This window comes from Neisseria sp. P0020.S005 (genome assembly GCF_051957055.1).
GTDB lineage: Bacteria > Pseudomonadota > Gammaproteobacteria > Burkholderiales > Neisseriaceae > Neisseria > Neisseria subflava_A.
Map to the genome: position 1 here is coordinate 1 of NZ_JBQCWV010000011.1, position 82,298 is coordinate 82,298.

The following is an 82,298-nucleotide window of genomic DNA, read 5'->3' on the forward strand; positions in this document are numbered from 1 at the left end:
CGCAAATCGTTCCCGCTGTTCTTGAAAGAATGCGAATTTCGATTTAACTTCGGCACACCGTCTCAACAGCTTAAAATCCTGCGGGATTGGTGTGGAATTTAGGGCTAATCTACGTCAGCCCCTTAAAAATTGATTACTTTAATCTCATATTTCACAAACAGAAATTGCCTGCTTTTATGAAAAACAGGCTGATTATATAGTGTTGAGAAAAACTATCAAGTATTGAATTGAATTATACATACATTCTTGCATGTTCAGAAGTAATTTTTTATAATCCGAACCATAAATTTACATTTCCTACAAAACAATTATGAGAAGAACCAAAACCGAAGCCTTAAAAACCAAAGAATATCTCATGCTTGCCGCATTGAATACGTTTTATCAGAAAGGCATTGCCCGCACCTCGCTTAACGAAATCGCCCAAGCCGCAGGCGTAACGCGCGGCGCGCTGTATTGGCATTTCAAAAACAAAGAAGATTTGTTTGACGCCTTGTTCCAACGGATTTGCGACGACATCGAAAGCTGCATAAAAGAAGACTCGAACAATAATAACGAACAGGCTTGGTCAAGCTTCCGACTGACTCTGACCCGTTTTTTCGAGCGCCTGCAACACAACGAGCTTCACTATAAATTCCACAGCATTTTGTTTTTAAAATGCGAACACACCGAGCAAAACGAGGCGGTCATTGCCATCGCTAAAAAACACCAATCACTATGGCGTGAAAAAATCGTTGCTGTCCTGACTGATGCGGTACAACAAAAAGCGTTGGCGGATAATTTGGATATCGATATGGCAGTCATCTTCATCAAGTCTTCATTAGACGGCTTGATTTGGCGCTGGCTTTCTTCAGGTCAAGGCTTCGATTTGGCACAAACTGCCCCACGCATGATTGAAATCATCATTGATACATTGGAAAACCATCCGCAATTAAGAAAACAATCATAAACATCAAAAATAAAAGGCCGTCTGAAACATTAAAAGTTTCAGACGGCCTTTTGGTTCAAACCTAATTAACGTGTTACCGGTTTGTAACGGATACGTTTCGGTTTCGCGCCCTCTTCGCCCAAACGGCGTTTCTTGTCGGCTTCGTATTCCTGATAGTTGCCGTCAAAGAACACCCATTTAGAGTCGCCTTCACAAGCCAAGATATGCGTAGCGATACGGTCGAGGAACCAGCGGTCGTGCGAAATCACCATCACGCTGCCGGCAAATTCCAGCAATGCGTCTTCCAACGCGCGCAGGGTTTCCACGTCGAGGTCGTTGGACGGTTCATCCAACAGCAACACATTGCCGCCGCTCAACAAGGTTTTTGCCAAGTGCAGACGGCCGCGTTCGCCGCCAGACAATTGACCTGCAATTTTGCTTTGGTCGCTGCCTTTGAAGTTGAAGCGTCCCAAATATTGGCGGGCGGGGATTTCAAACTGACCAACCTGCAAAATGTCGCGGCCTTCGGCGATGTTGTCGAACACGGTTTTGTCGTTTTGCAAACCTTCGCGGCTTTGGTCAATCAAGCTCATTTTCACGGTTTGGCCGATTTTCACTTCGCCGGAATCAGGCTGCTCTTTGCCCGAAATCATTTTAAACAGCGTCGATTTACCCGCGCCGTTCGGACCGATGATGCCGACAATCGCGCCCGCAGGTACTTTGAAGCTCAAATCGTCAATCAGCACTTTGTCGCCGAACGATTTGGAAACGTTCACAAATTCAATTACTTCATTACCCAAACGCTCGGCAACAGGGATAAAGATTTCCTGCGTTTCATTGCGTTTTTGGTATTCGTAGTTGCTCATTTCTTCAAAACGCGCCAAACGCGCTTTGGACTTGGCTTGACGGCCTTTGGCGTTTTGGCGCACCCATTCCAATTCCTGCTTCATCGCTTTCACGCGTGCAGCTTCGGATTTTGCCTCGTTTTCCAAGCGTTTTTCTTTCTGCTCCAGCCAAGACGAGTAATTGCCTTTCCACGGGATACCGTGTCCGCGGTCGAGTTCCAAAATCCATTCGGCGGCGTTGTCGAGGAAGTAGCGGTCATGTGTTACGGCAACGACTGTACCTGGGAAGCGTACCAAGAATTGCTCCAGCCATTCGACAGATTCTGCGTCCAAGTGGTTGGTCGGTTCGTCCAGCAGCAGCATATCGGGCTTGCTCAACAAGAGTTTGCACAAAGCGACGCGGCGTTTTTCACCACCGGACAGATTGCCGATTTTGGCATCCCAATCAGGCAGGCGCAACGCGTCGGCAGCAATTTCCAATTCATGCTCTGCACCGCCGCCGGTAGATGAACCAGCCGCAATAATCGCCTCCAAACGGCCTTGTTCTTCCGCCAACGCGTCAAAATCCGCATCAGGATTAGCATACTCGGCATAAACTTCTTCCAAGCGTTTCTGCGCCGCAGCCACTTCGCCCAAACCGCTTTCCACTTCCTCGCGCACGGTTTTCTCAGGATCAAGCTCCGGCTCTTGCGGCAGGTAGCCGATTTTGATACCGCCCATCGGCACGGCTTCGCCCTCGAATTCCTTATCCACACCCGCCATAATCCGCAGCACGGTGGACTTGCCCGCGCCGTTCAAACCGAGCAGGCCGATTTTCGCGCCGGGGAAGAAGGAAAGGGAAATATCTTTAATGATGGTTTTCTGCGGCGGCACAACCTTGCTCACGCGCAGCATGGAATAGACGTATTGTTGGGACATGGTTTTTCTCGATTCGGTCAAACAAATTTCAGACGGCCCATTTTAACCGATTGCTCAAATACTTGCTTGTTCAAATGCCGTCTGAAAATAGAAATCGGCATCACAATATGCAGCAAAGCCGAACCAATGCTTTCATTCTCCAAAATTTTCAACGCAAAACCATAAAAAATTTGATTTAAGCCAGTTTATCTTTGAACAAACATTGCCAATATTCGATACGCTCCATAAAATGCGCCTATATCCTTGAAAGTACATAAACAAATAATAACGACAAAGAAACACCGCGCTAAAAACAATTTCAGATTTCCTAATACAAATACTTTTAAAATAAGGATTTGCCTCATGTCTGAACATACGCAAAAAACAACAAAACAAGGTTTGCCCTCACTGGCAAAAAGTACGATTTGGATGCTGAGCTTCGGCTATCTCGGCGTTCAGACGGCCTTTACCCTTCAAAGCTCGCAAATGAGCCGAATTTTTCAAACGCTAGGCGCTGACCCGCACAATTTGGGCTGGTTTTTCATCCTGCCGCCGCTGGCCGGTATGCTGGTTCAGCCGATTGTGGGCTACTACTCAGACCGCACTTGGATGCCGCGCCTGGGTGGCCGCCGCCTGCCCTATCTGCTTTACGGCACGCTGATTGCGGTTATCGTGATGATTCTGATGCCCAACTCGGGCAGCTTCGGTTTCGGCTATGCGTCGCTGGCGGCTTTGTCGTTTGGCGCGCTGATGATTGCGCTGTTGGACGTGTCGTCAAATATGGCGATGCAGCCGTTTAAGATGATGGTCGGCGACATGGTCAACGAGGAGCAGAAAAGCTACGCCTACGGGATTCAAAGTTTCTTAGCGAATACGGGCGCGGTTGTGGCGGCGATTCTGCCGTTTGTGTTCGCGTATATCGGTTTGGCGAACACGGCCGAAAAAGGCGTTGTACCGCAGACTGTTGTCGTAGCATTCTATGTGGGCGCAGCATTGCTGATTATTACCAGTGCGTTCACCATCTTCAAAGTCAAAGAATACGATCCGGAAACCTACGCCCGCTATCACGGCATCGACGTCGCTGCGAATCAGGAAAAAGCCAACTGGTTCGAACTTTTGAAAACCGCGCCTAAAGCGTTTTGGACGGTTACTTTGGTACAATTCTTCTGCTGGTTTGCCTTCCAATATATGTGGACTTACTCGGCAGGCGCGATTGCGGAAAACGTTTGGCAGACAACTGATGCCTCTTCCGTAGGCTACCAAGAAGCAGGCAACTGGTACGGCGTTTTGGCGGCAGTACAATCCATTGCCGCCGTTATCTGCTCGTTTATTCTGGCAAAAGTACCGAATAAATACCATAAAGCCGGTTATTTTGGTTGCTTGGCTTTGGGTGCGCTCGGTTTCTTCTCCGTTTTCTTCATCAGCAATCAATACGCGCTGGTGTTGTCTTACACCTTAATCGGTATTGCGTGGGCCGGTATCATTACCTATCCTTTGACGATTGTGACCAATGCCCTCTCAGGCAAACACATGGGTACTTATTTGGGCCTGTTCAACGGCTCTATCTGTATGCCTCAAATCGTCGCTTCGCTGCTGAGTTTCGTCCTCTTCCCTATGCTGGGCAGCCATCAGGCAACCATGTTCTTGGTTGCCGGCGCAGTCTTGCTGATGGGGGCTTTCTCAGTATGCCTGATTAAAGAGACCCACGGCGAATAATCCGTTTCAACACCATCGGCAAAGGCCGTCTGAAACCTTTGCCGATCTGACAATTTTAATAACAGGAGCTTCATAAATGTACACGAGAATCATGGAAGTCAGCCCTTGGACACTGCGTTCGACAAAACTGGAAAAAGAGCACAAACGGCTGCAAGAGAGCCTGACCAGCTTGGGCAACGGCTATATGGGTATGCGCGGCAACTTTGAAGAAACCTATTCCGCCGACAGTCACTTGGGTACCTACATCGCCGGCGTGTGGTTCCCCGACAAAACCCGCGTCGGCTGGTGGAAAAACGGCTATCCTAAATATTTCGGCAAAGCCATCAATGCGCTCAATTTCAGCAAAGTCAAAATCTTTGTCGATGGACAGGAAGTGGACTTGGCGAAAAACGACGTTGCCGACTTCTCCGTCGAACTCGATATGCAACACGGCGTGTTGCGCCGCTCGTTCACCGTATTCGGCGTGCGTTTCGATGTGTGCAAATTCCTGTCCGTCGCGCAAAAAGAGCTGGCTCTCATCCGCTGGGAAGCCGTATCCGTTGACGGCAAAACCCACCAAGTCCGCATTGATTCCATCATCGATGCCGACGTGAAAAACGAAGACTCCAACTACGAAGAAAAATTCTGGCAGGTATTGGACAAAGGCGTTTCAGACGACCGCTCCTACATTGCCACCCAAACCGTCGCTAACCCCTTCGGCGTGGAACAATTCATCGTCAACGCCGAGCAAACCTTCGCCGGCAGCTTCAAAGCCCTCGGTGGCAGCCAAACCGACTGGCAAGTTTCTAATTCTTTCGAGGCCGAAGTCGACGGCACACCCAAAACCTTTGAAAAACGCGTGATTGTTACCACCAGCCGCGATTATCAGGGCTTGGAAGCGGTGAAAGCCGCAGGCCGCGCCTTGTCGGAAAAAATCGCAGGCATTGCATTTGAAACCTTGTTGAACGCACACAAAGCAGGCTGGCTGCACCGTTGGGAAATCGCCGACGTGGTCATCGAAGGCAGCGACGAAGCGCAACAAGGCATCCGCTTCAATCTGTTCCAACTGTTCTCCACCTACTACGGCGAAGACGCGCGCCTGAACATCGGCCCGAAAGGCTTTACTGGCGAAAAATACGGCGGCGCGACCTATTGGGACACCGAAGCCTACGCCGTGCCGCTCTACCTCGCACTGGCTGAACCCGAAGTTACCCGCAACCTGCTGCAATACCGCCGCAACCAACTGCCGCAGGCGCAGCACAACGCGCGCGAACAGGGCTTGGCGGGTGCACTCTATCCGATGGTAACGTTTACGGGCATCGAGTGCCACAACGAATGGGAAATTACCTTCGAGGAAATCCACCGCAACGGCGCGATTCCTTACGCCATCTACAACTACACCAACTACACCGGCGACGAAAGCTATCTTGCCAAAGAAGGCTTGGAAGTCTTGGTCGAAGTGTCCCGCTTCTGGGCAGACCGCGTCCACTTCTCCAAACGCAACGGCAAATATATGATTCACGGCGTAACCGGCCCGAACGAATACGAAAACAACATCAACAACAACTGGTACACCAACACCCTCGCCGCATGGGTATTGGACTACACCCGCGAAGCCCTGGCGAAATACCCGCGTCCGGATTTGAACGTGAGTGCTGCCGAGTTGGAAAAATGGGCGGACATCAGCGCCAATATGTACTGTCCGCATGACGAAGAACTCGGCGTATTCGTGCAGCACGACGGCTTCCTCGACAAAGACATCCGCCCCGTGTCCGCGCTTTCGCCCGATGATTTGCCACTCAACCAAAAATGGTCGTGGGACAAAATCCTGCGTTCACCCTTCATCAAACAGGCGGACGTATTGCAAGGCATCTATTTCTTCGGCGACCGTTTCAACATGGACGAAAAACGCCGCAACTTCGACTTCTACGAACCGATGACCGTGCATGAAAGCTCGTTGTCGCCTTGTATCCACGCCATCCTTGCTGCCGAACTGGGCAAAGAAGAAAAAGCCGTGGAAATGTACCAGCGCACCGCCCGCCTGGACTTGGACAACTACAACAACGATACCGAAGACGGCCTGCACATCACCTCCATGACCGGCTCGTGGCTGGCCATCGTCCAAGGTTTCGCCCAAATGAAAACCTGGGGCGGCAAACTCAGCTTCGCACCGTTCCTGCCGAGCGCATGGACAGGCTACGCCTTCCACATCAACTACCGCGGCCGTCTGATTAAAGTCGCCGTCGGCAAAGAAAACGTCGTCTTCACCCTGCTCAAAGGCGAACCGCTCGAATTGCAGGTGTACAGCAAAGACATCACGCTCAACGGCAGCCATACCGTCGTATTGGAAAAATAAGGAGGGCGCAAAATGACTTTTACCGCAGTCCTGTTTGACCTCGACGGCGTCATCACCGACACCGCCGAATACCACTACCGCGCATGGAAAAAGCTCGCCGAAGAACTGGGCATCAGCATCGACCGCAAGTTTAATGAGCAGCTCAAAGGCGTGTCGCGCGACGATTCGCTCAAACGCATCCTCGCGCACGGCGGCAAAACCGTCAGCGAAGCCGAGTTCGCCGAACTAACCCTCCGCAAAAACGACAACTACGTCGAAATGATTCAGGCAGTCAAACCCGAAGACGTATACCCCGGCATTTTGCCGCTGCTGGAAGCATTGAGGGCAAACGGCAAAAAAATCGCCCTCGCGTCCGCCAGTAAAAACGGCCCGTTCCTGCTGGAACGCATGGGGCTGACCCATTTCTTCGACGCCATTGCCGACCCTGCCGCCGTCGCGCATTCCAAACCCGCCCCCGACATCTTCCTTGCCGCCGCCAAGGGCGTGGGCGCGGACATCCGCCAATGCATCGGCATTGAAGATGCCGCAGCAGGAGTAGCCGCCATCAAAGCCGCCGGCGCCTTGCCCATCGGCGTGGGCAAAGCCGAAGACTTGGGCAGCGACATCGCGCTGGTGTCCGACACCGCCGAGCTGACCTACGCCTACTTACAAAACGTATGGGAACAGTCGGGCAGATAAAATATTAGGGAAGTAAAAAGGCCGTCTGAAAACCTGAATCAGGTTTTCAGACGGCCTTTAATATTTCCAATCAACCAAGTGTTACCATCTCAATCTGCTCCATACTTCTACCCAAGAAGCGTTCGCCGATGGTGCGGAAGCGCAGTGGGATGTCGCTGACGTAGAAGCGGTAATCCGGATTGTCGTTTTCTGTATTCAGCAAACCTGCTTGCGCCAAGGCTTTGGCGGTGGCTTCGGCGGTGGTGATGGCGGAATCGACCAAGGTAACGTTTTGTGCTTCGCGGCCGATAAGCGGTTTGAGCAGTGGGAAATGGGTACAACCCAACACCAGCGTGTCGATGTCGTCGGCCAAGAGCGGCTTCAAGTATTCGCGCACGGTCAGGCGGGTGACTTCGTGATCGAGCCAGCCCTCTTCCACCAATGGCACAAGCAGGGGCGCGGCTTGCGTGCGCACCAGCGTGTCGTTGTTTTTTGAATGGATGGCACGCGCGTAGGCATTGCTGTTGACGGTAGTATTGGTTGCGATAATGCCGATTCGGTTGTTTTTGGTGGTTTGCAAAGCAGCTTCCGCACCGGCGGAAATGACGTCCAATACGGGCATATTGCCTGCTTTTTGGCGGATTTTTTGTCCGGCAACGGCGGCGATGGTGTTGCACGCGATAACGAGTGCTTTGACATCGTTTTCCAGCAGGAAATCGACAATCTGCATGGCGAAGGTTTCGATGGTGGCGCGGGATTTGGTGCCGTAGGGAACGCGGGCGGTATCGCCGAAATAGATGATGTTTTCCATCGGCAGGCGTTCCATCAGGGCGCGGACGTTGGTCAAGCCGCCGACGCCGGAATCGAATACGCCGATGGGGCGTTGTTTGCTGGTACTCATGGTTAATTTCTTCAATATAGAGTTGAGGCCGTCTAAAACCGTTTTCAGACAGCCTGAAGGTTAAACATATTCTTTTTTATCGTTTTCCATCCAAGCCTGATGCGAGCAAATCCACAACAGCACGATACCGCATATAGTCGAACTCAACATCATACCGGCCATCACCAAGGCAGAACCATTATGCAGCCAAGTCGTTGCCATGCCGACCGATGCGCCGATGAGGGATTGGAACACGCCTAAAACCGCATTTGCGCTGCCGCCCTCTGCGCTGAAATAGCTCATAAAGCAGGCTTGAGTGTTCGCACCGACCAAGCCTTGCGTACCGACTGAAAACATCACGCACAGCACCAAAGCCCACAAAGGCGGCAGAGACAGCGACAACACCAAAACCGTCATCAGCAGATTGGCGGTAAATTGGACAATAATGCCCCATTTGAGGATGTTTTGCGGATGCGTACCGGTTTTCAAACGCCATGCGGTAACGCGGTTAAACGACATCATGGTAATGATATTGAGTGCAAATATCCAAGCATATTGGTTTGGTGAAACATGATACAGGTGTTGGTACACGAACGACGATTCGGTCAAAAAGGCAAACATCGAACCGAAACTGAAAGCTTGGAAAAACAGATAACCCATCGCTGCGCGCGTTCTCAAAACACGTTTAAACCTGCCTGCCACCACGCCGAACACGTCCATGCTGATTTTGCCTTTTTGGTGTGGCTTGGGCAGGAAATACCACATCAAACCCCAAAGCAGCAGCGAATAGCAGGCCAGAAAGCCGAAAATCATGCGCCAGCCGCCCAAATTCTGCAAGCCTGCACCAATCATCGGCGCCATCAATGGCACAATCATCAGAATGATGCCGATTAAGGCAAACATCTGCGCGGCTTTGCGTCCAGAATAATAATCGCGCACCATCGCGCCGGAAATCACCACGGTCATCCCCGCGCCAAACGCCTGCACGGCACGCAAGTTCAGCAGTTGCTCGACATTATTCACCATCGTCAAACCGATGACGGCGGCAAAGTAAATGCTCAAGCCCACCAAGGCGACAGGTTTGCGGCCTTTAATATCCGAAATCGAACCGCCGACCACCTGACCAAACGCCACGCCAAACATAAAAAAGCTCAAGCTTTGCTCAATACGGTGGATGTCCGAACCCAGCGACTTCGCCATTTCGGGAATTGCAGGCAGATAGGCATCGACAGAAAACGGCATCAGCGCGACCAACATCGCCATCAGCACGGCCATGGTTTTTTCGCCCAAAGGGGCTTGTTGTGCAGTCATTCTGACTTTCGCTTTCGTAAAAAATATTCAAAAAACAAAGAAAACAACCGCCTTGTCAGACGGTTGCGGATTGGATGGAATTATAGCAGATTTCAACCTTGTCCAATCACTGCAAAAAAAAACCTTTGCAAAACTTAAGGCCGTCTAAAACCTTGCTTGGTTGAATCCCCTCGCCGCAAACGTTAAAATGCTTGTTTTTTAAGACAACAAATTGTTTCACATCACGGATTCTAAGGAATAATCATGACTACATTTCAAATTGCGCGTGCCGACGGGAAAACGCTCGAAATCCAAGGCAAAATGGCCAACCGCCACGGCTTGATCGCCGGTGCGACCGGTACGGGTAAAACCGTTACCCTGCGCCGTATGGCGGAAGCCTTCAGCAGCGAAGGCGTCCCTGTATTCTTGGTCGATGTCAAAGGCGATTTGTCAGGCATCGCGCAAGCCGGTGCCAACAGCGGCAAAGTAGGCGAACGCATCGCCGAGTCTAATTTGGGCGAACAATGGCTGCAAAATTTCCCCGTGCGCTTTTGGGATGTTTACGGCGAAACCGGTATTCCCGTACGCGTAACCGTTTCAGAAATGGGCCCTATGCTTTTGGCCCGCCTGATGAATCTGAACGACACGCAAGAAGGTTTGCTCAACCTCGTATTCAAAGTTGCCGATGACAGAGGCTGGCACATTCTGGACTTGAAAGACCTGCGCAGCATGTTGAAACACGTTTCCGACCATGCTTCGGAATACCGCACGCAATACGGCAACGTTTCTGCCGCCAGTATCGGCGCGATTCAACGCCAACTGCTGACTTTGGAAAACGAAGGCGCAGAAAAATTCTTCGGCGAACCTTCCCTCAACCTGCAAGACTGGATGCAAACCGACAACGGCAAAGGCATCATCAACATCCTCAACTCCGAAAAACTGATGCGCTCGCCGCGTATGTACAGCGCGTTTTTGCTGTGGATGCTGGCGGAGTTGTTTGAAACCCTGCCCGAAGTCGGCGATTTGGACAAACCAAAATTTGTGATGTTCTTCGACGAAGCACATTTGATGTTCGACAATGCCGCCAATGCGTTGGTCGAACAAATCGAACAAGTTGTGCGCCTGATTCGTTCCAAAGGCGTGGGCGTATATTTTGTTACCCAAAACCCACTCGACTTGCCCGATACCATTCTCGGCCAACTGGGTAACCGTGTACAACACGCCCTACGCGCCTTCACACCGCGCGACCAAAAAGCAGTCAAAGCCGCTGCCGAAACCTTCCGCAGCAACCCAAACATCAAAGTTGCCGAAGCGATTGCCGAACTGGGCGTCGGCGAAGCCCTCGTTTCCTTCCTTGATGAAAAAGGTATGCCCGAGCCGGTAGAACGCGCCCTCATTCTGCCGCCGCAATCCGCCCTGACCCCGCTTGCCGCAGAAGAGCGCAACCGTTTGTTCCAAAACGATGATTTGTATCCGACCTACAAAGACATGGTGGACAACTACTCCGCTTTTGAAGCATTGGCCGAAGCAGACAGCCAGGCTGCCGCTGAAAAAGAAGCCGCAAATACCGCCAAAGAGCAGGAAAAAGCACAAAAAGCCGCAGAAAAAGAAGCTGCCAATGCTGATCCTGGCATCCTCGGTGGACTGATCGGCGGCTTGAGCGGCGGACGCAAAAAATCTGGCCAAGGTTTGGGCTACAACGTTGCCGACGCCATCGGCAGCCAAATCAACCGCCAAGTAACCAACGCCATTTCCCGCAGCGTAATGGGCATTATTAAAAATATGTTCAAATAATCAGCCTGCAAACATAAAAGGCCGTCTGAAAATCAATTTCAGACGGCCTTTTTTATTTATCAATCCAATCAGTTTTTCATTGATTGAACCGGAGCCGGGATTCTGCCGCCTCGGTTGACGAATACTTCGCATGAGCCTTCTTTAACCGGCATTACAGGCGCGTAGCCCAACAAGCCGCCGAACTCGACGCTGTCGCCGACGGTCTTGCCGGTTACCGGAATAATGCGCACGGCAGTGGTTTTGCTGTTGATCATACCAATAGCGGCTTCGTCGGCGATGATGCCGGAAATGGTATGAGCAGGCGTATCGCCGGGCACGGCAATCATGTCCAAACCAACGGAGCAGACGGCAGTCATGGCTTCGAGTTTATCCAGCGTCAGCACACCGGCTTCGGCAGCCGCAATCATGCCCTCGTCTTCTGAAACGGGGATAAATGCGCCGCTCAAACCGCCGACCGCACTGGAAGCCATCATGCCGCCTTTTTTCACAGCATCATTCAGCAATGCCAAAGCCGCTGTCGTGCCATGTGTACCGCAGACGCTCAAGCCCATTTCTTCAAGAATGCGCGCCACCGAGTCGCCGACGGCAGGGGTTGGTGCCAACGACAAGTCGAGAATACCAAACGGGATGTTCAGCATTTTTGAGGCTTCGCGGCCGATGAGTTCGCCCACACGGGTAATTTTGAAAGCGGTTTTCTTCACTACTTCCGCAACTTCGGTCAATGTCGTTGCATCTGAATTTTCCAACGCGGCTTTTACGACACCCGGGCCGGACACGCCGACATTGATAACGGCATCCGCTTCGCCCGAACCGTGAAACGCACCCGCCATAAACGGGTTGTCTTCCACTGCATTGCAGAACACGACGATTTTGGCGCAGCCGAAACCTTCGGGCGTGATTTCAGCCGTGCGTTTGATGGTTTCGCCTGCTAGCTTGACCGCATCCATATTGATACCGGCGCGCGTGCTGCCGATATTGATGGAGCTACACACGATATCGGTAGTCTTCATCGCTTCGGGAATGGAACGGATCAGCACTTCGTCCGAAGGCGACATGCCTTTTTGCACCAGCGCAGAGAAGCCGCCAATAAACGACACGCCGATGGCTTTGGCAGCTTTATCTAAAGTTTGCGCCACGCTGACATAGGAATCGGCATGGGTGGCCGCGGCGATTTGGGCAATCGGCGTGACGGAAATGCGCTGATTCACAATCGGCACGCCGTATTTGGCAGACAAATATTTTGCCGTCGCCACCAAGTCTTTGCCGACCGTGGTGATTTTATTGTAAATATTTTGGTTCAACACATTGATATCGCTGCTGATACAGTCGTGCAGATCAATGCCGATGGTAATGGTACGGACATCAAAATTCTGGTCGGCCACCATTTTGACGGTTTCTAAAATCTCGCCGGATTGAATACTCATGGCTCTCCCTCCGACTTAAATACGGTGCATGGCTTGGAAAATTTCTTCGTTTTGCATACGGATATCAAGCGCGAGTTTTTTGCTCTCTTCCGCAAACAAATCCAAAACCTCTTGACGTGATTTGGTGCATTTTGAAGTGTCCACCAAAATAATCATGGTAAAAAAATCGTCCATCAGCTGTTGGCTGATGTTGAGAATATTAATTTGGTTTTCCGCTAAAATTTTGGAAACGTCGTACACAATGCCCACGCGGTCTTTACCGATGACGGTGATGACTGAATTGCTCATAACGCTGTTTCTCCTTATAGAATATTTGAAAAGTGTTGACAATTATAACACTCAGGCCGTCTGAAAAACTGTTTCAGACGGCCTGAGTATTCAAATTTCAATTTTAATTATCGCCCTGCTTTCAAAGCCTGCCACAAGCGAACACTGAGTTTGCTCGCATCGGTTGACTTGGGAGAGACGATGAAGCTTTTTTCCATCAATTCTTTACTTGGGAAAATCGATTCGTCAGATGTATATTTTTCATCCATCAAATCACGCGCCGGACGGCTGGCCGGAGCATAAGTCACATAGTTGCCGTTTTTGGCCGCTGTTTCCGGATTGAGCGTGTGATTGATGTATTTGTGTGCATTGGCCACATTTTGCGCATCACGCGGAATCATCAGCGAATCCACCCAAATACCGACGCCGCTTTTCGGCGCCAATACTTCGACTTCGACGCCGTTTCCTGCTTCTTTGGCACGGGTTTTGGCAATATTGAGGTCGCCGCCGTAGCCTACCGATACGCAAAGATTACCGGCAGCCATATCGTCGATATAGCCGGACGAGGTAAAGCGTTTGATGTCGGGACGCACTTTTTTCATCATATCGACAGCAGCTTTGATGTCATCAGGGTTTTCGCTGTTCGGGTCTTTGCCCAAATAATGCAAAGCCAAAGGAATCTGCTCGATGGCGCTGTCAAAATAGCTGATGCCGCAGGATTTCAGTTTTTGGGTGTATTCAGGGTTAAACACCAACTCCCATTCGTTTTCAGGCAGTTTGTCCGTACCCAAAGCCTTTTGAACCTGCTGCTTGTTAATCGCCAGCGTATTGATGCCCCAGAAATAAGGGACTGCATATTCGTTGCCCGGATCGACGGTTTCCATCATTTTCAGCAAATCAGGATCGATGTTGGCGTAATCGGGAATTTGCGATTTGTCGATTTTTTGATACGCGCCGGCTTTAATCTGGCGGCCGACATTGGCAATAGACGGAGCAACCAGATCATAACCCGACTTGCCGGTCAGCAGCTTGGCTTCCAGCGCTTCGTTGCTGTCGTAGTAATCGTAGCGGACGTTGATATGCGTATTTTTTTCAAACGCAGACAGCGTGGCCGGATCGACATAATCCGACCAGTTGTAGATATTGAGTTTATCCGTTTGAGAGGAAGAAGTTTGAGATGCGGAAGATTCTGCGGCGGTTTCTTTTCCACCGCTACACGCAGTCAAGACGAGGCTCAAGATTGCCGCCGCCATCAAAGATTTTTTCATGGTTTCAGACCTTTTGTTCGGGGGGTAAAAATATTGCAGCGGTGGCAGATGCCACTTACAAAAGGGAAACTGTGGGGGCGGCCGGCATGTGTCCTTTGCCCTTGATTCAGCAAGGTTTGCATTAAACGGCAAAAAGCTTTTGAATGCAAGACCTTAAAGCAGAAAAAATTTTCATTTTTCAGACGGCCTGAAGCTATGGTTTTATTCATAAACAACATTTTTTCTGAAACGGTTTCATGCCGTCTGGAAAAAACTGTGGGCTTATTCAGACGGCCTCAAGATTTGTCAAAACCGCCCAATTTGTGGGAAAATTGCACGATTGAATTTAATGAAGGGCGACACCGTGTTAGACAGAGAAGGCTATCGCCCCAATGTCGGTATTATCCTGATTAACGAACGTAACGAAGTCTTTTGGGGCAAACGCGTACGCGAACATTCATGGCAGTTTCCGCAAGGCGGCATCAAGCCGGGCGAAAGTCCTGAGACCGCCATGTACCGCGAATTGTACGAAGAAGTCGGCCTGTTGCCGCAACACATCAAAATCGTTGGCCGTACGCGCGACTGGTTGCGTTATGACGTTCCCAGCCACTGGGTGCGCCGCGAATGGCGCGGTTCGTATCGCGGACAAAAACAGATTTGGTATCTTTTGCGTTTGGTCGGCCGCGACAGCGACGTCAACCTCCGCGCCTGCCACCATCCTGAATTCGACGGCTGGCGCTGGCACCAATACTGGGCGCCGGTTGACGAAGTCATCGACTTCAAGCGCGGCGTGTATTTAGACGCATTGACCGAACTCTCCCGTTTCTTGCGCGGCATAGAAAGCTATGAAGACTTTATCCGTCGCAATCCAATAGAAAACCTATAACCCAAACGCTTTCAGGCCGTCTGAAAGCGTTGTTTTTCATCCTTTCAGACGGCCTTTACATTATTCCTATGGCTAAAAACAATCAATACAGCGAATCCAGCATTACCGTCCTCAAAGGCTTGGAGCCGGTCAAAGAACGTCCCGGCATGTACACTCGTACCGACAGCCCGACCCATATCTGTCAGGAAGTGATTGATAACGCGGCGGACGAGGCGTTGGGTGGTTTCGCTACTGAAATTGACGTACAAATTCATGAAGACGGTTCGCTTTCCGTGCGTGATAACGGCCGCGGCATTCCCGTCGGCCTGCACCCTGAAGAAGGCGTACCCGTAGTCGAACTCGTGTTCACCCGTCTGCACGCAGGCGGCAAGTTCAACAAAAAAGACGGCGGCAGCGCCTATGCCTTTTCAGGCGGTCTGCACGGTGTCGGCGTATCTGTTACTAATGCCCTTTCTACCCGCCTTGAAGTAACGGTCAAACGCGAAGGCAAAGTCCACCGCATCGTCTTTTCCGGTGGCGACGTCATTGAGCCATTGACTGAAGTGGGCAAATGCGCCGTCAAAGACAGCGGCACCGAAGTGCGCGTGTGGCCGGACGGCAAATATTTTGAAAGCCCGAATTACAGCATTCCCGAACTCGAACGCCTGTTGCGCGCCAAAGCAGTCTTACTGCCGGGCGTACGCGTTTCCCTGACTCGTCCGGTCAAAGGCGAAGGCGAAGACGAAGCACACACCCAAACTTGGCACTACCCGGACGGCTTGAAAAGCTATCTGACCGACCTCATTGCCGACGCGCAAGAAGCCGTGCCTATCTTCTCTTGTGAAAACTACATTTCAGACGGCCACAACGGCGATTTCAGCATTGGCGAAGGTGCCGCATTTGCCTTGACTTGGCTGGAAGAAGGCTCATGCGCCAACGAAAGCTATGTCAACCTCATCCCCACCCCACTGGGCGGCACACATGAAGCAGGCTTGAAACAAGCCGTGTTCAACGCAGTCAACAACTTCATCAATCTGCACAATCTCTTGCCTCGCGGAGTGAAAGTACAAAGCGACGACGTTTTCAGCAAAACCGCCTTCGTCCTCTCCGCCCGTGTCCTCGACCCTCAGTTCCAAGGTCAAACCAAAGACAAGCTGACCAACCGCGATGCACTGAAACTCGTTGCTACCGTATCGGGCGACCCTTTGGAATTGTGGCTGAACCAAAACGTGGACTTCGGCAAAAAAATCGCCGAACTCGCTATCCGTCAGGCACAAGCACGGATGCGTTCGGTTAAAAAGATTGAAAAGAAAAAAGGCAGCGGCGTCGCCGTCCTGCCCGGTAAGCTGACCGACTGCGAAAGTGAAGATATCCGCGAAAACGAACTTTTCCTCGTCGAAGGCGATTCCGCCGGCGGCTCAGCCAAACTTGCCCGCGACAAAGCCACGCAGGCCATCCTGCCCTTGCGCGGTAAAGTGCTTAACAGCTTTGAAGTCCACCCAGACCAACTCTTCGGTAACGCCGAAATCCATGATATTTCCGTCGCCATCGGTGTCGATCCGCACGGCATCAACGACAATCCCGATTTAAGCGGCCTGCGCTACGGCAAAATCGCCATCCTATCCGATGCCGACGTGGACGGCTCGCATATTCAAGTTTTGCTGTTGACCCTGTTCTACCGCCACTTCCAAAAACTGGTTGCCAACGGACATATCTACGTCGCCCAGCCGCCACTGTTCCGCGTCGATGTCAACGCACAAGGTAAGAGCAAACCCGCCCGCAAATTCTACGCCCTCGACCAAAACGAACTCGACAGCATTTTGGAGCGACTTCAAAAAGAAGGCGTTAAAGAAACTGCTTATTCCATCAGCCGTTTCAAAGGCTTGGGCGAGATGAACCCCGACCAGCTCAAAGACACCACCATGCACCCCGACACCCGCCGTCTGTTGCAGGTGCAAATCCCAGAAGGTGCAGATGACGAAACACGCGATATCTTCGTTAAACTGATGGGCAAAGGCGAAGCCGCCGCCCGCCGCGCATGGATGGAAAAAGAAGGCGATACGGTAGAATTGGATATTTAATCTATTGTTTCAATAGACTAAAGGCCGTCTGAAACTATTAAAGTTTCAGACGGCCTTTTTCAAAATCATCAGAATTTAAGGTTAAACAGTATTTCCATACCCCGTTACTTACCTATTTCTATTTTTGCAGCTTGATTGAGTTTTTAAAACAAATAAAAAAACACTGATATTATCAGTGCTTTTTAAATAATGGCGCGGCGGACGGGGCTCGAACCCGCGACCCCCGGCGTGACAGGCCGGTACTCTAACCAACTGAGCTACCACCGCGCATCCACTGTCAAAGACAATGAAAGAAAACTTGGTGGGTGATGACGGAGTCGAACCGCCGACATTCTGCTTGTAAGGCAGACGCTCTACCAACTGAGCTAATCACCCGATAAGCCGACATTAAATCAAAAAATCAGGCTACGCGCAAGGTTTTTATTTAAACAAAAATATATCCCATTGAAAGAATATAGAATATTTTATTTAACCGCAAAAATTACCGTTATACCGTTCCATCAATCAAAAATCAAATGCCCCAATTTGTCCGCTTTAGTATGCAGATAGCGTTCATTTTCCACATTTTCGCCGACATGCAATGCAATCCGTTCGACCACATTAATACCGGAATCTTTCAATGTTTGGATTTTTTCAGGATTATTGGTCAACAACTTGACCTCGCGAATATGCAGATAATCATAAATCTGCTTGGCCAAAGTAAAGTCGCGCGCATCAACAGGAAGGCCGAGCGCTACATTGGCCTCAACCGTATCCAAACCTTGATCTTGCAGACGATAAGCACGGATTTTGTTTATCAAACCAATGCCCCTGCCTTCTTGGCGCAAATATACGATAACGCCACGCCCTTCTTTCTGAACGGCCTGCATCGCCGCTTGAAGCTGAGGGCCGCAATCACATTTCACCGAAAATAAAGCATCGCCGGTCAAGCACTCGGAATGAATACGCGACAACACAGGCAGGCCGTCTGAAACATCGCCCATAGTCAATGCGACATGTTCCTGCCCGCCCTCTTCTTCGAAGCCGTGCATGGTAAATTCGCCCCATTCCGTAGGCAAACGGCATGACGCGACAAACTTCAACGCGTTACTCATTTTCCGCTTCCTCGTTTTCAGCTACGCCCAAGAGGTTTTTCAAAGGTTCTGCCAAGGCCAAGGCAAGGGCAATCCAAGCCACCAATACTTCATCGGGCGCGCCGTCTTTGACATCAAACTCGGCATGCACCACACCCAAAACCGCACCGCTGGGCATACAGACAGGAACAGAAATCTGACTCAAACCGGAATGATTGCGTTCGTTCGACAATTCACCAATTTCCTGCCAATACGCCACATTCTGACAAACATTCATCCAGCCGCTTTGAGCTGTACGCACAGCCAAAAAAGCCTGTCCGGCTTGCTCGTCGATTGGAATCACATTTTCCAACGGCACGCCCCAACGGCTCAGACGAACCAGCGACAACGCGCCATCTTTCGGAAACGCTGTATAAACCGCTGCGCTTTTCAAATGCTCAGTACGCTCGGCAACCGAATCCAAAGCCATAAAAATCTGTTTCAACAACAATTCATGTTCGGCATCAACATAATCCGCCAACTGCCAACTGTCTTCAGACGGCCACAAAATCGAACGCTCAACCGAAGCATTGCCCATTTTAATCACAGCCTGGGCAGTCAAATAAGCAACATGTATCTCATCCGCAGGCAATTTCAAACCTTGCGTCTGCAAAAAATCTTTAATCAATAAAGCAGGCATCTGCCCTTCCTCACCAATAGTAAAGTTGAGGCCGTCTGAAAACAAACCCTGCTTTCAGACGGCCGGAATAAACCATTATATAAGGGATAAACCGAAAAATTCAAGCAAACAAGACTTTGCGCTCCCATTAATCTTGTGTATAATCCACGGTTCAAATTAGTGCGGACGTGGCGAAATTGGTAGACGCACCAGATTTAGGTTCTGGCGCCGAGAGGTGTGAGAGTTCGAGTCTCTCCGTCCGCACCACACTCAAAATGAGCAGCTTTCGGGCTGCTTTTTTTACATCTATTCCACTATATACCCTATTCAAAATCAAAACTGCTTTTAATTTTTTGACCTTTGCAAAAAAGGGGTTTATTTGGGGATATAACAGACGTTCCCATTTTATCTTTCAGACGGCCTATCATTTATGTTGAATCCATCGCAAAAACTTGTCGAATTGGTCCGTATCCTTGAAGAACGTGCCTATATTTTTCCGGGAGATCCTATGCAGGCGACGGAAGCGTTGCGACATATTGACGGCGGCAATGAGGAAAAACTGATACGCCGTGCCCAAATTATTGACCGCGACCAGCATTTGAAATATGTGTTGCAACAGGTGGAGACAGGCTCGTTTTGGCTTTGGATTGTTGCGGCGACGTTGTTGTTTACGGTTGGTTTTTCCAGTACTTATCTGTTGATGGACAATCAGGGGCTGAACTTTTTTCTGGTATTGGCCGGGATTTTGGGCATGAATACAGTCATGCTGCTGGTGTGGCTGGCGACTTTATTCCTGCGTTTGAAAAATATGCACTTTATCAGCAGTCCGACAACTTGGTTCCGAGGTAAAGACCCGGTCAATCAGGCAATTTTGCGGCTTTATATGGACGAATGGCGCAAACCGCAAACGCGTTGGCTGATTGGCGCAACCTCACACAGTCTGTGGCTTTGTACGCTGTCGGGAATGTTGGTTTCTGTTTTGCTGCTGCTTTTGGTGCGTCAATATACGTTCAACTGGGAAAGTACGCTTTTAAGCAATACGGCATTGGTGAAAACGGTTGAGGCTTTGTCATGGCTGCCGGAACGTTTGGGCTTTCCTGTCCCCGACAGTCAGGCAGTAATTGCAGGCCGTCTGAACAATCATATCGAAGATGCACGCGCTTGGGCGGGTTTACTCATCGGCAGTATTATCTGCTATGGCATTCTGCCGCGCTTGCTTGCTTGGCTGGCTTGCAAGATTACTTTAAAAACCCTGCACGAACGTTTGGATTTGAATCAGCCCTACTATCAAAACATTCTCCGCACATGGCAAACGAAGATTGTTGATGCCGATGATTTTCAGGAAAACATCGTTCCCGTTTCATCTAAAATTACGCTGAATAATGCGCCTAAATGGGCTGTTACACTGGAAACGGAATGGCCTGAGCCGCTTTGGTTTTCCGGCGTTTTGGCTCAAGAATGGATAGACAAAGGCGTGGCCGCCGGCAGAAAAGATTTGGAACAATTAGAAGCCGAATTGAAACAAACTCCGGCGCAACTTCTCATCGGCGTACGCACGCAAACTGTTCCCGACCGCGGCATTTTGCGTCAAATCAGCCGCTTGGCCGAAGCTACGGACGGCGGCGTTATCATTCAGCTTTTGAATCAAGACAGTTTCTCTGAAGATTTGGATACCAAACTGGATTATTGGCGCGATGCGCTGGCAGAGAGAAACATTGCCTGGCTGGAGCCGACCCGTTTGGCACAAGAAAAACGGCAAAGCGCTATTTGACAGATAAACCGAAGGCCGTCTGAAAAGTTTTCAGACGACCTTTTATCGCAACTTGGAAGCTTGTTTTTAATATTGTCTTGCTGTCTTGATGATATAACCAATTTAAATTTAATCATTTCTTGACTATCCGTTATGTTTTCATTTTTTAACATAACTTAAAAAATAATTTCAAAAAAAAAAAAAAACTACTACATACTTGCACTGTCAATACAACAGCAAACGGATGAAAACGCTTGCTATTCTCTTTTCACCCCATTTTTCATTTTGGAGTGCTAATATGCAAACACTAAACATGGATGATTTACAACAAGTTTCCGGCGGTTTTAATCTCAGTCGAAGCGCGGTTTCAGGAGCCGGCCGCTGGGTTGGTGCCGGAGCAGGTGCTTTTGCCGGCGGCTTTACCGGAATGGCGTTAGGCGCGATTGCGGGACCGGGCGGTATGGCTGCCGGTGGTGCTATCGGAGCCAACGTAGGTAGAGTTTTAGGAGGCAGATTAGGTTCGTTTGTCGCCAGAAGATCGTTTGGCTATTAAATCATTGCCGATCAAACTCCGTATCCCGAAAATATTTACGGGATACGGATTCTTTATCAACAATACTGAAGGATAACGGCATGAAAAATTTTTGGGAAAATTATAAGAAAAACTTGCAGTTGCTCGCAACTTTTGCCAAAAAATATTGGAAGGTCCTACTGGTCATCAGCTTCGCTGTAAACTTTATTGTCATCGGGGTGAACACTATCTTGAGTCTCTATGTGATCAATCCGAAATATTTTTTAGGGGAAGAATATTTCCTTTCAGAAATTATCGAAAGCCTCGTCGCAGTAAGCTTGATGATATGGACATTCCTGAAATATATTCAGTACAAACAGAAAGATGCTTCTTCGAAAGATTCTTCTTCAAATTAAATACGGAACAATCCCAAACTTTATAAGAAGGATAAGGGCATGAAAAGTTTTTGGGAAAATTATAAGAAAAACCTGAAGTTGCTCGCAAGTTTCAGCAAACAATACTGGAAGGCATTGCTGATTATGTGCTTTGCGGCCAGCTTTACTGTTCTCCTTGCGAACTTGATTTTAAGCCTTATCATCAATCCGAAGTATTTCTTTGGAGTAGACCGTTTTCTTCCCGACTGGGTCGAAGTGTTAATTATGTGTACCCTGGTTGAGCTGATGTTCTTGAAATACATAAAATCCAAAAAGAAAAAATCGCTTCCAGAATAGGTACAAACAGATTAGCCCAACCTTTTCTTTTCAATGGGTTATATCTTTTTCCTGTCTGTCAAAATTTCTAAAACCAAGGTCGTCTGAAAAGCTTTCAGATGACCTTTTACTATGAATAATTCAAATAAAAAGCGCGAACCTTTCGATTCGCGCTTTTTTCAGACGGCATCAATTATTTTTTGTCGTCTTTTACTTCTTCAAAGTCGGCATCTACGATGTCGTCGTCTTTCTTAGCAGAAGACTCGGCTTGTGCGCCCTCACCTGCTTGTGCTTCGGCTTGCGCTTGCGCGTAAACCATTTCGCCCAATTTTTGGCTGGCTGCGCCCAAAGCCTCGGCTTTGGCATCGATAGCGGCTTTGTCGTCGCCTTTAACTACTTCTTCAGCTTCTTTCAACGCAGCTTCGATTTTTTCTTTCTCGGCAGCGTTGAGTTTGTCGCCGTAGTCAGCCAGAGATTTTTTCACAGAGTGAATCAGAGCTTCAGCTTGGTTGCGGGAAGCGACCAATTCAGTCAGTTTTTTATCTTCTTCAGCATTGGCTTCGGCATCTTTCACCATGCGTTCGATTTCTTCTTCGCTCAAACCTGAAGAACCTTGGATGGTGATGTTTGCGGCTTTGCCGGTGCCTTTGTCTTTGGCAGAAACGTGCAAGATACCGTTGGCGTCGATATCGAAAGTAACTTCAATTTGTGGCATACCTCGTGGTGCAGGTGCGATGTCGGTCAAGTTGAACTGACCCAAAGATTTGTTGGCAGAAGCACGTTCGCGTTCGCCTTGCAGCACATGGATGGTCACTGCGCTTTGGTTGTCTTCGGCAGTAGAGAACACTTGAGACGCTTTAGTCGGAATAGTAGTGTTCTTTTGAATCAGCTTGGTCATCACGCCGCCCATGGTTTCGATACCCAAAGACAGAGGAGTCACGTCCAGCAACAATACGTCGCTACGGCCGCCGCTCAATACTTCGCCTTGAATCGCTGCACCTACGGCAACAGCTTCGTCAGGGTTCACGTCTTTACGAGGCTCTTTACCGAAGAAGGCTTTAACGGCTTCTTGTACTTTCGGCATACGGCTTTGACCGCCGACCAAAATCACGTCGTCGATGTCGCTGGTGCTCAAGCCGGCATCTTTCAATGCGATTTTACAAGGCTCAATAGAACGTTGGATCAAATCTTCAACCAGGCTTTCAAATTTGGCACGGGTAATTTTCATGGCCAAGTGTTTAGGACCGGTTGCGTCCATAGTGATGTATGGCAGGTTGATTTCAGTTTGCTGACCGCTGGACAATTCGATTTTGGCTTTTTCAGCAGCTTCTTTCAGACGTTGCAGAGCCATTACGTCTTGTTTCAAATCAATGCCTTGTTCTTTTTTGAACTCGTCAATGATGTAGTCGATCAAGCGTTGGTCGAAGTCTTCACCGCCCAAGAAAGTATCGCCGTTGGTAGCCAATACTTCAAATTGTTTGTCGCCGTCGAGGTTGGCGATTTCGATGATGGAGATATCGAAAGTACCGCCACCCAAGTCATATACGGCTACTTTGCGGTCTTTGTTGTCGCCTTTGTCCATACCGAATGCCAAAGCGGCTGCGGTTGGTTCGTTGATGATACGTTTTACTTCCAAACCTGCGATACGGCCTGCGTCTTTAGTCGCTTGACGTTGGCTGTCGTTGAAGTAGGCCGGAACGGTAATCACGGCTTCGGTGACTTTCTCGCCCAAGTAAGCTTCGGCAGCCTCTTTCATTTTACGCAAAACTTCTGCGGAAATTTGAGGAGGAGACAGCTCTTTGCCTTGTGCTTTCACCCATGCATCGCCGTTGTTGGCTTTGATAATTTCGAAAGGCATAGATTCGATGTCGCGTTGAACTTCTTTGTCTTCAAATTTGTGGCCGATCAAACGTTTGGCGGCGTAAATAGTGTTTTTAGCGTTGGTTACCGCTTGGCGTTTGGCAGGCGCGCCAACGAGGATTTCGCCGCCGTCCAAATAAGCGATAACGGAAGGAGTGGTGCGTGCACCTTCTGCATTTTCGATCACTTTGGTTTGACCGTTTTCAGAAATGGCCAAACAAGAGTTGGTTGTACCTAAGTCAATACCGATTACTTTTGCCATATTATGTTGCTCCTAATAAATAAACTTTTCTAAATTAATAATCCTGTGGAACATTTCGTTCCGATGGCTTGTAAATAAGGTTGCTTCATTTTTTTTCAAGGCTTAATTTGAATTTTTTTTTAAATTAAATTCAAGTACTTGATTTATTTATCCACAAGCCGTTTATTCTTTTCTCAGACGGCCGGTTTTAATTTTCCGATTCCGGTTTATCGGAATGATTTTCCAATAGCGGAATATCGGGTTTTGAAACCGGATAAGGCCGTCTGAAGATTTTATGCTTGATAAACTTTATCAAGCGGTGCCTTCAATCTTCTTTTTTCGCCACGACAACCATCGCAGGACGCAGCACGCGGTCGGCCAATGTATAGCCTTTTTTCATCACGCTGACGATGGTATTCGGCTCTTGCTCGCTGACGACTGCCTGCATCGCTTGATGTTGGTGCGGATCGAGTTTGTCGCCCGGCTGCGGGTTGATTTCTTTAATGTGTGTGGCATCAAATGCTTTTTGCAGCTCGTTCAAAGTCATTTGCACGCCCATTTTCAGCGCATCGAAATTGCCGCTTTGGTCCAGCAGCGCCATTTCGAGATAATCTTTAACCGGCAACATTTCTGCTGCAAATTTTTGTCCGGCGAATTTATGGGTATCGGCGATTTCCTGCTGATGGCGGCGGCGCAGGTTTTGCTCGTTTGCCAAACCGCGCAATTCGCTGTCTTTGAGCTGGCCTTCCAACTCGGCGACACGCGCCTGAAGCTCTTCGTAAGTCGGTTCTGCTTGTTCGGTTTCAACGGTTTCGGCAGTTTCTACGGCTGCCGCTTCTTCTGCTTCGTGTTGATGTTGTTCGTTATGCTCCGTCATTTCTGACATCCTTTTAGCGTGTTGATATTCGATGTTTCATATATAAGGCCGTCTGAAAAAACTTCAAGCATTTGAATACCGATTATCAAATGCCTTGTTAAAAGACGTTGGAAAACGGTAAGATAGCCATCTGATTTTATTCTTCAGACGGCCTCGAATATGAAAAAAGACCATTTGAATTCAACCGATTTTAATCTGTGGCACACCATTCGCGAAGAAACCGAAGCGGCCGCCGCAGCCGAACCGATGCTGGCAAGCTTCCTACATCAAACCGTGTTGCGCCACGATTCGCTCGATTCGGTACTTGCCTACCATCTTTCCAGCAAGCTCGGCAGCCCGATTATGGACGTGCGCGCGCTGTTTGAAATTTATCAGCAGGCTTTGAGCGTGGATACCCGTATCAGCAAATGTGTCGAGGCCGACTTGAAAGCCATTTATGAACGCGATCCGGCTTGTGATGAATATTCGCTGCCGCTGTTGTATTTCAAAGGCTTCCACGCCGTACAGGCACACCGCATCAACCACTGGCTCTATCAAAACGGCCGTAAAACGCTGGCGTATTTCCTGCAAAACCGCATGTCGGAAGTCTTCGGTGTTGACATTCACCCAGCCGCCCGTTTCGGTCACGGTTTGATGCTCGACCATGCCACCGGTTTTGTGGCCGGCGAAACCGCCGTCTTGGGCAACAATATTTCCATCCTCCACGGCGTAACGCTGGGCGGTTCGGGCAAAGAAAGCGGCGACCGCCACCCGAAAATCGGCAATGGCGTGATGATTGGTGCGAATGCTTCGATTCTGGGCAACATCCGCATCGGCGAAAATGCCAAAATCGGCGCAGGCAGCGTGGTGGTTGCCGACGTACCGTCTTCGATTACCGTTGTCGGCGTACCCGCCAAACCGGTTGGCCGCTCGTCCAAAACCCCATCTGCCGATATGGATCAAAGCATTCAATTATCATCTACGGATTTTGTGATTTAAGCAATCTGCCATTAAAAATGGCCGTCTGAAAAAACAAATCTTTCAGACGGCCTTTTATGATTTAAATCTTGGTATTAATCGCGTTTGCGCAAGGCTTCCAAGTGCATTTTAACCTGCTTGACTTTCTCTTCGGTAAACAGGTTGGCAATGTTTTTCCAAATGCTGTGATAACCGTAAGGACCATGTTGCATTTCGGCTTTTGCCTCCTCCACCGACCAGCCTTGATAAATAATGCGGTACATTCCGGCAATCAAACCGGTACGGTCCGCGCCGTGATAACAATGGATAAGTACCGCGCCGTTTTGCTGTTGTTTTTCAATCAGGTATAAGATTTCCGCAATCTCTTTCGGCTTAATGCTCCATGACAGCAACGGACGGTTTAGCAAGGTCAAACCATGCTCTTTCAAATGGTCGTCATCGTTGCGGTCGAAAAAGCGCAGGTTGATCACGCTTTGAATGCCCAGCTTGACAATGGCTTCGCCATCTTCGGCAACAGGCTGCTCGCTGCGATAAAGCTTGTCGTCGATACGATAAAGGTTGGCATCGTGTTTGACGGGCGTTGCCCAACGTGCGGACTGAACGGCTTTGTTGCCGTTATCCGGCGGCGCGGACGAGCAAGCGATGGGCAAGCCGGAAGCGAGAAGGCACAATAAAAGACGGCGCATAAAATTCCTGTATGAAAATCAATTGGAAATCAAAATATCATGCGATTCTATCAAAACCCGTTCGGATATTCTATCCGCGCAAACCGCGTTACAATAAAGCCTCTTTTTTCAGACGGCCTTTCATCATGACCTGCCTTGCTTGGAACACCACGCCTTCCCTTGCTGCCCTTTGCCGCGCCATCGAACAACATACCGCGCCGCTTTATTTGATTGTCTGCCTGCCTGAAAACCATATTCCCAATTTTCCGCTGTCAAATCATCCCTCCGAGCTTGAAGGCCGTCTGAACAACCGTCTCCCTCAAGCCGTGAAATGCCTTCAGTTCAACAGCGTCAATGTTTTAGAAAACCTATTGCCTGATGTGCATCTCTGGCTGGTTCCGCCACACCGCGCCGACCGCTTACATGAACATTTCCATCATATAGAATGGCAAACCGAAGCCATACCCCAATCCGCACCAACTCCCCTAAAACCTTGGTTCAGACGGCCTAAACATCAAGCCGCGCCCGAACACGTCCTGATTATCGGCGCAGGCATTGCCGGCGCGGCAACCGCGCGCAAACTGGCGGAGCACGGCGTACGCGTTACGGTTTTGGAGGCAAGCAAAGCGGCGCAGGCAGGCAGCGGCAACCGCCAAGGCTTGCTCTACGCCAAAATCTCGCCACACGATACCGAACAAACCGAGCTGCTGCTGACAGGCTACGGCTACACGCGCCGATTGTTGGAAGACTTGCTGCCTGATTCCGACGTATGGGGCGGCGACGGCGTATTGCATTTGAATTTTGACGACAGCGAACGCAAACGCAATCAAGCCTTGGGTTTGCAACACCAGCATAAACACCTCTACCGCAGTGTATCTGCCGAAGAGGCTGCGCACATTGCAGGCATAGACGTATTTTCAGACGGCCTTTACTGGCCGCAAGGCGTATGGCTGAATCCGCCCACTGTCGTGCATGCCTTATTGAATCATCCGCTGATTGAGTTGCACGAACACTCGCCGCTGACCGCCGTATCGCATGACGGTACACAATGGACGGTACACACGCCGGACGCGCATTTCAATGCCAGCCATATCGTTTACTGTATGGGCGCGCACAGCCCGACTGCCGCCGACACCAACGTCTCCGCCCTGCCTTTCCGCCAAATCCGCGGTCAAACCGGTGTTGTGTCCGCCAGCCCGTTTTCACAAAAACTGCGTTGCGCCATTTCCGGCGAAAGCTACATCAGTCCGAGCTGGCAAGGCCGCCACTGCTACGGCGCGACATTTGTCCTCAATAGCAACGATGAAACTTGGTATCCGCACGAAGAAACCGAAAACCGCGCCGCTCTGCAACAGCTCAATCCCCCATTGGCACAATCCCTATTTGAGCAAGATTCGTTTCCAGACGGCCTTCAAGACACACAAGGCCATGCCGCCCTGCGTTGCGACAGCCCCGACCACTTGCCCGTTGTCGGCGCACTCGGCGACATCGCCGCCATGCAGTCCGCCTACGCCAAGCTGGCATTGGACAAAAACTACCGCCTCGACAGTATCCCCTGCCCTTACCTGCCCAATGCCTACATCAATACGGCACACAGCACGCGCGGCCTGGCAACAGCCCCCATCTGCGCCGCCGCCATTGCTGCTGAAATACTCGGCTTACCGCATCCTCTATCACAAAGGCTGAGAACCGCGCTGCACCCCAACCGCGCCATCATCCGCGCGATTGTTCGGCAGCAGCCGTTGTTATCCGTTTAAAATTTTCGTTTTAAATAAAAAAGGCCGTCTGAAAGTCATCAAAACTTTCAGACGGCCTTTAGCTATCCGTTAACTGCTTAGAATTTCCATTCCAGCGATACAGCGTAATTGCGGCCTGGGGCGCGATAGCGGTCTAAGCCTTTGCCATCGCGGTCAACCCCGTTGGTGGTGCTGTAGCTGTACCAACCTTCCTTTCTGTTCTAATTACCTTAGAACTTAGCTTCAAGTGTAAAGTTGTAACTTCTTCCTGGTGAAGAGAAACGCTCTATACCTGCATGTGTCTTATTATCAACACGATTAACTGTACCAAATTCGCGGATGCTGCGCAGCGATTCCCAAGTATAGTATTTTTTGTTGCCGATGTTGTACGCACCGGCGCGCAGGGTGAAGTATTTGCCCAAGTTGACGTAGCCTGTCAGGTCGAAAAGCGTATAGGCTTTGCTGTGCTTGGCAAATGGCCATGGGTTGTTCAAATCATCACTGCTGTGAACGGTGTCAGACGGTTTTTTAGCTGCGGTGTGTGTCAGGTACGCATTGATACCCCAGCGTTTGGAGGGAGCATCGTAGCCCAAATTGTAAACGGCAGACCACGGGGAAAGGGCGTTAATCGGGGTTTCCTGTCCGTTGGTTTGTTTGGCTTTGCCTTTGATGTAGCTGACATTAACACCTGCGTGCGTGCCTTGCGGCAAACCGATGCTGTCAAGGTTCCATGTGCCGTTAAATTCCAAACCTTTCACCCATGCGGAGGAACGGTTTTGGTTTTGCCAAACGGGTGAGCTGACCAATGCGGTACCGTCGGAAATCGGTGCATAATTAGGGCTGTTGGGGTTGTCTGAGGACACGCCCATGTAGGTCAGTTCGATAAAGTTGCGGTAGCGGGTTTGGAAGCCGGAGAGTTTAAAGTTTCCGGCTTTGCCACTGCCGGCAAGTCCCAGTTCGAAGTTTTTGGCGGTTTCTGCCTTAAGGTTAGGGTTTGCTTTAAGGTAGAAGTCAGGATGCGGGAACAATAGCCAGGTTTCGTCTGAAGTCGGCGCGCGGAAGCCAGTGCTATATTTTGCCAAAAGATTCAGACGCGGCGTGAATTTCCAGTCTAATCCTAAACCGTAGCTGAAACCGCTGTGTTTACGCTCGCTGCCAAGATAGGGGATTTGACCGCGGATGGCAGGGGTATAGTTGGGGTTGTCCTTGGCTTTGCTGCTGCTGTTGTCGTAGCGAACCCCGGCATTGAGGCGGTATTGGCTGCTGTCGCCGAATTGGAAGGTGTTGTTCCAGTAGGCAAAACGGTTTTTGGACGAGCTTTCGACCAGCATAGTCAATTCTTGGTTGTTGGACGTTTGGTATTTCGGGTCATATAGGCGTACCCAATAGCTATGGTCGCTATTACCGTTATCGTTTTTGGAGCCACCTAATCCGTATTGCATTGCCCATACCGATTTGGAGAAGTCGATTTGTTTTTCGGCATCGGCACCGAATTGGGTATTTTTTTGACGGATGTTGCGGAACATATGGTACACGTCGCTGTTGACACCGTTACGGCCATAATCCGTCGGCAAGTCCCAGGTCCAAGTGCTCATGTCGATGGTTTGACGGTCGTAACGCAGGTTGAGGTTGTCCCATGGTCCTTTGTCAAGTTGGTTTTTGTATTCGAAACCGATGCGTTTGCGGTAGGAAATATCTTGACGGGAACGGGTGTCGCCCAGTGCGTCGCCTTTCCAGTCTGCCGCCCACATATTGGACAATTCAATCGTCGTGCGGTCGGTGCGTGAATCTTCGTAAATCCAGCCGATACGGTTTTTATCGTTGAAGTTGTAACCCAGTTTGAACAGGGTGCTTTTGTTTTCCCAGTCTTGAGGGTCAGGTTTGCTGCGCGCTACACCGCGGCTGCCGTAGTTGGTCATACCAGCATTCGGACTCCAGCTTTGTTTGTTGTCAGTGATGACGGTATCGGCAGCGTCGCTGTTGTTTTTGGTTTCTTTACCGAAACGGCGGGTGTAGACCATCAATGCGTCCAGACCCAACCAGGTTCCTGCGGCGGTTATGCTGCTGAATTTTTGGCTGTTGCGTCCGATATAGCCGCCTTTAATGCCTAAGTGGTAGGGTTTTTCTTCGGAAACATAGTCGCTTGCGGATTTGGTTTTGTAGTTGACGGCACCGCCCAATGCGCCGCTGCCGGATTTAAGCGAGTCCGCGCCTTTGTTAAGGGTTACTTCCGAAAAGTTTTCGGGTTCGGAAGTGTTGCGGTTTGCATTGAAGTTGCCGTATGCACCGAACAACTCTTGAAACGCTTCAGACGACCTGCTTTCTGCTTGTGCCAGTCCGTCCACGTTGATGGCAACGCGGTCTTTATCGACACCGCGTATGGTAAAGCCGTTGGAACCGGAACGTCCGCCTTCAACGACGCTGATGCCCGGATCGTAACGCACCAAGTCGCTTTCATCGGAGACCATTTGTTTATCCAAAACCTGACGGCGGATTTTCTCTTCACCGAGTTTTTGTACTTTGCGGCCGCCAATGACTTTGACTTCATTCAACTCCTGATAAGCTTGAGGAATAGGATCGGCCGCTAAGGCAGGGAAAGTTTGGCTGACAATAGCTGCCAGCAGTACAGGTTTAAAATGGAAGGACATTTTTTGCCTCTTAATATATATTGATTATCTATTATGGAATGCTTGATGTGCGGTTACTTGCTGACAGGTGTCAAACTTGTATCCGTCGTATTGCGGTCGTCATCATTCTTCACGCCGCCGAACACGGTATCCAACGATTTATCGGCATCAAAGGTAACTTTACCGCCTATACTGACTTCTGTTTTATCGCCGTTAAATTGACCAAAGAATTTCCCTTCGACTTTGCCGTTTTTACCATCGGATTCGGCAGTGCCTGAGAAATCAACGCCGTTGATGCCTACATCTTTCATCACAACGTCCGGACCGTAATCAGCATTACCTAAAATCGTGCCGCCGAGTTTGTTGGTGTTGAAATTGGCTGTCAGCAATGAAAGTTTGGGCGTGTTTTTTTCAGACGACCCGGAGGATTTGCCCGGATCGTAGGTTGAGGTAACGATATTGCCGTTGCGGACGCGGACAGCCCAAACTTCGTATGTAGTCTTGCCTTTTGCCACTGTACTGTCTGACGGAGTGTAATAAGACGGTTTCGCCGTTCCGACGGGTTTGCCGCCGATAAACAGGTCTGCCGTGCCGTCTGCATTTATCCATGCGCCGAATTTGAGGTGGTCCTGTTTGGTTGCCGGTGCATAGGTGAATTGTCCCGAACTACTGCAACAGACAAACAGTTTGCCACCTTCAGATAAAGGTTGTCCTTCATGGCGTGTACGAAGGGCATAAGACGGGCTGGAATATGATGGGACAATCGGATCAGAATATGAACTAATATTGTAATAGTTACCAGAAGGGGTTTGATAGACATATTGTTTATCGGTATAGCTGTAGCCCCATGATGTTTTCACTTCGAGTTCCGCTTCACGCAGACTGCCGCCTTTACCGGAAAGGGTATTAATGGTCTTTACTGCATTGCTTTCATCGCTCAGCTTAACATTGGCAATAGGTTGCGCTGTCGGAATAGCAACGGGAACTTTGGGTTCAGATGCACCTCCACCTGCACATGCAGTCAAAATAAAGGTAGTTGCAATAGGCACTATAAATACATTAATTTTCATAACCAATCTCTCTAAAATACAAGCTTCTCAGATACAATAATGATAAGTATTACTAATAATATGCAATATTGTGTAACAAATATTTTATTTTAGCAATACCAATATTTTTTCTATCAGTAGTTAGGGTGAATCTTTATGCTATCCCCTCTCTGTTAAATATATTTACGTAATTTATAATCCTATAAAAATAAATAAGTTATATTTATTTCGTAAATTTGCCGTTATAATGATAAATCTAAATACGAATCTGTATTTTTTATGCAAAAATAAAATCACCTGAGATGTTTCAGGCAGTTTTATGATAAGAGCAAATCCCTTATTAGAAACGATTTGCCCTCAGATATACATATATTTCGGATGACTTTAAATGCTAAAAATAAAACAAAAAATTGTCTCAGCTTCTTTGTGCTACCTATTGCCGTCAGCAGCCTTTGCTGAATTTCCCGAAGAGGGTGTTCGGCAGAATATTTCTTCTCAGAATACTGCTGTACAAGTACAACAGAAACAATGGTTAGATATTCTATCTGAGGAGGAAAGGTCGCCTGAAAAGAATGAGAATATAGGCAGGCCAACTCTGGTTAACGATGATTTTTTAGCGGCAAACCCGCATATTCTTGAAGACGCACTGGTTCAAGCACTTAACAGCAATAGCGCAGACCTAGTTTCCTCGCTTGTCGCCCTTTACCGTAAACAGCCCAACCACAATCCCAAACTGATTGCGCGTACCGATGCTTTGCTGGCAAAGCTGAAAGGACGGACTTCCGAAGCGGTCGAACGTTATCGTACCCTTTATGAATCTGACGTTTCAGACGACCGTATATTGTTGGATTTGGCAGCAGCAGAGTTTCAGGACTATCGCTTGGGTGAGGCAACGATGCATTTTCGCCATGCCGCGCAACGCGATATACCCACCCCCGTTTTGGAAAATGTCAAACGTTTTCAAGAAGCCGTCAAACGGCAGACAGAATGGAAATGGTCTGGCGGAATTAGCCCTGTGCATAACGATAATGCCAACAACGCTGCTCCGCGTTATTGCATCGAAACAAAGGGGCAAAACGCATGCAGTGTTACCCTACCTGTCAGTGCCAACGGCTTGAATTACGAATTGAACACCGAAAAACTTACCCCATTGTATGGGCATCACGCCATCAAATTCCGCGCCAACCTCAGCGGCACAAGCTATTTTTTCGACCGCCAATCGGCTTACGACGATGCGTTCGGCAGGGCTTATTTGGGCTGGCAACGCAAGGACGGCAAACAAACCGTCAGCGTTTTACCGTTTTATCAGGCACAGTTGGCAGGCAGCAGCGAGTTTGACAGCAAAAAAGAAAATAACCGCCGCGTTGCACCTTATATGCTGGCTCACGGAGTTGGCGTACAACTTTCGCATATGGTCAATCTCGGCAATGCGACTCAACTTTACTACTCACTGGAACGCTACCGCCAAAACTATCGGGAAACTGATCGTGCACTGCGCAATGATGGTTGGCACGACAGTACTTATCTTTCCCTGGCTCGCCGTTTTGGCAACACGACTCTGTTCGGCGGTTGGCAATACAACCGCTTTGTTCCTGAAAACAAAAACATACACAATATTGAGAACAATGCAGCCTACCACCGCAACGGTTTCAATATAGGTTGGATACAGCAATGGCAGGTTTTAGGTGGGCTTAACAGCAGACTTACCGCTTCATTTGCCAACCGTCGCTATAAAGGCATTATGGCATTCGGCACGGAGCCGCAACGCAATCGGGAGCGCGCGCTCTCTATCAATCTTAGTCACAACAAATTATCTTATAAAGGCATTACCCCTACTTTGAATTATAGTTATAGTCACACCCGTAGCAATGCACCCTATGCAATGCGTAATATTCATCAATGGTCATTAGGTGGTGAATGGAATTTTTAAAAGAGAATCAAATCTGAGTAGGTATAAGACAGCAACCCGTTCAAACAAAACTTTGTAGTGTAATTAAAGGTCTCTGCAAACATCTACGCCGAGACCTTGTCTGTTTGATTTAATTATTTTTTAGAGTCTGTGCGGTGTCATACCTTCAGGTGCTTCCGCACCTTCCGGCAAACCGAAGGTTTCACGCAGAATCACTTTATAGAATTCAAAAGCTTCGCGCGCGCCTTGAATGGCTTCCGCTTCAGCTTCCGGAGTCAAGTTCAAAGCATTCAGATGCTCGACAAAAGCGCGCCAGTGTTTGCCGCGGCCGTTCGGATGAGGAGCCAGGTGGCGTGCGCCAAATTCGCCGGTGTATTCGAGTTTTTGAGCGTGTTTGAACAAGAATGCCGCGCCCAAATTAGAACCTTCGGCACAATACAGCCAGCCGATGGCTTTATTACCGGTTTCGTGTGGCAATTCTTTGTCAAATTTGTAAGGCTCTTCGCCCAAGTCTTTCAAGTCTTGAGTCACGGCGTCGTAACGCGCCATGTATTCAAGCTCTGGAATGGCTTTGTTCAATTCGGCATCTTTATAGATGTGGTCGACGGCCTTATGGAAAACAGATTGAAGTTTCAAGAATTTGATGTAGTTGTCTTTGCTGGAAAAAGGCTGAACGGACATAACCAAGTTATCAACGCTGTCGTGCGTTGTCGTGGTTTGCTCTTTCAAGTGTTTGGCGAAAGTCAGTTCTTGGGTCTCACTCATGATGTTTCCTTCAAATAAGGGACAAATGATTTCAGACGGCCTTTATGGTTAAAAATACCGTCTAATTTAAAAAGAATCGTTTTAAAAACAAAGAAGATAACTTTTAACCTGCTTCAGATTCGTTGACCGCGTACCTTCCACAAATTTACAAGGCTCATCGTGTTTTAAGGAATAAGAATATATATTATTTTTATCCTAATGGAAATAAACCAAACTAAGACCTATTAATAAAATTTAACAGCCCATAGCAATAACCTTCTGAAGTTTTTTCAAACTTTTCAGACGGCCCAAACCTTATTAAGCAACCGCCATTCAATCCAATATCAACCTAAATTTGGGCTATCCTTCTGTTTTCCTTTATAATGCGACACTCTTTGCACCTTCTTTATCCCCTGCCGAACCATGAAACGGATTCCTGCCTACCATCGCTGGTGGCGCTACAAGTCTTATCTTCCTGATGCGACGCTGCCTGCACATACGGTGGAATGCCCGGATTGCGGCTGCCGTATGGATATTCCGCGCCTGCGTCAGGGACAGGAAGCGCATTGTCCGGTGTGCAACCATGAAATTGTGGAGGTGGAAAACAATCCGTATATCGCGCCAATTGCCTATGCGCTGACAACCTTGATTCTAATGGCGTTCGCGTACAATATGGTGTATATCCGCGTGGATTTGTTCGGCGTGACATCGATTTTGTCGTTGCCGCAAATGATGCGGCTTTTGATTTCGCTGGATTACGGTTTTCTGGCGGAAGTGATGTTTATCCTCACCTTCGGCGCGCCCTTACTGTTTTTGCTGCTCTGCCTTTATGTTTATACTGCCTTGATACGCGAAAGAGCCTACCCTGCGCTGCGCTTTGCAACGCGCGTATTAGTACGGCTGCGCCATTGGATTATGGTGGATGTGTTTTTTATTTCCACTTTGGTGGCGTATATCAAGCTCTCGTCCGTTGCTACAGTAGAGTTCGGCTCGGCGTTTTATCTGATGTTTCCGTTGTCGGTCATGCTGATTCGGACTTCGGTATCGATTCCGCAGCATTGGGTTTATTATAAGATTCACCGTTTAACCGGCGGCCATGCGGTTCAGACGGCCACTGAAGACAAAATCTGTTGCAGCCGCTGCCTGTATTTCCGCGATAAAGACGAGCAGCCTTGCGGCGTTTGCGGTGCGGACTTATACCGTCGCCGCCCGAAAAGCCTGAGCATTTCGCTGGCGTTTTTAGTCGCGGCGTTTATCCTGTATTTCCCTGCCAACATCCTGCCGATTATGATTTCGTCCAACCCGACGGCTTTGGAGATCAATACGATTTTCAACGGCATTGTTTATATGTGGGACGACGGCGACCGATTGATTGCCGTGATTATCTTTAGTGCCAGTATTATGGTGCCGGTTTTGAAGATTATTGCGATGGCGGTTTTGATTTATTCCGCATACTTTAAACCTGTGATGAGCGCGGACAAAATGTCGGTTTTGTATCGGATTACCGAATCCATCGGCCGCTGGTCGATGATTGATATTTTTGTGATTATTATTTTGATGAGTTCGTTCCACACCAATATGGCGCGCGTCGTGCCGGGTGGTGCGGCGATTTACTTCTGCCTGGTCGTTATTTTGACCATGCTTTCGGCCTATTATTTCGATCCCCGTCTGATTTGGGACAAGCAACAGCAGCTTTCAGACGGCCTTGATTCTGACCAGACCTTAACACAATGAAAAAACACGATTCTTCACCCAATTATCACGCCCCAGCGCGTGTCAAGAAAACCAATGTCTTCACGTCTGTCGTGTGGCTGATTCCGCTGATTGCACTGATTGCTGGCGGCTGGCTTTTGATTAAAGACATCCGCAACCGCGGCCCTGTCGTTACGCTGTTGATGGACAGCGCCGAAGGCATCGAAGTCAACAACACCATTATTAAAGTGTTAAACGTCGATGTCGGACACGTTACCCGCATCAAATTGCGCGACGACCAAAAAGGCGTGGAAGTTACTGCCCAACTCAGTGCCGACGCCAAAGACCTTATCCGCAGTGATACCCAATTTTGGGTGGTCAAACCGCGTATCGACCAAAGCGGCGTTACCGGCTTGGGAACCTTGCTTTCCGGCTCATATATTGCATTTACACCGGGTAAAAGCCAAGAAACCAAAGATGTATTTGTCGTCCAAGATATTCCTCCGATTGCCGCTATCGGTCAAAGCGGCCTGCGCCTGAATTTGATCGGCAAAAATGACCGTATCCTCAACGTCAGCAGCCCGGTTTTATATGAAAACTTTATGGTCGGCCAAGTAGAAAGCGCGCATTTCGACCCGTCTGACCAAAGCGTGCATTACACCATCTTCATCCAAAGCCCCAACGACAAACTGATTAATTCCGCCAGCCGTTTTTGGCTGGAAAGCGGCATTAATATCGAAACCACAGGCAGCGGTGTCAAACTCAATTCCGCCCCTCTGCCTGCCCTGCTGTCCGGCGCGATTTCCTTTGACTCTCCTAAAACAAGCGACAGCAAGAACGTCAAAAGCGAAGACAACTTCACGCTTTATGACAGCCGCAGCGAAGTCGCCAACCTGCCTGACGACCGCTCGCTGTATTACACTGCGTTTTTCAAACAATCCGTACGCGGCCTGACTGCCGGTTCGCCTGTCGAATACAAAGGCCTGAATGTCGGCGTGGTTTCCGATGTCCCTTATTTCGACCGCAACGACAGCCTGCATTTGTTTGAAAACGGTTGGATTCCCGTACGTATCCGCATCGAGCCTTCCCGTTTGGAAATCAATGCCGACGAGCAAAGCAAAGAACATTGGAAACAACAATTTCAGACGGCCTTAAACAAAGGCCTGACTGCCACCATCTCCAGCAACAACCTGTTGACCGGAAGCAAAATGATTGAGTTGAACGATCAGCCTTCCGCCTCGCCTAAGCTGCGACCGCATACCGTTTATGCAGGCGATACCGTTATCGCAACCCAAGGCGGCGGTTTGGACGATTTGCAGGCAAAAGTGGCCAACTTGTTAGACAAGTTCAATAACCTGCCATTGGATAAAACCGTTGCCGGCTTGAACGGTTCGCTTACCGAGCTCAAGTCTACACTCAAATCTGCCAATGCCGCCCTAAGCTCCATCGACAAACTGGTCGGCAAACCGCAGACACAAAACATTCCGAACGAGCTGAACCAAACCCTGAAAGAATTGCGTCAAACCCTGCAAGGCGTATCGCCTCAATCGCCTATCTATGGCGACGTACAAAATACGCTGCAAAGTTTGGACAAAACCTTAAAAGACGTTCAACCCGTGATTAATACTTTGAAAGAAAAACCCAACGCGCTGATTTTCAACAGCAGCAGCAAAGACCCTATCCCGAAAGGAAGCCGATAATGCGCCTCTTCCCGATTGCAGCCGCCCTGACGCTTGCCGCCTGCGGCACCGCACAAAGCACACAATATTTCGTCCTACCCGACAGCCAGTACATCCGACCTGTTGCGCATGGCAACGAAATCGCGGTCAAAGTCAACCTTGCCGAACCGCTTACCAACGGCGGCCTCGTTTACCAAACCGATGCCTATCATGTCAATTTGGCAAAAAACCACCTTTGGGCGGCTCCGCTCGATGGCGCGTTGACAGCAAACCTCAGCAACAAGCTCAACCGCCTCAATCCGCATCGCACCTTCGTGCCTGCTTCACGCAGCCAAAGCAGCCAAACCCTGAAAGTCTATATCGAAGCCTTCCAAGGTAGCTATCAGGGGCAGACCACCATCAGCGGATATGCACAATGGCCGGACGGACGCAGCAAACCGTTTAACGCCATTACGCCGCAACAAGGCGACGGCTATGCCGCCATGCTCGAATCGTTGGAAAACGGTTTGTCACAGGTTGCCGAAACGATTACCTATTAAACCCAAAGGCCGTCTGAAAAACTTTCAGACGGCCTTTTTCATGTTTCAAACATTCATTACAACGCACGGTCAAAATACAGAGCCACGCCGGAACGCTCGCTCATTGCCAACAAATAATCCATCAAATTTTGCGGCCATTGGATACCGCGCACAACGGTCAGGTTACGCAAAATAGGGAACGTCAGGATATCTTCCAAACTAATTTCTCCACCCAAGCCCTCGCCTTCGCACACCAGCGCTTCCAGTTCTGCCAAGTCTTGATGCAGACGCTCCAGATATTGCGCCGTTTTGTTCAGATTAGTCTCGAAATTTCCGATACTTTTCTCTTTTTTGTCGATAAAGTATTTTTTCGCTTCATCGGTCTCAAATTCGGGCAGGCCGATTTTGACCATGCGCGGCTGTACCAATTTATTATTGTATTCGCCCACTTTGTCCAACCAAGCCTGCACTTCTGGACGAACCTCTTCTTTCAGACGGCCTTGATCGATATAGCGGACAATATCCAAACTTTCGCCCATAAACGAACCGTCTTCTTTTTGCAAAATCGGCACTTGTTTTGAGCCAATCATGCCAATCGGCATGGCTTCGTCATCATTTGCCAAGACAACCTCTTCCACCGCCACATCACGCAAGCCGAAAATCATCCGCGCACGAACACAAAACGGGCAATGGTCGTAAATATACAGTTTCATTAAAAATCCTCCGAAAATGGGTTTGATTGGGCAAAGGCCGTCTGAATGCCTCACGCAAAAGGATTATCCTGCCAAATATCTTTGGAAACCATATCTGATAACGTGTTTATACGGCCGGGATATATGCAGTATTGTCTCCGGGCAGTATAACCGATGTTGAAATTTCCGTCGGATACACGACATCAGCGGCTGTCTCTGCTGAAATTTCACCTGCCAACTCATTGTAAATTCCTTTGTCGTTTTGGAAATCAATATCGGCAACCTTACGCCTTTCCCCGTTTTCCAAAACCACTTCTGATTCAAATAATATTTTATTATCGGCTTCATCTTTCAGATTGATTTTTGCAAAATCCAAAGAGATCGACTGGATATCCCAGTCGGACAATAGAGAAAGCTCTCCTTCCTCCGTTTTCCCGTTACTGTTTTCGTCATGCCAGATTCTTAGCTCGCCCCACAATTCATCATATTGATTAATGATATTATTATTGTCGCTGTCCAAATCTTTCAAAGCTTCTACGCCGTTTTCTGCGCGCTTGCCGTCAGACATAACTGTTGCCTCACCAAACATCTCCGTTCCGTCGTTTACCATGCCGTCTCCATTTTTATCCCAAACCAAAAAACCGCTGCCTTTTTTGAGCCAAGCCGTCTGTTCGGCCATCCCGTCGCCATCCATATCAAAACTCACTCCATCCTCCACCGAAGTCGTGAGCAACTCTTCTCCATACAGCTCGATAGCAAGAGGAGTATGGTAATTTTTGGCAATTTGGTCAAAATTCTGCTGAAGATTATCCACTCCGCCCTGCAAATCAAGTGAAATATTGGCTTTGTTCAGTAAATCCTGCAAAGCTTTCAAAGCTTCGTTTTCATTATGAATTTCTTTGCCTTTTCCTGATGCCTGTTCAGATTTTTGCTGTTCGACCAAAGTAGCCAAGCGGTTCACTGCATTGGAATGAAGCCTACTGGCTGAAGTAATCAGTGCCGCATACGCACTTTTTGAGTAATTTACTAAATTATCGTTGAAGCTGACACTCTTGCCCGCGCTGCCGATACCGAATTCAATCGCCCCCTGCTTTCCGCCTGAAGAATAATATAACGCTGTTCTTGCAGCCGTCGTTACCGTACCGTCTGCCAAACGGCTGTTGGCAGGTACAAATACCACCATCAGCGTAGGATTTCCACGCGCCATCATCGGCATCAGACTAAGCGGCATATTTGGATCGGTTTTCTGAAAGCGAACCCGCTCGTCACCTACGCCAAACAGTCTGTTGGGATGGTCAGGCGCTGCTTCATCCATTCCTGATTGCAGAATTTTTTGCTTTTCGGCCGGAGTTTTACCGTTTAGCAGGTTTGGATTGGTTTCCTCAAGGAATATAGATTTCGCCCATGTCCAATAAGTATGGCTGGGCTGGCCGCTGGGGTTTTGGGTTTTCATTTTATGGGCAAAATAATCAACAGCCTGTTGCTGGTTCATCGCCTTGATTGCTGCCGTATCCGATCCGTATTTGGTTTCTTTGGGATTGTTCCGCAAATCAAACTGAAAACGGTTGTATTCGGCTTTTCCTTCTTCATACAAAAGACGGCGGGCATACTCATTTGCAGTAAGGTTTTTTGTTGGATTTCTCTCATCAGCAAGATCTAGTCTATAAAGAGTATCAGAAATACCATGCTCGATTTCATGGGCATAATCAGAAGCCGTAAGATAATCTTTTCCAAATACCATCTCACGGTATTCAATGTCTCCTTTTAATTTTCTCGTTGTATAAGTGGCTGGAACATGATGATCGACACGAATACTTGATAGCCCCCATTTATTGATAAAAATATGAGTCTTTTGCATAATAACATTATCCCGCATGATGCTATCAATCTCCTTTTTAGGCATGCCCATGCGAATAAAATGCTGCCGGATTTGTGCATTTTGAACTGTTGCCATAATAATTCTCCTATTAATTGTTAGAGTAAATTTTTAATTTTAATTGGTGATAAAATAATTTTTTTCATATTGAATATAAGATATTTCCTTGCTACATCTCATATTTTCTTGGTTATCATGCATAAAGTATAGAGATACACTATCTTTAATAGACAATCTTGCATGAAAATCCTTAATATGACCGTTGTTGTCAATAGCCTCTAATGATTTTTCAAAACTTACAGCAGAATCAGAACAAAGTATAGGCCTAAACATTGGATGCAAAGCAATTCTTGGCAGGGGCAAATCCTCGGGATAACGGTTGTCAGGAAACAGCGAACGGTAATGCTTTAAATAATCAGGCGTTGCTTCGATTTCTAAAAAAGTGCTGCCGTCGTAGTTGGTCTGATGCACTACCGTAAAGCCGTCGGTCGGCCGTTTTAGCTTACGCCGCCTGTGTTTGAGCCATTTCTGCCGCTCTGCCTTGTCTTTCCATCTGAGTACCGCCTGTTTTTCTCCGTCAGGCCGCAAACGGCCGGAAAGCCGCACATAGCGCCGGTACACGGGAATCTGCCACTTTTTCGCTAAATCTTCAGGCGGCATATCAAGCAAACAGGTGCTGCGCAGCGTGCCTGCCATCTGCCTGAACAAACTCTCGAAGCTATTTACAGGATAAAGCTGCTCGCAGCCCGTTGCGTCATCCGCATATGCTTGAGAAACAGAGACCGTCTGAATGCCGCTATCAGCATGAGACAAAATGGGCAGCAACATGGCCGGCCACAGCAAAGCAGCTAAAAATTTCACACTCATCTCCTTCTTGATAAAAATTATTACTTGCTTTGATATTATTCCCAATATTTTTTCACTGCAAGCACATTTACACGCTAATTGTTTGTTTTATTTTGATGTTTATATGTTATTGCAAGTTGGGTAGCCCAGGCCGTCTGAAACAAGGCTTCCTGAAACATAGTGCCGCATTCGCATACAAATCTAGGGCTGTCGGCAATAAACTGTTACAATGGCAACGTTTTTATCAAAAAGAAAAAACGCACGCCATGACCACTATTCGCCAAACGCCCCAAACATCGAGTGCAACGCTGGAAGGCCTCCTCGCTTGGTTCGACGGCTATGTTGCCGCGCTGCCTGATCCCGATAAAAACCTAATTCAGACGGCCTTTGACCTGTCTAAAGAACATTATCCTGCCGATGCCCTAACGACTTACGGCGAGCCTTTAATGGAACATTTTCTCGGCTCGATGCAAATCGTCAGCGAACTCGACTTATTGCCCGATGCCGTGGCGGCTACGATTTTGTCCGACATCGGCAAATACGTTCCCACTTGGCGCGAATTGGTTACCGAACGCTGCAACAGTACCGTTTGCGAGCTGGTCAAAGGCGTGGACGAAGTACAGAAACTGACCCAATTCGCACGCGTGGACAGCCTTGCCACGCCGGAAGAACGCGGCCAACAGGCCGAAACCATGCGCAAAATGCTGTTGGCGATGGTTACCGATATCCGCGTCGTCCTGATCAAACTGGCGATGCGTACGCGCACCCTGCAATTTTTAAGCAACGTTCCCGACAATCCTGAAAAGCGCGCCGTTGCCAAAGAAACCCTCGACATTTTTGCCCCGCTCGCCAACCGCTTGGGCGTGTGGCAACTCAAATGGCAGCTCGAAGATTTGGGCTTCCGCCATCAAGAGCCGGAAAAATACCGCGAAATCGCCCTACTTTTGGACGAAAAACGCACTGAGCGCCTCGAATACATCGAAAACTTCCTCAATATCCTGCGTACGGAACTGAAAAAATACAATATTCATTTTGAAGTTGCCGGAAGACCGAAGCACATCTACTCCATTTACAAAAAAATGGTGAAGAAAAAGCTTACTTTCGACGGTTTGTTCGACATCCGCGCCGTACGGATTTTGGTGGACACCATTCCCGAGTGTTACACCACGCTGGGCATTGTCCACAGCCTCTGGCAGCCGATTCCGGGCGAGTTTGACGACTATATCGCCAACCCGAAAGGCAACGGCTATAAAAGTTTGCACACCGTCATCATCGGCCCGGAAGACAAAGGCGTGGAAGTCCAAATCCGCACCTTCGACATGCACCAATTCAACGAATTCGGTGTTGCCGCCCACTGGCGTTATAAAGAAGGTGGCAAGGGTGATTCCGCCTACGAACAGAAAATCGCCTGGTTGCGCCAACTCCTAGACTGGCGCGAAAACATGGCTGAAAGCGGCAAAGAAGACCTTGCCGCCGCCTTTAAAACCGAGCTGTTTAACGATACGATTTATGTTTTGACCCCACACGGCAAAGTCCTCTCCCTGCCTACGGGCGCTACCCCCATCGACTTTGCCTATGCCCTGCACAGCAGCGTGGGCGACCGTTGCCGCGGTGCAAAAGTTGAAGGACAAATCGTGCCGCTGTCCACGCCTTTGGAAAACGGTCAACGCGTTGAAATCATTACCGCCAAAGAGGGAAATCCTTCCGTCAACTGGCTCTACGAAGGCTGGGTCAAATCCAACCGCGCCATCAGCAAAATCCGTGCCTATATCCGCCAGCAAAATGCAGATACCGTGCGCGAAGAAGGCCGCGCCCAGTTGGACAAACAGTTGTCAAAAATCTTCCCCAAACCCAATCTGCAAGCATTGGCGGAAAAACTCGGCTTCAAAAAAACCGACGAACTCTATACGGCCATCGGTCAGGGCGAAGTTTCCAACCGCGCCATCCACAAAGCCTGCGGCGCGCTGAATGAACCGCCTCCCGTGCCGATTGATGAAACCAATATCGTCAAGCAGTCCAAAATCAAAAAAGGCGGCAAAAACGGCATTTTGATTGACGGCGAAGACGGCCTGATGACCACGCTTGCCAAATGCTGCAAACCGGCACCTCCTGACGATATTATCGGCTTCGTTACACGCGACCGCGGCATTTCCGTCCACCGCTGCACCTGCCCTTCTTTCCGCCACCTTGCCGAACAGGCGCCGGAAAAAGTCTTGAATGCCAGCTGGGCAGCCTTGCAAGAAGGACAAGTGTTTGCCGTCGATGTCGAAATCCGCGCCCAAGACCGCTCCGGTTTGCTGCGCGACGTTTCGGATGCACTGGCGCGTCATAAACTCAACGTTACCGCAGTGCAAACCCAATCGCGCGATTTGGAAGCCAGTATGCGCTTTACCCTTGAAGTCCGCCAAGTCAACGACCTGCCGCGCGTATTAGCCAGTCTGGGCGACATCAAAGGCGTTTTAAGCGTAACGCGCTTGTAGTTCTAACTCACCAAGCAAATCCAAAGGCCGTCTGAAAGCAACTTTTTCAGACGGCCTTTTAAGTTTTTAACACACCAATATCTCAACGCTTCAACTTATCTTTCTTAAAAAGTCAGCCGCAGCCTTAGCCGCTTCAATATATAACCCCCTCTTCTATCCTTACAACCAGTCGTTATTTCCTACCGGCATCATTCTCAGGCAAACTTATTATCCTCATGATAAACAAGATATTTCCAATTTAAGAGAGCCTCATGAATACACGAGATTTGTACCCTCACGAGATTTTGCAGGAAGCCATCGGCAAGAGCTGCGCCAAGTCTGAGTTCAGCATCAAAATGTTGGTGATTTTGAGTTTTTTAGGCGGCGGCTATGTCGGCTTCGGCTATCTTGCCTGCCTGCGCGTCATCAGTGGCATTCCGGCCGAATGGAACGGCCTAGCCGCCCTTTTGGGCGCGTCCGTATTCCCGATTGCACTGATTTGTATCTTAATCGGCGGCGGCGAGCTGGCAACAGGCAATATGATGATTATGGCTTTGGGCCGATTGACCGGCCGCGTCAGCACTTACAAACTGGTACGCAACTGGCTCATCGTCAGCTTGGGCAATCTGGCAGGCGCCGTTGCCATGGCCTATTTCCTCGGCCACTATGTCGGCCTGGCAGAGGGAGCGGCTGCGGCTAAAACCATTGCCATCGCCGAAGCCAAAGTTAATATGGACTTTGGCCGTGCATTCGTCTCCGCTATCGCATGTAACTGGATGGTGTGCATGGGTATTTGGTTCTATTTCGGTTCACGCCATACTTCAGGCCGCATTTTGGCAACTTGGTTTCCGGTCATGATCTTCGTGTTAATCGGTTTCCAACACTTTGTTGCCAATATGTTCATCATTCCGGCCGGTATTTGGGCGGGTGCAAATGTCAGCTGGGGTCAATTTTTCTACAATATGATTCCTGTCTTCTTAGGCAACGTCCTCGGCGGATCGTCTTTTGTTGCCGCTTTCTATCTTTTCGCTTATAAACATTTGTTAAAAGACGATTTTTCTATTTAGTTCAAGCTGACTCACTACCCCGTATTCATCAAAAATACGGGATAGTGCCGTTATCAGGCCGTCTGAACGGCTCGTTTCTGTCGCATAATTACGCTTTTACTCTGCGTAACGTTTCATTTATAGGAAAGATAGTTTCATTGTCTTTCCTTTTCTCCAATTTAAGATAATTTTTGCAATCTTTTGTTTTCAAATGACTTCCCCTCAAAAGCGCTACGATTTTTCATAAAGCCCGTGTTCCGTACTTTGCAAAACAAAAAATTTACTGTATTCTGAATTTAATTATTTACAATTTAATATGGATTGGTTACATATCCTATTGTATTTGAAAATAATTTATCCTGACTCTCTCGTGAAAAACAGGATTTTTAAGCTGTATTTTTATTAGAAAAAAGTTTGGGTACGAATTGTTTGCAATTTCAAAACCCGTATTTATAAGTTAGATGAGGAATAAGTACATGAATCCCATGTATATCACTTTCGCGATCTATTTGGTCGCCGTATTACTGATCGGCCTGGCCGCCTATTTTTCAACACGAAACTTCGATGACTACATCCTCGGCGGCCGCAGCTTGGGTCCGTTCGTGACCGCGATGTCTGCCGGTGCTTCCGATATGTCAGGCTGGCTTTTGATGGGCTTGCCAGGTGCCATTTACCTGAGCGGTTTGAATGAAGCTTGGATTGCCATTGGTCTGATTGTAGGTGCATACCTCAACTGGCTTTTGGTCGCAGGCCGTCTGCGCGTACATACCGAATACGCCAACAACGCGCTGACGCTTCCTGATTACTTCTTCCACCGCTTCGGTGCCGGCGGTCACTTGATGAAAGTGGTTTCTGCACTGATTATCTTGTTCTTCTTCACTATTTACTGTGCTTCAGGCATCGTAGCCGGTGCTACCCTATTCCAAAGCCTGTTCCACGATCTGTCTTACACTCAAGCCATGTGGCTGGGTGCCGGCGCAACCATCGCCTACACTTTCTTGGGCGGTTTCTTGGCCGTAAGCTGGACCGATACCCTGCAAGCTTCTTTGATGATTTTTGCATTGGTACTGACTCCTATAATGGTGTATTTGGGTTTGGGCGGTGCAGATCAAATGAATGCGGCCATCCAACAAGTTGCCGCCTCTACCGGTAAAGAATACGGCAGCCTGTTTGCCGGTACTACTTTCATCGGCATTATCTCTACCGCCGCTTGGGGCTTGGGCTATTTCGGCCAACCACACATTTTGGCCCGTTTCATGGCTGCCGAAAGCGCTAAATCTCTGGTTTCTGCACGCCGTATCGGCATGACTTGGATGATTCTGTGTATGGCCGGTGCTGTGGCTGTCGGCTACTTCGGTATCGCCTACTTCGGTGCCAACCCTGCTCACGTTGAAGAAATGAACGGCAACCACGAACGTATCTTCATCGCTTTGGCTACCCTGCTCTTCAACCCTTGGATTGCCGGTATCATCTTGAGCGCGATTCTCGCCGCCGTAATGTCCACTCTGTCTTGCCAATTGTTGGTTTGCTCCAGCGCGATTACCGAAGACTTCTACAAAGGCTTCCTGCGTAAAAAAGCACAACAAGCCGAGTTGGTATGGATTGGCCGTCTGATGGTTTTGGCGATTGCCGTGATTTCCATCCTGATTGCTTCTGATCCTAACAGCAAAGTATTGGGCTTGGTGGCTTACGCATGGGCAGGTTTTGGTGCCGCATTCGGTCCGGTTGTTATCCTGTCTGTACTGTGGAAACGCATTACTGCCTACGGCGCACTCTCCGGCATGATTGCAGGTGCACTGACTGTAGTAGTTTGGGCTGAGTGGATCAAAAAACCTGCTTTAGCCGCACAAGAAACAGGTTTCGCTACTGTCTATGAAATCGTTCCCGGCTTCATCGCTTGTTTCCTCGTGATTGTTTTGGTGTCCCTGATCGACAAAAAACCTTCACGCGAATTGCAAGAACGTTTCGAAAAAGCAGACGCAGAATACCGCGCTTCTAAATAAGACGTTTTCAGACGGCCTGCATGATTCGGTGCAGGCCGTCTTTACGAAATAAACTGTTTCAAAATAATCTGAGCCTTATCAGAAAAAACAGCAATTTATGCGGATACATCTTGTATCCGCATCATAATTTTATTACGATATTACTATCCTTCAGAATGTCTGTTTTAGCAGTCTTAAAGTCAGGCCGTCTGAAACCATGAAAAAAACCTTTGGAGAACATAAATAATGTTTAACTTCGCTTTTCCAACACAAACTCCTCTGCGCCAAGCTGTAACTGATGCCTACCGCCGCGATGAAATCGAAGCCGTTCAGGATATGTTGCAACGTGCACAGATGACCGACGAAGAGCGCAATGCTGCCTCCGAGCTTGCCCGTCGTTTGGTTACTCAAGTCCGCTCCAGCCGCACCAAAGCAAGCGGCGTAGATGCCTTGATGCACGAGTTCTCTCTCTCCAGTGAAGAAGGTGTTGCACTGATGTGTCTGGCCGAAGCCCTGCTGCGTATTCCGGACAATGCCACCCGCGACCGCCTGATTGCCGATAAAATCTCCGAAGGCAACTGGAAAAGCCACTTGAACAACAGCCCTTCCCTCTTCGTTAACGCGGCTGCATGGGGTCTGTTGATTACCGGCAAACTAACCACCAACACTTCTGAAAAAAACATGGGTTCTGCACTGAGCCGCATGATCAGCAAAGGTGGCGCGCCTCTGATCCGTCAAGGTGTGAACTACGCAATGCGCCTGTTGGGCAAACAGTTCGTAACCGGCCAAACCATTGAAGAAGCGCTGCAAAACGGTAAAGAGCGCGAGAAAATGGGTTACCGCTTCTCTTTCGATATGTTGGGTGAAGCCGCATACACCGAAGAAGATGCCAACCGCTACTACAACGACTACGTTCAAGCCATTCATGCCATCGGTAAAGATGCCGCAGGCCAAGGTGTTTACGAAGGCAACGGTATTTCCGTTAAACTTTCCGCCATCCACCCACGCTACTCACGCGCCCAACACGAACGCGTGATGAGCGAACTGTTGCCGCGCCTGAAAGAATTGTTCCTTTTGGGTAAAAAATACGATATCGGTATCAACATCGACGCCGAAGAAGCCAACCGTCTCGAATTATCTTTGGACTTGATGGAAGCTTTGGTTTCAGACCCTGACTTGGCCGGCTACAAAGGTATCGGTTTCGTTGTTCAGGCCTACCAAAAACGTTGCCCGTTCGTTATCGACTATCTGATCGACCTGGCCCGCCGCAACAACCAAAAACTGATGATCCGTTTGGTTAAAGGCGCATACTGGGACAGCGAAGTGAAATGGGCTCAAGTAGACGGCATGGAAGGCTATCCGACTTACACCCGTAAAGTCCACACCGACATCTCCTACCTCGCCTGCGCACGCAAACTCTTGGATGCGCAAGATGCCGTGTTCCCACAATTTGCCACCCACAACGCCTACACTTTGGGCGCAATCTACCAAATGGGTAAAGGCAAAGACTTCGAACACCAATGTCTGCACGGCATGGGCGAAACCCTGTACGACCAAGTGGTCGGCCCGCAAAACTTAGGCCGCCGCGTACGCGTGTATGCCCCGGTCGGTACACACGAAACCCTGCTTGCCTACTTGGTACGACGCCTGTTGGAAAACGGTGCGAACTCTTCTTTCGTAAACCAAATCGTTGACGAAAACATCAGCATCGACCGCCTGATTAAGAGCCCGTTCGACACCATCGCCGAACAAGGCATCCACTTGCATCCGGCATTGCCTCTGCCGCGCGATTTGTATGGCAAAGGCCGTCTGAACTCCCAAGGCGTCGATTTCAGCAACGAAAACGTATTGCAAAACCTGCAAGAAAAACTCAACCAAGCTTCTTCCGAAGACTTCCACGCCGCGTCTATCGTCAATGGCGAAGCGCGTAACGTGGGCGAAGCTCAACTCGTCCGCAACCCTGCAGACCACAACGATGTTGTCGGCACTGTCAGCTTTGCCGATGCGGCATTGGCTCAAGAAGCCATTGGTGCAGCCGTTGCCGCCCTGCCGGAGTGGGGCGCCAAACCTGCTTCAGAACGCGCCAACTGCCTGCGCCGTTTTGCCGATTTGTTGGAACAACACACGCCTGCATTGATGATGCTGGCCGTCCGCGAAGCCGGTAAAACCTTGAACAACGCCGTTGCCGAAGTACGTGAAGCCGTTGACTTCTGCCGCTACTATGCCAACGAATCTGAAAACACCCTGCCTAAAGATGCCAAAGCTGTCGGCGCAATCGTTGCCATCAGCCCATGGAACTTCCCATTGGCCATCTTTACCGGCGAAGTGGTTTCTGCATTGGCAGCCGGTAACACCGTTATCGCCAAACCTGCCGAACAAACCAGCCTGATTGCTACTTACGCCGTTTCCCTGATGCATCAAGCCGGTATTCCGACTTCTGCACTGCAACTCGTACTCGGCGCAGGCGATGTCGGCTCTGCCTTGACCGGCGATGCCCGCATTGGCGGCGTGATCTTCACCGGTTCTACCGAAGTAGCGCGCCTGATTAACAAAGCACTGTCCAAACGCGACGACAACCCTGTCCTGATTGCTGAGACCGGTGGTCAAAACGCGATGATTGTGGACTCTACCGCCCTGCCGGAACAAGTCTGCCTCGACGTATTGAACTCTGCCTTCGACAGCGCTGGCCAACGTTGTTCCGCTCTGCGTATCTTGTGCGTTCAAGAAGATGTTGCCGATAAAATGGTCAACATCATCAAAGGCGCAATGGACGAATTGGTTGTCGGCAAACCGACCCAACTGACCACAGACATCGGCCCTGTCATCGATGCAGAAGCCCAACAAAACCTGTTGGCCCACATCAACCGAATGAAAGGCGTAGCGAAGGCTTACCACGAAGTCAAAACTGCTGCCGACGTTGATAGCAACAACTCTACTTTTGTTCGTCCAATCCTGTTTGAATTGAACAACTTGAACGAGTTGCAACGCGAAGTGTTCGGTCCTGTATTGCACGTTGTCCGCTACCGCGCCAGCGAATTGGATCAACTCATCGACCAAATCAACGCCAAAGGCTATGCTTTGACCAGCGGTGTACACAGCCGTATCGAAGGCACTGTCGACCATATCCGCGACCGCATCGAAGCCGGTAACATCTACGTCAACCGCAACATCGTTGGTGCCGTTGTCGGCGTACAACCTTTCGGCGGTCACGGCTTGTCCGGTACCGGTCCAAAAGCAGGCGGTTCATTCTATCTGCAACGCCTGGTTCGTACTCCTGAATGGGTTGCCCCAACCCTCAGCCGAATCGGTCAAGCAGACGAAGACGCACTCAAACGTTTGGAAACCCTGGTTCACAAACTGCCGTTTAACGCAGAAGAGAAAAAAGCCGCAGCCGCAGCTTTGGGTCACGCCCGCGTCCGTACCCTGCGCAAAGCCGAAACCGTATTGGTCGGCCCGACCGGCGAACGCAACTCATTGAGCTGGCGCTCTCCAAAACGTGTTTGGGTACATGGCGGCAATCTGCTGCAAGCCTTCTCTGCCCTGACCGAGCTGGCAGCCGCAGGCATCCAAACAGTTGTTGAGCCTAACAGCCCGTTGGCTTCCTACTCAGCCGATTTGGACGGTTTGTTGCAAGTCAACAGCAAACCTGAAAACGCAGGCATCAGCCATGTTGCCGCTATCGAGCCTTTGAGCAGCGAGCGCAAACAAGAGTTGGCCGGCCGCGACGGTGCGCTCATCCGCATCCTGCCTTCCGAACAAGGTCTGGACATTCTGCAAGTATTTGAAGAAATCTCTTGCAGTATCAATACTACCGCTGCTGGTGGTAACGCCAGCCTGATGGCAGTTGCCGACTAATCGTAGCCAAATCAAAGGCCGTCTGAAATTCAGACGGCCTTTTTTATGTTTTTTTATTTACATTTTTGCCGGATATTCGCACAAATCGTTAATCAAACATTTGCTGCATTGCGGTTTCAAAGCCTTACACGTGTAGCGGCCATGCAAAATCAACCAGTGATGGGCATCCATCAAAAACTCTTTGGGAATAAAGCGCATCAGCTTGTCTTCAACTTCGCGCACATCCTTGCCCGGAGCAATTTTGGTACGGTTGGAAACGCGGAAAATATGGGTATCGACCGCCATAACAGGTTGCCCGAATGCAGTATTCAGCACCACATTGGCTGTTTTACGGCCAACACCGGGCAAAGATTCCAAAGCCTCGCGGTCAGCAGGTACTTCGCCGTTGTATTTCTCCAGCAAAATACGACAAGTCTGCATGATGTGTTTAGATTTGGTTTTGTAGAGGCCTATGGTTTTGGTGTATTCCATCACGCCGTCCAGCCCCAAATCCAACATGGCTTGCGGCGTATTGGCAACGGGAAAGAGTTTGGCAGTCGCTTTGTTCACGCCGACATCAGTTGCTTGTGCAGACAATAAAACGGCAATCAGCAGCTCAAACGGCGAGCTGAAATTCAACTCGGTAGTCGGATGAGGATTGGCAGCGCGGAAACGCTCGAAAATTTCTTGGCGGATTTGTTTGTTCATTATTTGGATTATTTTTTTATTGGCGCAGCAATTATAGTGAAATCATGCTAATACGGCTACTTCAAGTAAAACAAGGCCGTCTGAAATTGTTTTCAGACGGCCTGATTTTATAAAAGCATTGCTATTTTAAATGCTGTTTACTTCTTACTCAAAGTCAGCCCTGTCCAGCCGAACACCAGCGTCAGAGCCAAGCTCAAGTAGCAGAAGAAGGCATAAGGCAGGTATTCCCAAACAGGCACGCCCAAGGCATGGCTGATAAATACGCCGCAGACGCTCCAAGGCACTAACGGGTTGATGACCGTACCCGCATCTTCAAGCGTACGGGCAAGGTTGCGCGAATGCAGACCAAGCTTGTCATAAACCGGCTTAAAGGTTTCGCCGGAAAGCAGGATACTCAAATATTGCTCGCCAATCAGGAAGTTGACGCCGACCGATGTCATGGCCACGCTGAAAGTAGCGCGTCCGGCATTGGTCAGGAACGCACGAATGGCTTCCAGCAAAGACGGAATCACACCAATGCTGAACAACAGGCCACCCAAGCTCATGCCGAGTATCACAATGGTTTGCGTAAAGAACATGCTTTCCAAGCCGCCGCGAGAAATCAAACGGGCAATGTCTTTAAATGCTTCGCCTTCGAGTTTGTATCCGCTGTAAAACCACGCGCCCAGCTGTTTCAAATCAGGCGTACTGTGGAAGTAAGTCACAATCAGCGCCACCACAACGGTAAACAACATAGCCACAATGGCATTTACGCGCATCAGGGCAAGGATAACCAGTAAGGCAAACGGAATCAGCGAGTAGGCATGCACCAAACCGGTTGCTTCCAATTGCGCGCGAAAAGCTTCGACGCTGTTCATGTCATGCGCGGCAACATTGGGCAAGAGCCACAACATCAACGCCGCACTGATCAACCACGCAGGCACAGTGGTGTACATCATGTTTTTGATGTGCTCGAACAAATCAATGCCGACAATCGAAGCAGAAATACCGGTCGTATCGGAAAGCGGCGACATTTTATCGCCGAAGAACGCACCCGACACAATCGCGCCTGCCGTCATCGCCATATCGGCATGAAACGCAGCCGCCATACCCATAAATGCCACACCGACAGTCGCACAAGTCGTCAAACTACTGCCGATGGAAATACCGATGATCGAGCAAAGCGCAAACGCTGAGAAGTAAAAATAAGTCGGCGAAATCAATCCGAAACCGTAATACATCAGCGTCGGAATCGCACCGCTCATCATCAGCGCGCTGACCATCAGACCGATAAAGAAAAACAGATAAATCGCACCCATGCCCTGCCCGACCGCGCCTATCATACCGTTTTGCATATCTTGATATTTCAAGCCGCGCATCAAACCGTACAACAGCAAGACCACAATCGCCGTCACAATCGACATATGCGGCAGCCATTCAAGCGAAATAATCGTGTAACCCATTGCCGCCACCAAAGCCAAGGCCACAGCGATGGCCTCAAAGCGCGGCATATTAAGTAAGGATTTGAAAGCAAACATTGTTCTTTGCCTTTTTAATAAGTATTTAACAGATTTTAGCATAACAGGCCGTCTGAAACCCGATTTTCAGACGGCCTGCCTGTTATTTTATAAAAACAGCTTCAGTAAAACTGCGACACTTTCTTTAAAATATATTAAATTATTAACATTAAATACTTTAAAATAAATGAAATTTTATTGCTTTTTAAAACGTCCATCATGCAAAAATGCCACCACCTGCTCAACCGTTTTACGGTTAAACAGCATACCGCTATGGCTGATAGGCAAAACGACATGATCGCGCATATTCGGACAATGCGTTTCGCTGACCAAAACCGTACCATCATGTTCGCCATGCAAACCTAAAACACGGCCCAGTCCATACGGTTTATTGCCGGCAATACTGCCCAACTCAACACCCTTTGGCAATTCAGGAATACCGCCGTCCAATGCGCCTTTATACGAGCCGCCCAATACAGGCTTTTGCAAACCCATATTGAACACACGCTGCGCGGCACGGCTGCCTTGGTGTGGCGTACCCATTGTAACGATACGGCCGCTGACTTTATCCGGATATGCCGCCGCAAAATTGCGTAAGACCAACCCGCCCAAACTATGGCCGACAAAGTGCAGCGTTTCATCAGCATGGTTCTCATCAATCCATCGCGCCAAATCTTCAATATGTCGGTTCATCGAATGCAAAACACTGTAATAATCGAACAGAGCAACTTCAAAACCTTCTTGTTCCAGCAAATACGCCAGCGGTCTCATGACCCACGAATGCATGTGCAAGCCATGCAGCAAAATGATTTTGGCCATTTTTTCCTCCTGTCATTTAAATCATTATGCCACAAAGTAAAAAGGCCGTCTGAAATCCCATAAGGTTTCAGACGGCCTTTTATCATGATGAATTATTCGTCAGCTTTGTAGCCTTTTATAGCAAAGAAGACGATGTATACGTAACAAATCGCTGATACAACGAAAGAAATCATCAGACCTTGAGTATCCGCTACCCAACCTTGTACCACAGGCACAATCGCACCGCCGACAATCGCAGTACACAATACGCCGGAAGCGCTGCTGGTGAATCGGCCAAGACCTTTGGTTGCCAAAGAGAAAATCGTTGGGAACATGATGGAATTGAAGAAACCGATGGCCAACAATGCCCACATCGCAACATCTGCACTGGCTTTACCTGCCAACATAGCTACGCCCAACAGGACAACAGCAGCGGTAGCATTGAATGCCAAATAGCGGTTAGGCGCAATTTTCGCCATGATGGCAGAGCCTAAGAAGCGACCAACCATCGCGCCGCCCCAGTAGAACGACAGATATTTTGCAGCAGATGCGTGGTCCAAACCTTTCAGGTAACCCAACACGTTGACCAACAAAGAACCGATAGATACTTCTGCACCAACATAACAGAAAATACCGGCCGCACCAAAAATCAAGTGGCGGTATTGCCATACGCTGTGTTTACCATCATGGTTGTGTTCACTCTCTTCTTCAGCAATTTTGTTTGCATCAGGCAGACGAATCATTTTGACGAACACAGCCAAAATAATCAGCAAACCTGCCAAACCCAAATATGGAATTTGAACAGAAGAAATTTGCTCGGCTTTGCTGACAGTTTGTGTCGCATCAGCCAAAATCAGGAATGCCCCGATTTGCGGAGCAATGGTCGTACCCAAAGAGTTGAATGCCTGAACCAAAGTCAGTGTTGCAGATTCTTTACCTGGTTTGGACAGCAGGGTCACATAAGGGTTACCCGCCACTTGCAACAGCGTTACACCTGAAGCCAAAATGAACAGCGCACCCAAGAAAGTAGGATAAGAATGGCTGCCGGCGGCAGGATAGAACAACAGACAGCCGATGGCAGTCAATACGAAACCGCCGATTACACCGTTTTTATAGCCGATTTTGCCGACCAAATAACCCATAGGGATCGACATAATCGCGTAAGCGGTAAAGAAACAGAATTGAATCAGCATCGCCTGAACATAAGTCAGTTCGAAAATATCTTTCAGGTGCGGAATCAAAATATCGTTCATGCAGGTAATGAAACCCATCATGAAGAAGAGTGTGGTCAGAACGACCAGCGCAGGAGTATGATTTTGTTGTGAATGCGCAGACATGATTTGCCTTTCGTTTTGTTAAGATTCGCTGGAAAAATGAGCTTAAATCAGTTCATTAAACTTAACACCCATTAACAGCCGCCCGTATCATACTGATAATCCGTCACTTTGAAAACTATTTTCTAACAGCCGACTACATTATCCTTCAGCCGTTTAATTGTAAAAAATTTAATAATATTGGATTTATCTTTTAATAGATTAAAAAAATAAAGGCATAATCTTCTTATTAAGCTTGTTATTTCTTTTTTACAATACTCATTGATACAACTCAAAATATGCCCCCTCTTTACGCTTACCTTGCCCTGATTGCTTCTGCCTTCACTTCTGCCACACTACTTCCGGGTACATCCGAGGCGGCATACGCCGCATTTGTGTACCAATATCCGCAACATGCCCTCGGAGCATGTTTATGTGCCGGTTTGGCGAATGGCTTGGGCAGTATGGTTTCGTATTACATGGGCAGAATGTTTCCGTCCAAGAAAAGGCCGTCTGAAAAAGTATTGGCGCGTATACAAAGATGGGGAATTTGGCCGCTATTATTTGCATGGTTGCCGATTATCGGCGATGCCCTCCCCCTTGCCGCAGGCTGGCTCAGGCTTAATGCTTTGCATTGCGCCATCATTCTGATTGCAGGCAAACTGCTGCGCTATGCCATGATTTATTGGGGAATGAACGCAGTTGCCGGATAAGTTTCCACAGTCAAAAATAAAGGCCGTCTGAATGATTCAGACGGCCTTTGCCTTTAATTCAACAATTACAAGACTTTCACAATGCTTTCGCACAGGTAGTCAATATTGTCATCGGTAATGCCGGCGACGTTGATGCGGCCGGAACGGACGGCATAAATGGCAAACTCATTTTTCAAACGGTCAACTTGTTCGGGAGTCAGACCACTGAAAGAGAACATACCGTTTTGTTCAATAATGAAATCAAAGTCTTGAGTTGCGCCTTTTGCTTTGAGCAACTCGACAAATTTTTGGCGCATGGCTTTGATGCGGCCGCGCATTTCATCGAGTTCGGCAATCCATTGTGCTTTCAAATCATCATTTTTCAACACCAGCGCAATGGTGTTCGCACCGTGTGAAGCCGGGTTGGAATACAAGGTACGGATGATGGTTTTGACTTGGCTGTGGGCGCGGGCTGCTGTTTCTTCATCTTCGGCCACCAAAGTGAACGCGCCGACGCGCTCGTTGTACATACCGAAGTTTTTGGAATAAGAGCTGGCAATCAGCAATTCTGTATTGTGTTTCAAGAACACGCGCAAGCCGTAGGCATCTTCTTCCAAGCCATTGCCGAAGCCTTGATAAGCAAAGTCAAACAGTGGCAACCAGCCTTTTTCGGCAGAAAGTTTTGCCAACGTTTCCCATTGTTCAGGCGTAGGGTCGATACCGGTAGGATTGTGGCAGCAGCCGTGCAGCAGGACGATGTCGCCTTTTTGCGCTTGGCTCAAGTCTTCAATCATGCCGTCCCAATCCAAACCGTGTTTGGCAGCATCATAGTAGCGATAAGGTTTGTCTTGGATACCGACCGCTTTGGCGATGGCGTTGTGGTTAGGCCAAGTCGGATTGGAAATCCAAATGGTTTGCGCGTTCAACTGGCGTTTGGCAAATTCGGCCGCAATGCGCAATGCGCCTGTACCGCCAAGGCTTTGTGCTGTTTTGGCGCGACGGCTGGCGATGATTTCATGGTCTTTGCCAAACAGCAGAATTTGGGTTTGCTCGTTGTAGTCGGCAACGCCGTCGATGGTCAGGTAGTTTTTGGTTGTTTCGCTTTCCAACAGGCGTTTTTCAGCCTCTTTGACGGCTTTGACAATAGGCGTCGCGCCGGATGCGTCTTTGTACACGCCGATACCGAGATTGACTTTCTCCGGACGGGTTTCGGCTTTAAACGCCTCGCCCAAACCTAAAATCGGATCAGCAGGAGCAGCTTCGATATGCTTGAAGAACATGATTTTTCTCTTTACAAGTAGTAAAACGGTTGAAAAAATACAAACTTAGTACGATTTTACGCCGTTTCAGGCCGTCTGAAAACGGATTATTACAGGGTTTTAACGCAAGATTGCCAACAAATCCAAAGGCATGGCAATACGAAAATCGGCAAGCCAGTTTTTGGTTTGGTCTTCGGCAGAAATATAGCCCCAATCGGCAAGCACGGTTGTCATGCCTGCATTTTTGCCTGCCTGCATATCGCGCTCTGCATCGCCGACATAAAAACATCGCTGCGCCTCAACGCCAATCTGTTCGCACGCATAAAACATAGGCTTCACGCTGGGCTTGGATTCATCGCATGTATCGCCACTGACAATGACGGCAGGAGACACGGTAAACCCGAGCTTAGGCACGAGGACATCGGTAAAACGCATGGGCTTATTGGTAATAATGCCCCATTGGATACCGCGTTGAACTAAGGCCTCCAGCATTTCATTTACGCCGTCGAACAAGATGGTTTGATCGGCATAACAGCGGCTATATTCATCCAAAAACTCTTTGCGCCATTGCATATAGTCCGGATGATCGGGCGTAATGCCTGCACCAAGCTTGAGCAAACCGCTCGCACCATGGCTGGCCTGCGGACGGATTTCATCCATGCTTTTTTCTGGCAAACCGTGTCGGCGCAATACCGTGTTAAGCGCGCCACCCAAATCGAGTGCGGTATCGGCAAGCGTGCCGTCAAGGTCAAATAATATGGCTTGGGTCATAAGTGTTCCTTTGATGATTTTAGAAGGCCGTCTGAACAATCCAACAAGTTTCAGACGGCCTGAATATGGTTAATGGTGATAGCAAAGATTTAAACATCTAAACCGCATTGCTTTAATTTTTTACGCGCAATGCTTTTCTGTTCTTCTGTGAACAACGGTGACCATCGTTCTTGGAGAATTAAATACTCCATGCTGATTTTTAATCCTTTTTCTTGGCCTGCAAGGTATAGTTCTCCTAAGCCTTGGCTAATATCTGGCGAAGCCAGTAATTTATCGGCTGCAGCCTTACCACCCAACTCATCTACCATTTGCTTAAACCGCGTAGCCCTATAAGGTGTCGGTAATTTCTTTGCCAAATCATAAATTTCTAACATAGCATGATGAAAATCTGCCTCTAATTGTTTCTTATCCATTTTTTCCTCCTTATTCATTATGGTGTTCGTGCATTTCCTGCGAACACAAAACTTCATCTTTATGCGGATGCTGTTCGCTTTCAATCTGAATCGTACAATGCCTGATGTTGTGATGCGCCAATTCATGTTCGATGCGGTAGGCGATTTGTTCGGACTCTGCAACCGTCATGTTGCCATCTACGACAATATGGCAGGACAAAACGTGGATATTGCTGGCAATCGTCCAAACATGCAAGTCGTGAACGGATTTTACGCCTTCCGTATTGCGGATAACGCTGAGCAACTCATCGGTATGGATGTTTTCCGGCGCGCCTTCCATCAAAATGTGCAAAGTCTGTTTAAACAGCTTCCAGCCGCTGCGCCCTACCAAAGCCGCCACCAATACGCTGGCAACCGTATCCGCCCATTGCCAACCATACACCATCATCAGTACCGCTGCGACAATCGCCCCTATCGAGCCGAATAAATCGCTGATTACGTGCAGATACGCGCCGCGCATATTGACGTTTTCTTCGGTATCGCCATTTTTCAACATATAAACGGCGACGCCGATGTTGACCAGCAAACCGATGATACTGACCACCAACATGCCGCCCGTCAAAATTTCCGGCGGATAAAACAATCGTTTGACTGCTTCATAAAAAATCATCGCCGCAATCAACACCAGCGACAATCCGTTAAACATCGCCGTCAAAATTTCAAAACGCTTATAACCGAATGTCTTTTGCAGCGTGGTCTGTTTCTCGCCAAGCTTGAATGCCCATAATGCCACGCCCAGAGAAAACGCATCGCTGAACATATGCCCCGCATCGGAAAGCAGAGCCAAAGAGTTGGTCAGCCAGCCGCCGACCGCCTCAACCAGCATAAATCCGGCAATGATGAAAAAGGAAATACGCAATACCTGCTTATTGGCGGTATGCGTGTGCGCATGCGAATGATCGTGATGATGTGCCATGATAATTTTACCGTTTCAGACGGCCTTTTTATCCTGTTTCAAACTTTTCTCAAAATCTTCCAACATATCCAGCTCGAAACGGCTGAATCCTGCGCGTTCCCGTGCTTCGATATTGACGTAGCCGCGGAAGATAAACATATCGTAACGCGCAATCAGGCTGCGGAACAAGGCAACCGGTTCCAAACCGCGCTCACGGCAAAGATGCTGATACCAATGATTGCCGATGGCGACATGCCCTACTTCATCGCGATAAATAATATCCAACACATCGCAGGTTTCCACATCGCCACGCTGTGCCACTTTTGCACGAATACCCGGCGTGACATCCAAACCGCGCGCTTCCAACACCCGCGGCACCAAAGCCATGCGTAACAAGGGATCGTAAGCGGTTTTATACGCCATGTCCCACAAATGCCCGTGCGCTTCAAAATCGCCGTAATCGTAGCCCAAGCTGTTCAGACGGCCACGCATCAAGCCGAAGTGAAACACTTCTTCTTTCGCCACCCTTACCCAATCGCACACAAACTGAAACGGCATATTGCGGAAACGATACGCCGCATCCAAAGCCAGATTAATCGCATTAAATTCAATGTGCGCAATCGCATGCAACATGGCCGCATAGCCTTCGACCGTATTCATCTTGCGCGGCGTAACCTCCGAAGGCGCAACCAAACGTGGACGCAACGGATGTCCGGCAAAACGGCAATCCACAGGTTTTGACTCATCAACCGTCAAACCTTCCGCCTCGCCCAACTGCGCAAACAAGGCCTGTGTCAACCTTCCCTTTTCATCCGGATTGTCCGACAGCAAAGCCTGTTCCAATAAAGGATAAGGATTCAGATACATACAAAACCATTGTTTTAAAAAGACAAATATTATAACCGTTTTAAAAAGCAAACAGAAAGACTATAATTTCAAGCTTTCCGTCAAATGACATTAAATACCACACCAAACCATTGTGTGCTTCATTAAAAAAACGTCAAAACCAAATACAGGCCGTCTGAAGAAATGAAATTATTTCAGTCACTTGATTGGATTTTTCATATTTACACAAATTAAACCCTCCATTCAACCCCTTGCCTGTTACACCATAACGTCTATACTGAACCCATCTCTCCGAACAAGGAATCAAAACATGAAAACTACCCGACTGTTCACACTGACCGCTGCCGCGCTGCTTTCTTCAGCCATCGGCTTTGCACAAGCCGGCGCAGTGGACGCCCTGAAAAAATTCAATAATGACGCCGACGGTATCAGCGGCAACTTCAGCCAAACCGTTCACAGTAAAAAGAAAACCCAAACCACATACGGTACATTCAAAATCCTGCGCCCGGGTTTGTTCAAATGGGAATACACCAAACCCTACAAACAAACCATCGTCGGCGACGGCAAAACCATTTGGCTCTATGACGTAGATTTGGCGCAAGTAACCAAATCCTCACAAGACCAAACCATCGGCGACAGCCCTGCCGCCATCCTCTCCAACAAAACGGCATTGGACAGCAGCTACACGCTGAAAGAAGACGGTTCTGCCAACGGTATCGACTACGTTTTGGCTACACCTAAGAAAAACAACGCCGGCTATCAATACATCCGCATCGGTTTCAAAGGCGACAACCTCGCCGCCATGCAGCTGAAAGACAGCTTCGGCAACCAAACCAGCATCAGCTTCAGCGGTTTGAACACCAAGCCAAACCTTTCCAGCGGTATGTTCAAATTCACGCCTCCTAAAGGCGTGGATGTCTTAAGCAACTAAGCTTCTAATGAAACACAAAGGCCGTCTGAACAACAGACGGCCTTTTATTTAGTTCAATTCAAAATCAAACACACTGTTACTTTTGACCTTGAATGGCAGCGGCAATTTTTTCTGCGCCTTTTTTCGCCCAGTCTGCCTGCTTGGCTTCCACCATCACGCGTACGACAGGCTCGGTACCGGATGCGCGCAAGACCACGCGGCCTTTGCCTTCGAGTTCTTTTTCCACTTCAGCCAAAGCCTCTTTGGAAGCGTCCTGCCAGTTTTGGCCTTTTTTGATGTGGACGTTGATCATGGTTTGCGGATACGGCTGCCAATCGGCGCAAACGGTGGCAAGGTCTTGATTCAAGGTTTGCAGTGCGGCCAAAACTTGCAGCGCGGAAATGATGCCGTCACCGGTATTGTGTTTGTCCATGCACAAAATATGGCCGCTGGCTTCGCCGCCAATCAACCAACCGCGTTGATGGAGCTGTTCCAACACATAGCGGTCGCCCACTTTGGCGCGGCAGAAATCAACACCCTGCTCTTTCAAAGCAACTTCCATCGCCATATTGGTCATCACCGTACCCACCACGCCGCCGATCTCCACGCCTTCGTGCGCGCGTGCTTTGGCAATCACATAAATCAAGCTGTCGCCGTCATACACTTTGCCATTGCGGTCAACCATCATCAAACGGTCGCCATCGCCATCCAAGGCAATGCCGTAATCGGCTTCATTTTGCAACACAGCCGCTTGCAGAGCTTTCGGATGGGTCGCACCACATTTCTCATTGATATTGTAGCCGTTTGGCTCATCACCGATACTAACCACTTGCGCACCCAACTCGTGGAATACTTTAGGCGCAACTGCATAGCCTGCACCATTGGCGGTATCGACCACCAATTTCAGACCGCGCAAATCCAAATGACTTGGGAAAGTGGATTTACAGAACTCGATATAGCGGTCATCCGCACCATTAATCCGGCGCGCACGGCCCAAACGGCTGGACGGCTGGGTTTTCATTTCCTCATCGATTTTGGCTTCGATTTCCAACTCGATTTCATCGCTCAGCTTCACACCACCTTCGGCAAAGAATTTAATGCCGTTGTCGGAATAAACGTTATGGGAAGCAGAAATCATCACACCGGCAGACAAACGCAAAGCACGGGTCAGATACGCTACGCCCGGGGTTGGCAGAGGGCCGGTTTGAATAACATTGACACCGGCGGCAGTAAAGCCGGCGATCAGCGCGGCTTCCAGCATATAGCCTGAAATACGCGTGTCTTTACCGATCAAGACGGTTGGTTTGATTTCGCCTTCGTGCTGCACCAAAACCTGACCTGCCGCATAGCCTAATTTCAGGACAAAATCAGGATTGATAGGAAACTGACCGACTTCGCCACGCACACCGTCAGTACCGAAATATTTTTTTGCCATGAGATAACTCCGTGATTGTTTTGTCGTATGTGAATATGGTTGAACTTCTTTAAAAGAATCTTGATTGTATTCGAAGGCCGTCTGAATCTTTCAGACGACCCTTGATCATGAGAATAATTTACTACTTCAGTATTATAGCAAGATCCAGATTTCCTGCACAAAAAAAGCGCATCCTTTTGCAGAATGCGCTTCCTATTCGAGATTCAAAATCAAATCTTAGAATTTAGCACCAGACTGATTAGCCATGTAATCAACTGCAGCTTTCACTTCATCATCGCTCAGGCTACCGTTACCACCTTTGGCAGGCATTGCGTTAAAGCCTTCGAGTGCGTGTTTGTGTAGGGTGTCTTTACCTTGTTTGATACGAGGAGCCCAGTCTTCTTTTTTACCTACATGAGGAACACCTGGAACTGCGCCGCCGTGACATGCTTGGCAGTTGGCTTCGTAAACTTTTTTGCCGTCTGCGCCACCGGCTGCTGGAGCTGCCGCACCTTTGTCATCTGCTTTGGCCGCATCTGCTTTAGGGGCTTCTGCAGGAGCTGCACCTTCAGCCGCCGGAGCTGAAGCGGTTTCACCGGAAGCGGCTGCATCGGCAGGAGCTGCGGCATCAGGATCAGGGAAAGTACCGCCGGCTTTGTTGGCCATGTAAGTAATGACGCGTTTCAATTCTTGATCGGTCAAATCAGCTGCACCGCCTTTGGCAGGCATTGCGTTGAAACCGTTCAAAGCGTGTTGGAACAAGGTATCAAAGCCTTGAGCAATGCGAGGCGCCCAATCGCCTTTGTTTTCAAATTTAGGCGCTTTGGGAACAATGCTGTCCGCTGCGTGACATTGAATACAGATTTTGTTGAAAATCTGATCGCCTTGACGCTCGCCGACTGGAATGCCGTCGCCCAATTTCAGTTGGCCGACTGGCTGGATACGGGTTTGAGTCGCAGCTTCGGTTGTTTCGGCAACATCGCCGAATGAACCGCTTCCCGCCAGTTTGATCAGGAAGTAAATCACTGCAATGACAATAACGATACCGCTCACAAGGGTGAACAATGCAGAGCCTTGGGCTTTGTGGTCGCGGAGTTGTTTCATTTGGTAGGCCTCGCCGTTAGGTTAGGTTGTGCTGTAAATTATAGTTTATGTGTTAAACGCAGTTAACAATATTTTGCTGGATTATACTGAATTCGCAAAGGCTTTCCAATCCATCTTGAGAAAAAGATACGCAAAAATCCTCAAAAGGCCATCTAAATTCTGCTAAGCCTTTGTAGTTAATTGATTATTCCAGCTATGCAAAAAGTGACCGCCAATGCCACTTTCAGACACTTTCAAGATAAACTTTGCCAATAAAGCCAATATGCGTTAACCTTACGGCTTTCGCACCCATAGCTCAGTTGGAAGAGTGTCAGTTTCCGAAGCTGGAGGTCACAGGTTCGATCCCTGTTGGGTGCGCCAATTATAAATAGGCCGTCTGAAAGATGAAAATTTTTCAGACGGCCTTTTGATTTACTTCAAATAAAACTACATTCAATTTCAGATTGCATGGCTATTGCAACACTTTGGCAAATGCCTCGGCTACATAATCGATATTCGATGCATTCAATCCTGCCACACACATCCTGCCCGAATCCAGCAGATAAACGGCAAACTCGTCACGCAGGCGGTGTACCTGCTCTACGGTTAGGCCTGTATAGCTGAACATGCCGCGCTGTTTGATGAAATAGCTGAAATCACGATTGGGAATTTTGGCCGTCAAAACATCATAAAGTTTCTGACGCATGGCACGGATGCGGTCGCGCATGGCGTAAACCTCGTTTTCCCACAAAGCGCGTAGCTCCTCGCTATTCATCACATCAGACGCAATATATGCACCATGCGCGGCGGGGCTGGAATAAATGCGGCGGACGGTAAATTTCAACTGTCCGAACACCAGCTCTGCTTCTTCCTTATTGGGACACACGACGCTCAAACCGCCGACGCGCTCGCCGTACAGCGACAGGTTTTTCGAGAAAGAGTTGCTGACAAACAAAGGCAGGCCCATTTCGACGGCTTTACGGATTGCATAGGCATCGTTGTCCAAATCCTCGCCGAAACCTTGATAGGCAATATCCATAAACGGAATCAGCTTGTGCGTTTTGATAATATCCAACACTTCATCCCATTGCGCTTTCGACATATCTACGCCGGTCGGGTTTTGACAGCATGGATGCAAAATCAAGACGCTGTTTTCCGGCAATGTTTTGAAAAACGCAGTCATTTCTTCAAATTTCACGCCGACGGTTTCAGGGTTATAATAAGGATACGTCCCCACTTCAAAACCTGCCCCTTCAAAAATGCCTTTATGGTTGTCCCAAGTCGGATCGCTGACATAGGCTTTTGCATCGGGGAACCAACGGTGCAAAAAGTCGGCACCGACTTTCAACGCCCCTGAGCCGCCTAAAGTCTGTATGGTTGCAACGCGCCCTTCTGCCAGCGCCTGATTATCCTGCCCAAACAGCAAACGCTGAACCGCGCTTCGGTAAGTATCCAAACCTTCCATCGGCAGATAAGTAGAGGGGCGCGGTACGGCCGCACGCCCTGCTTCTGCCAGGCGGACAGATTCCAAAACCGGCATTTTGCCTTCGTCATCAAAATAAATGCCGATGCTCAAATTGACTTTTTCAGGACGCTCGTCGCGTTTGAAGGTTTCAACCAAACTCAAAATCGGATCGCCCGGATAATACTCGACATGACGGTACATGGTGCTTCCTTTGTTTTCAGACAGAATGATGAAGATTGTGGCACTAAAAGGGCTTATTTGCAAAATCAGGCCGTCTGAAAAATTCAGACGGCCTGATTATTTTTAAACGCTACCAATCTACCCGTTTCAAATCATTTTGTGCCAATACATCCGCATGCTCGCTGCGGCTTTGATATTCTCTGTCCTGCAAAATACGACGAGCGACATAATTCAAATGCAGTTTGGCCGCTTCCGCCGCCTCCGCCGGTTTGGCCTGGGCAATGGCTTCAAAAATATCGCGGTGCTGGGCAATCAGTGTCGGGCGCGGGTCTTCGGTTTGATGGATATAGATAATGCCACTGCGTGTTTGCTGATAAAGCATTTTGAGCAGGCTGCTGGAAAGATGACTGAATAGGATATTGTGTGCGGCATCGGCAATGGTTTGATGGAAGCTGACGTCTGCTTCGGCTTGATGCTCCAAATTTCCGCTTTCACAGGCCGTCTCGAACTTCTGCCGCCAGAAGTCAATGCGTTTCAAATCGGCATCAGTCCGTCTTTCGGCAGCCAGCGCCGCCATACAGCCTTCAACGTGGCAACTGAAATCGAATACGTCTGTTTCCCAATTGGTATGTTTGCCGAGCAACTCCTGCCAGCTTTGCAAAAAATCCTGTTGCGGCTTGACGGAAACATAATAGCCATCGCCCTGCCGCGCTTCCAAAACCTGCTTGGCAATCAAGATATTCAACGCTACCCTGACCGATGGACGCGATACGCCGAATTCTTCCGCAAGCGTACGTTCGGGAGGCAATTTACTGCCTTCTTCATAAATGCCGGTAGCGATACGTTCTTCCAAAACGGCTAAAACCTGATCGCTGATTTTTTGCGGACGAACCAATTTCGTCATGTTGTATTCCTGATGATTGAAGGACAGTTTTATTCAGACGGCCATAAATTGGATTGACCAATTGGCCGCCCATTCTAATCAATCCCCTATTTTTTCGTCAAGAAATGTTATCAAATCGCAACATCACTAGAAAATCATAAGTAAATGATGCTTTCTATACCAAATATCTTCTTGCTTTCAGTTAAATCATTAAATTAATGAAATTCCAAATAATCAAGCTTAAAACCATATTGGCATTTTTCATCAACTGCTTAAAAGGAATCAAATTTTGTCATTACCGGTATCACCAATCACGCCTTATCAAAACATGCAGATAAAATGACAAATATTGATATAAGTTAAAAACCGTATGTTTTAATTTAAATAATCTTTATATATAATGCAAAAGGATTACACAATATAACACCTAATATATATAAGGATTCACATGAAATACCCACCATTACTCATCTTGCCTATTGCTTTGGCTGTATCTCATGCTTGGGCAGATACCGACCCCGCTCCAGAAGAAACTGTTACACTCTCCCCTGTTACTGTAACCGGCACTCAGCAACAAAAAGCCAACCGCGTTACCTTCAATCCTAAAGCTACCTTGCAACCCCTCCCTGCCGGCGATGGTGCCGACCTTTTGCAATCCGTACCCAATATGAGCATCATCCGCAAAGGCGGCAGCTCCGGCGACCCATTGTTCCGTGGCTTGGGTGGCTCCCGTCTTGCCATCAATGCAGACGACCAATTTGTTTATGGTGGCTGCTCCAACCGTATGGACCCGCCAACTTCCTATATTCACCCCAGCACATTTGATGAAGTCGTTATCACCAAAGGTCCGCAAACGGTTACTCAAGGCATGGGCTTGATTAGCGGCTCAGTACACTTTGTCCGCAAAGATCCAAAATTTGACGAGCAGCCTTACCTGCTGAACGGCAACACCACCATTGGCAGCAATGGTCGACGTGACGCAGCACTCGAAGCCGGTATCGGCGGCAAATACGGCTATGTCCGCACCAATATTTCCCATAATGAAGCAGACGACTACAAAGACGGCGACGGCAACCGCGTACATTCTGCCTTCAAACGCGACAGCCAAATGATTCAAGCAGGTATTACGCCAACTGAAAACACGACCATCGCAGGCACATACGAGCGCAGCCGCGGCAAAGCCGCTTACGCAGACCGTATGATGGACGGCAGCAAATTTGACCGTGATGCGTGGAATATCCGCTTTAGCCAACGGAATTTGACTTCTTGGTTCAGCGAAATCGAAGCTCGCTACGGCGAAAGCAAAATCGACCATGTAATGGACACATACAGCCTCCGTCCTGTCGGTAAGATGGGTAAAAAGGCAATGAACCCTAAACGCCACACTGACACCGGCAATCTGAAAGCGACATTCGACTGGAACAATGTCAATCTGCAAACCGGTATCGACTATATGCGCGATCGCCACTCTGAGCGTAACGGCAATGAAAACTACGTTTTCCGCCCGTTCAAACCTACCCAGAGCTTTAGACAATGGGGCGGCTTTGCAGAACTCGCATGGTACCCTACCGACAAACAAAAATTGGTTGCCGGTTTCCGTCACGACAAAGTAACGGCCGTTTACGAGCCCTACCCTGAAAAAGACCCTAACAGAACCATCAAATATCCGTTGAGTTCCGGCTTCCTGCGTTTCGAGCAAACCGTAGGCAATACCAAATATTATGCCGGTTTGGGCGTTGCACAACGTTCGCCGGACTATTGGGAACGCAACTTGGAAGAAGAGCTGAAAAAAGAAACCAACCGTCAATTGGATGCCGGTCTGATTTGGAACAACGGCGATTGGCATGTTTCCTCTTCCATCTTCGCAGGCAAAATCCGCGACTTTATCTTGGTTGAGCAACTGGGCCCACACCACCGCACTGCCCGCAATATTAACGCAACCCGTTACGGCAGCGAATTGGAAGTGAAATGGAAATTTGCCCCTAACTGGAGCATAGCCAGCAACTTGGCTTACACCTACGGCAAAAACCGTACCGACAACCTTCCTTTGGCACAAACTCCGCCACTGGAATGGAACAACACCCTGGCCTTTGACAACGGAAAATTCAGCGCAGGCGCATTATGGCGCGTTGTAGCTAAACAAAACCGTTACAGCAAAAACCAAGGCAACATCATCGGTCAGGATATAGGCCCATCTGCCGGATTTGGCGTTCTCTCCCTCAATGCAGGCTGGAAATTCAACAAATACGCCACATTGCAAGGCGGTGTGGACAATGTATTCAACAAAACCTACGCTGAATTTGTGAATAAAAGCGGCAACCCAGCTGCCGGTACTCAAACGCTGCGCGTGAACGAACCTAGCCGCAATGTTTGGTTGAGACTGCAAGCGAAGTTCTAATGCGTATTTAACGCGCCTGATAAAGGCCGTCTGAAAATTTTTCAGACGGCCTTTATCTTTTCCTCATTATAATGAATCACGCATAAAGGCTAAAATACATATGGTTAAGGCCATCAAAAATCCTCCAACCGTACAACCCCTTAGCATCAATACAGAATCCGATTAGAAATGTTGATATAGGTTAAGAACTATACGTTTCAATTTTAATAAACTTTATATATACTACTTAAGCAGTATCTAACATGACACTTAATAATAGAGAGAGACCATATGAAATACCCACCATTACTTATCTTGCCTATCGTCTTAGCCGTATCCCAAGCATGGGCAGACACTGATCCTGTACCTAAAGAAACGGTTACCCTTTCCCCTGTCACCGTCACCGGCACACAACAAGAAAAAGCCAATCGCGTTACTTTCAACCCCAAAGCTGCTTTGCAACCCCTCCCTGCCGGAGACGGGGCAGACCTTTTGCAATCTGTACCTAATATGAGCATCATCCGCAAAGGCGGCAGCTCGGGCGATCCGCTGTTCCGTGGCTTGGGTGGCTCGCGCCTCTCCGTCAATGCCGACGACCAGTTTATTTATGGCGGTTGCGGTATGCGCATGGACCCGCCGACTGCCTATATTCACCCAAATTCATTTGATAAAGTCGTGGTCACCAAAGGCCCGCAAACCGTCACCCAAGGTATGGGCTTGGTCAGCGGTTCGGTGCAATTTATCCGTAAAGACCCTGACTTCACTGAAAAACCTTACAACATCAATGCCACTCTGACAGCAGGCAGCAACGACCGCCTTGACGGCTCGCTGGAAGCCGAGTTCGGCGGAAAATACGGCTACGTCCGTACCAATATCTCCCATAACGAAGCCGACGACTACAAAGACGGCGACGGCAACCGTATTCACTCCAACTTCAAACGCGACAGCCAAATGTTGCAACTGGGTGTTACTCCGACAGAAAACACCACCATTGCCGGCACATACGAGCGCAGCAGAGCCAAGGTTGCCTACGCCGACCGCATGATGGACGGCAGCAAATTCGACCGTGATGCGTGGAATATCCGTTTTACCCAACGCAACCTCACACCATGGTTCAGCGAATTGGAACTGCGCTACGGTAAAAGCGAAATCGACCATGTGATGGACACATACAGCCTGCGTACCATCCGCAACCCTGCCGGCATGCAGATTAAAAATGCCAACAACCCTAAACGCAATACCGATACAGGCCGTCTGAAAGCCACTTTCGACTGGGACAAGCTCAATCTGCAAACCGGTTTGGATTATCTGGACGACGTCCACGTCGCACGCATGGAGCGTGGTGGCGACGGCTACAGCCACAAGCCTTACATGCCCAACCAAAGTTTCAAACAATGGGGTATTTTCACCGAAGCTTCTTGGCAGCAAACCGACAATCAACGCTGGGTAGCAGGTTTGCGCCATGACCAAGTCAAAGCGCATTACGATACCGCGCGTGTGACCGACCCCGTTTTGAAACATCAAAAATTCAATTTGAACTCAGGCTTCCTGCGTTGGGAAAGAAATACGGACAACGGCCTGAAATACTATGCCGGATTCGGCATTGCCGAACGCGCGCCTGACTATTGGGAACGCCTGCGCTCCGAACACAAAGCCATCCGCGCAGAGCAAAACCGCCAAATCGATGCAGGCGTAATCTGGAAACGTCCTAACCTCCACGCATCCGTATCCGTATTCGGCAGCAACATCAAAGACTTCATCATGATGGAGCGCCAAGGCATGAATTTCAACGTGCGCAACATCAACGCTTCACGCTTTGGCGGCGAAGCCGAAGTCAAATGGACATTTGCGCCTAACTGGGAAGTCGGCACCAGCCTCGCCTACACCCACGGCAAAAACCGTACCGACGGCAAACCTTTGGCACAAACGCCGCCGCTCGAGTGGAACAACACCCTTGCCTTTGACAACGGTAAATTCAGCGCAGGCGCATTGTGGCGCGTCGTGGCCAAGCAAAACCGTTACAGCAAAGGCCAAGGCAATATCGTCGGCCAAGACATCGGCGCCTCTTCAGGCTTTGGCGTACTCTCGCTCAACGCCGGTTGGAAATTCAGCAAATACGCCACATTGCAAGGCGGCGTGGACAACGTGTTCAACAAAACCTATGCTGAATTCGTCAGCCGCGGCGGCGACCCGTCTGCCGGTACTCAAACCATGCGCGTGAACGAACCCGGCCGTACTGCATGGCTGAGACTGCAAGCGAAGTTCTAACCAGCCTCGCGCATCTATAAAAAGGCCGTCTGAAAAATGTTCAGACGGCCTTAATATTTTTCATGATGTTTTAAACAAACAGCCCGAAGTTGCATTGCTTCGCCGGACTGTCTGCCCACTATCGGTTTAAATCAAACCCAAAGAGTTGATGAACACCACAACAATCGCAATCGGCGCAAGATAGCGAAGCGCACCCAGCCACAGGTAAAGCAGCTGTTTCGGCACTGTACTGCCCATGCCCGCATCGCGCAGGACGGACTGTTTGTCTTGAATCCATGACGTAAACACGGCAACACTCAAAGCACCAATCGGCATGATGACGGCGGAAATGATGAAATCCCACAAGTCAAAAATGGTTTTGCCGAAAATTTTAAACTCGCTCCATACGCCGAAAGACAGCGCCGAAGGAATACCGACTATGAAAATCGCAATACCGATTATCCAAGTGTGGCTGCTGCGCTTTTTCTCGTCTTGGCGGATGGTTGCCGCAATCACGGTTTCCAGCATGGAAAATGCGGAAGTCAGCGTTGCAAAAACAACCAACAGCATGAATACGGCGAATAAATAAGTCCCCATCGGCATTTTCATGAAAACCGCAGGCAACACGACAAAAATCAGGCCGGGGCCTTGGCCGGGTTCAAAACCGAAGGCAAATACCGCAGGGAAAATCACCAAACCGGCCAGTAATGATACAAACAGGTTCATCCACATAATCGTATGGCCGGAGCGGAACATATCCTGATCCTTACCCAAATACGAGGCATAGGTAATCATCGCAGACACGCCGATACTCAAGGCAAAAAATGCCTGACCCAAAGCAGTCAGCATCGTGCCCGGTTTCAAATACGACCAATCCGGTTTCAACAAGAATGCCACGCCCTCCATTGCGCCGGGCAAGGTCAGCGAACGAACGGCCAATGCGATAAAGAGGATAAACAAACCCGGCATCAACACGCGGTTTGCCTTTTCAATGCCGTCTGAAATGCCGCCTTTAACCACCCAAATGGTAATCAGCATGAACAAGCCTTGGTAAAACAGCGAACCAAACGGTGAAGAAATCGTGTTGCCGAACAAGGCTTCAAAATCCGCACCGGCATGAATTTCACCGGTAAAGCTGTGCACGACGTAGTTCAATACCCAGCCGCCGACCACGCTGTAAAACGACAGCAAAATAAAACACGCGGCCACGCCCATGCGGCCGACCCACGGCCACTGCGAACCCGGGCGCAATACTTTAAAGGAATCAATGGCGTTTTTACCGCCTGTACGGCCGATGTAAAACTCGGCCAGTTGAACCGGCAAAGCCACCAAAATGGTGAAAATCAAAAACAAAAGAAAGAATACGGCGCCGCCGTTGGTACCGGCTGTATAAGGGAATTTCCAAATTGCACCCAAACCGATGGCCGAGCCTGCCGCAGCAAGCACAAAGCCGATTTTGGATGACCAAGACGAATGATTGCTCATGATGTAAGATTAAGAAACGTGAAGATGCCGAATTGTAACAGGGTGAAGTCAAGCCGTGAGTGGCTGGCAGACAGCCGATAAGCAATTCGCACGGATGGTGCGTACTTACCAAGCAAATTGGCATGAATTTTTGATAATTAAACTTTCAATAGCACAAATTTTATTTTTATATTTTAAATTTGACGGTTTATTTTAAAAATAAGCATATAAAAGGCCGTCTGAAACCTTGTTTTTAAGGTTTCAGACGGCCTTTATCCTTAAGCCGCTTTATTTTTTCATGGCATCAGTCAAAACTTTGACATTGTAGCGGTACATGCCGATGTAGCTGTTGGCCGGTGCGCCACCCAATGCATCGGAATACAAACGTCCGCTGACATTGACGCCGGTTTCTTTGGCGATACGGTCAATCATGCGCGTGTCTTTGATGTTTTCGGTAAAGACGGCTTTAATGCCCTCGCGTTTGATTTGGCGGATGATGGAAGCCACTTGTTTGGCAGACGGCTCGGCTTCGCTGCTCACGCCTTGAGGGGCGATGAATTCAATATTGTAGCGTTTGCCCATGTACGTGAACGCATCGTGTCCGGTCAAGACTTTACGCTTGGCGGCAGGTACGGCATTAAAGGCAGCCTGCGCATCGCTGTGCAATTTTTTCAGCTGCATTTGATAGTTGCCCAAACGTTGCTGATAGTAGGTTTTGCCTTCAGGGTCGGCTTGAATAAGCGCATTGGCAACGTTTTGCGCATAAGTGCCCATCAGGACGGGGTCGGTCCAAACGTGCGGGTCAAACTCTCCGTGATCGTGATGATGGCCTTCATGATCGTGGTCATGATGATGGCCGCCCTCTTCTGCTTTCAAAGCCTGAATGCCTTTGGTCGCTTCAGCGAAAGGCACTTTGCTCTGTTTGACTGCACGCTGTACATCGGCGGCTTCCAAGCCCAAACCGTTAAGCAATACCAATTTGGCACTGCGGATTTTTTTGATGTCGCCACTGGTCATGTGGTAGGCATGGCTGTCTTGGTTAGGGCCCACCAAGCTTTGAACGGCCACACGGTCGCCACCAATCTGTTTGGCCACGTCGCCCAAAATGCTGAAGCTGGTGACAACAGGCAGCGGAGCGGCATAAGCTGCACCGGTCAATAATGCGGCAACGATGCCGAGTTTCCAATGTTTCATATTCTCTCCAGTGATATAACGTAACATTAACATCATCATAAAACAGACCGCCTGATTATTCAAGCGGCCGTCTGAAAAATCATGCCGTGCGGTGTTTCTTGCGGCGCAGCCATTTTGCCAAAATACCGCCTTCCCAACCGAACACGACGGAAATCAGGTAAAGCGTGCCGCAGCATAAAATAATCGCCGGGCCAGACGGGATTTCGATATGGTAGGAAAACAACAGTCCTGCCAAACCACAAAGCAAAGCCAATGCGACCGACAAAATCATCAGCCAACCCATGCTTTTCGCCCACAGTCTGGCGGTAATCGCCGGCAACATCATCAAGCCTACCGACATCAGCGTACCCAATGCCTGAAAACCGGCAACCAGATTCATCACAACCAGCACCAAAAACAACACATGCCAAAAGCCACCCTTACCGCCAACAGCCTTGAGGAACAAAGGGTCTATGCTTTCCAACACCAGCGGGCGGAACATCACAGCCATCAGCAAAATAGTCACACTCGCAGAAACGGCAATCAGCTGCAAAGCCGGAATATCCACTGCCAATACCGAGCCAAACAGCAAATGCAGCAAATCGACGCTGCTGCCGTTTTTGCTGACCAAAACCACGCCGATGGCAAGGCTGCTCAAATAAAATGCGGCAAAGTTCGCATCTTCTTTCAATGAAGTAAACCGGCTGACCAAACCTGCCAGCAAAGCCATCAGCAAACCGGCCGCAAAACCGCCGACACTCATCGCAGGCAAACTCAAACCGGCAAACATATAGCCAATAGCCGCACCGGGCAAAACTGCATGGCTCAAGGCATCACCCACCAAACTCATGCGGCGCATCACCAAAAATACACCGACAGGCGCCGCGCTCAATGCCAGACAGAAAATCGACGCCAGGGCATAGCGCATAAAGTCAAATTCGGCAAACGGCGCGACGACCAAATCATATAAATCCATGTTTTATCGCTTTTTTATTAATCTCTGAAAGCCTGAGGCCGTCTGAAAAATACTTACTTTCAGACGGCCTTGTCCATTAAACCGCGCACCAATCGGCCGCTTCCTGTTTCTGCATCATTCGGTTTGCCTGTGCCAAAAACTCATCGGTCAACACATTTTCAGTCGCACCGGCAGTCACTTTTTCACGCGCCAAAAGCAGCGTGTTGGCAAAATATGCCCTCACCTGCTCGTAATCATGCAACACGGCAATCACCGCCTGACCGTCCTGATGGCATTGGCGCAAAACTTCCAACAGCGCATAAGTCGTCCGCGCGTCCACCGCGTTAAACGGTTCGTCCAACAGCAAAAATTTGGCATCCTGCACCAGCATCCGCGCAAACAATACGCGTTGGAATTGGCCATTGGACAAGTGCGCAATTTGGCGCGTGGCAAAATCCTGCATTTCCACGCGTTCCAAAGCCGCCATCACGCGCTTTTTCTGCGCCGCGTTCACGCGTCCGAAAAATCCGATTTCATACCACAGCCCCATCGCCGCCAGTTCAAACACCGTCATCGGCTGGCTGCGGTCAATGTCCGACTGCTGCGGCAGATAGGCAATGTCCTTGCGCGCCATATTTTCATAGCGCACGCTGCCCGTATCCGTCTTCTGCAAACCCATAATGGCTTTGAGCAGGGTCGATTTGCCCGCGCCGTTCGGCCCGAAAATCGTCCACATCTTGCCATCTTCAAACACCATATCGATATGGTGCACCACCGGCCTTCGCTGATAGCTGACCGTCAGATTTTCCACCACGATACTCATGGCGACACCGCCCAAAAATATACAGCCCACAACGCCGCCAATGCGGCAAGCGCAATCAGCAGCCTTTGCAGCAATCCGGTCAACAATACAGAATTCATAAGCCTAAAACCGCCCTTGCCCGAATACGGACAACAGGCCGACTGAAAGAAAATTAAAACATTAAAATGATACTGTATAACGTTAACCCTGTAAATTTCTTTCGTTTTCAGACGGCATCGGGCAAAAGGCCGAATATCGGTTACAATCCGTTTTTTATTTGATGATTGTCCTATGTCTATTCCACTCTTAAACGAAAAACTCAATACCGAAACCGCCCGCATTTCATGGGAAGAGCTGCAACCCCACTTCGCACGCGGTGCCGCCGTCTATGTTGCGCCCGATTTGGATTTGATTGCCGTCGCCCGCCATGTTGCCGAAGATGAAGCCGCGCCATTGAAACAATGGATGAAACAAGGCAAATTCGGTGCCATCAGCGATGATATGGCGCGCACATTTTTAGCGGATAAGCAGGAAATGTGGGCGGTTGTCGTGGCGCCGTGGGTATTGGTACAGCCTTGCAAAGACTGATTAGGCTGTCTGAAAAAACAAAACCGGAACATTTCACATGTTCCGGTTTTTCATTTTTCAGACGACCTATTGTAAAGTAAAGCCAGCTTTGAATTCAAGCTTCGGCACCCCGATAACGAAACGTTTACCGATGCTGTCTTCAAACTCATACGCGCCTTCGATACTGCCCCAAGGAGTGCTGATTTGCGAACCGCTGTTGTACTCATAGGCTTCGCCCGGGTACAAAACAGGTTGCTCTTCAATCAAGCCGGCATGACCGACCTGCTCTGTCTCACCGTGTCCGTCGGTGATTTCCCAAAAACGCTGACGCAAAGTAATGATTTCATCACTGCGGTTGCAGATGGTAATCAGATAATTGAAGGCGTAGCGGTCGCGATAGACGTCGCTCTGACCGGCCATATAACGCGGCTCCACGTTAATCTCGATTTCATTCATAATTGTTTACCCCGTATGGTATTTATTTTATTTCAATCCGAATAATTCCGGCGTGCCCGCCCTATTTTTGCAAAGGGTCGAAACACTTAAAACGCATCACGCGATCCAATAAAACAGGCCCAAGACCATCAAGGTCATCACAGCCGCAATCAAATCATCAAGCATAATGCCCAAACCTCCATGAATCCGCCGGTCAAACCATTTGATCGGCCATGGTTTCAACGCATCAAACAAGCGGAAAATAACAAAAGCCGCCAGCCACCAGCTCCATTTAAACGGAATCAGCGACAGCACCAACAGCATTGCGACAATTTCATCCCAGACGATACCGCCGTAATCCTGAATGCCCAGCTCCCTCTCGGTATAACCACAAATGCGGATACCCCAGAAAAACAAGGCAATACACAATAAAAGCAATATCCAACCATCTATGCCCAACAGGCACAATACAAAAGCCAGAGGTAATGCTGCCAGCGTTCCGGCCGTACCCGGCGCAACCGGCGACAAGCCGCTGCCGAAACCAAATCCTAAAAAACACAATGGTTTATGCAACAGCCAAGAAAAAGTAGGTTTACGTTCAGCCAAAATGATCAAATCCTAAAGAAGTCAGTTCCAATACGCCGCCTTCGGCATCCAAAATATTCAGACGGCCTGAGTCAGTCATTTTACCAATTCGGGCAACCGGTACGCCACTTTGTTCCGCTACCTGATAAACGCGTTCCCTATCTTCTGGAGCAGCAGTAAAAATCAGTTCGTAATCATCGCCGCCGGCCAATACTGCCGACAACCATTGCTCGCGCGACAAAACGTTTTTCAATTCAGGCAACGACGGCACACAATCGGCAAATATTTCCGCCCCGACAGCAGAGGCTTTTAAAATATGTCCCACATCTTGAGCCAGGCCGTCTGAAACATCTTGCGCAGCATGGGCAAACGGCAACAATGCCTGACCCAATGAAACGCGCGGTTCCGGACGGAGCAATTTATCATCGCAAACCGCCATAATTTCAGACGGTAATTGACAACGCCCCAGATGTTTGTTCAACGCAGCGGCAGCCAAACCCAACCGACCCGATACCCAAATATCGTCGCCGACTTCGGCCGCATCACGCCGCAGGGCATGCCCTGTCGGAACTTCACCTACTATTGTTACATTAAAGACCAAATCGCCCTTGGTGGTATCACCACCAATCAACACCGTATCAAAACGCGCAGCCAAAGCAAAAAAGCTATCGCAAAAGCGTTTGAGCCAGTCTTGATTCAATTCAGGCAACGCAGCACTGAGCAACACCCAACGCGGCTTGGCACCCATTGCGGCCATATCGGACAAATTTACTGCAAGCATTTTCCATGCCAAATCTTCGGGCAAAACATCTTCAAAAAAATGTCTGCCTTTGATCAACATATCAGCGCTAAAACATAAATCAAATCCGTTACTTGGGCGAATAATAGCGGCATCGTCCCCTATACCCAAAATCAGACCTTCCGATTTTTGTCGCTGCAAATATTGTCTGATAAAGTCAAATTCCGTCATATTTATCCAATATAACTATAACTTAGATTACTATATCTAATTTTGTGCCAGCCTGATGTTTGCCTGCTAAAACGTCAAACATTACACTTCAACACTATTTAGATATAAAACTCAATAGGTTAAAGGCCGTCTGAAAATATAGATTTCAGACGGCCTCATGTTCTCAAACCAATCTGAGCAGGTATATTTACAGATAGACGATTTCGCCTGTCCGCCCCCTGCTCTCTCGGCTTGCCCACCAAATAAATTGCGGCAGGACATCTTCGTAGTTTTTACGTTCGCTTTTCGATTCGCCCGGATGAGATTTGATACGTTGTGGCGAATTGATGGCACCCGGCACCAAAACATTGGCACGCAGGTTGTCAAAACGTTCCCACTCATCCGCGGCCACTTTACACAAATAATTGAGCGCGGCTTTAGAGGCACCAAAACCGCCCCAATAGGCTTGCGGTTTCTCGCCGTGGCTTTCGCCAACAAAAATCACAGAAGCATCTTCGGATTGCTTCAACAATGGGAACAGCGCACGGGTCAAGCCCATAGGCGCAACGGTATTGATGCGGTATTGGTTGACCCATTCCGATACGGTTTGGAAGTCCAATGGCGACAAGGCATAGAAATAGCTGGCGCAATGCACCACGCCATCCAATTTTCCGCCTGTTGCTTCATCAATAGTTTCCGCGAATTGCTTAAACTCTTTCTCCTCTGCGCTCATCAAATCAAAGCAGATGGCAAACGGCTCAGGGCTGCCCGCAGCCACAATGGCATCATATACTTTTTCCAAACGCTTTTGATGACGCGCCACCAAAATGACAGTCGCTCCGGCAGCCGCATAGGCTTTGCCAACCTGCTCGCCCAAGCCTTGAGATGCGCCGGTAATCAAGATGGTTTTGTTCGCTAATGTCGTCATGACTTTTCCTTGAACTTTATGGTTTCGGATATTGTATCGGCTTGGTAAGTTTTGTAAAGTCAAAAAGGCTGTCTGAACATTCAGACGGCCTCCGTTTATTCAACCTGTAAATCCAGCATAAGCTTTTCAGCCGCGGCAAAGCCTGACTGAACAGCAGCCTCCAATGTTGCCGGATAACGCGGATGGAGGTAGTCGCCGGCCGGATAAATACGGCGATGGTACAACCATGAGAAATCTGGTTGTACAAAATCAACCGTTGCCGCCGTAGTCGCGCGTTTTTCCGTAATAATGCGTACGGTTTCGGGCTTACCTAAATCCGGACAAATCCGCTTAATGTCCGCATGAATTTTCTCGGCCAAATCTTTATCCTTCCAAGCTTCGGTGCAATCGGAAACGCTGATGACAACCGCGACTTCATTATCCGGTAAACCCAACGCCCCCCGATGTAACACCCATTGCGCCGTACCATCAGAAAACCCGGTTAAAGGTGCTGGCAGTTTGACTGCTTGGGCATAACGCAAATAAACCGTGGTAATCGCATGGTAACTCAACGATTGATAGGCCGTCTGAATATAGTCAGGCGTATCTTCGGGCAGAAGTGCGTCAACATGATATGGCGCAACAGCCAAAATCACCGCATCAAATACTTCACCATTGATTTCAATTCGGCCATCGATATGATGGTTTAAATGTGAAACACGAGTTTCAAGATGTATCTTTGCACCATGCGTGAGTAGGAACGCCAACGCCGGTTCGGCTACGATCCGCCCTAAATCCTGCTTAGGCAAAAGATAATCGCTGTTCGCCTTTTCAGACCACACGCCATCATTCAATACATTACATAAAATGCGCAACGATGCCTGTTCTAACGGCGTATTTAAAGCACCCCAGACCAAAGGTTGCCAAAATTGACCAAGCATACTGCGGGGAACATTTCGTGTTCTCAACCACTTTGCAACCGTCAAATCAGTTTTATGATGAGCAGCCCAACGTTGCAATGCCGACATATCCGACAGCAATTTGATTCTCAATGAAAAAGAAAGATTTTTCGCACGCAGGATACCGACAAGCAAATGCCAAGGCGCAGGCAGAGAGGCCGTCTGAAATTGTAATCCTTCATGGATATACCATCGCAAAGGCTGGCGTAAAAAGGCTGATTCAGGTTGAACGCCAATATGTTGCATCAAAGTTTGAACACCATGATACGCACCCAACAAGATATGCTGCCCATTATCCAAAAAGCTGAATCCATCATCTTTCCCAGACAAGGCACGCGCCCTACCGCCTGCCTGTCTCCCGGCCTCAAACAAAGAAATATCAGCTCGATGAATCAGGGAAACCGCCGCAGACAAACCTGCCCAACCGGCACCAATCACGGCAATTTTTGGACGCTTAGTATTCATGGTTTAAATCCAAACAGCCAAGTTTTCAAAGCAATACGTTTTTTACGGGGAGAAGGAATCGCAATTTTATAAGTCAACACATTTTGCGCACCATCACGGTCAATTTCATTCAACAACGCATAATAAATAGCCGCCATAATCAGGCCGACTTTTTGCGATTTCTTATCCTCAGCCGGCAAAAGCAGCATCGCTTCACGATAAGTTTCACGCGCCCTATTCACTTGAAACTGCATCAATTTTGCAAAATTATCTGTCGGTTTGCACTGCATAATTACGTTGGCAGGCACATCAAACTTCTGCATTTCCTCTATCGGCAGATAAATTCTTCCCTGCCGCGCATCTTCGCCCACATCGCGAATAATGTTCGTCAACTGCAAAGCCAAGCCCATTTTGTCCGCATATTCCAAAGTTTGGGGATTCGAAAAACCTAAAATCCGCGCAATAAGACAACCCACTACCCCTGCAACACGATGGCAATACAGCTTTAATTCATCAAAACTACCATAACGAGCCTGCTCCAAATCCATCTGCATGCCATCAATCAAAGCTTCAAATTCATTCTTCGGCAAATCAAAATTTGCCCGAATATCTTTTAAAGCTTGATGAACGGGATGCTCAGGCATCTCATTATTAAATACTTTCTCCAAATCACTGCGCCACCAATTCAAGGTAATCTGAGCCACATTCGGATCGGTACAGCCATCAACCACATCATCTAGTTCGCGACAAAAAGCATATAAAACAGTGATCGCATTCCGTTTTTCTACCGATAAAAAACGAAAGCCGGATAAAAAACTGGAATGGCTTTCGGCAGCCTTTTGATGACAATAATCCAAAGCACGCACTGTGTATCCTAAAAATATCGTTATAAATAATTAGCAGGGATTTTATCTGTATTTAAAAAAGTACGCCAATATCAAAAACTCATCTTACAACAAGGCCGTCTGAAAGCTATTCTTAAGTATCTTTCAGACGGCCTAATATCCACCATTGCCAATATCGAAACCAACAGCAGCACCACCAACAGCTGTATCAAAGAGTAGCCCCTCTGTATAGTTGCCCTACTCCGTTTTCCGTCAAATGCATTTGAGTACATATCTTTATTCCCTTCATCTTTTATATCCCTATCCGACAGGAGGCGCCCTATCCGTTTGTCCCTTTTGCCCAATGAAGCCCCATTGGTCCAAGCTCTCATTGTCGCCCCCATACAAAGCCGCCCGTCAACCCGAACCGGCAAACGGTTCGGCCTCGGGGCGGCGTATACGGCAGTTAACCGTCAGGCTTATTTTTTCACGGCAGGCTGTGCGGCCTTAGGCGTTGCAGGAGAAACCGTCGCCTCCGCCTTCAACTTATTCAGCACCGCATCACCGATGCCCTTCACGTTTTTCAGCTCCTCCACCGATTTGAACGCACCGTTCTTCTGACGGTATTCCACAATCGATTTCGCCTTAGCCGGACCGATACCCGGCAATGCCTCCAGTTCGGCAGAAGACGCGGTATTGATATTCACGGCGGCCAAAGAGAATGCTGCACAGACAGCGGCAAATGCACCAAATAAAAATTTCTTCATCAGATTTTTTCCCATAACATATTTGATTGAATCAGTCATAAAGTCTACCGAATGGTTTTATTCCACTCTGTAAACACTGTCACATACGCAGATAGGGCAACAGCCCATACCACATAAATGCTTACGACATAATAACGCAAATACCGTTCGATTTCAAATATTCTAAACAGTTAACCGTAACTTTCGGTACTTTTGTTCAAGAATAACAACAGAGTTGTCATCCTTTAATTTAAACAACAAGCATGCACGAACACTCAATAGGCATCGGAATGGGTATCGGTTCATCAATATCCTTGCACCCATTACCCTACCTCCTATCATCAAACCGACAGAACTAACAGGCATGTAAAAAGCCCCCGACATCAGTCGGGGGCTTCGGAATGGGTGTTTGGCGGTGACCTACTTTCACATGGAAGAACCACACTATCATCGGCGCTGAGTCGTTTCACGGTCCTGTTCGGGAT

At 48.8% G+C, this 82,298-nt stretch carries 67 protein-coding genes, 4 tRNA genes and 1 pseudogene; 29 read left to right on the plus strand and 43 right to left on the minus strand.

Going from position 1 to position 82,298, the window contains the following annotated elements; translation table 11 throughout:
* Window positions 1-102: pseudogene (locus tag ACTHTU_RS09105) on the plus strand (IS1595 family transposase); the annotation flags it as partial.
* Window positions 103-310: 208 nt separating this feature from the next.
* Complete coding sequence (gene mtrR / locus ACTHTU_RS09110) at window positions 311-946, plus strand: multidrug efflux system transcriptional repressor MtrR (protein ID WP_314592071.1); 636 nt, start codon at window positions 311-313, stop codon at window positions 944-946.
* A gap of 65 nt (window positions 947-1,011) precedes the next feature.
* Here the strand turns inward: mtrR and ettA are convergent, their stop codons facing one another.
* Entirely contained in the window at window positions 1,012-2,688 is a 1,677-nt protein-coding gene (ettA, locus tag ACTHTU_RS09115; RefSeq protein WP_003747462.1) for an energy-dependent translational throttle protein EttA, read from the minus strand.
* A 342-nt stretch (window positions 2,689-3,030) separates the two neighbouring features.
* Between ettA and ACTHTU_RS09120 the strand changes: the two genes are divergently transcribed.
* The 3 genes from ACTHTU_RS09120 (at window position 3,031) to pgmB (ending at window position 7,396) form a co-directional block, all read left to right on the plus strand.
* The gene (locus ACTHTU_RS09120) at window positions 3,031-4,383 is read left to right on the plus strand and encodes an SLC45 family MFS transporter (protein WP_036493892.1); all 1,353 of its coding nucleotides are present in this window, start codon (window positions 3,031-3,033) and stop codon (window positions 4,381-4,383) included.
* Window positions 4,384-4,459: 76 nt separating this feature from the next.
* On the plus strand, window positions 4,460-6,718 hold the full coding sequence (locus tag ACTHTU_RS09125; protein WP_314592069.1) for a glycoside hydrolase family 65 protein: 2,259 nt from the start codon (window positions 4,460-4,462) through the stop codon (window positions 6,716-6,718).
* Between the two features lie 12 nt (window positions 6,719-6,730).
* Window positions 6,731-7,396, plus strand: a complete 666-nt coding sequence (pgmB, locus tag ACTHTU_RS09130; RefSeq protein WP_440362363.1) for a beta-phosphoglucomutase — start codon at window positions 6,731-6,733, stop codon at window positions 7,394-7,396.
* Between the two features lie 70 nt (window positions 7,397-7,466).
* Here the strand turns inward: pgmB and murI are convergent, their stop codons facing one another.
* Both murI and ACTHTU_RS09140 read right to left on the minus strand, forming a co-directional pair.
* Window positions 7,467-8,276: a glutamate racemase gene (gene murI / locus ACTHTU_RS09135; protein ID WP_049331752.1), complete on the minus strand. Its 810-nt coding sequence runs from the start codon at window positions 8,274-8,276 to the stop codon at window positions 7,467-7,469.
* Between the two features lie 60 nt (window positions 8,277-8,336).
* Window positions 8,337-9,566 (minus strand): multidrug effflux MFS transporter, encoded by a 1,230-nt coding sequence (locus ACTHTU_RS09140; RefSeq protein WP_440362364.1) that lies wholly within the window; start codon window positions 9,564-9,566, stop codon window positions 8,337-8,339.
* Window positions 9,567-9,809: 243 nt separating this feature from the next.
* Here ACTHTU_RS09140 and ACTHTU_RS09145 point away from each other — a divergent pair, with 243 nt between their 5' ends.
* Window positions 9,810-11,339 (plus strand): helicase HerA-like domain-containing protein, encoded by a 1,530-nt coding sequence (locus ACTHTU_RS09145; protein ID WP_440362365.1) that lies wholly within the window; start codon window positions 9,810-9,812, stop codon window positions 11,337-11,339.
* A 68-nt stretch (window positions 11,340-11,407) separates the two neighbouring features.
* Here the strand turns inward: ACTHTU_RS09145 and ACTHTU_RS09150 are convergent, their stop codons facing one another.
* The 3 genes from ACTHTU_RS09150 to ACTHTU_RS09160 all read right to left on the minus strand — a co-directional run bounded on the left by ACTHTU_RS09150 (window position 11,408) and on the right by ACTHTU_RS09160 (window position 14,298).
* Entirely contained in the window at window positions 11,408-12,763 is a 1,356-nt protein-coding gene (locus tag ACTHTU_RS09150) for a PFL family protein (RefSeq protein WP_036493871.1), read from the minus strand.
* 15 nt (window positions 12,764-12,778) lie between these two features.
* Window positions 12,779-13,051 (minus strand): ACT domain-containing protein, encoded by a 273-nt coding sequence (locus tag ACTHTU_RS09155; protein ID WP_063076269.1) that lies wholly within the window; start codon window positions 13,049-13,051, stop codon window positions 12,779-12,781.
* Window positions 13,052-13,158: 107 nt separating this feature from the next.
* Window positions 13,159-14,298, minus strand: a complete 1,140-nt coding sequence (locus tag ACTHTU_RS09160; RefSeq protein ID WP_070837422.1) for a polyamine ABC transporter substrate-binding protein — start codon at window positions 14,296-14,298, stop codon at window positions 13,159-13,161.
* A gap of 328 nt (window positions 14,299-14,626) precedes the next feature.
* On the opposite strand from ACTHTU_RS09160, the gene ACTHTU_RS09165 reads away from it, so the two are divergent.
* Together ACTHTU_RS09165 and parE are read left to right on the plus strand one after the other, a co-directional pair.
* The gene (locus ACTHTU_RS09165) at window positions 14,627-15,163 is read left to right on the plus strand and encodes an RNA pyrophosphohydrolase (protein ID WP_004520487.1); all 537 of its coding nucleotides are present in this window, start codon (window positions 14,627-14,629) and stop codon (window positions 15,161-15,163) included.
* A 68-nt stretch (window positions 15,164-15,231) separates the two neighbouring features.
* Entirely contained in the window at window positions 15,232-17,223 is a 1,992-nt protein-coding gene (gene parE / locus ACTHTU_RS09170) for a DNA topoisomerase IV subunit B (RefSeq protein ID WP_440362366.1), read from the plus strand.
* 190 nt (window positions 17,224-17,413) lie between these two features.
* Here parE and ACTHTU_RS09175 read toward each other — a convergent pair.
* From ACTHTU_RS09175 to ACTHTU_RS09190, 4 genes are all read right to left on the minus strand, one after another.
* Window positions 17,414-17,490, minus strand: a tRNA-Asp gene (locus ACTHTU_RS09175).
* A 32-nt stretch (window positions 17,491-17,522) separates the two neighbouring features.
* Window positions 17,523-17,598 (minus strand) — tRNA-Val (locus ACTHTU_RS09180).
* Window positions 17,599-17,723: 125 nt separating this feature from the next.
* Window positions 17,724-18,317: a GTP cyclohydrolase II gene (gene ribA, locus ACTHTU_RS09185; protein ID WP_063068903.1), complete on the minus strand. Its 594-nt coding sequence runs from the start codon at window positions 18,315-18,317 to the stop codon at window positions 17,724-17,726.
* Entirely contained in the window at window positions 18,310-18,975 is a 666-nt protein-coding gene (locus tag ACTHTU_RS09190) for a hypothetical protein (RefSeq protein WP_440362367.1), read from the minus strand. The genes ribA and ACTHTU_RS09190 overlap by 8 nt, the downstream gene beginning before the upstream one ends.
* Before the next feature lie 161 nt (window positions 18,976-19,136).
* On the opposite strand from ACTHTU_RS09190, the gene ACTHTU_RS09195 reads away from it, so the two are divergent.
* The 5 genes from ACTHTU_RS09195 to ACTHTU_RS09215 all read left to right on the plus strand — a co-directional run bounded on the left by ACTHTU_RS09195 (window position 19,137) and on the right by ACTHTU_RS09215 (window position 21,946).
* A tRNA-Leu gene (locus tag ACTHTU_RS09195) sits at window positions 19,137-19,221 on the plus strand.
* Between the two features lie 163 nt (window positions 19,222-19,384).
* On the plus strand, window positions 19,385-20,725 hold the full coding sequence (locus ACTHTU_RS09200) for a DUF2868 domain-containing protein (protein WP_440362368.1): 1,341 nt from the start codon (window positions 19,385-19,387) through the stop codon (window positions 20,723-20,725).
* Window positions 20,726-21,002: 277 nt separating this feature from the next.
* Window positions 21,003-21,257 (plus strand): hypothetical protein, encoded by a 255-nt coding sequence (locus ACTHTU_RS09205; protein ID WP_440362369.1) that lies wholly within the window; start codon window positions 21,003-21,005, stop codon window positions 21,255-21,257.
* 80 nt (window positions 21,258-21,337) lie between these two features.
* Window positions 21,338-21,631, plus strand: a complete 294-nt coding sequence (locus tag ACTHTU_RS09210) for a hypothetical protein (RefSeq protein ID WP_070583845.1) — start codon at window positions 21,338-21,340, stop codon at window positions 21,629-21,631.
* A gap of 39 nt (window positions 21,632-21,670) precedes the next feature.
* Window positions 21,671-21,946 (plus strand): hypothetical protein, encoded by a 276-nt coding sequence (locus tag ACTHTU_RS09215; protein ID WP_440362370.1) that lies wholly within the window; start codon window positions 21,671-21,673, stop codon window positions 21,944-21,946.
* Window positions 21,947-22,118: 172 nt separating this feature from the next.
* On the opposite strand, the gene dnaK is transcribed toward ACTHTU_RS09215, so the two are convergent.
* Together dnaK and grpE are read right to left on the minus strand one after the other, a co-directional pair.
* Entirely contained in the window at window positions 22,119-24,047 is a 1,929-nt protein-coding gene (dnaK, locus tag ACTHTU_RS09220) for a molecular chaperone DnaK (RefSeq protein WP_440362371.1), read from the minus strand.
* Window positions 24,048-24,351: 304 nt separating this feature from the next.
* Complete coding sequence (gene grpE / locus ACTHTU_RS09225) at window positions 24,352-24,912, minus strand: nucleotide exchange factor GrpE (RefSeq protein WP_003747507.1); 561 nt, start codon at window positions 24,910-24,912, stop codon at window positions 24,352-24,354.
* Window positions 24,913-25,062: 150 nt separating this feature from the next.
* On the opposite strand from grpE, the gene cysE reads away from it, so the two are divergent.
* Entirely contained in the window at window positions 25,063-25,881 is an 819-nt protein-coding gene (gene cysE, locus ACTHTU_RS09230) for a serine O-acetyltransferase (RefSeq protein WP_070583842.1), read from the plus strand.
* A 74-nt stretch (window positions 25,882-25,955) separates the two neighbouring features.
* Here the strand turns inward: cysE and ACTHTU_RS09235 are convergent, their stop codons facing one another.
* Window positions 25,956-26,546 carry a tyrosine-protein phosphatase gene (locus ACTHTU_RS09235; protein ID WP_285071001.1) on the minus strand — a complete coding sequence of 197 codons (591 nt, stop codon included), beginning with the start codon at window positions 26,544-26,546 and terminating at the stop codon, window positions 25,956-25,958.
* 125 nt (window positions 26,547-26,671) lie between these two features.
* Between ACTHTU_RS09235 and mnmC the strand changes: the two genes are divergently transcribed.
* Entirely contained in the window at window positions 26,672-28,282 is a 1,611-nt protein-coding gene (gene mnmC / locus ACTHTU_RS09240) for an FAD-dependent 5-carboxymethylaminomethyl-2-thiouridine(34) oxidoreductase MnmC (protein ID WP_440362372.1), read from the plus strand.
* A 209-nt stretch (window positions 28,283-28,491) separates the two neighbouring features.
* On the opposite strand, the gene ACTHTU_RS09245 is transcribed toward mnmC, so the two are convergent.
* Complete coding sequence (locus ACTHTU_RS09245; RefSeq protein WP_070461969.1) at window positions 28,492-30,909, minus strand: TonB-dependent hemoglobin/transferrin/lactoferrin family receptor; 2,418 nt, start codon at window positions 30,907-30,909, stop codon at window positions 28,492-28,494.
* Between the two features lie 53 nt (window positions 30,910-30,962).
* Window positions 30,963-31,958: a Slam-dependent surface lipoprotein gene (locus tag ACTHTU_RS09250; RefSeq protein WP_070711791.1), complete on the minus strand. Its 996-nt coding sequence runs from the start codon at window positions 31,956-31,958 to the stop codon at window positions 30,963-30,965.
* A 367-nt stretch (window positions 31,959-32,325) separates the two neighbouring features.
* Here ACTHTU_RS09250 and ACTHTU_RS09255 point away from each other — a divergent pair, with 367 nt between their 5' ends.
* Window positions 32,326-33,867, plus strand: coding sequence for a surface lipoprotein assembly modifier (locus ACTHTU_RS09255; RefSeq protein ID WP_070711795.1), 1,542 nt, complete (start codon window positions 32,326-32,328; stop codon window positions 33,865-33,867).
* Window positions 33,868-33,987: 120 nt separating this feature from the next.
* On the opposite strand, the gene ACTHTU_RS09260 is transcribed toward ACTHTU_RS09255, so the two are convergent.
* Window positions 33,988-34,611 (minus strand): biliverdin-producing heme oxygenase, encoded by a 624-nt coding sequence (locus tag ACTHTU_RS09260; protein ID WP_440362373.1) that lies wholly within the window; start codon window positions 34,609-34,611, stop codon window positions 33,988-33,990.
* Between the two features lie 402 nt (window positions 34,612-35,013).
* Between ACTHTU_RS09260 and ACTHTU_RS09265 the strand changes: the two genes are divergently transcribed.
* Genes ACTHTU_RS09265 through ACTHTU_RS09275 form a run of 3 tightly spaced genes read left to right on the plus strand, consistent with a single transcriptional unit; the run spans window position 35,014 to window position 38,500 of the window.
* Complete coding sequence (locus tag ACTHTU_RS09265) at window positions 35,014-36,324, plus strand: PqiA/YebS family transporter subunit (protein WP_440362374.1); 1,311 nt, start codon at window positions 35,014-35,016, stop codon at window positions 36,322-36,324.
* On the plus strand, window positions 36,321-37,982 hold the full coding sequence (gene pqiB, locus ACTHTU_RS09270) for an intermembrane transport protein PqiB (RefSeq protein WP_440362375.1): 1,662 nt from the start codon (window positions 36,321-36,323) through the stop codon (window positions 37,980-37,982). The genes ACTHTU_RS09265 and pqiB overlap by 4 nt, the downstream gene beginning before the upstream one ends.
* A complete protein-coding gene (locus ACTHTU_RS09275) occupies window positions 37,982-38,500 on the plus strand; it encodes a PqiC family protein (RefSeq protein WP_440362376.1) in 519 nt (172 codons plus the stop codon). The genes pqiB and ACTHTU_RS09275 overlap by 1 nt, the downstream gene beginning before the upstream one ends.
* 56 nt (window positions 38,501-38,556) lie before the next feature.
* On the opposite strand, the gene grxB is transcribed toward ACTHTU_RS09275, so the two are convergent.
* The 3 genes from grxB to ACTHTU_RS09290 form a co-directional block, all read right to left on the minus strand.
* Window positions 38,557-39,192 (minus strand): glutaredoxin 2, encoded by a 636-nt coding sequence (gene grxB / locus ACTHTU_RS09280; protein ID WP_440362377.1) that lies wholly within the window; start codon window positions 39,190-39,192, stop codon window positions 38,557-38,559.
* 106 nt (window positions 39,193-39,298) lie between these two features.
* Entirely contained in the window at window positions 39,299-41,125 is a 1,827-nt protein-coding gene (locus tag ACTHTU_RS09285) for a hypothetical protein (protein ID WP_440362378.1), read from the minus strand.
* Window positions 41,126-41,164: 39 nt separating this feature from the next.
* Window positions 41,165-41,914, minus strand: a complete 750-nt coding sequence (locus tag ACTHTU_RS09290; RefSeq protein WP_440362379.1) for a hypothetical protein — start codon at window positions 41,912-41,914, stop codon at window positions 41,165-41,167.
* Between the two features lie 245 nt (window positions 41,915-42,159).
* Between ACTHTU_RS09290 and ACTHTU_RS09295 the strand changes: the two genes are divergently transcribed.
* From ACTHTU_RS09295 to putA, 4 genes are all read left to right on the plus strand, one after another.
* Window positions 42,160-44,373 carry a RelA/SpoT family protein gene (locus ACTHTU_RS09295; protein ID WP_440362380.1) on the plus strand — a complete coding sequence of 738 codons (2,214 nt, stop codon included), beginning with the start codon at window positions 42,160-42,162 and terminating at the stop codon, window positions 44,371-44,373.
* A 251-nt stretch (window positions 44,374-44,624) separates the two neighbouring features.
* Window positions 44,625-45,419 carry a formate/nitrite transporter family protein gene (locus tag ACTHTU_RS09300; RefSeq protein WP_070583823.1) on the plus strand — a complete coding sequence of 265 codons (795 nt, stop codon included), beginning with the start codon at window positions 44,625-44,627 and terminating at the stop codon, window positions 45,417-45,419.
* 455 nt (window positions 45,420-45,874) lie between these two features.
* Window positions 45,875-47,401 (plus strand): sodium/proline symporter PutP, encoded by a 1,527-nt coding sequence (putP, locus tag ACTHTU_RS09305; RefSeq protein ID WP_070583822.1) that lies wholly within the window; start codon window positions 45,875-45,877, stop codon window positions 47,399-47,401.
* A 225-nt stretch (window positions 47,402-47,626) separates the two neighbouring features.
* Window positions 47,627-51,235, plus strand: a complete 3,609-nt coding sequence (gene putA / locus ACTHTU_RS09310) for a bifunctional proline dehydrogenase/L-glutamate gamma-semialdehyde dehydrogenase PutA (RefSeq protein ID WP_440362381.1) — start codon at window positions 47,627-47,629, stop codon at window positions 51,233-51,235.
* A 57-nt stretch (window positions 51,236-51,292) separates the two neighbouring features.
* Here the strand turns inward: putA and nth are convergent, their stop codons facing one another.
* The 4 genes from nth to ACTHTU_RS09330 all read right to left on the minus strand — a co-directional run bounded on the left by nth (window position 51,293) and on the right by ACTHTU_RS09330 (window position 55,553).
* Window positions 51,293-51,922, minus strand: a complete 630-nt coding sequence (gene nth / locus ACTHTU_RS09315; protein ID WP_003685196.1) for an endonuclease III — start codon at window positions 51,920-51,922, stop codon at window positions 51,293-51,295.
* A gap of 137 nt (window positions 51,923-52,059) precedes the next feature.
* A complete protein-coding gene (gene nhaC, locus ACTHTU_RS09320) occupies window positions 52,060-53,439 on the minus strand; it encodes a Na+/H+ antiporter NhaC (RefSeq protein ID WP_283121699.1) in 1,380 nt (459 codons plus the stop codon).
* Between the two features lie 174 nt (window positions 53,440-53,613).
* On the minus strand, window positions 53,614-54,237 hold the full coding sequence (locus ACTHTU_RS09325) for an alpha/beta fold hydrolase (RefSeq protein WP_293205324.1): 624 nt from the start codon (window positions 54,235-54,237) through the stop codon (window positions 53,614-53,616).
* 92 nt (window positions 54,238-54,329) lie between these two features.
* Entirely contained in the window at window positions 54,330-55,553 is a 1,224-nt protein-coding gene (locus ACTHTU_RS09330; RefSeq protein WP_070583818.1) for a sugar MFS transporter, read from the minus strand.
* 275 nt (window positions 55,554-55,828) lie between these two features.
* Between ACTHTU_RS09330 and ACTHTU_RS09335 the strand changes: the two genes are divergently transcribed.
* The gene (locus ACTHTU_RS09335) at window positions 55,829-56,242 is read left to right on the plus strand and encodes a YqaA family protein (protein WP_049331084.1); all 414 of its coding nucleotides are present in this window, start codon (window positions 55,829-55,831) and stop codon (window positions 56,240-56,242) included.
* Between the two features lie 65 nt (window positions 56,243-56,307).
* Here the strand turns inward: ACTHTU_RS09335 and ACTHTU_RS09340 are convergent, their stop codons facing one another.
* The 5 genes from ACTHTU_RS09340 to ACTHTU_RS09360 all read right to left on the minus strand — a co-directional run bounded on the left by ACTHTU_RS09340 (window position 56,308) and on the right by ACTHTU_RS09360 (window position 60,465).
* Window positions 56,308-57,501: an amino acid aminotransferase gene (locus tag ACTHTU_RS09340; RefSeq protein ID WP_070588069.1), complete on the minus strand. Its 1,194-nt coding sequence runs from the start codon at window positions 57,499-57,501 to the stop codon at window positions 56,308-56,310.
* A 99-nt stretch (window positions 57,502-57,600) separates the two neighbouring features.
* Entirely contained in the window at window positions 57,601-58,251 is a 651-nt protein-coding gene (locus tag ACTHTU_RS09345) for an HAD family hydrolase (RefSeq protein WP_440362382.1), read from the minus strand.
* Window positions 58,252-58,340: 89 nt separating this feature from the next.
* Window positions 58,341-58,664 (minus strand): hypothetical protein, encoded by a 324-nt coding sequence (locus ACTHTU_RS09350; RefSeq protein WP_440362383.1) that lies wholly within the window; start codon window positions 58,662-58,664, stop codon window positions 58,341-58,343.
* A gap of 10 nt (window positions 58,665-58,674) precedes the next feature.
* A complete protein-coding gene (locus ACTHTU_RS09355; RefSeq protein ID WP_440362384.1) occupies window positions 58,675-59,619 on the minus strand; it encodes a cation diffusion facilitator family transporter in 945 nt (314 codons plus the stop codon).
* A 15-nt stretch (window positions 59,620-59,634) separates the two neighbouring features.
* Window positions 59,635-60,465, minus strand: coding sequence for a ferritin-like domain-containing protein (locus tag ACTHTU_RS09360; RefSeq protein ID WP_128581330.1), 831 nt, complete (start codon window positions 60,463-60,465; stop codon window positions 59,635-59,637).
* A gap of 289 nt (window positions 60,466-60,754) precedes the next feature.
* On the opposite strand from ACTHTU_RS09360, the gene lolA reads away from it, so the two are divergent.
* Entirely contained in the window at window positions 60,755-61,375 is a 621-nt protein-coding gene (lolA, locus tag ACTHTU_RS09365; RefSeq protein ID WP_036493771.1) for an outer membrane lipoprotein chaperone LolA, read from the plus strand.
* A 76-nt stretch (window positions 61,376-61,451) separates the two neighbouring features.
* Here the strand turns inward: lolA and glmM are convergent, their stop codons facing one another.
* The gene (glmM, locus tag ACTHTU_RS09370) at window positions 61,452-62,789 is read right to left on the minus strand and encodes a phosphoglucosamine mutase (protein ID WP_070646694.1); all 1,338 of its coding nucleotides are present in this window, start codon (window positions 62,787-62,789) and stop codon (window positions 61,452-61,454) included.
* A gap of 216 nt (window positions 62,790-63,005) precedes the next feature.
* The gene (locus ACTHTU_RS09375; RefSeq protein ID WP_128581331.1) at window positions 63,006-63,872 is read right to left on the minus strand and encodes a c-type cytochrome; all 867 of its coding nucleotides are present in this window, start codon (window positions 63,870-63,872) and stop codon (window positions 63,006-63,008) included.
* Between the two features lie 284 nt (window positions 63,873-64,156).
* On the opposite strand from ACTHTU_RS09375, the gene ACTHTU_RS09380 reads away from it, so the two are divergent.
* Window positions 64,157-64,232 (plus strand) — tRNA-Arg (locus ACTHTU_RS09380).
* 91 nt (window positions 64,233-64,323) lie between these two features.
* Here the strand turns inward: ACTHTU_RS09380 and ACTHTU_RS09385 are convergent.
* Both ACTHTU_RS09385 and ACTHTU_RS09390 read right to left on the minus strand, forming a co-directional pair.
* Complete coding sequence (locus ACTHTU_RS09385; protein ID WP_440362385.1) at window positions 64,324-65,517, minus strand: amino acid aminotransferase; 1,194 nt, start codon at window positions 65,515-65,517, stop codon at window positions 64,324-64,326.
* Between the two features lie 109 nt (window positions 65,518-65,626).
* On the minus strand, window positions 65,627-66,400 hold the full coding sequence (locus ACTHTU_RS09390; protein ID WP_440362386.1) for a FadR/GntR family transcriptional regulator: 774 nt from the start codon (window positions 66,398-66,400) through the stop codon (window positions 65,627-65,629).
* 427 nt (window positions 66,401-66,827) lie between these two features.
* On the opposite strand from ACTHTU_RS09390, the gene ACTHTU_RS09395 reads away from it, so the two are divergent.
* The gene (locus ACTHTU_RS09395) at window positions 66,828-68,777 is read left to right on the plus strand and encodes a TonB-dependent copper receptor (protein WP_440362387.1); all 1,950 of its coding nucleotides are present in this window, start codon (window positions 66,828-66,830) and stop codon (window positions 68,775-68,777) included.
* Between the two features lie 270 nt (window positions 68,778-69,047).
* A complete protein-coding gene (locus ACTHTU_RS09400) occupies window positions 69,048-71,024 on the plus strand; it encodes a TonB-dependent copper receptor (RefSeq protein WP_440362388.1) in 1,977 nt (658 codons plus the stop codon).
* 126 nt (window positions 71,025-71,150) lie between these two features.
* On the opposite strand, the gene ACTHTU_RS09405 is transcribed toward ACTHTU_RS09400, so the two are convergent.
* The 4 genes from ACTHTU_RS09405 to ACTHTU_RS09420 form a co-directional block, all read right to left on the minus strand.
* A complete protein-coding gene (locus ACTHTU_RS09405; protein WP_049348798.1) occupies window positions 71,151-72,488 on the minus strand; it encodes a sodium-dependent transporter in 1,338 nt (445 codons plus the stop codon).
* Between the two features lie 267 nt (window positions 72,489-72,755).
* Entirely contained in the window at window positions 72,756-73,661 is a 906-nt protein-coding gene (locus ACTHTU_RS09410) for a metal ABC transporter solute-binding protein, Zn/Mn family (protein WP_308905022.1), read from the minus strand.
* 79 nt (window positions 73,662-73,740) lie between these two features.
* Window positions 73,741-74,616, minus strand: a complete 876-nt coding sequence (locus ACTHTU_RS09415; protein ID WP_003685375.1) for a metal ABC transporter permease — start codon at window positions 74,614-74,616, stop codon at window positions 73,741-73,743.
* Between the two features lie 76 nt (window positions 74,617-74,692).
* Window positions 74,693-75,418, minus strand: coding sequence for a metal ABC transporter ATP-binding protein (locus ACTHTU_RS09420; RefSeq protein WP_249552092.1), 726 nt, complete (start codon window positions 75,416-75,418; stop codon window positions 74,693-74,695).
* Window positions 75,419-75,688: 270 nt separating this feature from the next.
* On the opposite strand from ACTHTU_RS09420, the gene ACTHTU_RS09425 reads away from it, so the two are divergent.
* A complete protein-coding gene (locus ACTHTU_RS09425; protein WP_254320949.1) occupies window positions 75,689-75,985 on the plus strand; it encodes a DUF2288 domain-containing protein in 297 nt (98 codons plus the stop codon).
* Window positions 75,986-76,051: 66 nt separating this feature from the next.
* Here the strand turns inward: ACTHTU_RS09425 and apaG are convergent, their stop codons facing one another.
* The 7 genes from apaG to ACTHTU_RS09460 all read right to left on the minus strand — a co-directional run bounded on the left by apaG (window position 76,052) and on the right by ACTHTU_RS09460 (window position 81,834).
* Complete coding sequence (gene apaG / locus ACTHTU_RS09430; RefSeq protein ID WP_003682575.1) at window positions 76,052-76,420, minus strand: Co2+/Mg2+ efflux protein ApaG; 369 nt, start codon at window positions 76,418-76,420, stop codon at window positions 76,052-76,054.
* Window positions 76,421-76,516: 96 nt separating this feature from the next.
* Window positions 76,517-77,005 (minus strand): phosphatidylglycerophosphatase A family protein, encoded by a 489-nt coding sequence (locus ACTHTU_RS09435; protein ID WP_039864429.1) that lies wholly within the window; start codon window positions 77,003-77,005, stop codon window positions 76,517-76,519.
* A complete protein-coding gene (gene thiL, locus ACTHTU_RS09440; RefSeq protein ID WP_440362389.1) occupies window positions 76,998-77,954 on the minus strand; it encodes a thiamine-phosphate kinase in 957 nt (318 codons plus the stop codon). Before thiL ends, ACTHTU_RS09435 begins: the two co-directional genes overlap by 8 nt.
* A 187-nt stretch (window positions 77,955-78,141) precedes the next feature.
* The gene (locus ACTHTU_RS09445; RefSeq protein WP_440362390.1) at window positions 78,142-78,861 is read right to left on the minus strand and encodes an SDR family oxidoreductase; all 720 of its coding nucleotides are present in this window, start codon (window positions 78,859-78,861) and stop codon (window positions 78,142-78,144) included.
* Between the two features lie 95 nt (window positions 78,862-78,956).
* The gene (hpnE, locus tag ACTHTU_RS09450) at window positions 78,957-80,264 is read right to left on the minus strand and encodes a hydroxysqualene dehydroxylase HpnE (RefSeq protein WP_440362391.1); all 1,308 of its coding nucleotides are present in this window, start codon (window positions 80,262-80,264) and stop codon (window positions 78,957-78,959) included.
* Complete coding sequence (hpnD, locus tag ACTHTU_RS09455) at window positions 80,261-81,109, minus strand: presqualene diphosphate synthase HpnD (protein ID WP_440362392.1); 849 nt, start codon at window positions 81,107-81,109, stop codon at window positions 80,261-80,263. Before hpnD ends, hpnE begins: the two co-directional genes overlap by 4 nt.
* 437 nt (window positions 81,110-81,546) lie before the next feature.
* On the minus strand, window positions 81,547-81,834 hold the full coding sequence (locus tag ACTHTU_RS09460) for a ComEA family DNA-binding protein (protein ID WP_440362393.1): 288 nt from the start codon (window positions 81,832-81,834) through the stop codon (window positions 81,547-81,549).
* Window positions 81,835-82,298: the final 464 nt, after the last annotated feature.

Coding starts and splice junctions, on each gene's coding strand:
- mtrR (WP_314592071.1), top strand. CDS start 311: ATGAGAAGAACCAAAACCGAAGCCTTAAAAACCAAAGAATATCTCATG.
- ettA (WP_003747462.1), bottom strand. CDS start 2,688: ATGTCCCAACAATACGTCTATTCCATGCTGCGCGTGAGCAAGGTTGTG.
- ACTHTU_RS09120 (WP_036493892.1), top strand. CDS start 3,031: ATGTCTGAACATACGCAAAAAACAACAAAACAAGGTTTGCCCTCACTG.
- ACTHTU_RS09125 (WP_314592069.1), top strand. CDS start 4,460: ATGTACACGAGAATCATGGAAGTCAGCCCTTGGACACTGCGTTCGACA.
- pgmB (WP_440362363.1), top strand. CDS start 6,731: ATGACTTTTACCGCAGTCCTGTTTGACCTCGACGGCGTCATCACCGAC.
- murI (WP_049331752.1), bottom strand. CDS start 8,276: ATGAGTACCAGCAAACAACGCCCCATCGGCGTATTCGATTCCGGCGTC.
- ACTHTU_RS09140 (WP_440362364.1), bottom strand. CDS start 9,566: ATGACTGCACAACAAGCCCCTTTGGGCGAAAAAACCATGGCCGTGCTG.
- ACTHTU_RS09145 (WP_440362365.1), top strand. CDS start 9,810: ATGACTACATTTCAAATTGCGCGTGCCGACGGGAAAACGCTCGAAATC.
- ACTHTU_RS09150 (WP_036493871.1), bottom strand. CDS start 12,763: ATGAGTATTCAATCCGGCGAGATTTTAGAAACCGTCAAAATGGTGGCC.
- ACTHTU_RS09155 (WP_063076269.1), bottom strand. CDS start 13,051: ATGAGCAATTCAGTCATCACCGTCATCGGTAAAGACCGCGTGGGCATT.
- ACTHTU_RS09160 (WP_070837422.1), bottom strand. CDS start 14,298: ATGAAAAAATCTTTGATGGCGGCGGCAATCTTGAGCCTCGTCTTGACT.
- ACTHTU_RS09165 (WP_004520487.1), top strand. CDS start 14,627: ATGAAGGGCGACACCGTGTTAGACAGAGAAGGCTATCGCCCCAATGTC.
- parE (WP_440362366.1), top strand. CDS start 15,232: ATGGCTAAAAACAATCAATACAGCGAATCCAGCATTACCGTCCTCAAA.
- ribA (WP_063068903.1), bottom strand. CDS start 18,317: ATGAGTAACGCGTTGAAGTTTGTCGCGTCATGCCGTTTGCCTACGGAA.
- ACTHTU_RS09190 (WP_440362367.1), bottom strand. CDS start 18,975: ATGCCTGCTTTATTGATTAAAGATTTTTTGCAGACGCAAGGTTTGAAA.
- ACTHTU_RS09200 (WP_440362368.1), top strand. CDS start 19,385: ATGTTGAATCCATCGCAAAAACTTGTCGAATTGGTCCGTATCCTTGAA.
- ACTHTU_RS09205 (WP_440362369.1), top strand. CDS start 21,003: ATGCAAACACTAAACATGGATGATTTACAACAAGTTTCCGGCGGTTTT.
- ACTHTU_RS09210 (WP_070583845.1), top strand. CDS start 21,338: ATGAAAAATTTTTGGGAAAATTATAAGAAAAACTTGCAGTTGCTCGCA.
- ACTHTU_RS09215 (WP_440362370.1), top strand. CDS start 21,671: ATGAAAAGTTTTTGGGAAAATTATAAGAAAAACCTGAAGTTGCTCGCA.
- dnaK (WP_440362371.1), bottom strand. CDS start 24,047: ATGGCAAAAGTAATCGGTATTGACTTAGGTACAACCAACTCTTGTTTG.
- grpE (WP_003747507.1), bottom strand. CDS start 24,912: ATGTCAGAAATGACGGAGCATAACGAACAACATCAACACGAAGCAGAA.
- cysE (WP_070583842.1), top strand. CDS start 25,063: ATGAAAAAAGACCATTTGAATTCAACCGATTTTAATCTGTGGCACACC.
- ACTHTU_RS09235 (WP_285071001.1), bottom strand. CDS start 26,546: ATGCGCCGTCTTTTATTGTGCCTTCTCGCTTCCGGCTTGCCCATCGCT.
- mnmC (WP_440362372.1), top strand. CDS start 26,672: ATGACCTGCCTTGCTTGGAACACCACGCCTTCCCTTGCTGCCCTTTGC.
- ACTHTU_RS09245 (WP_070461969.1), bottom strand. CDS start 30,909: ATGTCCTTCCATTTTAAACCTGTACTGCTGGCAGCTATTGTCAGCCAA.
- ACTHTU_RS09250 (WP_070711791.1), bottom strand. CDS start 31,958: ATGAAAATTAATGTATTTATAGTGCCTATTGCAACTACCTTTATTTTG.
- ACTHTU_RS09255 (WP_070711795.1), top strand. CDS start 32,326: ATGCTAAAAATAAAACAAAAAATTGTCTCAGCTTCTTTGTGCTACCTA.
- ACTHTU_RS09260 (WP_440362373.1), bottom strand. CDS start 34,611: ATGAGTGAGACCCAAGAACTGACTTTCGCCAAACACTTGAAAGAGCAA.
- ACTHTU_RS09265 (WP_440362374.1), top strand. CDS start 35,014: ATGAAACGGATTCCTGCCTACCATCGCTGGTGGCGCTACAAGTCTTAT.
- pqiB (WP_440362375.1), top strand. CDS start 36,321: ATGAAAAAACACGATTCTTCACCCAATTATCACGCCCCAGCGCGTGTC.
- ACTHTU_RS09275 (WP_440362376.1), top strand. CDS start 37,982: ATGCGCCTCTTCCCGATTGCAGCCGCCCTGACGCTTGCCGCCTGCGGC.
- grxB (WP_440362377.1), bottom strand. CDS start 39,192: ATGAAACTGTATATTTACGACCATTGCCCGTTTTGTGTTCGTGCGCGG.
- ACTHTU_RS09285 (WP_440362378.1), bottom strand. CDS start 41,125: ATGGCAACAGTTCAAAATGCACAAATCCGGCAGCATTTTATTCGCATG.
- ACTHTU_RS09290 (WP_440362379.1), bottom strand. CDS start 41,914: ATGAGTGTGAAATTTTTAGCTGCTTTGCTGTGGCCGGCCATGTTGCTG.
- ACTHTU_RS09295 (WP_440362380.1), top strand. CDS start 42,160: ATGACCACTATTCGCCAAACGCCCCAAACATCGAGTGCAACGCTGGAA.
- ACTHTU_RS09300 (WP_070583823.1), top strand. CDS start 44,625: ATGAATACACGAGATTTGTACCCTCACGAGATTTTGCAGGAAGCCATC.
- putP (WP_070583822.1), top strand. CDS start 45,875: ATGAATCCCATGTATATCACTTTCGCGATCTATTTGGTCGCCGTATTA.
- putA (WP_440362381.1), top strand. CDS start 47,627: ATGTTTAACTTCGCTTTTCCAACACAAACTCCTCTGCGCCAAGCTGTA.
- nth (WP_003685196.1), bottom strand. CDS start 51,922: ATGAACAAACAAATCCGCCAAGAAATTTTCGAGCGTTTCCGCGCTGCC.
- nhaC (WP_283121699.1), bottom strand. CDS start 53,439: ATGTTTGCTTTCAAATCCTTACTTAATATGCCGCGCTTTGAGGCCATC.
- ACTHTU_RS09325 (WP_293205324.1), bottom strand. CDS start 54,237: ATGGCCAAAATCATTTTGCTGCATGGCTTGCACATGCATTCGTGGGTC.
- ACTHTU_RS09330 (WP_070583818.1), bottom strand. CDS start 55,553: ATGTCTGCGCATTCACAACAAAATCATACTCCTGCGCTGGTCGTTCTG.
- ACTHTU_RS09335 (WP_049331084.1), top strand. CDS start 55,829: ATGCCCCCTCTTTACGCTTACCTTGCCCTGATTGCTTCTGCCTTCACT.
- ACTHTU_RS09340 (WP_070588069.1), bottom strand. CDS start 57,501: ATGTTCTTCAAGCATATCGAAGCTGCTCCTGCTGATCCGATTTTAGGT.
- ACTHTU_RS09345 (WP_440362382.1), bottom strand. CDS start 58,251: ATGACCCAAGCCATATTATTTGACCTTGACGGCACGCTTGCCGATACC.
- ACTHTU_RS09350 (WP_440362383.1), bottom strand. CDS start 58,664: ATGGATAAGAAACAATTAGAGGCAGATTTTCATCATGCTATGTTAGAA.
- ACTHTU_RS09355 (WP_440362384.1), bottom strand. CDS start 59,619: ATGGCACATCATCACGATCATTCGCATGCGCACACGCATACCGCCAAT.
- ACTHTU_RS09360 (WP_128581330.1), bottom strand. CDS start 60,465: ATGTATCTGAATCCTTATCCTTTATTGGAACAGGCTTTGCTGTCGGAC.
- lolA (WP_036493771.1), top strand. CDS start 60,755: ATGAAAACTACCCGACTGTTCACACTGACCGCTGCCGCGCTGCTTTCT.
- glmM (WP_070646694.1), bottom strand. CDS start 62,789: ATGGCAAAAAAATATTTCGGTACTGACGGTGTGCGTGGCGAAGTCGGT.
- ACTHTU_RS09375 (WP_128581331.1), bottom strand. CDS start 63,872: ATGAAACAACTCCGCGACCACAAAGCCCAAGGCTCTGCATTGTTCACC.
- ACTHTU_RS09385 (WP_440362385.1), bottom strand. CDS start 65,517: ATGTACCGTCATGTCGAGTATTATCCGGGCGATCCGATTTTGAGTTTG.
- ACTHTU_RS09390 (WP_440362386.1), bottom strand. CDS start 66,400: ATGACGAAATTGGTTCGTCCGCAAAAAATCAGCGATCAGGTTTTAGCC.
- ACTHTU_RS09395 (WP_440362387.1), top strand. CDS start 66,828: ATGAAATACCCACCATTACTCATCTTGCCTATTGCTTTGGCTGTATCT.
- ACTHTU_RS09400 (WP_440362388.1), top strand. CDS start 69,048: ATGAAATACCCACCATTACTTATCTTGCCTATCGTCTTAGCCGTATCC.
- ACTHTU_RS09405 (WP_049348798.1), bottom strand. CDS start 72,488: ATGAGCAATCATTCGTCTTGGTCATCCAAAATCGGCTTTGTGCTTGCT.
- ACTHTU_RS09410 (WP_308905022.1), bottom strand. CDS start 73,661: ATGAAACATTGGAAACTCGGCATCGTTGCCGCATTATTGACCGGTGCA.
- ACTHTU_RS09415 (WP_003685375.1), bottom strand. CDS start 74,616: ATGGATTTATATGATTTGGTCGTCGCGCCGTTTGCCGAATTTGACTTT.
- ACTHTU_RS09420 (WP_249552092.1), bottom strand. CDS start 75,418: ATGAGTATCGTGGTGGAAAATCTGACGGTCAGCTATCAGCGAAGGCCG.
- ACTHTU_RS09425 (WP_254320949.1), top strand. CDS start 75,689: ATGTCTATTCCACTCTTAAACGAAAAACTCAATACCGAAACCGCCCGC.
- apaG (WP_003682575.1), bottom strand. CDS start 76,420: ATGAATGAAATCGAGATTAACGTGGAGCCGCGTTATATGGCCGGTCAG.
- thiL (WP_440362389.1), bottom strand. CDS start 77,954: ATGACGGAATTTGACTTTATCAGACAATATTTGCAGCGACAAAAATCG.
- ACTHTU_RS09445 (WP_440362390.1), bottom strand. CDS start 78,861: ATGACGACATTAGCGAACAAAACCATCTTGATTACCGGCGCATCTCAA.
- hpnE (WP_440362391.1), bottom strand. CDS start 80,264: ATGAATACTAAGCGTCCAAAAATTGCCGTGATTGGTGCCGGTTGGGCA.
- ACTHTU_RS09460 (WP_440362393.1), bottom strand. CDS start 81,834: ATGAAGAAATTTTTATTTGGTGCATTTGCCGCTGTCTGTGCAGCATTC.